This is a genomic window from Natronosalvus amylolyticus, assembly GCF_024298845.1.
Classification (GTDB): Archaea; Halobacteriota; Halobacteria; order Halobacteriales; family Natrialbaceae; genus Natronosalvus; species Natronosalvus amylolyticus.
The window spans coordinates 1656677-1772019 of the sequence record NZ_CP101156.1 but is presented as its reverse complement, the minus strand read 5'-3'; the positions used below and the strand labels follow the sequence as shown (position 1 = coordinate 1772019).

The following is a 115343-nucleotide window of genomic DNA, read 5'->3' as shown; positions in this document are numbered from 1 at the left end:
GCACTCACGTTGCCGTTGCTGTCGGTCGGCGGGAGCGGCGCCATCAGCGTCGTCGCGAACATCGAACCCGAGCGAACCGTCGCCATGGTCGGGGCCGCACTCGAGGGTGACTACGAGCGCGCTCGGGCGATCCATCACGAACTCGGGCCGCTGATGCGCGAACTGTTCGTCGAGACCAACCCGATACCGGTCAAGGAAGCGATGGAAATCCGCGGCTACGGGCCCGGTCGACTGCGATCGCCGTTGACGCGCCTGCGCGAGGAGAACCGCGAACCCCTCGAATCCATTCTCAACGACCTCGAGACGGCCGACGTTTCGAGGGCGGAGGCCGAGTAATGAGTGTCAGCGTCGGCGTAACCGGAGCAACCGGTCGAATGGGCCAGGCCGTGCTCGAACGCGTCCTCGAGCGAGAGGACTGTTCGCTTGCGTTCGCGGTCAACCGATCCTCCGACGTCGAGACCGTCGCAGGCATCGAAATCGAATCCGCACTCGAGTTCGTTCCGCTCCTCGAGGAACGCGAACCGGACGTCGTCGTCGACTTTACCGGCCCGGAATCGACGCTCGAGTACGCGAGTGCGTGTGCGGAGGCGGGCGTCGCGTTCGTGACGGGGACGACCGGCTTTTCGGCCCCCCAGCGTAATCAACTCGAGGCCTACGGTGACGCGATTCCGTTGCTCCACGCACCGAACTTCGCTCGCGGCGTCCAGACGCTCGTCGACATCATCGGCGACGCCGTCTCGAGTCTGCCTGGCTACGACGTCGAACTGGTCGAGACACACCACAACGGGAAGCGAGACGCACCGAGTGGCACCGCGAACAGACTGCTCGAGGAGATCGAATCCGCGGGTGACTTCACGGGACGAACGCACGGTCGCGAGGGTGACCAGCCCCGCGAAGCTGGTGAAATCGGCGTACACGCCCTGCGCGCGGGCTCGATAACCGGCGAACACGAGGTCGTGGTCGCGGGTAACCACGAGGAACTGCGATTGACCCACCGGGCCGAAGACCGCGGCGTGTTCGCTGCGGGGGCCGTCGACGCGGCCGTCTGGCTCGCGGGGAAAGAACCGGGCCAATACGACTTTTCGACCGTCACCTCATCGTAACCATCAATACCCAAACACAGCCACTACTATCCATATATGTCCACTAACGCACTCGAATCTGAAATCACCGAACTATGGAATCGCTACCAGACCGACGACGTCGACGAATCGACCGTCAGCGAAGACGAACTGGCCTCCCTCGGCGCGTTTCTCGACGCACTCGAGGCGGGCGACGTCCGGGCGGCCGAACCTCGCGGCGGAGAGTGGCAGGTAAACGCCTGGGTCAAACAGGGTATCCTGCTCACGTTCGGTCTCCACGAAACCCGCGTTCGAGAGTACGGCGATGTCGCGTACAACGACGTCCTCCCGCTTGCTCAGACGGCGGATTTCGGCGACCGTGGCTCGAGAAACACGCCCGACGGGACCGTCGTTCGTCGGGGCGCTCGCGTCGGCTCGAACTGTATCCTGATGAGCCCCTCGTTCGTCAACATCGGCGCACACGTCGGCGACGGTGCGCTCGTCGACTCCTGTGACACTGTCGGCTCCTGTGCGCAGATTGGTGAGAACGCCAAACTCGGCGCGAACACGCTCATCGGCGGCGTCCTCGAACCGGTCGAGAACGCGCCGGTCATCGTCGAAGACGGCGTTTCCCTCGGCGCTGGCTGTCGGGTCACCTCCGGCTTCGTCGTCGGCGAGAACTCCGTCGTCGGCGAGAACACGCTCCTGACACCGCGAATCCCGGTGTACGACCTCGTCGAGGAGGAGGTGCTGTACGGCGAACTGCCGCCCGAACGGCGGGCCTTTACGCGCTTCGTCGAATCGTCCATCGGGGACCACGACCTGTTCGAGGGCGGGGCCTACAAGCCAGCCGTGGTCGCCACGGCGCTCGAGGACCGCACCCTCGAGCGCTCGGAACGCGAAGAGGTGTTACGGGATCAATGAGCGACGCCGTATCGGACGCATCGAACTCGCAAATTCGTCGCCTGGCCGACTGGGACGCGAGCCGACTTCGCGACCTGGCCGACGACCACGGGACGCCGCTTTACGTCCTCGACCGCGAGCGAGTGCGCCAGAACTACGCCCGCCTCGAGGCCGCCTTCCCCGATGCGGAGGTGCTGTACGCGGCGAAGGCCAACGCGCTCGGCGACGTCCTCGAGACCGTGCTCGAAGCCGGTGGTGGTATCGAGTGTGCGTCCGCGGGAGAACTCCGCCGAGCGCTCGCGGCCGGAGCAACGGGTGACCAGGTCCATTACACGGCCGTCAACCCGCCAGCGGCGGACCTGGATATTGCCGTCGAGGCGGCAGCCGAGCAGCCACGAATGACGATCACTGCCGGCGCCGAGGATACCATCGACCGACTCGCCGAGCGCGGCTACGACGGACGGCTCTGTCTGCGGGTGAATCCCGGTATCGGTGCCGGGCACCACGAAAAGGTGCGAACCGGGGCCGATGCCAAGTTCGGCGTCCCGGCCGAGCGCGCCGTCGAAACCGTCCTCCAGGCCGCCGAACGCGGCTTCGATGTCGTCGGCATTCACGCACACGTCGGGTCCGGCGTCTCGAGTGACGACCTCGAGGCCCACCGCGAGTTCGTCTCGCGGATGGGTGACCTCGCTCGGAACGTGAACGAGGCGCTCGAATCGGCCGCGACGGATTCGAGTACCGCTGAATCGGCCGTCTCGAAGGGTCTCGAGTTCGTCGACGTCGGTGGCGGCTTCGGCGTCCCCTACCGTGAAGCCGACGCACCACTCGATCTCGAGGCGGTCGCGACGGCTACTCGAGACGCGCTCGGACCACTCGACGCTCGACTGACGATCGAACCGGGCCGTTATCTCGTCGCCGACGCGGGCGTCTTGCTCACGCGCGTCAATACGGTCAAACCCGCACCCGAAACGACCGTCGTCGGCGTCGATGCCGGGATGACGACCCTCCTACGGCCCGCGATGTACGGCTCCTATCACCCGATCTGTAACCTCGCTTCCGATGTCGACGACCGGTCGACCCTCGAGCAAACCGTGACCGGGCCGATCTGTGAGAGTGCGGATGTCTTTTGCACTGACCGGCGGCTGCCCGAAAGCGCCCGCGGCGACCTGCTCGCTATCGGGAACGCCGGTGCGTACGGCTACGAAATGGCGAGCACGTACAACTCTCGGCCGCGGCCCGCCTCGGTCGTGTTCGAGGCCGACGGCTCGAGTCGAATTGCCCGGCGTCGGGAGACGCTTGACGATGTGGTCCGCCTCGAACGCAGTGGCGAGGAGCGCCAGACGCAGTCGGCGGAAACGGCCGGCTCGCCGGAGGTGCGCCGATGAGTGCGTTCGCCGACATCCCTTTCGAGAAGTACCACGGCACCGGAAACGACTTCCTCGTTATCGACGCTGAGACGTACGTCCCCGACCGACGGGGACTGGCGGCCCGCGAGTGCAACCGCGAGGCCGGTGTCGGTGCCGACGGGGTTCTGTATCTCGCGCTCGAAGACCAGTACTCGCCGCCTCGCGTCATTATGACGCTCGTCCAGCCTGACGGTGGCACCGCACCGATGTGTGGCAACGGGGCACGCGTCGCGGGCCAGTGGGCGATGGAACGCACCGGCAGCGACGAGGTCATGATCGACACGCAGTCGGGCACCCGCCACGCCGCCCGGGAGGGAGACCGGATCGCCGTCGAAATGGGCGTGCCGACGTTTCAGCCGCGGGGTATTCCCGCCACGGCCGAGGGTCCACTGCTCGAGATCGAAATCGCGGGTCTCGAGGTGAGCGTGGTCAACACGGGCGTCCCGCACGCGGTCGCGTTCGTCGAGAACGTCCCGGACGAGTACGTCGATGAAGACGCGCTCGAGGCGGGCGTCGATCGCCTCGACGCGGTCGATCTCGATGCGGTGGCAAAGCCCGTTCGCCACGCCGATATCTTCCCACTGGGGACGAACGTCGTGCTCGCGAGTGCGAACGACGAGGGCGGCTTCGACCAGCGAACGTTCGAGCGCGGAGTCGAGGGCGAGACCGATGCCTGCGGGACGGGTGCCGTCGCCATCGCCGCCGTCGCTCGCCGACTGGGCATGGTCGAGGCGGACGAACCGGTTCCGATCAGTCCCATCGGCGGCGACCTCGAGATCACCTTCGATGGCGAGCGAGCGACGCTCATCGGTCCGGTCGTCCACGAGTTCGACGGCACCGTCAAAAGCACCCACTTCTCGTTCGAGCCGTGACGGGGGAACACACTGACTTCGACTCGCTTGCGTTCCTCGAAGAAAGCGTCGCGATTCCCTCCCACCCTGACGCTGGCGTCGAGCGGATGCGGGCGCTGCTGGTCGACACGCTCGAGGAACACGGTTTCGACCCCTCGGTTGACTCGGCCGGAAACGTGCTGGTGACGCGCACCGATGGCTCCTCGCCATCCCGTTCGTACGTATTGAACACCCACATCGACACCGTCTCGCCCCACGTTCCGCTCGAGGTGACCGACGACGAGATTCGGGGCCGTGGCTCCTGTGACGCCAAAGGCCAGGTCGCGACCCTGCTCGGAGCGTTTCTCACGGCCGACCTCGAGGACACGCAGGTGACCCTGGCGATTACGCCGGACGAGGAGATCCTGTCGACGGGTGCGCACGCGCTGGTCGAGGAGAACATCGACCTGTTCGACGAAGCCGACGCCGTCATCGTCGGCGAACCGACCGGACTCGACGTCTGTACGGCCGCCAAAGGACGTTTCGAGGGGACGATTACGCTATCTGGAGCCAATGCGCACGCCGCCGAGCCACAGTCGGGTGTCAACGCGATCAGCGCACTCGAGGGGGTTCTCGGCGCACTCGAGACGTTCGATGCACGGTCAGACGCGCCCCCCGTCCATCCACAGCTCGGAGCACCGACGCTCACGCCGACGGTCGTCGAGGGCGGTGACGCGACCAATCAGGTGCCGGATGCGGTTCGGCTCATCGTCGACCGCCGGAGCGTTCCACCCGAGACGACGACAGACTTTCGGACGGCCCTGCTCGCCCACCTTCGTGATTCGGTTCCCGACGGGGTGGGCGTCGACTTCGCGTTCACCGAGCGCCCGACGCCGTTCCTCGAGGCCTGGGAGACCGACGCGAGTGTACCCGTGGTCGAAACCCTGCAATCGGCGTGTGGTGGCGACGTTCGGCCCTTTAGCGCAGCCACGGAGGCTTCGTACTTCGCCGCACACGCCCCGACGGTCGTCTTCGGGCCGGGCGTGCTGGCTGACGACGAGGGCGCGGTTGCCCATTCCCCGCGCGAGTACGTCCGGACGGCGGACGTGCTCGAGGCCGTGTCGGCGGTGCGAAGCGTGCTGGAATCAGCGTGAGCGGCGACCGCTCGAGGGTCTGGCCGCGCATTGCCCCACTGCGTCGACGATTCAGATGACTTATAGGGTTTTCCTCTGAGGTGTGGATATGGCTTTTTCTAGCCCGCTCTCTCGACAGGATCTCGGGCTTATTTTGGCCCCCGTTTGCTTTCTGGGCATCTACTTTACCTCCCCATTCGGCCTCTCGCTCGAGGCGACGGCCGTGCTCGCCAGTACGGCCTGGGTCATCCTCTGGTGGGTGACAGAAGTGATTCCGATTCCGGTTACCTCGCTGTTGCCGGTCGTTCTCTTTCCGTTGACCGGCGTCACGACCGTCGGCGGTGCCACCGCACCCTACGCCGACCCCATCGTGTTCTTGCTCCTCGGGGGCTTCCTGCTCGCGCTGGCGATCGAACGGTGGAACCTGCACCATCGACTCTCCTTGTTGATCCTCTCGGCGGTTGGGACCAGCGCCAGGGCGCTCGTTCTCGGGTTCATGGCCGCGACCGCGTTCCTGTCGATGTGGATCTCGAATACGGCGACGGCGATGATGATGGTTCCCATCGGTTCCGCCGTGATCGTCGAACTCACCGCTGTTGGCGGTCGACGCAACCCGCCGCTGGAGCGCGAGGATATCGTGGAACCCAACGACCCCCTGGACGTCGAGGGAGAACTCTTCCACAGCCTCGAGGAGGACCCGGAGTCGCTCCCGAACACCTCCTTCGGGCTGGCACTGATGCTAGCCATCGCCTACGGCGCCTCGATCGGCGGGGCCGCGACGTTGATCGGTAGCCCGCCGAACGCAGTGTTGGCCGGCGTCGCTGAATCGAACCTCGGCGTTCAGATAGGCTTCCTCGAGTGGATGCTGGTCGGCGTGCCACTCGCGGTCGTCTTTTTGGTCGTGACGTGGCTCTTGCTCGTGGCAGTGCTTCGCCCGACGGTCGACAGCCAACCCGGACGCGAAGATGTGATCGACCGACAGCTGAGCGAACTGGGGTCGATGACGATGGGGGAACGACGCGTCCTTGCGGTGTTCGGCCTCGTCGCCGGGGCGTGGATCCTCCGCCCGTTCCTGATCGAGCCCGTCCTGCCGACGGTCACCGACGCGATGATCGCCGTCGCCGGCGCGATCCTCGTCTTCCTCGTGCCCGTCGACGGCGAGCGCTTGCTCGACTGGGAGTACACGTCTCGAGTGCCGTGGGGCGTACTCTTGCTGCTCGGTGCCGGGTTTTCGATCGCGCGCGGCTTCCAGGTGAGCGGGCTCGACACCATCGTCGCGGACGGTATCATCAGTCTGGGTGTCACGGAACTCGCCGGCATGGTAATCTTGCTCGCAACGGTTGTCTGCCTGCTGACGAACGTCACCTCGAACACGGCGACAGCGTCGTTGTTCATGCCGATCACGCTGAGTATCGGTCTCGCGACCGGCGTCGCACCGCTAACGCTGATGGCGACGGCCGCCTTCGCCGCCTCCTTCGCGTTCATGCTCCCGGTGGCGACCGCTCCGAACGCGATCGTTTTCGCCAGCGGCTACATGACCATCCCGGAGATGGCGAAAGTCGGGCTGGTCATCACGATTCCGGCTATTCTCGCTATTTCCGTGTTCGCCATCTGGTGGCTTCCACTCGTCTGGTCGTAGCCCGCTCGTCGAAACAGGGATGTGCCGATGGCGGGTAGATTCGAAGTATGACCGACGAACTGACGCTCGAGGTCGATACGGACGAACCGCCGGAATCGACACTGATCGTCGCCTTCCCCGGGCCCGGGATGGTCGGTATTTCGGCGGCCCAGTATCTGATCGAACAGCTGGAACTCACGGAGACGGGGCACATCCAGACGGGCGGGCTGCCGGCGATCACGCCGTACGTCGACGGCAGACCCTACCACCACACTCGACTGTTCTCGAGCCCGGGCCTCGAGTGTACGCTGCTGATCAGCGAACTGCCGATTCCGGTGCAGTTGTCCGAACCGTTCGGGCGAATTCTGCTCGACTGGATCGACGAACGGGCGGTCGAAGAGGTCACCCTGCTCACCTCGATCCCGGGCCTGGAACCGGCTAGCGAGCTGTGGTACGTCGCATCGGATGATTACCGGGACGTTCGACTGTCCGACGTCTCGATACCGCCGCTACAGGGGGGATTTTTGACTGGGAGCAATGCGAGCCTCGTCGCTCGGGCGATGGACACGAGTCTTCGCGTGGGCGTGATCGCGGCGTCGGTCGATCCGGGGTTGCCCCTCGACGCAAACGCCGCGTTGCGTCTCGTCGAAGGAATCGATCACCTGTACGGATTCGACGTCGATACGACCCAACTTCGGGAATTCGCGGATCGAACCAAACAACACTACCAGGGCCTGATGGCCCAACTCGAGGCCCAACAACGGCCGCAGTCGAAAATGACGGACGATTACGGATTCATGTGACGTTCACGAGTACGGGTTCGTATGGCGGTTTTTCGCTCGAGCAGGAAACGAAAAACTGCTGTTAAATTCCCCAGAGGTAGACGATCCCTAGCGTCGTCACGACCGCGAGCAACAGCTGTAATGGGCCACCGACTTTCAGAAAGTCCGTGAACTCGTAGCCGCCGGGCCCGTACACCATCAGGTTCGTCTGATAACCGACGGGCGTCATGAACGACGTCGCCGAGGCGAACATCACCGCGAGCAGGAACGAAAATTGGGACGCGCCCAGACCCGAGGCGGCGTCGACGGCGACGGGAATCATCAACACGACGGTCGCGACGGGCGTGATGACGTTCGCGAGTAGCCCCGTGACGAGGAAGAACAACAGCAACACCGCCACGAGCGGGAGGAACTCGGCCGTTCCAACGAGGCCGCTTGCAAGAACCTGTGAGCCCCCGGTTGCCTCGAGGGCGACGCCCAGCGGAATCACGCCGGCGAGCAGGAAGATGATGTTCCAGGAGACGGCGTCGTAGGCGTCTGTCGTGGACAGACAGCCAGTGACGACCATCAGAACGACGCCGGCAAGGGCGGTGATGACGATGGGGGCAAGCCCGAGGGCGGCGGTGCCGATCACGCCGGCCATAATCGCGACCGCAACCGGCGTCTTCGCCGAGAGCGGGGCCAGTTCGTCCAGGTCGGTCTCGAGCAATCGATCGAAGGCGTCCTCTTCGATCACGAGGAGGTCGCTCGTGTGCGCCAGGTGTTCGATGGTATCAGGAATCGTCTGGACCAGGAGCAGGTCGCCGGCCTCGAGACGGACGTGCTGGAGGTCCTTGCGAAGCAATTCTCCTTCACGACGAATCGCCAGCACTGTCGTCCGATAGAACGAACGAAGCCGAGTTTCCGCGAGCGATTTCCCGATGAACGGGGAGTCAGTCGGCACGACGGCTTTCGCGAGCAGGTCGTCGCTCGGGGCATCTTCGAACGTGGCTTCGGTCACGGACACGCGCGGTAGCTGGCGCAAGCGCTGTTCGTCGCCAAAGCGGTTGACTGCCTGTAACGTGCCGTGTACGGTCAAGATGTCTCCCTCGCGAATTCGCTGGTCGGAACGAACGCCGACGTACGTCTCGAGGGACTGGTCACTGCGCTCGACCTCGAGTGCAGCGGCCGCCGGTTCCGACCCGGTTCCTGTTTCGGGCTGCGTTGGGTCGGTGTTGGATGTCGATTCGGGCTGCTTGGCGTCCGTATTGGATGCCGATTCCGATCGATTATCGGGTTCGGTATCGGATGCCGCATCGTCCCGATTCGTCTGCTCGGTCCGTTGACTCAGTTCACGTCGCTCTCGGTTCGCTTCCTGTTCGCTCGAGTCGGCTGTCGTGTCGTCGTACTCGAGTACGTGGCTGTCTCCTCTCGGTTCGTCCTCACCCTCACGCCGAAGCTGGAGGACTCTCACGTTCGCGTCACTACGCTCCTCGAGTTCGCCGATGGTGAGGCCCACGACGGGGGATTTCGAGCCCACGCGAACCTTCCCGAGGTGATCCTCGAGGTCGAACTCGGTCACCAGGTCGGCGTCGACGGGGACGCGGGCGGGCGTCAGCCACCAGCCGACGGTCGCGAGGTAGGCAAGTCCGACGAGCAGGATGACGAGGCCGAGTGCACTGAACTCGAACATCCCGATGTGGTCTCTCCCGAGCAAGTCGACGGCGAACTCGCTGGCGAGCAGGTTCGTCGACGTCCCAATGAGCGTCAGCGTCCCGCCAAGAATCGCGGCGTAAGAGAGCGGCAAGAGAAGTTTCGACGGTGAGACGCCGGTCTTCTCGGCGAGTTCGGAAATCATCGGAATGAAGATGGCGACGACCGGCGTGTTGTTGATAAACCCGGCGATGGGTCCCGTGGTCGCAATCGTCGCGAGCAGGGCCCGGCGGTCGCTCCCTTTGACGAATCGGGCGAGATAGACGCCGAGTCGCTGGACAAGCCCGGTTCCCTGAATCCCCGCACTGAGCATGTACATCGCGACGATGGTGATCGTCGCCGTGTTTGCAAAGCCCGAAATAGCTGCTCGAGAGCCGACGCCCGTCAGCGGTTCGAGGAGGGCTAGCGCGACGATAATACCGATGGCCGTCATATCGTTCGGAATCACCTCGGAGACGAACAACACGAGCGCAACCGCGATGAGGCCGAAGACGACCAGCGCGCCGGTGGAGACGCTCTCGAGAATCATTCGAAAGCACCGCTGACTCTGTCCTTCGGTGTGAACCCCTGCGGGTCGAATCGACGGGACACACATTCTCGTCGTCAGGGCGGTCATAAAATAGTATCTGTTACGCAAACGGGGCCGTCAATCGGGCGTTGACCACGCGAATGGCAGCCAATCGAGCGCTCCTGTACACGGCCATCGCCGCGTCCAGACGAAGCCGCTTTAGCCCTCGAGACGCTTGCTCGAGTAATGAGTCAGCCGACGCCCGAGGTCTACGAGCAGGGCAAGGGCATGGACGCCCACAATCAGGTGATGCGGGATATCCGCTCGCGCAAAGAAAAGAGCTACGACCCCCACCAGCCGACGCGGGTCTGGCTCGACGAGGACAACACACCGGACGGCGTCAAACGAAGTTTAACGATCATTCTCAACACCGGCGGCTGTCGCTGGGCCCGCGCGGGGGGTTGTACCATGTGTGGCTACGTCGCCGAAAGCGTCGACGGTGGCTCGGTCCCTCACGAGGCGTTGATGGATCAGATCGAGGTCTGCCTCGAGCACGAGGCTGAAAACGCCGACGAGCCAGCACCCCTCGTCAAAATCTACACCTCCGGCTCGTTTCTGGACGAACGCGAGGTCGGTGCGGACTCCCGTCGGGCCATCGCCGAAACCTTCGGCGACCGCGAACGGATCGTCCTCGAGTCGCTGCCGGATTTTGTCGACCGGGAGAAACTCGAGGATTTCACCCAGTACGGCCTGCAGACTGACGTCGCCGTGGGCCTCGAGACGGCGACCGACCGAGTTCGTCGCGACTGCGTGAACAAGTACTTCGATTTCGCGGATTTCGAGGCAGCATGTACCGACGCAGCAGCTGTCGACGGCGCCGGGATCAAAGCCTATCTTCTGATGAAACCGCCGTTCCTCACCGAGTCGGAAGCTATCGAGGACATGGTCTCCTCGATCGAACGCTGTCTGGCCGTCGACGGCTGTCACACCGTCTCGATGAATCCGTGTAACGTCCAGCGCTACACCATGGTCGACGAACTGTACTTCAACGGGGGGTACCGCCCGCCGTGGCTCTGGTCGGTCGCCACCGTGCTCGAGCGAACGGCCCACGTCGATGGTCTCGTCGTCTCCGATCCAGTCGGCCACGGTACCGACCGCGGTGCGCATAACTGTGGAGAGTGTGACGATCTCGTCCAGAAAGCGATCAAGGACTTCGACTTGCGACAGGACCCGACGGTCTTCGAGCAGGTCGACTGTGAGTGCAAAGCGACCTGGGAGTACGTCGTCGAACACGAGACTGGATATAATCAGCCGCTCACTCGGTGACGACGGACGTTTGTCGCCGATCGTCGGCCCTTCGTGTTAGGATCAGTCCCCGGCTGCTCGGCCGTCGCTTCGAACGAGTTCCTGGGTGATATCTGATTTCGGGATTTCCAGTGTGACCACCGTTCCTCGAGGGTCGCGGTCGTGGAAGGTTAGCTGGCCGCCCGACTGGGTAACGACCCAGTTGACGAGCCACAGTCCGAGGCCGCTGGCGTGTCGGAGCTGGGTAATCTCCTGTTCTTCCTGCAAGAGGGCACGCTCTTCTTCGGGTAATCCGGGACCGTTATCGGCGACCGTGATGGTGACCGACTCGTCGTCGTTCTCGCTGGTCTCGACGCTGACGTGGATCTGGGGCTCACAGCGGTCGTTGTGTTCGGCTGCGTTCTCGAGGACGTGGAAAATCGCGTCCTCGAGCAAGTCGTTCGCCCTGACGTTCAGTCGGTCAGTGAGCGAGTACGATAGCTGGGCGGTGGGATACTCACCCTCGAGTCGCTCGATAGCAGCTTCGGTCGTTTCGATTACGTCGAGCGGGCCTGTCGTGGTGTTTTCGTGATCGAGCGTTTGCTCCACTGCACGGGTCTTTTCAGCCAGACTGATGAGCTCACCCGCCCGCTCTTGAATCGCTTCGGCAAACGTTTCTTCGTCGGTGTCCTCGACGGCATCTGCCAGCATTTCAGCACAGCCGTTGATGATGTTCATGCCGTTTCGGAGGTCGTGACGGAGCACGCGATTGAGGATTTCGACCCGCTTTTGGCGCTGTTTCTGTTCGGTGATATCGGTGTACAGACCGAACGCGCGGTCTGAGTGCTCGTTCATCTCGATGGGAACCACCCGCATCATGAAATCACGCAGACCGTCGACCGTTCGTCGTTTGACCTCGGCCTCGACCGGTTCGCCCCGGTTACCACGAGTATTGAACTCCGCGGCTTCGTCGTTCAACTTCGGGGGGACGATAAACTGGTCCAGTGGCTCTTCGACCAGTTCGGCTTCCTCGTAGCCGAAGATGCGTTCGAATGCGGGGTTAATCTGTTCGACGATGGGGCCTTCCGGGGTCCGCTGTGTGCTGACGACGGCGTCGGGAACGTTCTCGAACAGGGCGGCGAACTGATCACGCTCACTTTTCAACCGACTCTCGAAAGCCAGTCGATCGAGCGCGTTCGTGACGTGTGAAACGAGTAACTCGGTGAGTTCCTGGTCTTCCCGGCCGAACGCTTCAGGCTCGGTTGAAACCGCCTGAAACACGCCGTTTGTGCCGATCGGGACGCTGAGAACGGACTGGTACTCCTCTCGCTCCGGGCTCGCATCCTCGTCGTTGTCGAGGTCACCGACCCGGTACGTCTCGCCAGTTCGATAGGTCTTCCCGGCGATACCGTCATTTATCGTCGTTCGATTCGAAAAGCCATCCTCGTGAATATCGGATGAGACCGCTTCGGTCACCAGGTGGCCGTCCTGGGCGCTATCGACGACACAGACGTCAAATTCGAGGACGTCTTCTGCGGTCTCGACGGTCAGTTCGTACACCTGTTCCGGGCTGGTACACTCCTCGAGACGTGAGGCGATCTCGTGGAGTTTTTCCATCTTTGCCTTCCGCTGGATGAGTTCGCGCTCCATCAGCTTTCGGTCGCTGACGTCCCGGACGATACCGACGCTGCCAGTGACTTCTCCCTCGGTTGCTCGGACGGTCGTGTTCACTTCACACGGGATTTTCTCACCCGCTTTCGTACGGACGGTTACGTCGTACCTTCTGACAGCGTCTAAATCGCTCTCGAGGAGTGCTTCCAGGGCCATCTTTCCTCGCTCGAGGTCCGCTTCATCGAGAACCATCGAAACGTGTTCACCGAGCAGTTCGTCACGGCTGTAGCCAGTTATCCCCGTTAGCGTGTCGTTGACGGTGACGAACCGCCCGTCGGTGTCGAGCGCGTAGACGCTGTCGCCGACGGTCTCGATGACGGCTTTCTTCCGCTGTAGTTCTCGTTCGCGGGCCGCGCGATCGAGCGCAGATTCGGCGGTTGCGGCGAGAACCTGTATGAGATTGATATCGGCGTCCTCGAGCGAGAATCCGCCCGAAGCGGCGACGGTCAGGAGTCCGTGATCGCCGAGCGGATGGATGACGGCGTTACCGACCTCGCTGTCGAGATCGTACGGAACCATGTGCGGTGCAGCGTCGTCGATGATAACCGGTTCACCCGACTCATAGCCTTCCCAGAGTGGTCCATCACCCGGTTCGATTCGGGCCAGGTCACCACTGGCTGCCTCGAGGCGTTCGCTCGTGGCAACGATTTCGAGGACGGTCTCGTCTTCGTCGTAGCGTCGAACGCCGGCGAGGGCTCCGTCGATAATGGAATCCGTCGTCTCGATGACGAGCTCGCCAATCTCGTTCTCCGAACTGGTTTCCATCAACGCCCGCGTCGTTTCCTGCAGTGTTTCAAGTGCCTGTGAGCGACGGAACTCTGTCGTGACGTCTCGGGCGAACGAGAGCACGCTTTCGACGGCTCCGTCTCCGTCAGTTATCGGAATGCTGTACCACTCACAGCGAAGCTCGTTTCCCGCGCTGTCGAGGTTGCGACTGATACCGTGGCTCTGTGTCGGCGCTCCCTCGAGCCAGTTGTCCCACCAGGCGCTGGCGCTGTCTCGTTGGTCCGGCGGAATCAGTAGCTCGGGTGCGAATTCACCAACGGCTTCGGCTTCGCTGTACCCGAAGAGTTCGGTTGCAGCCGAGTTCCAGTGTTCGATCTCGAACGCGGTGTTCCACTCGATGATCGCCAGCGGCGACTGGTCGAACACGCGCTCGGAGCGCTCCGTCAGTTCGGGCGCGTGTGGCGTTCGTGACTCGGCGTATCCGTCTTCGGCCATCGTCGAGAGCGAGTCGTGGGCTTCGGCGTCTGCGGTCGGCGCCGCCCGTGGCGGCTCACCGTCGAAGAGCACGTCGAGCACTCGTGTCAGGAGGGTCGGGATGCCCTGTGATTTGGGGACGTAACCGGCAGCACCGGCCGCAATCGTTTCGCCGGCCAGTGTCTCGTTCCCTGCATCAGTGTACAAAAATATCGGAACCTCGATTCCTCGAGCCTGCAGCTCTCGACAGAGGTCGATACCGGTCTCGTCTCCAAGGTCCTGTTCGGTAATGAGTGCATCCCACGTCAGGTCGCTCCGCTCGAGGCGCTCGAGACACGCCTGCCGTGTTCGGACGTGTTCGACGCTTATGTCTGCATCCCGAAATCCGGCACTGAGGCCGTCCATCTGGTCAGGATCGACGTAGATGACGTGGTTTCGCTCTCCCATTGTGTCTTCCCCCGGAGCCTACTGATCGCTGTTCTCGATTTATCAAGGCACCATACCCTCTTTAGTGCTCGAGTCAACTCAGGACTTGAGTCTACTACTAACAGGCGTAAAATAAAACTACTGCCCACCTGTCGGATTACTGGGGTGCAGCGGGGTCGATTCGTTCGAATCCACGGAGAATTGCCTGCCCGTCGGTCCCGCCGACGTCGGGGAGTGTTGCCCGTTCGGGGTGAGGCATCATGACGGCGACCGTCTCGCGATCACCGAGGACGCCGGCGACGTTGTGTTTCGAGCCGTTCGGATTTGCCTCGGCGCTGAGATTGCCGTCGGCGTCGCAGTAGCGAAACAATACGCGTCCGTCGGTCTCGAGTTGGGTGAGTCGGTCGTCGTCGATTTCGTAGCGACCTTCACCATGGGCGATCGGCACTTTGATTACGTCACCCGTTTCGTAGTCGGCCGTCCAGGGGGTGTCGTCGCGTTCGACGCGCAAATAGACGTGCTCACACTGGAAACGAGCGCTCTCGTTGGTCGTGAACACACCGTCGGTGAGTCCCGATTCACAGCCGACCTGCGCGCCGTTACAGACACCCAGGACGGGGATGCCGTTTCTGGCCGCCTCGCGGACCGCTTCGAGGATCGGCGAGTGGGCCGCTATCGCGCCGGCACGAAGGTAGTCACCGTACGAGAAACCGCCCGGCAGGACGATACCGGTAGTGTCCGCTGGAAGGCCGTCCTCGTGCCAGACTATTTCGGCGTCGATGTCCAGATGCTCGAGTGCGGCCGCGGCGTCGCGGTCGCAGTTTGAGCCGCCAAAGCGGATGATCGAGACCGTCACTGCAGACACCTCCGTGTGGCGAAACTGACGGTGTCGGTCAGGATGATCGAGACCGTCATCTACCGCTCGTCGACCTCCACGTCGTAATCGTGGATGGTCGGGTTTGCCAGCAGTCGTTCGGCCATCTCGTCGACTCGCTGTTCGGCTTCCGCCGAGTCGTCGGCCTCGAGATCAATCTCGAAGCGATCTGCCGAGCGAAGCGCCTCGAGGTCGAACCCCAGGCGCTCGAGCGAACGCCGTGTGGTCTCGGCCTCGGGGTCGAGGACGCCGTGTTTGAGTCGGACGGTCACCGTGGCGGTGTAGGCGGTCATCAGTTGATACCCCGTAACCGTGCTCAAAAACGCTTTCGGGTTCGTCTCGTCATACACGTTCGTGAATATCGGTGTCGCATAGTGTGAGCAGCCTCTGACGACCGGTCCCGGTCGGCCCACACGTTCGGTCGTGACGAACCACTCGTCGGGACCGTTGACGTCACGTACCGCCGGGCGCCCCTACGATGTCGACGCTCGACGGTAGATTGGGACGGTCCCAATCAGTCCTCGAGTATCGCCTCGAGTGTCGCACACACGGCTCGAGTTTCCGGGACGTCGGCTTCGGGTAACTCCCGGTCTTCGAGCAACGCCTTGAGATTGCGACTCTGCCGGTCTGTAACCGTCTGCTCGTCGGATTCGAGACCCTCGAGGACGGTCAACAGCCAGGGTGGGACCGGCTCATCGTCGTCCAGATACTCGTCAGCCGTGGCGACGAGGGTGTGGTGGACGACCCACTGCTGTTCGTGAGAGAGTGCAAGCGTGTGCGTTTCGGTTTCCTGTGGCGGTGTACTCATCGTGTCACTGGTCGATTTCGTCGACCGCTGCTCGACAGTATGAACCACCCGAGCTTAAGCCTTGTTGTATGTTAACTATTCTCTATTGTCGAGGAAGTGGGTCTTTTCAGGGTTTGCGCTTCGCTCGAGGGCCTGGCACACTCGAAAATCCGCTGTCGGAGCGGTGATCGTAATACCCGTGTACTCGAGAAACCGGTTCCCTATCGAACGTCTCGACGCATGGCGATTTCGAACCACGGACAGAGTCGAAGTTGTCGGTACCACTCGGGGTTGCTGTGCAGCCGTTCGTAGGGTACCCACATCAGGCCGGCGACCTCTTCTTCGTCCGGGTCGAGCGACGTGTCCTGCAGGGTCAGTTTGAGCACCGCACAGACCTCGTGTTCGACGCCAGCGTTCTCGAAGTAGCGTTTGTACTCGAAGCGGTCGGTCAGGCGCAGGTCGTCGTACTGGTCCGGCGTCACTCCCAGCTCCTCCTCGAGACGCTGTCTGGTCGCGTCCTCCTGACTCTGTCCCTGGACTGGATGGGAGGCCACGGTTCCGTCCCAGTAGGTCCCCCAGAGGCGTTTGTCGGGTGCCCGCTGGGCGAGCAGTATGTTGTCGTCCCCGTCGAATACCAGAGAGGTAAACGCCCGATGCCGCGTTCCCTCGCCGGTGTGAGCCTCGAGGCGGTTGACCAGTCCAAGTTCGGTATCCTCGGCGTCGACGGCGATGACGTCCTGGGCGGCGTTTTTGTGCGGCAATTCGTCGTCTTCCGCTGTCGCGTTCATAGGCCTATTGAACGGGCGGTTCCTAAAACCAGTATCGGCTTTCCTCGAGAGTGCAGACGACACCGCAACGCTTGACGGAACTGCGTGTCTTCCAAAATCTGAACGGATGCGTGAAACCGATGTTTTCACTCATTAGTCGACGTTTGAGAGGGCGCGGCGCGGTACTCTCGAGGCGCACTTATCCGAGTTTTTCGTCGAGAATCAGGCGCGTTTTCGTGCTCACGACCTCCTCTTGCTCGCGCGCCTGCGTGATGAGTTCGTTGACGCCCCGGGTGTCTGCTGCGTCGACGACCAGCACGATGTCTTGCTCACCCGAAACCTGCCAGACGAAGTCGACTTCAGCCCACTCGGCCATCCGCTCGGCGATGCTGGCCGTATCGACGTCGACCGCGACGCCGATCTCGATCATCGCCTTCACGTTGCCCGTGCGCGTGGTAACAGTAAACCGTTCGATAACGTCGTCGTCGTTCATCCGCTCGACGCGATTGCGGACCGTTCCCTCGCTCGTGCCCACCTCTTCTGCGATCTCCGTATACGGCGTTCGGGCATCTCGTCGGAGGATGTTCAGGATGTTTCGGTCGAGATCGTCCATTGAGATCTACCGATTGGGGTGACACCCACTTGATGATTACGAAATTCGTAACCTCGCTTCGAAGACAACACTTATGTGCCTGTGGTCAGTACGTATCTCGTAATGAACCCGGCCTACGTTGCGCTGGAAAGCGGTCACGTACTCGAGGGGCGTGGTCGTGCACCTGGCACCGCACGCGGGGAACTGGTTTTCACAACAGCTTACACGGGCTACGAGGAGAGCCTGACGGACCCATCTTACGAGGAGCAGGTCCTGACGTTTTCCTACCCTCTAATCGGCAACTACGGCGTCCGAGAGGAACGCTTCGAATCCGATCGCGTTCATCCACGAGCCGTCCTTGCTCGCGAACTCACCGACGACGTGGCCGCCTGGCTCGCCGAAGAAGGCGTGCCGGCCGTCGACCATCTCGACACCCGCGACGTCGTGACCGACGTGCGCGAAGGCGGCGCGATGAAATGCGGTATCGCTGTCGGCAAACACGCCACGCCCGACGACGCCGTCGCCGAACTCGAGCGCTGTCAGGCGATGAGCGACCACACGGAGATCGGCGAGCAGGTCAGCGTGGCCGAACACGCCGTCCACGGTGAAGATAACGACGGCGAGACCGTTGCGCTGATCGACTGTGGCGTCAAAGGTTCGATCATCGACTCGCTGGTCGCCCGCAATGCGACCGTTCACGTGTTCCCACACGACGCGAGTGCTGCCGACGTCGAGGCCGTCGACCCCGACGTGCTGTTCGTCTCGAACGGACCTGGCGACCCGAAAAACTACCCACAGGCTGCGTCGCTCGTCGAAACCTTCGTCGAGGATACGCCCGTCGCTGGCATCTGTCTCGGCCAGCAGATCGTCGCCCGCGCGCTGGGTGGTACCACCGAGAAGATGACCTTCGGTCACCGCGGCGTTAACCAGCCAGTGCTCGACGTCGAAAGCGGACAGGTCGTTATGACGACCCAGAACCACGGCTACACGGTCGCCGAGCCCGGTCCACACCTCGAGGTCTCCCAGCTCAACGTCAACGACGATACGCCCGAAGGTCTCGACGGTATCGAACACGACATCATCACCCGCCAGTACCACCCCGAAGCGAACCCTGGCCCAGAGGACACCCTCGGCTTCTTCGACGACGTCCTCGCGATGGCCAACCCGTCGCGGAACTCCCCTCGAGCGATTCCTGCCGACGACTGAGCGTCGCTATCCGACGTGAACGATTTTCGATTTTCGTAACCCACCTCGAGCGAGTGCGATGGCTCTACGGAGCGAGTACATGACCTCCACTGCTCGAGTGTGACCGGAGAGGCTTTGAACTCGCCGCCGTCTAGTGCATGTATGATCGAGGAGGCAGCAACGACGCTCGAAGAGATCGGCTTCGATCCCGACGAGAGCATCCTCACCCACCGACAGGCGCAGGTACTCGCCTTGCGCGAACGTGGCCACTCTCAGGCGGCCATCGCCGAGGCACTGGGGACCTCTCGAGCCAACGTCTCGTCCGTCGAGGGCAGCGCTCGCGACAACCTCGAGCGCGCAAAGGAGACGGTGGCGTTCGCCGAAGCGTTGCGCGCACCGGTTCGCGTTCGTGTCGAGGGAGGAACGGACCTGTACGACGTCCCGGATCTGGTGTACGAAGCCTGTGACGAGGCCGGCGTCAAGGTCGAACACACCGCGCCTGACCTGATGAAGGTAATTTCCGATCGAGCGGGGGGTGCCATCACCGGTCGACGGGTCGCCGAATCACTCATCGTCGGTGTCACCTCCAACGGCACGGTGCGGGTTCGCTCCTCGGAGTGATCTCGAGTTCGCCGTAACCATCGAATATTAGGCACTCGTGGCTGTAAACCTACGTATGGACCTCGATATTGCGGGTAACACGGCACTGGTCACGGCTTCCTCGAGCGGCCTTGGCCTCGCGAGTGCGACCGTTCTCGCACGACAGGGGGCGAACGTCGCCATCTGCGGGCGAGACGAGGAACGACTCGAGGCCGCACGCGAACACGTTGCGGCCCAGGGCGACGGCGCCGTCCTCGCGAAACCCACTGATCTGACCGACCCAGAGCAGGTTTCGGCGCTGGTGAAAGCGACCGTCGACGAGTTCGGTGGCATCGACCACCTCGTCACCTCTGCCGGCGGGCCACCGAGCACAACCTTTCTCGAGACGGACGACCGCGAGTGGTATGGGGCCTACGACCTGCTGGTGATGAGCGTCGTCTGGACGATCGAGGAGGCCCACCCGTACCTGCACGAGTCCGACGAGGGATCGATCGTCTGTATCACCTCCCGAACGGTCAAAGAGGTCGCTGACGGGCTCTTGCTCTCGAACGCCGTTAGACGCGGCGTAATCGGCCTCGTCAAAACGATCTCGCGGGAATTCGCCCCCGACGTTCGAGCCAACGCGGTCTTACCTGGCACCATCGAGACGCCCCGTATCGAGGAACTGGTCGAGGCCAGAATCGAGAACGGCACCTACGAGAGCTACCAGGAGGGCCTCGAGGAGCTGGCGAGCGACATTCCGATGGATCGAATCGGCGAACCCGAAGAACTCGGCGAGGTCGTTGCCTATCTTTCCAGTCCGCACGCGAGTTTCGTCAACGGTGTCGAGTTACCGATCGACGGCGGGTTGATGCGGAGCTAATCGCTCTTCTCGGCTGTTCGTCTTCGGTACACAGCCACGAAATGCTCGTGAGACTGCGGCTCATACTGTTTCCCACTGATGGGGCACGATACGACCGGAAGACGACAGTTTCTGTTCGCAGTCAGCGGGGCAACAGCCGCCTCGGTCGCCGGCTGTCTCGGCTCCATCGCCTCGCGTCAACCCGACAACTACTCGACGCCGGCGGCCGTCGCCTACGAGGCGGTCGTCGACAGTCAGTGGCTCGAGGACAACCTCGAGGCGGTCGAACTCCTCGACATCCGGCGGGAGAAGGACTTTCTATCGGGCCACATCGAGGGAGCCCATCGATTGCCCGACACGGAGTTGCTGCGCGGTCACTACGCAGAAACGGACGACGGCTACGAGGCCTCACCCGAGGTCATCGCCGATATCGTGGCGCAAGCCGGCATCGAACGCGGTGACGACGTGGCCGTCTACGGCGAGGGGTCGACTCTCTGGGAGACCTACGCGATATACACTTTGCGAGCCATCGGTCACGAAGGCACCGTGGCGCTGCTCGATGGGGGCTACACGGTCTGGGAGGCAGCAAACGCTCCAACCGAAACTGACGACGTGGACGCAGCAGATAGTCAGTACGAACCTGCGCTCGACATGGATGTCGTCGCGACGCGAGCCCACGTGGCCGAGCGAGTCCACGAGGAGGGGGCTGACGTCCAGCTCGTCGACAACCGCACGCCCGAAGAGTACTGGGGGTTAGACGAGGACGACCGCGCCTCTCGACACGGGCATATCACTGGCGCGATCAACGTCAATTTCCCGCAAAACCTCGTTGAAAGCGGAGCTCGACTCCGGTCGCCCGAGGACCTCGAGCAACTGTGGCTGGACGACGCCGGCCTCGAGCCCGACGAGGAGACGATAACCTACTGTACGACCGCCGTTCGCGGCTCTGTCGGCTGGTTCATCCTGGGGCTGCTCGGATTCGAGGAACTGCGCAACTACGAGGGAAGCTGGCACGACTGGGGCACGCTCTCGAGTGCGGACGGCTACCACTACACGACTGGTGAGGGAAGTGGAACCGTCATCGACACGTTTGCGGAGTGAAGGGGGAAGAATCCCTCTCAACGCAGCCATCTGCGTGCCATCGGGGCAAACGTCACCAGCGTGCCAGCAATTTTACCCTTCCGCGTCGTAGTGGCCGACAATGAAACGTGCACCGGGGCGTGACACCCGCCCGGCGTACTCGGAGGAACGACGGACCTGGTACGGGTACGGCACGCTCACTCGAGCGAAGAAATCGCCGTGGCGTCGGTTTCTCCACGACACGAGCACCGTCTTCGCGGACATCTCCATCTTCGGATTACCAGCGCTGTTGCTCGCGTTATTTTTCCCGGACGCGAGTCCCTACGGCGTCGGAGCGACGGCGCTGGTCCTCTGGGTAACGATGACTGCCGTCGCGGCGGTCATCCGCGGTGGCTGGATTATCCCGCTCGGCACCGACGTTCGGGGTTGGGTGTCGATCTCACTCTGGTTGGTCGTTCTCAGGATTTTGTACTACAATCTGGTTATCACCGTCGTGGTCTTTGCCGCACCGGCGCTGGCTCGAGCGGTCGGTATTCCGGCCCTGTCGCTTCTCCTCGCCGTCTTGGCCGGATCCCTCGCCACGTACGCGTTTCCACACCTCGGCGAGCGAGTCTACGTCCGATTCGATAGCTCGAATCCCCACCACGACGAGTGGCTGTCTGACGTGTAACCTGCTCTCTCCCGGGGATCGATAACCTGGGCGTCGTACCCTGTCTGGTGTTCGGTTGTGGTCTGGTAAAATTTAGCAGCCATTGAAACGATTTACACACCTATCGCGACGCTGCCTTGCGATAGAGTGTGCCATGACTTTCAATAGCTACTATAGCTACCGGACGGCTTCGCAATCGTCGTCGTAGATACAAGCCTCTACCCATGTCGGTGTTTCGAGATTGACGTCTGCATCTGGCGTGTATTCGTACTCGTATGCCCTTTTTTCTCGGTCTCCAGTAACATACTCGAAGTACGTCGTTGCCTCTGTTTGCGTGTAGGTCACTGATGCTTCTCGAACCACATCGGAGTCCGAATCAGTGGCAATCGATCCTTCGGCGTCCGTAAATCGATACTGGCCAGCCCATTGATTGACCGGTTCGTAGACAACGATCTCGTCACCCTTCGTACCGACTCGTTCGATACCAGGTAGTTGTAGGCTTTGAACGAGCGTATTCGCCAGGTTCTCAGAACCGACGTCACCCGGGTAACTCTCTTCGACTCTGACGATAACCCACCCTTCGTCATCAGACTCGGTGTAAATCGGCTCGTTACTGTTTCGTTCGATTAAATCTTCATAGAGATCTTCTTTTCCTTCTGGTTGGCCAGCTATCATCGTGTATTTCACACCACCTTCCTGATAACTTTTGTACACCTCCCCTCTTTGGTGAACTTTCGTAATCGAATAGGCGTGAGTCTCGTTTTCCGCAATAGTATAAAATGAAGTGCTCATGCTGTCATCACCCCACGCCCCTGTCACCTCGTACGGGTACTCATGTTCCGCTACCAGTGGTCGTTCTGGTAGTTCATCACCTGGCTGATAGAGCAGAAATCCGGTGAATAGACACAGCGAAAGTACACAACAGATCGCCGTTATCAAATACCACTTCTTTGCCTTCATTCACAAGAGATTGGAACTTTGACACAATAGTCTTTTCGTCTCTTTGCTTATGTTGGTTGCTGTGTCGCTCGGTTCACATCCGGCGTTTCTGGACGAAATTGTCTTCGATACGCAACCCATCACAGACTGCTTCAGGCCTCGGTTTCGTCGTCCGTCTCAGATACATCGACGAGTTCTCGAACGCTTTTGGCTGCCGTTCTCGGGACGACCAGTACGTGGTCGTCGACGGCCACGACGACGAGATCGTCGACACCCAGCAACGAGACGTGTTTTCCCGGGGCGGCGACCACGTTGTCGGTTGCTTCACGGGCCGTCACCGTCGCTCCCTCGAGTGCGGCGTTGCCATCGCCGATCTGCAGCGATTCGAGGCGGCCCAGTGCGTCCCACGTCCCGAGGTCAGCCCACCCGGCCGAGAGGGGGACGACGGCGACGTCGTCCTCGCGCTCGAGGACCCCCTCGTCGATACTGATCGGATCGACCTTCGCGAACGCCTCGAGGGGGTCGACGCCGGCCTCGAGAGCCTCGATCAGTGGTGCGAGCGGCGAGTCACGGGCGGCCCCGAGTAACGCCTCGGGCGTCCACGCGAAGACGCCGGCGTTCCAGTAGGCCCCGTCCTCGAGCAACGAGCGGGCGACTTCGCGGTTCGGTTTCTCTCGGAAGCGACGGACGCTCGAGTACGCCAGATCGCCCTCGGGCTCAGCCCGACCCATCCCGCTTTCGGGAACGATGTAGCCGAACTCGGTAGCCGCTCGCGTGGGCTCGACACCCAGCGTGACGAGTTTCTCGGTGTCGACGGCGACGGCGGCCGCTCGCTCGAGCGTCTGGGCGAACGCCGCCTCGTCCTCGACGTGGTGGTCGCTGGGGAGGGTGACGATTACAGGTGGATCGTCGGTCCGATTTTCGGACTCGTCCCCATCGACTGCTTCATCCGCCTCCCTGCCCTCGCGGGACTTCCCCTCACGTTCCTCGTGAAGCCGCCAGGCGGCGTACACCAGTGCCGGACCGGTTCCCATCGCGTCGGGTTCGACTAACACCCGTGCATCGGTGTCTGTGACGTGTTCGCGAATCGGCTCCTCGAGCGCGTCGTTGGTCAGCATCCAGGTTTTCGCGCTGATTCGGTCGGCACGCTCGAGGGTGCGTTCGAGTAGCGATCGGTCGCCCCCTATCTCGAGAAACTGTTTCGGCCGATCGGGACGGCTGAGGGGGTAGAGTCGCGTCCCGGTTCCCCCGGCCAGCACACAGGCGAGTATCGGCGGCGTGCTCGAGTTCGCCACGGTGCTCACCAGGTTTCGATCCGCCCGTCGTAGATGTCTTCGACACAGCCCTCACAGTCGGGATGGTCGGCCTCGTAACACGCTGGCCGATACTCCTCGTCGAGTTTCGCGGCGCGTTTTTCGGCAAAGCGTCGACAGACGATCTTCGCCCGGTCGGCCTCGTCCGTGGGGATGGTTTTGGCGTTCCGAGCCATTCGATAGGCCTCACGGGCTTCCTCGAGTTGGCCGTCTGCCGACCGACGAACTGACTCGTACTGCGTGCCTGCTTCCCTGACTTTCGAGCGGATAAAGCGCTCGAGTCGACGCCGATCTGCCATTCTCGGTGGGTGTTCGTGGGCGGGACACATAGGCCCGTCGCCCAGTTCCCGATGGTGTGCTGTCGTCTTCCGTTCGACGTGCACTATCGATCAGAGATATTATGACAGCGTAATGTGTCATACCGAATATGAAAAGACGTGCCCTTTTCGGTACGCTTGGACTCATCGTGACGAGCGGCTGTCTCTCGATATTGGCGGAATCTGCGCCAGTGACGTTCGAGATCGTCAATTTCAGGGCGGAGCGGTTCACCGCAGACGTCACGCTTCGACATGACAGTGCCGTCGTGCTGGATGGCTTCGTCGATATCCCTGCACGAGAACCAGACGAAGACGCGGCCGGGTTGTCGCTACAGGTGCTCGAGAACGTATCCAATGGAGACGCCGTCGATGCCCGGATCGAGATCGACGGTCGGGAGTACGAAGACAGGTACGAAATCACCTGCTCTGAGAGTGATCGAGCGACGAATACGTTCCAGTTCACCATCTGGTCGAGTGAAGATCGTGGAGGGATGGAGTTCGGGGGAAGCACGTGCTGATCGGAGATGATCTCGACGAACTGGCTGTCCCAACGCGTGCTATAACACCCCTTGAGCGACTCGCACCTCTCCACATGTCCACTTTCGCTCCGGTGGCGGCAGTTTAAATACTATTGGGCGCGAACACCGGTATGCCTCCCATGGATACACAAGAGGAGGCGTGATCCGATGAGCGACGTACCCCAACACGCAGCAGACATACACGAGCAGTTTTCAGACCACATCGACGTCACCGTCGAAGACGTCGAGGAGCGACTCAGCACCCTCGTCGACGAGTACAAAGTGCCGATGGACGAGGCGCGCCGTTCCGTCACGACGCACTACCTCGACGAGGCCGGCCTCGAGCGCGAAGATATCTCGAGTGGCTCGAGCGAACGCGCCCAGATCGAGGACGTCGACGAACCAGAAGAGTGGATCGACCTCCGCGCCAAGGTCATCGAACTCTGGGAGCCCCGCAGCGACTCCGTCGCCCAGGTCGGCCTTCTGGGTGACCCCACGGGCACGATCAAGTTTACCAAATGGGCCAAATCCGACCTCCCGAGTCTCGAGGAAGGCGGCGTCTACGACCTCCGCAACGTCGTCACTGACGAGTACCAGGGCCGGTACTCGGTCAAACTCAACTCGACGACGGTCGTCGAGGAACTCGACGAGGAGATCGAAGTCGGCGACGACACCAGCGAGATCGAGGGCGCACTCGTGGACATGCAGAGCGGGAGCGGCCTGATCAAACGCTGTCCCGAGGAGGGCTGTACCTACGTTCTCCAGAACGGTCGCTGTCCCGACCACGGTGAGGTCGAAGGCGAGTTCGACCTCCGAATCAAAGGTGTCGTCGACGACGGCATCGACGCTCACGAGGTTATTTTCGACGCCGAGTCGACCGAATCCCTGACCGGGATCAGCCTCGAGGAGGCCAAGGAGATGGCGATGGACGCACTCGACACGACGGTCGTCGCCGACGAAATCCGCGATCGAATCGTCGGCACCTACTACCGTATCGAGGGACCGACGTTCGGCCGCTACGTACTGGCTGACGACGTCGAGGAACTCGACGGATCGGTCGATGCTGAATCGCTGCTGATCAAAGCGAGGTCGATGTAAATGTCTCAGACCCAACTCACCCGTGAAGTCGCTAAACGCGTCTTCGCATCCGAATTCAACGATTCCACGTACGCCTTCAAAGAGTCCGACGACGAACGCGCGCCAAACTATGCGCTCATGCCCACGGGCGACCGGGCTAATCGTGTGTTCTTCGTCGGGACGCTGACCGAAACCGAAGACGTCGGCGAGGACAGCGAGTACTGGCGCGGCCGCGTCGTCGACCCGACGGGGACGTTCTTCGTCTACGCCGGGCAGTACCAGCCCGAAGCGGCGGCCGTCCTCCGTGACACGGAACCGCCGGCGTACGTCGCCATCGTCGGCAAGCCACGAACCTACGAGACAGATGACGGCACGATCAACGTCTCCGTCCGACCGGAATCCATCGCCGTCGTCGACGAAGCCACCCGCGACCGCTGGGTCGTCGAAACTGCCGAGCGCACCCTCGAGCGCATCGAAGCGTTCGCGGAGTTCGAAGCCGAGCAAGAAGCGCCTGAGAGCGGGTCGACGGTGCCGTCCAACGAGTACGCTCAGATGGCCCTCGAGCGCTATGACTCGCCAGTCGAAAACTACCGTCGTGACGTGATCGCTGCCCTCGAGAGTCTCGAAGAACTCGAAGCGTCGGCCTGATACGTCTTCCTGTCGACTGCGATTTACCGCTCCCGTTTTTTCGCGATGGTCGATTTCGAACGGACAGCCGGACCCATACTGGCCGTGTCCCCGTCTGACGAATCATTAAGTGGCCTGGCTACAGAAAGGAGGATAGCATGGGCAACAAGAACAAGACGATCTCGTTCCGGGTGAACGAGGACGCATTCACCGCGTTACAGGAGATCGCCGAGGAACGCGATATCTCGTTGTCCGCCGTCTTCCGTGATTACGTCGATTTGCTGGTCGAACACGACGGCCAGGTGGCTGTGGTACCCGAAGACGAACTCGAGCGACGGAGCGATGACGACGACGACGAACCGTCGTTCCCGCCGACTGTGGAGGTTCCAAAGAGTTTCGTTCGCGAACACGAACGGCTCGAACTCGAGTCCGAGCACCTGCGCGAACAGCTCGAGGAACACAAATCCTACGTGAATGACCTTCGAGACCGACTCGATGCAGAAGAGGAGGAAGTGTTGTTGCTCGACGACCTCGACGAGGCAAACGGGTCGTCGACGGTCCGGTGACTGGCCCACTTTATAGTCTGTTATACGAGCCCGGCTGTCACCGGGACAGCTCTCGTTTGACCTGCCGAATTTCGTCTGCAGCCTCCGGGTTCCCATCGACGCGCGCTAGCCCTTCTGCAGCCTCGAGCGTCCGGACGCCGCTGTCGAGAAACGAGAGGACGTCGCCGGTGTAGGCGTACACCATGTAGTCGTCGCTCATGACGTCGACGATCGCCTCGGGGCCGAGCCCCTGTGCGCGCAACTCGAGCAGGTATTTCATGAACTTGCGTTCCGGGCAGCCACAGTAGGGATTGTCCTGACAGTCACAGTCGAGAAAGTCTGTCGCGAAATCGAGTACCCGCTCTCGAGTCGCATCGTCGAGCTTCTCGAGCCCTTGCCCCTGAAAGAGGACGTCGAGAGTGGCACCTTTGAACGCCCCCTTTGGGATATTGGTCTCCAGCTGGGAGCTGAGTTGCCGATGGTTTTTGACGTAGATTTTGTCGGTGATGGCCACGCGTTGGTCGATGTACTCGAGGGGGCGTCAAAAGCCCCTCGGTCACGATTGAGCCGACTATTTTTGCGTTGTGCACGATCGGCTGTTTTGCTATGCAGTATGTAGTATATACTTTATTTCCCATACTGTATTGGTATGCTTTCCAAACCTCTGTCTCGACACTCACCGTGTCACGCGATAGAGATACACACGGTGTCTCGAGAGTCGTAACGTATTTGAACTCAACCGGGCTAAGATGGCTTGCAAGCGTGTCCGGGTTAGGGTAGTGGACTATCCTTCAGCCTTGTGGAGGCTGAGACGCGGGTTCAATTCTCGCACCCGGACCTTCTGGCGACGAACAGACGTGAGGAGTTAACACTCCGTTCGGATATTGATTCATGCGGGTTCATCGAGTGAGTTTCGTAGTCGGCTTCAATTCTCACATCTGGCCATTACCGTGACAAGTAAACCGAGGGGTACAACCGACGGACCGAGATCGAGCACCGGCAATCGTCGAGCACGAATCGCTTAATATTCTGTCAAGCGTCGACGTTTGGGAGGGGACTAGTTCACAAAGCCCTCGTTGGCGGCGGGATTCATCGCCCCGCTCTGTCGGATGATATTCATCGCGGTCATCAGATCGGTGCGGGTGATCAGGCCGACGAGGTCGCCGTGGCGATCCATCACTAGCAGGCGGCCGATGTCGTCTTTTTGCATCCGCTCGAGGGCCGTCATCGCGTCGGCGTCGGGCTCGATGGTTTTCAGGTCGGTCGACATCACGTCCGCGACCGTGAACGCGTCCCGCTCGACCGGTTTGATGTCTCGAGCGTCCGAGAGGGTGACGAGCCCGACGAGGTGGCCGTCGTCGATGACCGGATAGCCGGTGTGTCGTTCACTGAACATTCGGCGGATCAGATCGGCGACACTCGTCCCGGGCATAACGGTGTGCAAGCTCCCAGCGGGGGTCATGATGTCGCGGACGGAAACGCCTTCGAAGGCGGCTTTCATCGTCACCTGTCGGGACTCGCTCGAGGCGGCGATGTAGACGAAAAAGGCAACAGCGATGAGGAAGATGTTGGTGAACAGGCCGAACAGTGCCATGATGATTGCAAACAGTTTGCCGATGCTCGCTGCCTGTTGGGTCGCTCGAGCGTACGGTCGGTTCCGCGCCAGAAGAGCACGGAGGACACGACCGCCGTCCATCGGAAACGCCGGAACCATGTTGAAGATAGCCAGGGCGACGTTCAATACAGCGAGATAGCCGAGCACGAACCGGATACCGTCGAGTTCTGCTGGGGTGGCTAGAAACAGGCCGTAGGATGCTACACCGACGAGCACAGAGACGATCGGGCCGGCGATGGCGATGTTCAGTTCCTGTTTCCAATCTTCGGGCATTTCCGAGAGGGCTGCCAGCCCACCGAGCAGCCAGAGCGTAATCGATTCGATAGGGAACCCATACCGTTGTGCGGTCAACGAGTGGCCGAGTTCGTGAAGAACGACGCCGACGAACAACCCGATTGCAGCGGTCAGTCCGAGTATCCAGGGCGTCATCCCGGTGGTGATCTCTTCAGTCGAGATTCCCGCGTTCATCGTCTCGTTCAGGATGGCGGCGACGGGTTCGATCTGGAGGCCGATGAGATAAGCGAAGACGGGTAAAATGAGGAGAAACGTAATGTCGAGTTTGATTGGGATGCCAAACAATGAGCCGATCCGAAAACTCTTCATATCGCTACATACCGGTGGCATCCCCTTAAGCACGCTGTCCTTTTCGCTGCTCTTCGTTCACCACAGGCGGCCAGTGTGGCCGGCAAATGGAATTCGTCATGTCATCTTTTATCAAAGGACATATAATGACATCATTACGCATTACTCAATATGTATTCCATGTGGCATAGATTTATATTTGAGTTCGGTGTGACCTTGAGTAGACAATGATGCACCAACAGCTCACCTCAAAACAGGTCGAATCACTCCCAGCAAATCTCAGCTCGCCACAATCGAAACTCGTGTATCTCTACCTCGAGGTCACCGGCGAAACGACACTCGATGAACTGGCCGGGGCGCTTTCGATGCAGAAAATCGACGTCTTGAGCGTGGTTCGCTCGCTCGCGGATGATGACCTCATCGAGTGTGACGGAACACACTACCAATGCTGTACCTGACTGTCGGTAGTCGGTGACCCGAATACCTTTGGCTCGTTTCTCTTCGGATACTGTCGCTCGTAGGCTGATACGGTCTGTTGTAACTACTTGCCGGTGATTGCCTATATAGTAGCCAGTGAAACAATTTATACACCTACCGCGATGCAGTCTTGCGATAGGGTGTGCAATGACGTTCACTGGCTACTATACCTGTTCGGCAATCGCCGATAAGAGAATACAGTAAACCGTATCAGGGCGTCTCTCGAGACACACCGACGGTTCGAAGGCTTTATTCCCGCGGTGGGCTTCGTTCCCAACAAGTAACCATGTCCGACAAACCCGCCTCAATGTATCGGAAGATCGACAAGCCGGCGTACACGCGCCGTGAATACATCACTGGGATCCCCGGCTCGAAAATCGCTCAGCACCAGATGGGCGACCGGAGCGCCACCGCAGACGATTACCCGGTCCAGATCAGTCTGGTCGCCGACGAGGAGTGTCAGATCCGACACGGTAGCCTCGAGGCCTCGCGTCTGTCTGCAAACCGGCACATGATCAAAAACGCTGGCGAGTTCCAGTACAAGATGATCCTCCGGAAGTTCCCCCACCAGGTGCTACGTGAGAACAAGCAGGCAACCGGTGCGGGTGCAGACCGTGTTTCCGACGGGATGCGCCAGTCGTTCGGGAAAATCGTCGGCACTGCCGCTCGCGTCCAGAAAGGCGACCGTATCTTCACCGTCTGGTGTGATGTCGACGACGCCGCCTTCGCAAAAGACGCGTTCCGCCGTGCGTACAACAAGATCACGCCGCCGTGCCGTATCGTCGTCGAGAAAGGCGAAGAGCAGCTGATCTCCTGATCGGAACGCAGTTTTCGACTCACAGGCTGTTGTAACCGTTTACCGGTCGGTGGCCATCCCGCTTCGGTGCTGCCAGTGAGGACACAACAGCCACCACCGATCCTCTCTCGTGAGCACCGCGTCCGGTTCCGCGAAGGGAATATTCACGTCGATTCGGTCGGTATCCTCGAGTGATGATCGATCTCGCCGTCGCCAACCGCGAGGAGACGTTCGAGCGGATGGCAGCCCCGCTTGCCGAACGCGGTATCGAGTGTCACCACGTTCCCGTTCGCGAACGAACGGTGGCGCTCGAGGACCCGCCCTGGTCGCGGACGGACTACGATGTCGGTTTCGTCTATCCGGGTCGACTGATGGAAGGGGGTGTCGCTGACGCACTGCTCGAGGTTCCCTGGCTCAACGGGCTCGAGGCGGTGGTTACTTCGCGAAACAAGGGGGGTGTACTCGCCAGGCTCGAGCGAGGGGGGATTTCGGTCCCGGATTCCGTGTACGTCTCGAACCCGGTTGACGACGCCGAACTGGCGCGGGTGTTCGAGCGTTTCGAGCCGCCGGTCGTCGTCAAACCGAACTCGACGACCCGCGGCGTCGGCGTCGCGAAGGCCCACGACCTGGATTCGTTTCTCGGGATCTGTGAGTACCTCTCGCTCGTCCACGACTACCGGGCAACGGGGGACAAGTCGTTTCTGGTTCAGGAGTACGTCCCCGACGCCTCGGACTATCGCGTGATGGTACTCCAGGGGGAGATCGTCGGAGCTGTCGAACGCCGACTGCCCGAGGTAGCTCGCGAACAGGGTCGTTGGAAACACAACGTTCACCGTGGGGCTGAAGCCACCGGCGTCGAGATTCCGGAAGCCTGGCGCGAGATTGCGCTGGCGGTTGCGGAGACACTCGAGATACCGTTTCTGGGCGTCGATTTACTCGTCGACGCTGGGGGGCGGGTCCTCGTCAACGAAACGAACGCCCGGCCGACGATCGATGCAGCGACGAAGTACGAACCGGGGTTTTACGACCGGTTGGCCGAGGCGATTTCGGGGTGTCTCGAGGAGCGGTAATCACTGCAATGGATAGTTCACTCGCGATACGACAGTCGGTCGTTCTTCTGGTAGTGTTACCTACCGCAATTGGTATCGTCTCCTTTCTTTTCGACGACGCCATCACATCGGGTGTCTTGATGGGTTTTTTGATGGCGCTGCTTATTCTCTCCCTCCTTTTCTGGTCGAATATACTCGGCAACCCGGAGCACGCTGGCCGGTTCTCCGATAAATAATCTCGTCGATTCGGGCGAGAAAAACGAACGACGCGCGGACGAGCGTGCTGATTACTCGAGGCTGATGTCCGAAGACTGGTCGGCGGGTTCGAAGACGACCTCGAGGACACCGTTGTTGTAGGTCGCGGTGGCGGTGTGCTCGTTCACGCGGCGAGGGAGCGAGACGCGCTCGTCGTACTCGCGGTGGTCGCTTCGAGCTGAGATGGTGAGCGTTTTACCGTCGCACTCGAGTTCGATGTTTCGTTTCTCGACGCCGGGGAGGTCTGCGATGACTCGCAGTTCGTCGTCGGTGTCGTGGACGTCGACGTGGGTGTCAGCCCCGAAGCCGTTCTCGACGTCCGTGCTCGAATGGACGTCCATATTCGAGCCGTTCATCATGTCGTTCATCATTCGTTCGATCTCGCGAAACAGATCATCGAAGGGTTCGTCGCGGTCGTCTCTTCGCATGAGCGACCGTAAGCAGGGAACGTGCAAAAACCTGTTCCTGATCGGGTTCGGTGGTGGGGACGTATCGTCGGCGTTCACTCTTCCCGACGAAAGACCGGGACACGACGCCGAAAACGGGACTCCTGAACCGTCGGTTGGTGAGGAGACCCGCTATGGACGTACGGTTCAGCGACGGACGGGGCTGGTCGCTGATCGGTAGTTGGTACAAAACCTTCATATGGAGTGTTGTCACCGCCTCGAGGAGTCGTGGATATTCGAAGCGGAACTCGTCGATTCGGGGGATGGCCTCGTGTCTGCGGTCTGTCGTTCAGTCTGCCGTCTGTGTGTCGAGGCGTTTGGTCACACGGCCGTTCAATCGGGAAAAGCCGATGCCGAGCGTCTCGTTAGTTAGCGAGCGACTTTCCGGGCCGGAAAGGTGGCCGGACAGCGATCGGAGTGCATCGATGTTTTCGGGGACGACGTCCGATTCCTGGTGAATCGCTTGCATACAATAGAGGTCGTTGCCCTGTATCGTCACTGACTCTTCCCAGATACAGTTCTCCCAGATGTCCGCTCGGGGCCGGCCGGCATCGGCAGCGAAGTCTTTCAGGGTGCCTGCGCCATCGAGACCGGCGAAGTCGGGAATCATCACGAGGCGGTCTTCGCTCCCGAGCAGTTCCCGGACGTCTTCATCATCCTCGGGCGGATTCTCGAGGGTGACGTTGATCGCGTGGACGTGCATCATCGTTGTCGGCACTTTCAGACCGATGGTGTCGATGTCGAGGTTGGGGAAGATGGTCTGAACGTCGGGGCCGTGGTGTGACGGAATCGAAACGGGGTTTGGGACGGTGTCGTTGATTGGGCCGCGCCCGGTCTGGTTGGGGTCGCCACCGCGCCGGATCAGCGTTGCTCTGACTTTCTCGATGCCGTAGGCGTCCTCGAGTGGGGCGACGAGCCGAGAGAGCCCGGTCGTATTACAGGAGACGACGCGTACGTAGTCGGCATTGGTGGCCTCGTCGTAGTTGACGCGGGCGTTGAAGCTGACTTCGGCAACGGTGGCGTCTTCGCCACCCTGGAAAATTGCTGGCGTGTCGTGTCGTTCGTACAGCGGGCGGTTCTGTGCGCCGACCCCGCTTGGGGTTGCGTCGATGACGACGTCACTCTGTTCGACGAGGTCGTCGACGGTTCCGGCGACGTCGATGTCGATAGCCCGGAACTCGTCGATCCGTTCGTCATCGACAGCGTACAGGTCATAGCCCGCTTCGACGGCCCCGACGGCGACGTAATCGGGGCTGACTTTGGCAACGCCGCAGACGTCCATATCCGGTTGTGCGCGGACGGCATCTGCGACGCGTTTGCCGATGGTTCCGTATCCGTTGATTCCGACACGAAGCATACGAGTAGTGCTCCACTGGGAGCGAGTATAATCGTTTCGGATGATTTGACAGATGTTAACTCGTAATTGAGTAACTAAGGGGGAGAATACTGGACGTAACCGGGGTAAGATCGAATTTTTCCAAAAACTGTGTGTATCTGTTTCTTGGTACATACTGTCAATCGATGGGGCAACCACGGCTCTCGGATTGGCAACGCGTCGTTCGATTTGTCACTCGCTTCCCGACGAAACCGGTGGCCGTGGCCGTTGCAGGGAGTAACTACTTTAACGGTGGGAAACATACTACTCACATATGAGTGAACATTCATTTTCAGACGACAGTCAGGACGATGCAGTCGTTCGCGTGGGCCTCAACGGGTTCGGCCGTATCGGCCGAAACGTGCTGCGCGCGTCCCTGGAGTACGAAAACGTCGAAATTGTCGCCATCAACGACGTGATGGATAACGAGGACATGCGGTACCTGTTCAAGTACGATTCGGTACACGGCCGACTCGACGACGTTACCCTCGAGGATGACACCCTGTCGGTCGCTGGGCACGACGTGCAGTTGCTCTCGGAGCGTGACCCCACCCAACTGCCGTGGGACGAACACGATATCGATGTCGCGTTCGAGGCGACCGGTCTGTTCCGCACGCACGACGAAGCCGCCCAACACCTCGAGGCCGGAGCCGACAAGGTCGTCATCTCCGCCCCAGCCAAAGGTGACAAACCGGTCAAAACGCTCGTCTACGGCGTCAACCACGCGGAGTACGACGGCGAAGACGTCGTCTCGAACGCTTCGTGTACGACCAACAGCGTCGCCCCAGTCGTGAAAGTGCTCGACGAGGAGTTCGGTATCGAATCCGGCCTGCTCACGACCGTCCACGCCTACACTGGCACGCAGGCGCTCATCGACGGACCGATGGGCAAACGTCGTCGCGGCCGTGCCGCCGCCGAGAACATCATCCCGACCACGACCGGTGCCGCTATCGCGACCACCGAAGTGCTTCCACAACTCGAGGGCAAACTCGACGGGATGGCCATGCGCGTCCCCGTTCCCAACGGCTCGATTACCGACCTGACGGTCGACCTCGAAGCCGACATCACCAAAGACGACCTCGAGGCCGCCATCCGCGAGGCTGCCAACGGCGAACTCGCGGGCGTGCTCGGCTACACCGACGAAGAAATCGTTTCCCGGGATATCGTTGGTCTTCCCTTCTCTTCGTACGTCGATCTCGAGGCAGCGATGGTCCTCGAAGGCGGTCTCGTCAAGGTCCTCACCTGGTACGACAACGAGTATGGCTTCTCCAACCGAATGCTCGACCTGGCGACGTACGTCATCGCACAGGAGGAAGCTGAAGCCGAAGCTGCGGCCTAAGATCGAGTATCCGTCTTTGGCGTTCGCCGCGCGAGCGGTGTCCTTGTATATCCCGTCACTTGCTCCCGTGGGCAGGACTGGGCGCTATCCATCCGTTTTATGCGGGTTCGTCACTGGAGTAGAGATATGTTCAACACCGTCAGTGACCTCGATTCCGGCCAGCGAGTGCTGGTTCGAGTCGACATCAACGCACCCGTCGAAAACGGCCGCGCACAGGACAATCGTCGTTTCGAACGTCACGCATCGTCCATTCGGACGCTCCTCGAGGATGGGCACGCCGTCGCGGTCATGGCCCATCAGGGTCGGCCCGGTCGGGACACGTTCATCTCCCTCGAGAGCCACGCCGACATCCTCGGCGAACATCTCGGTCAGGACGTCGGATTCGTTTCCGATACCTTCGGCGAAGACGCCCTCGAGGCGATCGAGGCGCTCGAGACCGGCGAAGTACTCCTCCTCGAGAACGTCCGCATGTGCGAGGACGAACTTCCGGAAAAAGAGCCCGAGGAACACGCCCAGAGTGAGTTCGTTCAGACGCTGGCACCGAAGTTCGACGCCTACGTCAACGACGCCTACTCGGCGGCCCACCGCGCACACGCTTCACTCGTCGGCTTCCCGCTCGTCATGGACGCGTACGCCGGCCCAGTCATGGACGCGGAGTACACCGCTAACTCCGCGATTCAGGACCGAGAGTTCGATGGCCCCGTGACGATGGTCCTCGGCGGCACGAAAGCTGAAGACCTGATCCCGGTCATCGAACGCGTCGACGACACCGTCGACCGATTCTGTCTGGGCGGCATCGTCGGCGAACTATTCTTGCGGGCTGCCGGCCACGACGTCGGCTACGACGTCGAGGGAACCGAGTTCTTCGACCACCAGTGGGACGACCACGCCGACACCATCGAATCCATTCTCGAAACCTACGGCGACCGACTCACCCTCGCCTCGGACCTCGCTTACGAAGGCGACGATGGCGAGCGCGCGGAAACGGCCGTCGAGGGTCTGGAAAAAGACACTTCCTCCCTCGACATCGGAAGCGAGAGTGCCGAAGCCTACGCCGACCTCGTTCGCGAATCCGACGCGGTCTTCGTCAAAGGTGCCCTCGGCGTCTTCGAGGACGAGCGCTTTGCGACGGGGACGGTAACCGTACTCGAGGCCATCGCCGAGACCGACTGTTTCTCCGTCGTCGGCGGGGGCGACACTTCGAGAGCGATCGGAATGTACGGCCTCGACGAAGCCGACTTCGGGCACGTCTCGATCGCCGGCGGGGCGTACGTGCGGGCGCTCACCGGCGAACCGCTGATCGGTATCGAGGTCCTCGAGCGCGCGGCTGCGGCCTAATTATCGCTCGGTTCCCATCACTGGGGCCGGAGACCGACTCGGCTCACTCGAGAATCGCCGGACGGTCTTCGCGATTCGTCTCGGCTGCAAGTTCGCCATCGAGTTCGACGGTGTCGACCAGTGAGCTATCGAAGCGACATTTCGACACCGAGAGGTACTGATCCACATCGACGTCCGAGCCGGGCGTCGTGGTGTGAACGTCGAAAACGGCGTCAGCGACGTGTTTGGTGGAGCGTCGATTCGCCGATTCTGACGCTGCGACGGGACAGTGAAAGACCGTCATGCCATCCGTTTCGGCCATACGATCTGCAACTGCATTGAGGAAGTCCAGATAGCGCTCGCGGTCGGTCGCTTCCAGTCGGTCGATCGGGTCGACGATCAGATTTGCCCCGTCCGGCAGTTTCTGCATAATCTCGAGTGCGTGTTCGAGCGGAGTCTCGCTATCTAGCCGTCTAATCGTCGGTTTCCCCGTCTCGACGGTCGATCTGTCGATCGCTCGCTCAACGTTCGATGCCGAGCGTTCAGTGGAGAGATATAGGGTTCCGCGGGGAGCAGTCATGGCGTACAGCAGATGCTCGGTCTGGCTGGCAGCGTCGGCAGTCAGGGCGACGACCGATCCCACCGGGACCCCGCCTTCGAGCGTGCTGTCGAGGACGTCGATACCGGTCGTCAGCCGATCGTGAGCGTTTCTCGCTGGAGATCCATCGTACTCGAGCCCACCCAGGACGGTGGCGATTTCGGCGAATCCAGCCTGCGGCCCATCACCCGTAATCGGATCGGGGTCGTCCGGAACAGTTCCGAGGACATCGATTCCCAGTCGCCTCTCGAGACCTGCAGGTGGGCTCTCACACCTGTTGCACACCACGCCGAGGACCGGGGTCTCGAGTCGGTGGGCAATCTCGAGTGTGGTCTCGGCGGCAGTGATGCTCCGTTCGGTATCGGTGGTCACGAGCACGACGGCACTGGCTGCAGACAACGGCTCGACGACGTCAGGACCGGCCCCGGACGGACAGTCGATGACGACCTCGAGATTCGTCTCGGTTGCGTGGTTTTCGAACCGGTTGAACGCCGTCCGGAAGTCGACCGATTCTGAGGGTTTTGGCGCCGCAACGATACCGGCATTCGAAACACGGGGGCTCTCTTGAGCAACGCAGGTGCTTTCGTCGAGCGACCCGAGGGTCGGCGTTCGGTCGGTGCCGGCCATCACGTGCAAGTTTGGCAGTTGGCGATCGGCGTCGATGGCGATAGCGGCCGTTCCGTCTCGAGCGAACGCTTCGGTCAGGCCGAGCGCTACGGTGGTTTTTCCGCATCCGCCTTTCGCACCGGCAATAGCAATCATACCGGTATTTCGGCCGCCATCGTATTTGAACATCCATTCGAGACGCGGCCGTTTTTCGTGACTTCATACGGGAGGGTCAGAGCAAAACGAGCAGGATGTAGTATTCGTCCTGGGCGCTATCGTAATGGATGCCATCCCACCTGTCTGCCAACCATCCCGGTTCGGTGGTGTCGATGGAACTGGGTGTCTGGCCTTCTTCGAGCACTGTTGCATCGAGTCTGATCATCCGGACGACGAGTTCGCCATTCGAGGTGGCCCACGCTTCCTGCTTCGGCGTGTAGGCAGCATCGACGGCCTCGAGAAACACACGCTCCGGCGGGAGGGTCCCGTCACCGTATTCGACCGTGTACGGTGTTCCGTACGTTACGTTCTCGAGTCCGACGACGCCGTTGGCGGGTACCATTTCGCCGAAGGCGGTGCTCGCGTGGGCCGTCCCGTGTTCGTTTCTGAGCGTAATCGTCTTCGCACCGATTTTCACGTCTTCGGCATCGTGGGCGTAGCTCCCGCTTGCCTGATAGTTACTGCCGGCGATTCTGTCGATGGTGTTTGCGGCCCCATTCGCATCCGGTGGTGGGCCGGACGGGACAGCCAGGGCGACCCCAGCAATAGCGAAACTGACGATCGCGACGGCCATCCAGACGTACCAGGCATCGACCGGGGCCTCCCAATCCATACCCGATCTGGTTTCGCCTTCGTATTTAAATGAGCAGTTCGACCAGGCCGACAGTGACGACGTAAATCGGCGTGGCGAACACGAGTGACCGACCGACGTTATACCCGATGAGTGCCCTGTCGAGACCGTGTCGAAGCGCCAGCGACAGGGGCGTCAACAACAGGCAGAGGGTGAGTACGTAGACGCCGACGACAATCCCGAGGGAGTCAACCGCCAACATCTCCTGTGCGATCGCTTCGTCGTCGATGACGTGCTCGGCCATCAACCCGGCGAGCGCGACCGTCGACCCGGCGATCAGCGGGCCGAAGTACGAGGCCGTGTTCTCGAGCGTGCCGGTGACCATGGTAAGCTGTCGGCGCGTCTCGCATTCGACCTCCTGTAGTTCCTCGAGGTGGTCGGCCATCTCGACGATCGCTCGGCCGGCCGGTCGTCCCTCTTCGGCGGCGATGGCGAGCAACCGGGCCATTCCCTGCGCCCGGGCACTCGGAACATCCCGAAGGGCGCCGTAGTCGCCGAGAAAGGCCTCCTGAACGCCGATGTGAAGCCGTCGTTGGACGCCGCTCGCTGCCTCGAATACGTCGCCTGTTTCGCCGGGGACGCGGTCGGCTGCGAGTTCGATGGACGCCTCGACGGCCCGTCCCTCGGTCACTTGCCGACCCACGAGATAGAGCGCGTCGACCAGATGTTCCTCGACGTCCCGGACGTAATTTCGAACGACCATAACCGGTCGAAAGAGCGCCAGGAGCGTCACGCCGAGGCCCATTCCCATCGCTGCGACCGGCGCCAGATACGGGGGCCCCAGTAGTGCGGTGAGAACGGAGGCCACGACGCCGGCGGCGAGCCCCCACGTCAGTCGGAGCCAGAGCTGATCGGGAATATCCGGATGGTCGTGGGGTACCGACGGCGGGGGAAAGGCGACGGGTCGGCGCACGAGCAACCAGACGCTCGCCACGACGATGACGAGCGGCAAGAGGACGTTGTAGACGGCAATGAACACCCAGGTATCGACGGGGTATTCGACGATAGCAGCGGCCGGAACGAGGGCGACGAGCGCAAGGGGGAGCAAGATACCGAACGCGTAAAGTGCGGTCGTTGGCCCGCGAATCGCGCTCGTAAATTCCGCCATCTGGTCCCTCGTCCCGTGTAAAATGGCAGCTAACGACCGATCCAACGTTCGGGTTCGCTCACCTGCGGGGGCGTCCTGTGCGGTCGAAAGCAGATAGCTCGAGCGACGCAGGGCCGGGAACCACTCGGCCCACTCCTCGGCGAAGGTCAGGAGGCCGGATCTGGGTGTCCCCATCGCCCGATCGATGTGGCTCGAGAGACTGCTGGCAAGCGGTCCCTGTCCGGTATCGGCGGCGAACCGAACGGCGTTTTCAGTCGACGGCTGGATTCCCATTCTGAGGACGGCTCTCCCGATGAGATTCGGCGTGTCTCCGAGTGCTTCCGTCCGGCGAAGTGCCGCAAGTACGTGTGGGGCGGTATGAACGCTGTGAATGACGCCGAGTGCGACCGCCAGCATCACGACCGGAATCACGTACCACTGCAACGGTGTGAAAACCAGCGGAACCAGCAACGGCATCGAAAGTGCGCCCGCCGTATACCCTGCTTTGACGATCGTTTCGGGTTCGATCGAGGACTCGATGAACTCGAGCGAGTCGGCCAGTTCATCACTCGCCGTGACGTCGGCGGGATACCACCTTGCGAGCGCCCGGGTGACTGGTGTGAGTGCCTGCATGTGTTCACTCGAGTCTGTGCTGTGCGTACGCTGAGGCGACTTCCCGGGGACTCGTTCGACCGTCAGCAGCGAGCGATTCCATCACTCGCGTGCGATTGTCGATAGCCGAGCGGATGTCGGCGTAGGCTTCGGAGGGGCCAGTGAGTCGATCGACGAGGTGACTTTCACCGCGGTCAATTCGCCCGGTCGATGTCGCCTGATCCCCGGAAATCTCGTACAGCGGCTCGAACCAGATGTCTTCACCACTGCCGAGTACCTCTTCGATCCGTGCCAGCCGACGCTTCTTTCCGCTGGGGGTGTGAGAGGACTGCGTCGTCACAACGAGATCGGTCGCACCGAACGAGGAGGGCTCAACCTGCAGGTCAGAGACGACGCGCTCGTACACGTCGTCTGCCCCGTCGCCGTGGATCGTTCCGAGTACGGCGTTGGCGTTCGCTCCGACCCGCATCGCCTCGTAGAGAACCCGGGCCTCCTCACCGCGTATCTCGCCGACGACCAGTGCGCCATCGCCGAGGCGCAACGCCGTCCGCAGGGCTTCCGCAGGCGTGATCTCAGGGCCGTCTGTGCTCCCCGTTCGTAACGCCTGTACGTCGCGGTCGACTCCCTGCAGCGGACTGACAGGCAGTTCGGGCGTGTCTTCGATGACGACCGTCCGCGTATCGGGCGTGAGTTCGTACAGCAGTGTTCCGAGCAACGTGGTCTTACCTGCCCCTCGGGTTCCGGCGATCAGCGCCGCTGCACTGCGTTCGATGGCGACTGAGAGAAACGCCGCCGCTTCAGCCGTCATCGTCCGGTTCGCAACCAGACCGGGAAGGGTAAACTGGTCGTCAGCCCGTTCACGGAACGCGAACGCGACCCCGTCCGAGACCGGGTCGCTCACCCCTGCGATCCGAATCCCGGTGCCGTTGCCGAGATCGACCGTCGCGTCGACCGTCGGATTCGCTCGAGAGAACGCACGACCGCTCGTTCGGCGAATCCTCGAGGCCAGCGACCGCGCGCCATCGTCCGTGAGGTGCACGTTCGTCGCCATCGACTCGCCGTCACAGACGATACGAAGCGGGTTCTCCAAAACGGGCGCGGTCGCGTAAACGTCGCTGATTCGCGGGTCGGCAAACAGATCCTCTAAAACGTCGTATCCGGCGGTGTGTTTCGCTAGCACGGTGGCCAGGCGTGGGTCAACCGTCTCTTCTGTAACGTGTTCGATCGCTCGAGAGGCCGCCCTGTCGCCGTCGACGCTGCCGTCGGCAATCGCCTCGTAGCCCGCCACGAGGACGGTTCGTTCGGGGATCGAGAACGCCGTTTCTACGGGGTCAAGGGCGTAGCAGGGGACGCTATCCGGCCGGTCGTATATTCGAGCCTCGCTCCCGGTCTCGAGGACGGTAACGTCTCGCAATCGTGCGCCGCCACCAACCGACCGGTCGACGAACGAGTGGCCGATAGTGAGTCCGACCGTTGGTGTCAGGGCTTCGCCGTATGAGTCAATGGGCCGTGATTCACTGAGAAGGCCCGAACTCGAGCCGATATCGGCGACCGGATCGGTCCGCGTTCGCAACTCGTCGGCGACGGTGAGTGGATCCGTCTTCGCGCTGCCGGCAAGCCGGTCGTTCCGATCTCCGATCATATCGATAAATCGGCCCGCCGCAGCCAGCAGGGAGACGGCCGCTTCGCCGTACCGGTATTCGAGGCCGTTCGATCGGACGACGAGCCCCTCGACGTCGCGATCCTCGAGTGACTCGATGACGGCCCCACGACAGGCACCGACAGCGGCGAGATCGCCGTTGCCATCACAGCCATCAGCATCGACGATCAGCACGTTTTCCTCGAACTCGTGGTGACAGGTACACGCCTGTCTCTCGCTGCTGGTGTCGTCGGCCCCTACCAGCGAGCCAAGCCCGACGGTGTCTAACGTGGCCGCGAGCGCAGACTCGTTCTGTGACATGCCGATTGTTGATTCGCTATTTGGTTTAAAATTGCACGCGGGAAACGACGATAACCGCCTCGTTGTTTTCGTCCGTCTCGAGCGTGAGCACGAGGGTTTGTTCGCCGGTTCCCTCCACCACGACGGTTCGGTTGGCTCGGGCGTCGCGTTCGACGATCGGTGCGTCGACGAACACCGTTCGCACGGCACGGCTTCCATGCTGGTACCGTGCTACGCTACTTTGGTCGCCGATCCGTTCGATTTCGAACCTGTCAATCGGGTGGCTGGTCAGCGAATCGTCGGGAAACGTGATCGTGATGACTCGCTGTGGGCCTGGATAGCCGGCCGGTGGCACTTCCTCGTGATCGAGCAACGACACTGCCGCTTCGTTGATATCGGCGATGGCGTTCATTGCATGCCGGTCGGTGTTCTGTCCGGCGGCGTAGTCGACTGCTGGAACCGACATCGCGAGCACCAATACGGCCAGTATCACGGCGAGAACGTATCTGATCACGACAGTTTCGAGAGGACGCGTTTGAACACGCTCGAGTCGTCCGCCGCCGGTCCGCCGTCGTCCTGGTCGTTGACTTCGTTCACGCTGACGTCACCGGCCAACTGCGTGTCGACTGCGTATTGATCGGCTTCGGGTTTCGGTTTCGTCGTGGGTGAGGCTGGTTCCACGACCGCATCGTCGCCCGTCGGCGTCTCGGGGGCTCGAGAATCGGTTGCCGTCTCGAATATTTCATCGACCGCCTGTTCGACGGCTGCTTCGCCCTCCAGTTCGACCCCCTGGCCATGTCCGTCCACTCGTACCGACGAGTCTGCTTCGGCATCGGCGCCGTGACTCTCCTCGAGCGGGGCCGGAGTGTCGTCGGTCTCGGCCTCTGGCGTAAACGCTCTGTTCGATTGCCCGTGGTCGGTTTCGAGGTGTGCCGCCAGCTCGTCGACCCGTTTTTCCAGCCGGTCGACCGTTGCGAGGGCGACGTTGGCCTGTTGCTCGACGTTTTCGTTGATTCGCTCGACATTGTTGACGTAGCCTTCGACGGACTGGTTCTTCCCGTCGATTTCGGCAATCCGGCGTTCGTGGTCTTCGAGCCTCTCCTCGAGGCGTTCGACCGCGTCGCTGAGTGCGGCCAGATGGGCGATGTCGTCGAAGGTTCGCTCGTCGTCGACGACGACTCGCTCCACGGCGGCCAGTCGGTGTTCGATTCGGTCGATGTCGCTCATGGCACCGATAGCCCGGTCACCCTATTTAAACATCGACACCGGTGACGTCACTCGCGCGCGGGCTATCACCGCCGTGGGGTGTGTCCCGAAACCGGACCTGTGCGGCGTGAATCGTCTCCGTCGAATCGTCGATCACGATGACTTCCCCCGGTCGCTCGGGCATCCGATCGGTCAGCGAGGCGTTCATGTACGTCGGCTGAGCCGCCTCGAGCGCTTCGAGATCGGCCTGGGAGGTGAGCCGATGGGAGATGATCACGTCGGACTGGGAGATGCCCACGGCGGGAACGGCGCTCGGACGCTGGGTCGCCGAAACGAGACTGACGCCAGGGGCTCGCCCGCGCGTGAGAATCGTTTCGAGGGCTGGTTGGGCAACGCCGGAAAAGAAGGTGTGGGCCTCGTCGATCATGAGCCACGGCAGTCGTTCGATGACTCCATCGACTCGAGCGCGATACAACGATTCGGCGATGGCGCGAACGACGGCGTTCATCGGCGCAGCGTCCAGGCCGGCGAGGTCGACGACGGTCACTTCGGAGCCAGACAGATCGTTCGCCTCGATCCCGTCAGCATCGAATACGCCCCAGGAGTCGGCCAGGCCGAGGTGGTTTGTCGCCGCCCGTTTGTCGGCAGCGGGCGCATCCGCGGCGTCGATAGTCGACCGCATCCCCTCGAGCGTCGAGGCTCGCTGAGCGCTTCGCCAGAGGAGGCTCCCGGCTCCGCTCTCAGTCGAGAGGCCGACGAGCGCACACCACGACTGGGGATCGAGGGCGTCAGGGGCGACGGTTGGCCGCTCGAGAACGGTTGCAGGAACGGGATCGCGGTCAGTGTGTCTATCCGTGGTATCGCTTTCGTCATAACTCGGTCTGCCAGTTACCGTGGCAGTGAGTGCCCGAAAGACGCCCATCGGATCGACGATGACGGGGGCTACTCCGCTCGAGCGGGCGAGTTCTTCGGCGATGACTCCCAGCGTGAACGATTTTCCGTAGCCACGTTTGCCGACGACGAGCATCGCGTGTGGTCCGTCCAGGTCGAGGCCGAGAGCTGCGCCGGGGCTTCCGTCGAGGGCTCTGTAGGAACCGAGATGCCCGACTGGGCCACCGCTAGCGTCCGTTCCTCGTCCGATAACGAATTTCACACCGCTGTTAGGGTCGCTTTGTGATATAAAATCGAGCCAAAATCCTCGAGTGAGCGCTTCGAGATTTAAATACGATTCCGAAACAACGACGGTATGGATCACCAGCGGTCTTTCGTCAGTCGTTCGACCCGGACCGAAGGAGTCGCCGTCTCGTTCGTCGCCACTACGGGCCTCATCGGCAACATTGTCGCGCTCGTCGCGGGCCGTCCGGCAGACGGAGGCGCTCGAGTTCCGGTGCCATGGGGTGTCCGATGACCACGCTCCCCATCGAAGTCCTCCTCGGGATCGCCTACGGACTCCTCATCGGGACGGTTCTCGCGTTCGTTTTCGGGGTTCTGGGCTTTTGCTACCGGTACTACGCGAAGCGGACGATCCCTCAACTCGTCGTGATCGGTGGAGCTGTCCTCGCTGGCGCAGGTATCGGCCAGTACATGGGTGTCCTCGAGGTAGCGGGTTCGGTCGCATTGCGTCTCTCGATTGCGACCGTCATCGTCGTGTTGGTGACGCTGTACGCGGCGAGCCAGGGAGATCGACTCGCCGCCGAGTTTCCTCGAGGGAATGCCCAACCGGCGGTTCGCGGACGAACGCTTTCCGTGGAAGCGATCGATTCGGTCGATGCGATGGGTCAGGTAACGATTCGGCCGACCGGTGACGTCCGTGACATTGAGGGCTATCCGCCGCTGGATCCGCCCCTTCGTGAGTCGCTCGAAGACGGCGTCTGGCGGTTGCCGGTAGATCTCCCGCTTTCGGCACTCGAGTCTCGACTCGAACGGCAACTCCGTCAGCACCACGATCTGGAGACCGTCACGGTCTCGATCGATGCGCGTGGACGAGCCGCCATTGCCGGAGCGCCCCCGATAAAGGGCGTCGGCAAGCAGGTTCCGGACGGATGGCGAGCGGTGTCGATACCGGCCGTTCTACCAAGCGGGCTCTCTTCGGGCGATCGCGTTCGTCTCGAGATGGAGACGGGATCGGTAACGGGGCAGGTATTGAGTACGACTGCTTCGACGGGATCGGCAGCTACGATGAGTCGGCTGACGGTCGCCGTTCCGACGACGGATGCCGGTGCTGTGCTTGATGCCGACCGCGCTCGCGTCGTCGTCGTTTCGGCTGGGGCTACCCATGCGTTCGAAGCCGTTTCGAAACTCGAGCGGACCGGAAAGACCGTCCGCCGACTCGTTCTCGATACGGAGACGCTGGGTGCCCTGGAATCGACTGCGGAGTTGTGCCCGTTTGCCGTCCGGTCGAACGCCGAGGGATGGGTGTTCGAACCGCCGGTGTCGACGCTCGAGAGCGGTGACGACGTGATGGTCGTTGGTGACCGGATTCGACTCGCTGCTCTCGCCGGTTCCGGTCTATCGACAGGGCGTCCGGAAACGGTGGAGGTGGCCCGATGAACGCGCCCTTCGTCGTTGCGCCGGCGTTCGTCTCCGAGTGGACCCATACCGCCCTGTTGAACATCCTCGGGTTCGGTCTCCTGGCCGGCGTGATGGCTATGGGGGTCGCGTTCGTGTACCGCCGAGCGACTATTCGCCCCATTCCCATTGGCACTGGTGTCGTCCTCGGTGTAGCGTTTCCGTCGCTGTTGTTGGTAATCGAAGCGGGTATGCGGGAGATTCTCATCGAACCATCGCCGTTGATAGGGTATGCGAGCGGACTGTACATCCTCGGGGTCGTTACCGGGAGCGTCGTCGTGTCTGCCGCCGGCCGGATCGTCGGCGATCACCTCGCCTGTGGCGTCTTCGACATTGCGAAACTCGAGGCTAAGGGGCCCGTCGCCGAACTCGTTCGATCTGCCGGGTTGGCAGTTTCGCTCACTCTGCCGGATCGAATCGGAGATGTGCCCGGCTATCCACCCGTCGATCCGGAACGGAAACGAATTCTGGCCGGCGAGACGCTGTTGTTTCCCCGTCGACTCTCGCTCGAGGAACTCGAGGATCGACTCTGTCGCCGCCTCGAGGAGGATTACGGCATCGGACAGGTCCAGATTACATTTGGCTCGGATGGGTGTGTCGAGGGACTGGCACTGGGTCGTCGGTCGACAGGGCTGAGTTCGACGGTACCACCGGAAACGGGACTGATTGCCGTCGAGTGTGATCCGCCATCGCACTCGGGCGCCGGAGACCCGGTAGAACTCTGGATGGATTCCGACGGAGAGAGCCATCTTGTTACCACCGGTCAGTTACGTTCGACCGTCGGTGATGTTGCAACGATTTTGGTCGACGTTGATGACCTCGAGGCGTTCGACGTGGATGGTGACTACCGGCTAACCACCCGTTCGGATTCACCACACGACGTTCACCACCTGGTTAGGCTAATTCGAACGGCCGATGAAACCGTAACGAAGGTGACGGTCGACCCGGGTGACACTATCGACGGCGAGTTCGTCGACTGGGTGCCAGCGACCGTGTTAGCACTCGAACGAGCGGAGGAACTGCTCACGCTCCCGGACGGACGGGAAACGATTCGTCGGGGTGACACGGTGTACGCGTTTGGGACGCCAGCTGAGATCGATACACTGCTTTCTTCCGAACGGCCGTGACATCCTCCCCGTCGTAAACGACGGGGCTTCCCGTACCGCAGGTGGGATATTTGCCGGTCTACGACACAACCCGTTCTCTCGTGGTGAACGTCCCGCTCTCGCGGTTGAACAGGTGTACCGATGGCTGTGCCACACAGCCGTTACTCCTATCCTCACCGTGAGGACTCGGAGTTATCTTCTGACGCATATTCTCCGCCCCGTTGCAATCTGCGTTTCCGACTAACTCACACGACGAGCAGACGTACAGGCCACGTTCAACACGATTCGACTTCGTGTCGTCCCCACACCGTGAACAGGTCTTCGAGGTGTTCCACTCGTTCTCTTTCAGCACCTCGACGCCACGGATTTCGCCTTTGTAGTCGAGGTACTGGTAGATACGGTCAAACGCCCACGAGTGCAACTTCTTGTTCCCCGTTTTGCCCCAATTGGATTCGCGCACGTCTTCGGGCCAACTCACCGCGAGCGTTCCAACACCGCGTTCGACACACTCGGTGATGATGGCGTCTGTGAGTGTGTGGTAGAAGTGCGTCTCTCGGTCTGCGAGTTTCTGACGTGCCCACATCGACTTCTCAGAAGGCCCGTTCTTACCCTCAGTATCGTACTCGGCACGGTTGAAGTAGTGCTTGTCTTCTTTGAGCGAGTTACCGGGGTAGAGAACGTATTCGTCGGGGAATGCAACTGTGGCGATGTTCTTGATACCGAGGTCGATTCCAGCCACGCCGTCGCCTGCGGAGTCGTTCGTATCGAGTTCGACTTTACAGACGAAGTGTAGTTCCCACTCATCGCCGTTCCAGACTGCCCGAACGTTCTGCACCGAGTTGACTTCCGAGAGGTCAACGTCGGGGCGCGTTTGGTACTCACAGAGGATGAAGTCCGACCAGTGTTTTTTGAGGTTCGACCCTTTACTGAGTCGAACGCGGTTGTTTTCGGGGTCGTGTTTGAACCCGTCTGCTTTGAACGTGACCGTACTCTTGGGTCGGGTGTCGCCGTGTTTGCGGTAGCCGGGCGGATTCGCCTCGTCAAACTTGTGTCGCAGGTCGAACCATGATTGGAAAGCTTCAGAAAGTTCTTCGATGACTTTCTGACTGGATTGTGCGTTCAGGTCTTTCCAGCACGACTGGTTTTTCATATACGATTTGAGCGAGCCTTCGTCGGGAATCTTACCGATCTCATCCCATACGCGGTCTGCTGTCCATCGTGCGACGTTCCAGATTTTCGAGGCGGAGTCTCCGAGCGAGTCGAGGCCATCGCAGACCTGTCGGTGGTTCTGGATGGAACCAACGTAAGTCCGAGTGGCCTGAATCGCCATACATAGACTGTGTCACTAATCCTACTTATAACTGAGTATTTGCGCAGCGTTGAATATCCGGTCTGCCGTCGTGCGGTGGGTTTCGTAGTTGAGTGACGCGATTCACGCCCGGCCTAAAGGCCGGGATTCTCTCGCTGTTTAAAGATAGCTATAGTAGCCCTCACGGCGTAACCGTCGGCCGTGAGATGGGGGCTGATATCGTATCCGCGCACGTTGAAATTTATAACCCATCGCGATACTAACCGTTGGCATGGTCGAGGTCGATTCGAGGACGGCGTACGCAGATGGCGTGGCGTTCGTCACTGTGACTGTCCGGAACCCGCAGACGACTGCCCAGCGAGTACGTTTGCGCTGCTCGGGACCGACGTGGGCACCGCAACGGGGCGGACTGTCGGCCCCGGCGTGGAATGGGGATTCGTGGGAGGCTGTCATCGCCCCGGGCCGATGCCGCGGTCTCGGATTCGCTGTACCGGTCGAGAAACCCGAACGGGCAGCAGAACTCGTCGAAGTCGTTTCGGTCGATCGGGCGAGGGACTTCGAGGTGGACACTGTCCAGCCCGAGGCGATTGTTGCAGCTCTCGATGCCTGGTCACCGACAACTGACATCGTCACTCGAAACCGATGATTATCGCTGTTACCGGTGGGAAAGGAGGTGTGGGAAAATCGACGCTCTCGCTCAATCTCGGCTACGAACTCGATGCTGTGATTGTCGATGCGGATCTGGCCACCGCTGACCTGCCTGCGGGGGCTGGCCGGGGTCCTAATTTACACGACGTATTGGCCGGTCGAGCCGAACCAATGGCAGCCGTCGAAACTGTAGGGCCGACTCGGTTGCTTCCCTGTGGGCGAACGCTTGAGGGCGCTCGAGCGTCGAAACTCGCAGAGCTGACGCGCGTCGTCGAACGCCTCGAACACCAGTGTGGGCGCGTGGTTATCGACTGTCCTGCTGGTCTCGCTCGTGACGTCGGCGTCGAACTCTACAGTGCCGACGCTGCTGTCCTCGTCACGATGCCAAACCGCATCGCCTTACACGACGCATATCGAACCCGACGTCTCGCACTCGACGTCGGGACACCTATCGTGTCGGTCGTTCTCAATCAATGTCGGTCCACCGATGACGGGAATCTGGTCGGACAGGTCGAGGCAAAGATGGGGGCACCGGTGACGGTGATCGAACGCCGAGAAGACGTTGCAACGGCACAGGCGGCGGGCTGCCCCCTCCGCACCGAATCGCCGACGTCACCGGCTCTCGAGGCGTTCGACTCGATCACCTGGGCGATAGAACGGTGTGAAAGGCACCTCTTCGGAGGAATCGGCGTTCTGTGAACGGTCAGATGCTGTACCGTAATCAGTCGTCGGCCTGTCTCTGTGGCAGTTTTTCGGGATCGATCGTTCGCCCGGTGAAGGGGAGTCGTCCCTGCAACCACTCGACAGGTGGCCAGTCGTTGAGCTCCTCGGCGATGACGGGGACGGCGAGAATCAGTCCCGTTGCCGCTGCGTAACCGATGATCTCCAGAGCCCACTGGAGGCTCCCCAGATCGGGTGTACCGAGAACCGAGGTAGCCGTTCTCACCACGACGATGATGGGGAGACACAGATACGCCAGCAGGAGAATCGATGCGCCTCGAGGGTCCGAATCTCTGTTTGCCACTGTGTTCCACGCAACGGTTGCCCCGAGGGAGGCACCGATGGTCATGGTCGTGAACTCTCGAGACCCGAGTCCCAACGCGAGCAAGGCGATAGCGCCGGCGAGAATAAAGACGAATCCGGGCTCGGGGTTCTGGTCTCTGAGGAGCACGGCGACGAACAGCAGGCCAACGACGACGCCGACGACGACGTCACCGACGTAGTGGACGCCGATGACGACTCGGGAGAACGCGACGAGGAGGATAATCGTTCCGGCGGCGACGTAGCGCTGGGCACGGGTCCCGGTATCTGCAACGACGGCGAGTGCGCCGTAGAAGGCTGTTGCTCCCAGTGCGTGGGCACTGGGAAAACTGTATCCGCCGTAGTCGCCGGCGAGTTCCGGGCGTGGGCGAACGAAAATTCCCTTCATCCCGGCGCTGATCGCGAGTGCGCCGATGCCGATAGCGATGACCAGTGCACGACGCTGGCGTCGAGACTCAGCGCCGAACCAGTACAACAGCGTGGCAAAAATGATCAATGCTGCGCCGTCTCCGAGATGCGTTATCAGTTCGAAAAACGTAATTCCCCACTCCGGAAGTCCCTCTCGTATCGCCTCGTTCGTCGACTGATCGAACAATAGCGACTCGAGCTGGTCACGGACCATGAGATACGGAGTCATACGGAGGTCTCACTCAAAGGCCTAACGACGTCGTCAGTCTGTGTCTCACAATTGACAGACGATGGTCCGTTCGGAAAGAGCTATCCCATGGGTGTTCACATACTAGCTCATGAGCGATCTCCGGAGCCCGGCTGAGACGGCTATCCATCAGTGTCTGGGTCTCGAATCGGACGAATCGTGTGTAATCGTCACCGACGACAAGCGCGAACCGATCGGTGAGGCGCTGTACGACGTGGCGAGTGAAACGGCCGAATTCGCCGTTATCGTCCGCTATCCGCCAGGTGATACCCACGGAAGCGAACCGCCGGAACCGGTCGCCGCGGCGATGGCCAGTGCTGACGTCGTCCTCGCCCCCACGACCAAGAGTTTGAGCCACACCAGAGCCCGTACCGAGGCCAACGAAGCCGGTGCGCGGGTTGCCACCCTCCCTGGCATCACTGAAGACGTGTTTATTACGGGACTGGATGCCGATTACGAAACGATCGCGGCCCACTGTGCGGACGTCCGCGAGCAGGTCGACGATGCCGACGAAATCCGCGTGACGACGCCAGCTGGCACCGATATTACGTTCGGTATCGGTAATCGTCAGTTTCTCTCGGATACCGGTATCGTCCACCAGTCGGGGCAGATGTCGAATCTCCCTGCTGGCGAGGTGTTCGTCAGTCCGGAAACGGGTGACGGAACGTTCGTCGTCGACGGCACGATGATGCCACACGGACGCCTCGAGGACGGACAGACACTCGAGTTCGACGTCGAAGACGGACTCGTCACACGAATTTCTGACGACGATATTCGCGAAACTGTCGAGACGGCCGCCGAAGAAGCGGGCGATGACGCCTACAACCTCGCAGAACTCGGTATCGGAACGAACGTCGCCGTGACGGAACTCGTAGGGAGCGTCCTGCTGGATGAAAAAGCCGCCGGCACAGTTCACATCGCCATCGGCGACGATGCGGGTATCGGCGGCACTGTCGAAGCACCGATCCATCTCGACGGGATTATTCGCGACCCGACCGTGTACGCCGACGGCGAGCAGATAACGTTGCCCTCGAAGTAACTCTCGGTTTCTCGAGCCAGCCGTATCCGCTGGCCGTCTTTCTCGAGCCAGTTCAATCGTCTTTTAGGGACGGAGCCTGTATGTGTCCCTTATGAGCGATACACAGGACCGCATCCCGACGCCATGTCCGTCGTGTTCTCCCGATCTCGAGACGGTCCACGAAGTCCTCTCACCCGGTGGTGGCAGTCTCACCGTCCGCTGTGGGGAGTGTGGCCACGTCCACAAAATACAGCCCGAACCCGAACGCGAAGTCACTCTCGACGTCATCGTCTCACAGGACGGCGAATCGTTCACCGCGAACGTGACGACGTCCGAGGACGAGACGGTCGAACTCGGTGACGAGTTCCTGCTCGAGACCGACGAAGTGCTCGCGACGGTTCGCGTCACCAGCATCGAACTCGAGGAGATGAAACGCGTCGAACGCGCTCCAGCGCCGGACATTCAGACGGTCTGGACTCGCGAGGTCGACAACGTTTCGGTCAACATCACCATCCACCCACAGGATGGCCGGCGAGACGACAGTCGGAGCATTACCGCGCACGTACCCGGTGATTACGAGTTTACCGTCGGCGAAACGGAGTCGTTCGGCGACGACGAGTTCGAAATCGACGCGTTCGTCGTCCGCTCGGACGCGGATGGCTACTTCCGTGACCGCTTCGAAGAGGAGGGCGATACGGTGCTGGCCAAAGACGCCAAACGGGTCTACGCCTACGACGAGACCAGTCGCGCCTGGTCGGCCTGGTGACGGCGGATGAGTCAGCGGCCACCATCGCTCGAGGTCCTCCTTCTCTTGCGGGCTGCTAGGGAGACAGGCGCACTCGAGGCGTTGATGCGAACGGCCGCCACTCCCAGTGAACTCTGTGAACAGACGGAACTGACCGAACGTGGTGCACGGATTCTGATCGACGTCCTCGAGGCCGAAGGCTTTCTCAAGCGGGTCCGTGACAGCTACGAACCGACGAACCGATCACTCGGCTTTCTGGCGAAAACTGACGTCCGGTCGATCGGCTCGCTGCCGGCTACCCTCGATCGACTCGATCGTGGATTCGAGCTTGATGAGACGCTGTGTACGGACGCTCCCCGGCCGATAGATGCGCGCGAGCGACGGAACAATCTCGGGGCCCAGGCTGCAGTCGACGAGGCGACCGTCCGTGCAGTCGTGACCGAAATCGTGCGGACGGCCCCCGACGCGACGAGGGTGCTCGAGATTAGTGGCGCACCGGGACGGTATGCCGTCGAACTCGCGTCACGCGGGCTCGAGGTGACGCTGACCGACACGCCCGCACGTCTCGCAGACTCGAAAGCGATTCTCGCTGGCAAATCAGTACGGCCACTCGAAGCGGCTACGCCGGCAGACATGCCTGCAGAACGATTCGATATCATCGTCGGTATCGAGTACGCCTCGCGCTGTGGCCCAGAGACTACCAGAGAACTGGTCGAACGGGCGACCGACGTCCTCGAGCCGGGTGGCTGGCTGGTCCTCGTCGAACGACTCGAGGGCGAGAGGGCTACACGGCGGGCCGTCGAGTTACTCCTGGAAACCGATGCCGGTCGCGTGTATGACGGCGACAGGTATCTCGAGTGGTTCGAGGCGTGCGGTCTCGAGGAGACCACCGTTTCTACGATTCCGGGAACTGGTTTTCACGCTATTGCCGGGCGCTGGCCGTTGGACGGATAGTGAGCGCGGTCTCGAGGGTGGCGCTGACTCGAGGATGATACCGACTGAAGCGGTTTTCAGGTGGTCTCGTTGTGTCTGCTATCACGTAGTTTCAGGCCGATTGCAACCAGGGTTGCAAGTGGACCACTGCAAAGAAACACACCCAACCCGACCACGAGTGCCGGTCGGAGTGGGTCGAGGGCGGGCGGCACGAACATCGCGCCAAGGGGAACGAGGGCGACACCCACAATCGGCGCAAGCAGGCCGTAAGTGAGGAGTGTTCGTTGCTGTGATGTGAACGCTATCCCGTGTGCGTCCCGTTGTGGAATCAGTAGCCCGCCAGCGAGAATCACGAACCCCGCTAGCACGTACAGGCCAAACAGCAGAATCGCCAACCCTTCGGCGAAGCCACTCTCGCTCGGTGGCATCGACGAGAAGATGAGACTGAACCCGACGAGGCTCACCAGTACAACGATGGCCCCGAGGGCAGCGACGCCGCCCTGCAGATAGACACTAACGGGTCGAGAAAGCGTACTCATACGACAAAGGAGGATTGTCAGCGTAAAAAACGCATAGACCGATTCCTCGGGGCTGGGACACGACGGTTGTTTTGTCTCGTGGTCGGTTCTCGAGCGGGTGTTGAGTCGGTTTTTACACCCATTGCCACGGCATCTTGGGGTAGGATGGTCAATGGCTTTCGAGAATAACTACAGTAGCCAGTGAAAGTCATTGCACACCGTATCGCAATACAGCGTCCCGATAGGTGTGTAAATCGTTTCACTGGCTACTGTATCCCCAAGACTGCCGTCGAAAAAGCAAGCGTGCGGTTGAATACGCTCGCCACGATAGGGGCGGTATGGACGCTGCGGTATTGCGTGAGGACATGATCGATGGCCTCGTCCACGAGTCGAAAGCCGTGCTCGAGGACGAGGCGCTCACCGTAGCCATGGGTGCCGTTCCTCGACACGAGTTCGTTCCGGAGGGGGCAGCGTATGCCGACCGCGACCACGAACATCTCGGCACCCGCGTTCTCGCGCCGAGCACCGTCGCTCGCCTGCTCGAGGCGCTGTCAGCCAGACCCGGCCATTCGACGCTCATCGTTGGGGCGGGCGTCGGTTACACGGCGGCCGTGCTCGCGGAACTCGTCGGCGAATCGAACGTCCACGCAGTCGACATCGCCCGGCCGATCGTCTACGAGGCCCGAACGATGCTCGAGCGAGCAGGGTACGGTGGCGTGCTCGTCGATTGTCGCGACGGGGCCGCTGGGCTTTCCACGTACGCGCCGTTCGACCGGATTTTGCTGGAAGCTGCCACCGTATCACCCCCGCGAGCACTGCTCGAGCAGTTGCGGGACGATGGTGTGCTCGTTTTTCCGCGAATCACGGCCAGCGGGAAACAGCGACTCGAGGCACACACGCGGGCCGGTACGCTCGAGTCATTTGGCGCGGTATCGTTCGAACCGCTATTAGTCGATGGCGAGCAGGCGGGAACACTCGAGCGAAACCGCACGGCTCGGGAAGACGGCGAATATGCGGCTCGTCGAGCCCAATCACGAACTGGCTGGGAACGTGACTGGATCGAGTGGGACGGCGTCAGCTCTCGATGACGACGATTTCGGTATTAGCCTGGTCGTCGACGTAATCGCTGTTCGTTGGAGGAACGATATCGACCTGAAGGGTGCCAATACGCTGTCCCTGTTTGAGTTCCGGCTCGAGTGATAACTGGACCTGGCCATCGTCGTCCGTGGTGCCTTTCGCTGCCGAGTCCAGCCAGGCGCTCTCACTCGAGACGATGACAGTTGCGTCTCTGACCGTATTGCCATCGTCCCCGATAACGGTGAGCTCGACGTCCGTGCTGGTATCTGCGTCGACCGTTACAGGGGCCGGTTCGACGTCGACTTCGGTTTCGCTGATCGTCCCGACGCCACCGAGCATCGACATCATGATTGCGAGACTCGCAACACCTACGACGAGGGCGATGACGAGTCGGATTGGAAGCCCTTCGATTGCTCGGTGATCACTGCTAAACTTGAGTCGTGATTCCATGGACGGTCTGGCCGCCGGTTTGTATATAAACTTCGAGAGCGGGAATGGAACCTCGTTCTGCAAACAGCAAGACTGCGTAGCCGGTGACGACAGTATACACTACGGGTGTAGTCTGGGGGAAAAGTGGGGTGGGGGGTTAGGGGGGGGGGGGGGGGGGTGGCGACAGTCTGTCTTGAATCGCCAACTAATCGTATGGGTGCAGAGGGGTTAAGAATACTGTCTAACTGTTTGGTGTGTGCGAAGGGACGGTACTAATTAATTAGAACCGCTGTCGAAGACGATCGACGCAAGTTTTCGCTGTGCCGCCCGTAAGTGATAGTGATAGGTTGGTGGCGTAACGTCCAGGGCCGCTGCGATATCCTCGCCGGTGCTCTCACGAGGCCAGTCGAAAAACCCGCTATAATGGGCCGCCTGCAACGCTTCGAGTTGCTTCGCGGTGAGTGTCGACTCGAGTTGGGCATCGATTCCACGTGCTGACGCCGTGCTCGTCGTTTCCCGTCTGGCAGTCAACGAGGTCTCCGGGTAGCGGTCCTGAACACGCTCGACCAGCGAGCGTGTGTCGATTCCACTTGGCACTGAAAGGACAATCGAACTCGTCCCCTCTGTCGCCGTGACGTGTGTGATCTGTGCATCGAACTCTCGGAGCGTGTCCAGAAACGGTGTCGGCATCATCGTACACTCGAGCAGTGTCGACTCCTCACCTGTCGAGACGACCGAGATCGAATCGATCGCAGCCCAGTTGTCGGCGAGTTGTAACAGATCATCGACATTGGTAGCTTCGACGGAGATGAAGAGGACGGTTTCCCGTTCTCGTTCGAGGGATCCCTCGAGCGAGATGGGGCCCGGAGCGGCGGCCGCGATACGATTGAACAACAGCTGTGGACTGGCACACTCGAGTTCGAGTTCTAGCCGACTGTCGGTCAGCATGGCCTGTGTCCGTTCGACAGACCGAATTGCGTGGCCGATCGTCTCGCCGAGTTCGCCGAGCACTTCCCGCTCGCTATCGCTGATCGCATTGGCTTGCGGAGCGTGGACGACGACGACCCCGTAGGCTCGTTCCCCATCGAGCAACGGGACGGCGATCACGGTCTGATAGCCGTAGGTGAGTGCTGCGGTTCGTCGGTCCTGCCAGCTGTCGTCGTCGAGGACGTTTTCAACGACGACCACTGATTCGGTCTTGAGCGCCCGTTCGACCAGTGCATACTCGGGAGCACCCTCTCCGTCATCTCGAACCCGGTCGATGTAGGTCGCGTCAACGCCTTCCCAGGCCATCGGTTCCGGCGGTGACTGGGCGCTCGAGGCGATCCAGGCGAACAGATATCGGTCGGCGTCGGCGAGTTGTTCACAGACGGTGGTTTCGATTTCGCGCCGTGTCGACGCCTGTGCAATCGCCCGATTGATCGCCCGAACGATCTCGTTGGTGTGATTGAGCCGCGTCAGCGCCTCGTTCTGTTCGGTCAGCGTTCGATCGTGCTCACGGAGCAGTTGTTCTCGCTCCGCTCTGTCCAGGGCTGCCTCGGTGTTCGCGGCGAGAATATAGAGCAGTTCTTGCATCGATTCGTCGAACGCGTCGACGGTTTCACTTCCAGCGACGATCACACCGTGGGTGCCAAGCGGAACGACCAGTTCACTTCGAGTAACGGCCTCCAGTGCGGTGTTTTGATTCGAGCCCGCTAGATCGGAAACGTACGCTGGTTCGCCCTCGGAAAATCCCTCCCAGATGTGTCCATCGCCACGCTCGATCGTCGTATCGGGTGTCAACCGCTGGCGGGTCTCTGTCGTCGAGGCCGCATAGGAGAGCGCTCCAACCGTTGGATCGAAACGGTACGCCGTCACGATCGGGACCTCGAGAATCGTGCCTGCTGTCTCGACGGCTGCTTCGTAAATCTCTTCTTTCGTCCCCGCACGCATCAGGTCACGCGTCGTATCGTGGATGGTCGTCAGCGTCCGTTCGTACCGCCGTTCGCTTTCTCGTAACTCGGTCTCCGCCCGATACTGTGAGACCGCGTTCGTAATCTGATTGGCCAACAACGTGTATCGATCACTCCCCGGTTTCTTCTGGAGGTACTGCGTGACTCCCGCGGCGATTGCCTCCGTGGCAATCTCCTCTGAGCCTTTCCCGGTAAAGAGGATGAACGGCAGATCAGGGTCTCGCTTTCGCACGGACTCGAGTAACTCGAGACCCGTGGACCCCGGCATTTCGTAATCGCTGACGATACAATCGATGCCGTTGCTGTCGAGGGTTTCCAGCGCCTCGTTCGCACTCGTTACGCCCGTCACCTCGAGTCGGTCGTCTTCGCGCTCTAGCATCGTCGCGGCCAGGTCGGCGAACCCCGGTTCGTTGTCGACGACCAGGGCGCGAATCGGTTCGTTCATCCCTGCCGCCTCCTCGAACCGTCGCTACTGGCTTGACACACGCTCGAGACCGACTGGTGGCGTGTAACAGGCTTCATTAGTGGGAGGTGACGCACCGGGTACTAAAGAATTAGTGTTGTTCGTCGAAAGAAGCGCTCGAGGCGAGATTTGAACCCGATTGCGAACCTCACTCCGGTCGGCTCGCGATTCAAATCCGCTGTGTCTGTTTTCCGACTCACGGATACAGAACAGCCTTCGTTGACACTCAGGGCTGTTCTACGTTGTTGTTCGTCGAAAAAGCGCCCGAGGCGGGATTTGAACCCGCGTCACGACCGTGACAGGGTCGTATGATAGGCCACTACACCACCCGGGCTTGCTACACCTCTTCGTTTCCCGGTCGAAGTATTAAGGCTTTCCAATCAACGGCGCCTTGGTAGGGTGACACCCGACACGGTTACCTCGAGCGATTTCTTCACTGGTTCGGTAACAAAAATGACAACAAAAGGTATATTTTACTGTGGTTTTGTGGATGATATATGGCTGCTATCGAGGTTAACGGCGTTTCTAAACGGTACGGGAGTCTGCTCGCACTCGACAGAGTCGACCTCGCTGTCGAGGAGGGGGAGATCTTTGGCTTTCTGGGTCCCAACGGGGCCGGTAAATCGACACTGTTGAACATTCTGCTCGACTTCGCAAAACCGACCCACGGATCGGCCACTATTTTCGGGGCTGACTGCCAGCGAAATCCGGTCGCCGCTCGAGAACACCTCGGCGTTCTCCCAGAAGGCTATGCCGTCTACGACCGGCTTACCGGCCGAGAACACATCGAGTATGCGATCAGATCGAAAGATGCGGACGACGATCCGGTCGAAATCCTTCGTCGCGTCGGCATCCGTGAGGATGGCGACCGAAAAGCCAGCGGCTACTCGAAGGGGATGGCTCAGCGGCTGGTTCTGGGCATGGCACTCGTCGGCGAACCCGACCTGCTCTTACTCGACGAACCGACCTCCGGACTCGACCCCAACGGGGCCGCCGAGATGCGTCGCATCATCGAAGAAGAAAACGAACGCGGCGCGACGATATTCTTCTCGAGTCACATCCTCGAGCAAGTCCAGGCCGTCTGTGACCGCGTCGCAATCTTGCAGGGTGGCGAACTGGTTGCCGTAGACACGATTCAGGGACTCCGCGACTCCCTCGGTGGTGGCACGAAACTCATCATTACGGTCGACGAACTGTCACCGGCGATTCTCGACACGCTCCGTGGCACTGACGGCGTCGAGACGGCCAGACCGGCCGAGGACGAATCGACGGTCGAAGTCACGTGTACGAACGACGCAAAGATGGACGTCCTCGTTGCGCTCCACGGTGCCGGCGTCGACGTCCTGAACTTCCGAACCGAGGAGGCCAGTCTCGAGGATATGTTCATCGAGTACACGGGAGGCTCGCGCCAATGAGATGGGCTCCGGTTGCTCGTGAGGAGGCGAAACTGCTCGCCGGGGCGCGGTCGGCACGGTGGCTGCTCGGCTTGCTCGTCATTGTGTGTTTCCTCGGCGGGTATCTGTATCCGGTGATGGCGAGCGAACCGCATACGACAGCCCAGTTTAGCGGCTTTCTGACCGGCTGGCTCACGACATTGCTCCCGCTCATCGGGTTACTCATCGGCTACAACGCCATCTGTAGTGATCGTGCCTCGGGATCGTTGTTGCTGACGCTTTCGATGCCGTACAGCCGTCGCGACGTGGTCGCGGGGAAACTGTTCGGTCGGGCTGGTGTATTCGTCGCCGCAATCGTTGCTGGCCTCCTCGTCGCGGGTGCACTCGTGGTGTATCCCTTTGGCGAACTCGTGGTGTTGCCGTTCGTCGGTTTCGTCGCCCTCACGGTCGGATTCGGCGTGTTGTACACGGCGCTCGGCGTCGCCGTTTCGATGGCCGTCTCGACGAAACAGCGGGCGACCGTCCTCGCCTTTGGCATCTATTTCCTGTTTGTCCTCGTCTGGGACGTTCTCGAGGGAGCACTCACGTTTGGATTGTGGCAAGCCGGGCTGATCGAAGACGAACTGCCGGGGGTCCTCGAATTTCTCTTTGCGGCCGAACCTGGGGCGGTCTACCTGCGGCTGATCGCCGGTTTTATCGATCCTTCCCAGTCGGTCTCGAGCGTATGGTATCTCAACGAGTGGGTCGCACTCGTGTTGTTTGTCGGCTGGATCGTCGGTCCTCTCGGGCTGGCGTTCCGGCGGTTCTCGGGAGGTGATCTCTGATGAGCTGGCAAACCGTTGCAGCGAAAGACGTCCGTGACGCTGGTCGGTCGAAAACGATCTGGCTCGTCGTCGGTGTCCTCGGACTGTTGTTTCTCGTTCTGATCGGTGCCGACTTCTTGACCGGAAGTGACCTGTTCAACGATTTCACCGACTTCGTCACCACAATCGTCTCCTTTCTCGGCTTTCTGGTCCCCCTTATCGCCCTGCTGTTAGGGTATAAATCCGTCATCCACGAACGCGTCAGCGGTAGCATCGTCCTCTCGCTGTCGTTCCCACACTCGAGGCGTGACCTCATTGCGGGCACCTTTGTCGGGCGGGGTATCGTGCTCCTCGCCCCAGTACTGGGAACGCTGGTCGTCGTCGGCCTTCTCGGAGCCTTCCTGTATCCACCCTCAGGGAGCGAAATCCTCGGGTTCGGCTGGCTCGTACTCATCACGGCCCTTTTCGGGCTTGGATTCCTCGCCGTAGCCATCGCACTTTCGATGAGTACGACGGCCGAACGTCGCGTCACGCTCGGCACCTTCGGTGCCTATATCCTGCTCGTCTCGTTCTGGGACAACCTGGTCACCGCGACCGTCCAGTTTCTCTACCGCTTTCGACAGGACGCCCTTTTTACCCTCCCCGACTGGGCGTATCTGATGTATCTGCTCAAACCTGCCGAAGCGTACAATCGGCTGCTCAGGGTTGGGTTCGACACGACTCGAGGAGCGCGATATGCCAGCTCCGAGGCACCGTGGTTCGTCGACTGGTGGATGGCGCTCGTCGTCTTCGCTGCGTGGATGGTCCTCCCACTGACAATTGGTCTGTATCAGTTCGAACGAACCGACCTCTGATGGTGATTTTCGGACCATCATCGTCCTCTGTGGTAGATGGTGGCTACCCGCAACTGTTTTTATTCCTGGTCACAGAGCTTTAGGTGATTGCCGCGTGGTCGACTGCGGCCGAGTCGACTAGCGACGCGTGAGACGACTTCATAACGGTTAAATGCTTGCCGGCGGTAACTCCCTGTAGTATCTCGTGACAGCCGCTTCTCTCCCGGTAGGCCGGACCAACAACACATGGTAGACGTAAGCCAACACGAACTCGTGCCAGAGCACTCGGTCCTCGAGGAAGAGATCCTCGAAGACGTGCTCGACGAGTACGACATCGACCGTACAGACTTACCAAAAATCAAACGCACGGACAAGGCGCTGCCCGACGAGGCCGAGGTCGGGGACGTCATCAAAATCGTCCGAAACTCACGAACGACGGATCAGGCCGTCGTATACCGACTTGTGGTGGAATAAATGGAACTGGATCGAACACTCAGACGGGACATTTCGCGGGAGTATTTTTCGAAAGAACGCCTCGCCGAACACCACTATCGGTCGTTCAACTCCTTCCTCACTCGAGGAATGCAGGAAGTCGTCGACGAGAAGGCGACGATCGAGACGGACATCGGTGACAAAGAGGGCGAAGAACCGGTACACGTCGAACTCGGTGACGTTCGGGTCGTCACCCCGCGTGTACGCGAAGCCGACGGGTCGGAGGAACTGCTGTACCCACAGGAGGCACGCCTGCGAAACATCACCTACTCCGCCCCGGTGTTCATGGAGATGTCCATCGTTAAAGGTGAGGAGGGCGACGAGCGCGTCGTCGACTCCACGGAGACCAAAATCGGTCGGATGCCGATCATGGTGGGCTCCGAGAAATGTAACATCGCCGGCTTCAGCGACCAGGAACTGATCGAAATCGGTGAGGACCCGGCCGACCCCGGCGGCTACTTCATCGTCAACGGTTCCGAACGCGTCCTGATGACGAGCGAAGACCTCGCTCCGAACAAAATCCTCGCCGAGTACGACACCAAATACGGCGACGAAATTCAGGTCGCCAAAACCTTCAGCCAGCGACGCGGGTATCGGGCCCTCGTGCTGTGTGAACGAACGCGAGACGGTTTGCTCGAGGTTTCGTTCCCGTCAGTTTCGGGTTCGATCAACTTCGTCACGCTCGTGCGCGCACTCGGTCTCGAGTCCGACGAGGAGATCGTCCACAAGGTCTCGAACGACCCCGAGGTTGTCAAGTACATGCTCGAGAACCTCGAGGAAGCGGATGTCCAGACCAAAGAGGAAGCGATCGAGACGCTCGGTAAGCGCGTTGCCAGTGGGCAGGGGAAAAACTACCAGCTGAAACGCGCCAACTACGTCATCGACCGATATCTCCTTCCACACCTCCACGAGGATGGTGTCGAGGAAGAGGACGTTCGAATCAACAAGGCGCACTACCTCTGCCGGATGGCAGAAGCGTGTTTCGAACTCGCGCTCAACCGGCGGGAATCCGACGACAAGGACCACTACGCTAACAAACGCCTCAAGGTCAGCGGCGATCTGATGCGGGACCTGTTCCGGACGGCACTGAACAAGCTGGCACGCGACGTGAAGTACCAGCTCGAGCGAGCGAACATGCGAAACCGCCAGCTCTCGGTGAATACCGTGGTTCGATCCGACGTGTTGACCGAACGTCTCGAGCATCCCATTGCGACCGGGAACTGGGTCGGTGGACGCTCGGGTGTGAGTCAGCTGGTGGACCGAACGGACTTCATGGGGGTGCTTAGCCACCTTCGACGACTGCGTTCGCCGCTTTCGCGCAGTCAGCCCCACTTCGAGGCACGGGACCTGCACGCGACTCAGTGGGGCCGCATCTGCCCCTCTGAGACGCCCGAGGGACCGAACTGTGGGCTGGTGAAGAACTTCGCGCAGGCGATGGAACTTTCCCAGCACGTCGAGGACGAACAGGAACTCAAACGCGAACTCGCGTCGATGGGTGTCGAGGGCATTCCAGGACTCGAGAGCGTTGCACGAACGACAGCGGATGACTAACAGGACATGAGTAGCCAACAACGCGAAGCCAAGGTGTACGTCAACGGGTCGCTGGTGGGTACCCACCCGAATCCGAACGAACTTGCCGAACAGATTCGAGAAGCGAGACGAATCGGGGACATCTCCGAGATGGTCAACGTCTCGGTCAAAGAACGCACCCGCGAAGTCATCGTCAACGCCGACGCGGGCCGGGCCCGGCGACCACTGCTGGTCGTCGAAAACGGCGAACCGCGGATCTCAGAGGACGAGATCGAAGCGCTTCGGGACGGTGACATCGAGTTCGAGGATCTCGTCGATCACGGGTACGTCGAGTTTATCGACGCCGAAGAGGAGGAGGACATCTACGTGGCCGTCGACGAGGACGAACTCTCCGACGAACACACCCACCTCGAGATCGACCCGTCGCTGATTTTCGGTATCGGTGCGGGCATGATCCCGTACCCGGAACACAACGCGAGTCCGCGTATTACGATGGGGGCAGGGATGGTCAAACAGTCGCTCGGTCTGCCGAGCGCGAACTACCGAATCCGACCGGACACGCGCCAGCACCTGCTGCACTACCCGCAGCTGTCGATGGTCAAGACCCAGACGACCGAGCAGATCGGTTTCGACGAGCGACCGGCGGCACAGAACTTCGTCGTCGCCGTGATGAGCTACGAAGGGTTCAACATCGAGGACGCGCTGGTCATGAACAAAGCAAGCGTCGAACGCGCACTGGCTCGCTCGCACTTCTTCCGTACGTACGAAGGTGAAGAGCGACGTTACCCTGGCGGACAGGAAGACCGATTCGAGATTCCAAGTCAGGACGTTCGCGGTGCTCGCGGCGAGGAAGCCTACACGCACCTCGACGAAGATGGCCTGGTCAACCCGGAGACGAACGTCGACGAAAACTCCGTTCTGCTGGGCAAGACGAGCCCCCCACGATTCCTCGAGGAACCGGACGACATGGGCGGCCTCTCGCCACAGAAGCGACGTGAGACGAGCGTCACGATGCGGTCGGGCGAATCCGGCGTCGTCGATACGGTCACGCTGATGGAAGGCGAGGACGGTTCGAAGCTCTCCAAAGTCTCGGTTCGTGACGAGCGGGTTCCCGAACTGGGCGACAAGTTCGCCTCCCGCCACGGGCAGAAGGGGGTCGTGGGCCACCTGGCTCCACAGGAAGACATGCCGTTTACCGAGGAAGGCGTCGTTCCAGACCTGGTCGTCAATCCACACGCGCTGCCGTCCCGGATGACAGTCGGGCACATCCTCGAGATGATCGGTGGCAAACTCGGCGCGCTCGAGGGTCGTCGTGTCGACGGCACGCCGTTCCTCGGTGAGGACGAAGACGAACTTCGCGGGGGACTCGAAGAGAACGGCTTCAACTCTGCTGGAAAAGAAGTCATGTATTCGGGTGTCACCGGCGAGAAGATCGAGGCCGAAATCTTCGTCGGCGTCATTTTCTACCAGAAGCTGTACCACATGGTCTCGAACAAACTGCACGCCCGTTCGCGAGGGCCGGTGCAGGTGCTGACGCGCCAGCCGACCGAAGGGCGGGCCCGCGAAGGCGGTCTGCGTATCGGTGAGATGGAACGTGACGTGTTCATCGGCCACGGGGCGGCCATGACGCTGAAAGAACGGCTGGTCGACGAATCCGACCGCGAGGAGGTGTACATCTCCGCCGAGACCGGTATGATCGCGGTCAGTGACGTCAACCAGCGTCGTGTGTACGACCAGCTCACCGGTGACGAAAGCGATATTCACCGCGTCGAAATCAGTTACGCGTTCAAACTGCTGCTCGACGAGATGATGGCACTCGGCATTCGACCACGACTCAACCTCAAAGACGCAGTCTAATATGTCAATACAAACACCAAAAGAACTCGACGAGATTCAGTTCGGGCTGATGGACCCGGAGACGTATCGGGACCTCTCGGTCACGAAGGTCATTACGGCGGACACCTACGACGACGACGGTTTCCCCATCGACATGGGGCTGATGGACACGCGACTGGGCGTCATCGACCCCGGTCTCGAGTGTCCGACCTGTGGACAGCACTCGGGGTCGTGTCCGGGCCACTTCGGGCACATCGAACTCGCCGCGCCGGTGATTCACGTCGGCTTTACTAAACTCATCCGACGATTGCTGCGTGGTACCTGCCGTGAGTGTTCGCGCTTGCTGCTCACCGAAGACGAAAAAGCCGAGTTCCGCGAGCGACTGTCCGAGGCACGACGTCTCGGTCGTGACCCACAGGACGTGTTGAAAGCGGCCATCCGACAGGCGCGAAAGAAAGACCGGTGTCCCCACTGTGGCGAGATCCAGTACGACATCGAACACGAGAAACCGACGACCTACTACGAGGTTCAGCAGGTCCTCACGAGCGAGTACTCCCAGCGCATCGCGGGCGCGATGCAGGGCAACGAGGAGGAAGGAATCGACCGGACGACGCCGGACGAACTGGCCGAGAAGACGGATATCGAACTGACACGCATCAACGAAATCCTCTCTGGGTCGTTCCGCCCCCGCGAAAGTCAGCGGAAGGCCATCGAGAAAGCACTCGACATCGACCTCACCGAGGAGGACACGAACAAACTGATGCCTTCGGACATTCGTGACTGGTTCGAAGCGATTCCGGACGAGGATATCGAAGTGCTCGGCATCGACTCCGAGCGTTCGCGTCCGGAGTGGATGATCCTGACCGTGTTGCCGGTTCCACCCGTGACGACACGGCCATCGATTACGCTCGACAACGGCCAGCGCAGTGAGGACGACCTCACGCACAAACTCGTGGACATCATCCGCATCAACCAACGGTTCATGGAGAACCGTGAGGCGGGTGCGCCACAGCTGATTATCGAGGACCTGTGGGAACTCCTCCAGTACCACGTCACAACGTTCATGGACAACGAAATCTCGGGAACGCCACCGGCCCGACACCGTTCGGGACGGCCGCTCAAAACGCTCTCCCAGCGGCTCAAAGGCAAGGAGGGGCGATTCCGTGGCTCGCTGTCCGGAAAGCGTGTCAACTTCTCGGCCCGAACTGTCATCTCCCCGGACCCGACGCTCTCGCTCAACGAGGTCGGTGTCCCTGATCGCGTCGCGACCGAGATGACCCAGACCATGCTCGTCACCGAACGCAACCTCGAGCAGGCCAAACAGTACGTCGCCAACGGGCCGAACTCCCACCCCGGTGCGAACTACGTTCGACGGCCTGACGGTCGACGACTCAAAGTGACCGAGAAAAACTGCAAGGCATTGGCTGGGATGTCCGAGGAAACCGAACTGGACGAAGCCCAGACTATCGGTCCCGGGTGGGAAGTCAACCGGCACCTGATCGACGGGGACATCGTTATCTTCAACCGACAACCGTCGCTGCACCGGATGTCGATCATGGCCCACGAGGTCGTGGTCATGCCGTACAAGACGTTCCGACTCAACACCGTCGTCTGTCCGCCGTACAACGCCGACTTCGACGGCGACGAGATGAACATGCACGCCCTCCAGAACGAGGAAGCCCGCGCGGAAGCGCGTGTTCTCATGCGCGTGCAAGAACAGATCTTGAGTCCGCGTTTCGGCGCGAACATCATCGGCGCGATTCAGGACCACATCTCCGGAACGTACCTGCTCACGAAGGACAACCCACGATTCAACGAGACCCAGGCGCTCGACTTGCTGCGAGCGACCCGGATCGACGAACTGCCCGAACCGAGTGGCATCGACGACGAGGGTGAGCCGTTCTGGACCGGCCGGGACGTCTTCTCCGAACTCCTGCCAGACGACATGAACCTCGAGTTCACGGGCACTATCGGGGACGACGTGATCATCGAAGACGGCCAACTCGTCGAAGGGACCATTGCCGAAGACGAAGTGGGCGAGTTCGGCGGCGAAATCGTCGACGCCATCACGAAACAGTACGGCAACACCCGCTCGCGGGTGTTCATCAACGAGCTATCGACGCTCGCGATGCGGGCGATCATGCACTTCGGGTTCTCGATCGGGATCGACGACGAAACGATCCCGGACGAAGCCGAGGCTCGCATCGACGAGACCATCGAAGACGCCTACGACCGCGTCGGAGAGTTGATCGAGGCGTACGAACGCGGGGAACTCGAGAGTCTGCCAGGTCGGACCATCGACGAAACCCTCGAGATGAAGATCATGCAGACGCTCTCGCGTGCGCGTGACAATGCTGGTACTATTGCCGAGGAACACTTCACCGAGGACAATCCGGCAGTCGTCATGGCGAACTCCGGGGCGCGTGGTTCGATGCTCAACCTGACTCAGATGGCTGGCTGTGTCGGCCAGCAGGCAGTTCGGGGCGAGCGAATCAACCGCGGATACGAAGATCGAACGCTCAGCCACTACCAGAAAAACGATCTTTCGGCGGAAGCACACGGGTTCGTCGAGAGTTCCTACACCGTCGGACTCGGCCCGCGTGAGTTCTTCTTCCACGCGATGGGTGGCCGCGAAGGGCTGGTCGACACGGCAGTCCGAACGTCGAAATCGGGCTACCTCCAGCGCCGGCTGATCAACGCCCTCTCGGAACTCGAGGCCCAGTACGACGGGACGGTCCGAGACACGAGCGACACCATCGTCCAGTTCGAGTTCGGTGAAGACGGTACCTCGCCGGTGCTCGTCGGCTCCGGTGAGGACCACGATATCGACGTCGAAGGCATCACAAATCGGGTCCTCGACGAGGAGTTCGACTCCGAGGGCGAACGCCGAGAGTTCCTCGAGGGCAAACGAGTCGAGACGAACCTCTCGGAGCATGCCGATAGTCGACGTGTCGGGACCGAGGAGGTGACCTCCGATGACTGAGTCAGTGTTCACGCAGGCCTACGACGTCAGCGACGACGTTATCGTCATCGTTGAAGACAGCGAACTGCCCCGTCGACTCAAAGACCGCGTCTACGAGTCGCTCGAGGCACGCGGCGACGTGACCCCTGAACAGGCGCAGGACGTCGTTTCGGCCGTCGAAACGCAGTACATCGACACGCGCGTCGATCCGCTCGACCCGGTCGGCACTGTCAGCGCACAGTCTATCGGTGAGCCCGGAACGCAGTTGACGATGAACACGTTCCACTACGCGGGTGTCGCAGAGATCGACGTCACGCAGGGGCTTCCGCGGCTGATCGAACTGGTCGACGCTCGAAAGACGCCCGACACGCCGATGATGACGGTGTACCTCGAGGGCGAGTACGCCACCGAACGGGAGAAAGCCCACGAGGTCGTCTGGAAGATCGAGGCAACGAAGATCCTCGCGCTGGGTGACGTGTCGACGAACGTCGCCGACATGCGCGTCCAGATTTCGCTCAACCAGGACACCCTCGACGAGCGGATGATCACGGCCGAAGCAGTGGCCGACATCATCGAGGACAACCTGGGAGTGAAAACCGTTCAACAGGGAACGACCGTCGAGTTTGGTCCGGAAGAGCCGTCTTACCGCGACCTCCTGCAACTGGTCGAGGAACTTCGAGATATCACGTTCAAAGGTATCGAGGATATCTCCCGCGTCGTCATCCGGCGCGAAGAGATGGACGACGGGACCGAGGAGTTCATCCTCTACACCGAGGGATCGGCATTCGGCGATGTCCTCTCTATCGAGGGTGTCGACGACTCGCGGACGACCTGTAACAACATTCACGAGATTCACCGTAACCTCGGCATCGAGGCCGCTCGAGAGGCCATCATCGAGGAGACGAACAACACGCTGGCCGAACAGGGGCTTGACGACGTGAACGTTCGCCACCTGATGTTGGTCGCCGACATGATGACCAACGAGGGGACCATCGAGTCGATCGGTCGACACGGAATCTCCGGGGCGAAAGACTCCGTTCTCGCCCGTGCGGCGTTCGAAGTCACGGTCAACCACCTGCTCAACGCGGCCATCCACGGCGAGGTCGACGAACTCGACGGCGTCACGGAGAACGTTATCGTCGGGAAGCCGATCAAACTCGGTACCGGTGACGTCGACCTCCGGATGGGGTCGTCGCCGAACAAAGCGGACTGAACGCGGTCGCCGACTTTCACGAGTACTTTTCGTATGACTATTACACTCGAGGACGACGCCCGGCAGTTCATCGCCCGGTTCGAGGAGGTCTCGGGTGTCTCGGGACGGGACTGTCTGGTCACCGACGAGCGACTGGTGATCGTCGTGCCTCCCGATTCGCTCGGGGAGGCGATCGGCGCACGCGGCCAGCACGTCAAACGATTCGAAAAAGCGGTGGGCCGCTCGGTCAGACTGGTCGAGGGTGCGAGCGAACCCGAGACGTTCGTGGCGAACGCCCTCGCCCCAGCGGCCGTGTTCAACGTCACGATCAGCGAGAACGAGGACACGGTCGCCTACGTCGAGGTCGCCTCGGGTGACCGCGGCGTGGCTATTGGGACGGGTGGCGAGCGAATCGAAGACGCTCGAGCGCTCGCCAACCGGCACTTCGGAATCGACGACGTGCAGTTGGTGTGACCAGCATCTGCTACTGGCTGGTCTGTCACGCCTCGAGCGACCGCCGTTCCCGACGAAACGCGCTGAGATTCCTCGAGAGCTATCGATAAAGCGCTCTCGAGGCGTTTCTCCCGGCTCAAAAGGGGATGCTTAAGTGTCTCCGTCGGATAGCCACGTCCATGGCAAACGGCAAATACGCCGCGCGGAAGCTCCAGAAGGACCGCCAGAAACAGCGGTGGTCCGACTCGGACTACGCGCGCCGAGCACGCGGCCTGCGTGAGAAGTCGGACCCGCTCGAGGGTGCCCCACAGGCTCGCGGTATCGTTCTCGAAAAGGTCGGTATCGAAGCGAAACAGCCCAACTCGGCAATTCGAAAGTGTGTCCGAGTCCAGCTGATCAAAAACGGCAAGCAGGTCACCGCGTTCTGCCCCGGTGACGGTGCGATCAGCTTCATCGACGAACACGACGAAGTCACCATCGCCGGTATCGGTGGGGCAAAGGGTCGTGCAATGGGTGACCTTTCGGGTGTCAACTACAAGGTCGACAAGGTCAACGGTGTCGCGCTCCTCGAACTGGTTCGCGGAAACGCGGAGAAACCGGTGCGATAACATGAGCGAGCAAGAACAACCAGAACCCGAAGCACCGGCCGGTGGCGGCGACCTTTCGGCCAAACTCTTCGGCACGTGGGACGTCTCCGATATCGTCTACAACGACCCCTCGACCGAGCGCTACCTCTCAGTGACGCCGATCGCTCACACGGCGGGTCGCCACGCGAGCAAACAGTTCAAAAAGTCCGAAATTTCGGTCGTCGAGCGCCTGACCAACCGTCTGATGCAGACTGAAGAGAACACGGGCAAAAAACAGCAGACGCTGAAAATCGTCCGCGAAGCCTTCGATATCGTTCACGACCGCACGGAAGAAAACCCCGTGCAGGTGCTCGTGACGGCCGTCGAGAACTCAGCACCACGTGAGGAGACCGTCCGCCTGAAATACGGTGGAATTTCGGTTCCCAAGGCTGTCGACGTCGCCCCACAGCGTCGTGTCGACCAGGCCCTGAAGTTCATCGCCGAAGGTGCTCACAGCGCCTCGTTCAAAACCTCGACCTCGGCGTCGGAAGCGCTGGCACGTCAGCTTATCGGTGCTGCTGACTACGACGTCCAGACGTACTCGATCAGCCAGAAAGAGGAAAAAGAGCGCGTCGCGGCCGCAGCCAGATAACCGCGCCTCGAGATTTTGTTTTCCGTCACAATCGGGAGTGGCTACGCTCGCCTCGAGAACAGTGCGTGTATCCTCGGTATATCTCAGGCGGCAACCGATGAGTGTGAGGGGGCAAGAGACGTCCTCGAGTGGGACTTCGAGATGTTACGCAGCGCGAATTTCGGACCCAGAAAACTTAACCTTCGATAGGCAGTATCAGGTGATAGTTACGTGATTCAATCCGGAAACGATTGCAGACGCGATTACGATGAAAGCGCCTTCGCAGCCAAATTAACGGAATTAAAACAGCAGGGGGCTTCGGTCTTAGTCGTTGGCTCAGTCGACTCGACCTATCGAAACCGCCTCACGCAGCGATTGCTTGGCCAGTCATCGATGGCTCCACGCCGACGAATCGTGGTGTCGACGGCGTCCGACGACGTCGATACGGGTCTGTATCCGGATCAGTCCCCACCGGAATCGTTCGTACACATCGAATATGCAAACCAGGCTCGTTGTACCCAAACAGCGGCGATCACGGATGAGCGGAATCAGTCGGTATCGACGACAGCTACTCCGTCGATAGGTACAGACGAGCGGGATTCGACAACTGCCACCGACCCAGTGACGACCGAAACGCTCGCGGATGTCGGTATTGCAATCTCCGAAGCCATCGAACGGTTCGAAGACGACGCCGACACACTCACACCGGGGGAAGTACGACTCGGGATGACCACGTTGTTGCCGTTTCTCGAGACGTACGGGCGAGAGACCGTGTTCCAGTTTTTACACCTCATCAACGGTCGCACTCGAGCAGTCAACGGGATGGGACACATCCACCTGCCAGTAGACGAGGATGCAAAGATCGTCTCAGTGTTGACTCCGTTGTTTGACGCGACCATCGAGTTGCGAGAACGAGGGGGTGGCTGTCAGGAACGGTGGACAATCACAAACGGAACTCATAGCTCGGGATGGCTCCCAATGCCTCGAGAGTAGCTGCTTCGTACGGACAGGGCCAACCAGACTACCAACAGCACATCCCGGCTGAAGCCCCCACATCCTCGAGATATGAAACCAACATTCGAACCGGTCGAGAACGGCCTCGAGATTATCGATCGAATCGAACGTCACCGCTGTCAACTCATCACACACGATCCGGTAGCGCCGACCTCGGTTCCATCCGATACGATTCCGTACCCGGTCGACGCAGCCGTCTCAGTGACGACGGATATGATAACGCTGCCAACGAACACTTTGCCCTGTATTCGAGACGATACCGGATCGATGGTTGAGGGGATCGGTCCGTCAGGTAAAACGTTCCTCGAGGCCGACCATTACACGATCGACCTGACCAACCCGTTCAAAATATATATCGACGTCGACAGTTCGATTCAACTCTATTTTGACCCCGAACGGACCCACATTGGATTCGAGGAATCGACGAAAGCGGTGATCGGGGCTCGATCCTATCACACTCGCCCTGCAGGGACGATTACGACGACCGAGGATCCCACAGACCTCATGCAGGCAGTGACGATGTTCGGCTCGGCACTGAAGACGACGACTGCAGAACGGTCGTATCCGACGCTTCGTGGCCATCCGCCAACGTTGGAACTCGGTGAGTGTCTCTCGGTACCTGAGACAATCACACCCCCCGAAACCGGCGTTCGTATAACAGTACCACCGGACCTGGCTTCGGTTTTTGTCGTGACACCGCTTGCGTCCTATCTTGGTGCGACCGTCGTCGAAGGGGCCAAACCAGCGATTACGACCGAAGCGGGGTTTTCGTTTCCTCTCGAGGAATCGGAGAATCTCGAGGAAACGGTCGAACGCGTGCTGAAACACGTGTTCTTCCTGGATTGTATCGTCCGAACGGAGGGAACGACACCCGTTCCCTTGCATGCACGATCGGTTATCGAACCCGAACTATCCTGGGATCCAGCGACGGTGTACGACCAGTCGCCTGCCAAACGGGTGCAGACGTACCTCGAAACGCCGTACGAGGTGCTCGAACCAGAACTTCCCCAGTGGCGACTCGAAGCCGAGTTGAAACCGACCCCATCGTCGATCGAGTTCTTGCCGTTTATCGCCAAGAGCCTCGCGATTGTCACGACCGAGACCGATCGCTCGAGTTCATCGACGGCACAGTATCAACAAGCGATTCATACGTTTACACGCGATTCGTTCAGTCGTGGCGTTCGCTCGAGTCAAGATGGGACGGACGAGAGTAAAACAGGGGCGACAGTGGGCGAATCGGAAGTGGAAAATGCGGAGATGACAACGGCTCATTCCGAAGGAACGACGAACGAATCCACGGGGGATCTCCCACCGACGATTAGCCAATTTTGGCGACGGCAAGATGGCCCCGATATCCAGAGCACAACACCCGTATCAGCGTTTTATAACAGTATCGGGCGGGAACCGAGATCGGACCCGATCGAGATCGAAGTGGTCTGTAACGACTCCGAAATGCGCGAAGAACTCGACGCGGTCAACGGGATCTACGGCGATCGTGAGTCGTTACCGTTCACCGTCACCGAACACTACGATCTAACGAGAGACGAACTCGAGGCGGTGCTCACCCGCGAGAGCGACCTATTCCACTACATCGGCCACATCGACGAATCGGGATTCCAGTGTTCGGATGGAATATTCGACGTCTCGACGGTAGATTCGGTGGGTGCCAAGGCGTTTTTACTCAACGCGTGCCAATCGCGCGATCAGGGACTGTATCTGGTCGAAGGCGGAAGTATTGGCGGTGTCGTCACGCTGGGTGACGTCATCAATAGTGGTGCAATTAGCGTGGGCACTGAACTGGCTCGGTTGCTCAACCGCGGCTACCCGCTGTATGCCGCCCTCGAGATCGCCCGAGAGCGAAGCCTCATCGGTCAACAGTATCAACTGGTTGGTGACGGCCTCATCACTATCGCACAGTCGGAAACGGGAGTTCCAAATCTGGCAACGATAGAACGAGCGAACGGAGCCTTCACCGTCGAACTGGAAATGTATACTCACACCAGTTCGGGCAAAGGAGTGCTCTTTATGCCTTACCTGGATACGACTGGGTCATACTTTGTGAGCCCTGACGTTGTTGGCCCGTTCGAAGCGACGAAGGCCCAACTTTCGGAGTTTCTCGAGCTAGAACAGATACCGATATTGTTCGATGGCGAACTCTCCTGGGGGGACGACGTGATCGACGGAGGGGTGTGATCGCTATGCCCACAATCGAAACGCGTCTTCAGTAACGAGACGGTCGAGAGACGACATCGGTGATTCCGAACAATTCACCAGTGATTTTGGACGTAGTCTTTAGGGGCCGATGTATGCGTTTCCGTTCCCGGCAGCAACTGTCCCAGCCTGGGACAGCAACAGCATGGCCGTGAACAGGACGCCGATCATTCGTGGGTGCTTCTTCAGGTAGTCGCTAAGTTCCGTCATGGTACATATGGCACATGGTACCAGCCCGTAATGAATTTATTTAAATATATCAAACATAGAAAGTATAGTACCATCGACATTGGGGAATAGTTAAATCGAGTAGAAATATAGAAAAAGTAGACGGTAAGGTGATGCGAGAATTACGTGCGACGATTATCGTTGCCAGTGATACGATTTTCATGCCTCCCGCGATGGCATCCTGCGATAGGGTGTACAATGGCTTTCACCGGCTACTATTCCGTCCACAACGAGATGACCCCTAATCAGCTCCAGTATTGGGGCCCCGTGACGCACCGCGACGGTTTTCACGGCTGCCATTCGGCTCAGCTTTTGGTGTCGAACCGGGCGGTTGATCCAGGACGTACGCTCGAGTTAACTCGACGAGCGTCTGTCGGTAGGTACTTGCGTCGGGGTCGTGGCTGAGGTCCCGGAATTGCCGAACGAAGGCGTCCAGGTCGACAGCGGGTGCGTCCATGGCGGCGATTCGAGCCAGATCGTACAGTCGATGGTCGGCCTCGAGCAGATCGTGTCGTTCCGCGAGTGCCAGGGCAAACGCGGCGTTGACGGCCGTGATGTTTGGATCGGCGGCTGGCGTGAGTCGGGTCGTTTTCCCGGCCCGAACCGGGTTTGTCGATCCGTGATCGGCAACCGCCGTTGCAAGCGAGGACTCGAGGAAGGCGAGTAGTTTCTCGCCGGGACCGACGGCGAGTGTGATATCGTCGGCGTAGATGTCCTTTGCGTGATTGGCAATCTGGTAACAGTGAGTCAGTCGGCGACGTTCGACGCGGTGGCCGGCCAGTGCCAGGTACAGCGCCTCTTCGATGGGTTGAACGTGCGAGGGGTGAGATTCCTCGTAGCGTGCCATGTGCGAAAACTCGTGTAACGCGAGTTCGCGAGCCATCGCAGACGAGGCAGCCTGCCGCGAGATGTTCAGGACGTGTCTGTCGTCGTAGTGGCCTGCCCAGGTGCGTTCGTCGGGGTCATCACGCAGGTGGACGTACACCGGCAGGGTGAGGTCCCGTTCGGTTTCGAACAGGTCTCGGGCTCCAAGAAACGGTGCGCTGGGGCCGGGACCCTGTATACGAATGTCCATGTGATGAGATACCAAGGTCTCGCAGGGTATGGCTTTTACGCCCGTCTAGAGGGTGCCTTCCCCTCTCGAGATTCGGTTTTCGTGTACCCATTCACTCGAGAGAGAGTATGCGGTGTGTGAGACGGTCACAGCGGGTGATTTCGGCGAACACGAAACAGCACCCTTTTGACCCCGCTACCGGTACAGGTGGATATATGGGCCGACGTAAGAAGATCGTTCAAGAATGTGAACGGTTGATGGATAACCCGGAGCACATCCGGAACATCGCCATCGCCGCTCACGTCGACCACGGTAAAACGACGCTTTCCGACAATCTCCTCGCGGGCGCGGGTATGATCTCCGACGACACGGCAGGTCAACAGCTCGCGATGGACACTGAAGAAGACGAGCAAGAGCGTGGGATTACCATCGACGCGGCAAACGTTTCGATGACCCACGAGTACGACGACACGAACCACCTGATCAACCTCATCGACACACCAGGCCACGTCGACTTCGGTGGCGACGTGACGCGGGCGATGCGCGCTGTCGACGGTGCGCTGGTGGTCGTCGACGCCGTCGAAGGTGCAATGCCCCAGACGGAGACGGTGCTGCGTCAGGCGCTCCGTGAGGGTGTCAAACCGGCACTGTTCATCAACAAGGTCGACCGCCTCATCTCGGAACTGCAGGAAGGGCCACAGGAGATGCAAGAGCGCCTCCTGAAGGTCATCAAAGACGTCAACGACCTCATCCGCGGCATGACCGAGGAGATGGACGACGTCGATGACTGGACGGTTTCGGTCGAAGATGGTACCGTCGGCTTCGGGTCCGCACTGTACAAGTGGGGTGTCTCGATGCCGTCGATGCAGCGAACCGGAATGGACTTCGGCGATATTATCGACCTCGAGCAGGCCGACAAACGCCAGGAACTCCACGAGCGGACGCCCCTGTCGGACGTCGTGCTCGACATGGTCTGTGAGCACTTCCCGAATCCAGTCAACGCACAGCCCCGTCGTATCCCACGTATCTGGCGTGGTGATTCCGAGACCGAACTCGCGGATTCGATGCGACTCGTCGACGAAGACGGCGAAGTCGTCTTGATGGTCACCGACATCTCCATGGACCCACACGCCGGTGAAATTGCCTCCGGCCGTGTGTTCTCGGGGAGCCTCGAGAAAGGGCAGGAACTGTACGTCTCCGGAACGGCCGGGAAAAACCGCGTCCAGTCCGTCGGTATCTACATGGGTGGCGAACGCGAGGAAGTCGAACGTGTTCCAGCCGGAAACATCGCTGCCGTCACCGGCCTGCGCGATGCTATCGCTGGTTCGACTGTCTCGAGCGTCGAGATGACGCCGTTCGAGTCCATCGAGCACATCTCCGAGCCGGTCATCACGAAGTCCGTCGAAGCGAAGACGATGGACGACCTGCCAAAGCTCATCGAAGCGCTTCGGCAGTTCTCGAAAGAGGACCCGACGATCCAGATCGACATCAACGAAGACACCGGCGAACACCTGATCTCCGGACAGGGTGAACTTCACCTCGAAGTCATCACCCAGCGAATGGAGGCAAACCAGGGGATTCCGGTCAACACAGGTGAGCCGATCGTCGTCTACCGCGAGGCCGTCCAGCGAGAGAGTGACGAGGTCGAAGGTATCTCGCCAAACCGTCACAACCGCTTTTACATCTCGGCACACCCGCTTAGCGACGAACTCGTCCAGACGATCCAGCTCGGCGAGGCGTCGATGGATATGCCCGAACTCGAGCGCCGTGAAGCGCTCCAAGAAGCCGGCATGGACAAAGACACGTCCCAGAACGTCGAGCACATCCACGGGACGAACATCCTCATCGACGACACGAAAGGTATCCAGCACCTGAACGAGACGATGGAACTGTTCATCGAGGGGCTCGAAGACGCCCTCGACAACGGCCCACTCGCCAACGAGCCCGTTCAGGGGACGCTCATCCGCCTGCACGACGCCAAACTCCACGAGGACACCATCCACCGTGGCCCGGCACAGGTTATCCCCGCGACGCGTGAAGCCGTTCACCGCTCGCTGATCGACGGCCACATCAAGCTGCTCGAGCCGATGCAGGACGTCCGAATCGACGTGCCAAACGACCACATGGGTGCCGCCTCCGGCGAGATCCAGGGCCGACGTGGCCGCGTCGACGACATGTACCAGGAGGGTGACCTCATGGTCGTCGAAGGCATCGCGCCCGTCGAAGAGATGATCGGCTTCTCGAGTGACATCCGCAGTGCGACCGAGGGTCGTGCCGCCTGGAACACCGAGAACGCTGGCTTCGAGGTCATGTCCGACTCGCTCCAGCGCGAAACCATCATGGAGATTCGTGAGCGCAAGGGCATGAAACTCGAGTTGCCGCCGGCGATCGATTACCTGTAGCGTCTCACTTCGCTTCTGGCCAATTTCGGCGAACATCGTCCGTTTCGTTTACTCTCTCGAAGATTCGCAGGAGTTGCCTTCCCAGATGCGTGTAAACGCGCAGTTGGGGGATGCTCGTTGAACGTGAATTGCCGACGTTTCGATCAAACGAGTCCGATACGAGACGGTTGACCACTCTTGTTGCACGCTCGAGCCCTTGCTTGTCGTGTCCACAGGATCACGTTCCAGCTAACTGGCCGCTCTCGAGCGTCTGACCGAGAGATACGTCAAAAAAGCGTTCGTTACTGCCCGAGCTTTTCGCGGCCGATGCTGATGCCGGTCGGGGTAACGATAATCTGGTCGTCGCCTTTCTGGACGATATCGCCGTCGACCTCTCGGGCGACCTGTCGGAGTTCGTCGATGATGTGTTCGGTCGTGCTGTCTTTCGTACGCAGGCGTGTGATGTCTGCGATGACGATGTCACCGTCGTAGACGGCGTCTTTGATATCGATTGCGTCGACCTGGCCGCCGATTTCTGCGATGTGTACGGACATGGCTGCGTCACCGGTTGCCGGGGAAACGTCGTCGAGGTCGAGTTCGACGTATTCGTCGGCGCTACGGTTCTGGTCGCTGCCGAGAATTTTACTCATCAGTCCCATAGGGTAACTGGTCCGGCGCAGTGAGTATAGTTCTTGCGTCAGACGTGACCGGATTCGGTGCGTGCATTTGTTGTGTTATAACTACTATAAGTTAAAAATATTAACTAGATACTCGGTGGTATTCGTTCATATTAGCAACTTCGTTCCAAAACATTTTTATTATACTCTATAGTTGCAGTCTCTGTGGTTGATAATAACATGACGCGTGACAACGTATCTCGTCGACGATTGCTGCAGGGCGTCGGTGCTGGTGTTGCAGCGACAGCACTTGCAGGTCAGGCTGCCGCACAGGACGACGCGGAGTATATTATCGGACTTCGTGCAAGCAGCGACTTCGACGTGGCCAAAAAGCGGGCAAACGGTGTTCGGTTCGAACTCGACTTCGGCTCCATCGGGAAGGCCGTCTCCGGGCGTTTCTCCGAGCAGGCTATCGAGGCGCTCGAGAACAACCCAAACGTCCGGTACGCCGAGAAAAACGGCCGAATGCACGCGCTCGAGCAGACGACACCCTACGGCATCGAGAAGGTCGACGCCGATGTCGCTATCGACGACGGGGAAACAGGCGAGGGTGCGAACATCGCGATTATCGACACGGGAATAGACCCCGAGCACGAAACGCTCGCCGAAAACCTTGGCGAGGGCTGGGCGGCCGACGACGCCGAGTGTGACGCCGACTGTGGCGGCGGCGGTCCATTCGGCGGCGGGAACGCCATCGAGGAGTGTCTCGAGGTCTGGGATGACGACAACGATCACGGAAGCCACTGCGCCGGGACGGCTGCGGCAGCGGACAACGGTGAAGGCGTTCTCGGTGTCGCACCCGATGCGACGATGCACGCCGTCAAGGTGCTCGATTGTTCCGGCGGCGGTTCCTGGGACGGCGTTGCGGCTGGCATCGAGTGGGCGGCCGATCAGGATCAGATCGACGTCCTCAGTATGAGTCTCGGTGGCGACGAATCCGACGTCGTGTACGACGCGGTACAGTACGCCGACCAGCAGGGCAAAGTGCAGGTCGCGGCGGCGGGTAACGACGGGGAGTGTACCGACTGTGTCGGCTATCCGGCTGCCCACGACGAAGTCATCGCGGTCAGTGCAACCGACGAGAACGACGACCTCGCGGACTTCTCCTCGACCGGGCCGGAAGTCGAACTCGCCGCTCCCGGCGTCGACACGTTGTCGACGATTCCACGGGACGACTACGCCGAATTCTCCGGCACGTCGATGGCATGCCCACACGTTAGCGGTGCAGCGGCGACGCTCATTGCGGCCGGTTACGACCGAAGCGAAGTTCGACAGGTTCTCAAAGACGGTGCTGAGGATATCGGCCTCGACGACAACGAGCAGGGCGCCGGTCGGTTGAACGTCGCTAACTCGCTCGGGATCGAGGTCGACGACGGTGATGATGGAGATGATGACGATGGTGACGACGGTGATGACGACGATGGCGATGATGGTGACACTGGAGACAACGCACCGGTCATCGACCAGTTCGATGTGTCCACTCGCTCGAGCGGTCCCTGGTCGCGCGCCGATGTCGACTGGGCCGTCTCCGACGAGGACGGTGACCTCGCGTCGGTGACGACAGAACTGCTCGACGGCTCGAGCGTCCTCGACAGCGACAGTTCGGGAGTCAGTGGCTCGAGTGCCTCGGGCGAACACGAGGTTCGCACGCGCGACAATCCTGACGGCGTCCGCCTGACGGTGGTCGACGAAGCGGGCAACGAGACGAGCGAGACGCAAGACTACTGATCACGTTCCGGCAGGCCTCGAACGAATTTCGCTCTGAAATCCGTGGCAGGCTGCCGAGAGGGTCTCTTTTTTGACGATTCGCTACGTGGCTCCGGCTGTGACGTTCAGCATCTGCGTTCACGAGACCTACGAGAACGAGGACGGCGAGGAACACGACCGCTTTGGCGTCGCGGTGACGACCCGGCTCCCCGGCGTTGGCACGCTCTGTCCGTTCGCGAGCGAGAACGGGGCCGTGGCGACCCAGAGTCTGGTCAACGTCGAACTCGGACGCAAGGGAATCGAGTACATCGACGACGGTCTCGCCGTCGAGGACGCCCTCGAGGCGCTGCTCAACGCCGACGACGGGGCGTCGAACCGCCAGCTTCACGGCGTCGACCGCGAGGGAACGTTCGTGTTCTCGGGCGAGGACTGCAAAGACTGGTTCGGACACCTCGAGGGCGAGGGATTCACCGTCGCCGGGAACCTGCTCACCGGCGAGTCGGTGATCCAGGCGACGGCAGACGCCTACGAAGACGGACGGGACGGCGACGCCCCGCTGGCCGAACGACTGGTCGACGCGCTCGCCGCCGGACAGGCCGAAGGCGGTGACAAACGCGAGGAGCTACGGGTCCAGAGCGCTGCTGTGCGCGTCGAAACCACCGAAGAGCCCGCACTCGAGCCGTTCTACAACAATCTGCGCGTCGACGCCAGCCTCGAGCCGATCGTCGACCTCGAGGAGACGTACGAACTGGCAGTAGAGGGCTACGAAAAGACGCTCGAACTGTACGAAGACGCCTACGAGGATGATGAGATGGGTGAGGATGATGAAAAAGGAAGCTGACTCGAGCGAAGCGACCGAGGCGGCGGACACGCAAACGTAGCCCTCGTAAGTGCGTTTCCGTCATTTTGCCGCGTTCGCTTTCGGATGGGTTACGCTTTCACTCGAGATGGTGAAAACATCGGAGGGAGGGCGATTATCCGGAGAATGAGTACAGTTCGTCACCGACGTAGTGTAGCGAGTCGACGACTTTTCCCTCCGAGCCGACCATGTCGTCGCCACCGACGCGCGCACGGCCGACTGCGAGTATCTTTCCGTGTGATTCCTCAGCGATTAGCACGAGGTCGTCGGGTTCGATTAGTTCGTCGGCTTCGGTGATACCTGGACGCATCACGTCCGCACCGTCGGAGACGAACGAGACTGCACCGGCGTCGACGGTGACGATGCGCTGAGATGGTTCGTAGACGTTCGCCCCGCGGACGGTGAGAAACGGCTCCTCGTCGAAGTAGGCAATTTCGGGCGAGCCGTCGACCAGGACGACCTCCCAGTCGCTCTCTTCGAACTCGACGCGCTCGTACGCGTCGCCATCGAGGGTCACGCCCAGCCGGTCAGCGACGACGGCCTCGATGTCGGAGACGACGTCGCTCCGAAGGTGGTGTCGGGATTTGACCTGCATACTCCTCAGCACGAGCGGTTTCGGTATAAAACGTCCGTCTCTCGTTGTGGTCGTCCTCGAATGTCGTGAGAAATGCTAAGTACTCACACGATAATGGCTCGAGTATGAGGTTCTCGCGGTGGCGAACCGAGATGGTCACCTGTATCGCCTGTGGCAACCGGCTCTCTCGGGCCGATGCGCGCGAATATGACAAGTACGGCAATCGCTGGGACCGCGAGGGGAAGACCTTCGAGTACCTGTGTAAGCCCTGTGACCGTGATCGCTGCCGCGCCGATAGAGGGGGGCTCGAGGACCAGCTCGTCGCCCTCGAGGCTGGCGAACACTCACAGGAAGCGTTTTTGCGTCGATATCGGTGTGCGATCGAGCGGAAACGGCTCGAGGGTCCCTGAATATCATATTCATACGGGTAGATTGATGCGGTCCGGACGGGTTCTGCCCGGCGTCCCGACACGTCTTTGGCACTCCTTTTCGTAGGCACTGGTATGAGCGACGACGCACAGGCCGCAGCCGGCACGGCCGAAGGGCAGGGCCCGGTCCAGATTTCCGAGGACATGGCACGCCATCTCGAGAACAAACGCGAGGAACTGTTCGAGAAGTTCGAAATCCGGGACGAGTTCCCCGAACCCGTCCTCGAGGAGGCCAGAGAATTGACCCAGGACCCACAGGCCGACATCGACGAGGAACTCGAGCATCGGCGGGACCTGCGGGAGATGACCACGTGGACGACCGACCCTATCGACGCCCAGGACTTCGACGACGCGCTTTCGATCGAAGAGCGAGAGGAGGAGTACGTCCTCTGGGTCCACATCGCCGACGTGACCCACTACGTCCACCCCGAGTCGAAGATGTGGGCTGAGGCCGTCGAGCGCGGGAACACGGTCTACCTGCCGGCGTACACCATCCACATGTTGCCGCCGGTGCTCGCGGAATCCGTCTGCTCGCTCGTGCCGAACGAGGAGCGACTGGCCCACACCGTGGAGATGCATCTGGACAAGGAGACACTTTCCTACGAGTCGATCGACATCTACAAATCCGTCATCGAATCGGACGAGCGACTCACCTACTCACAGGCCGAAAACCGCCTCGACGACCCCGACGCGCCGCTGCACGAGGAGAACAAGCTGGTTTTTGAGGTCGCCAACGAGATGCACGAAATCCGCAAGGAAGACGGCTCGCTCGTGCTCAATCCGAGCCGCGACCGGGCTCACACCATCATCGAAGAGTGTATGCTCAAGGCGAACAAGGCGGTCACGCACGAACTGATGTGGTCTCGAGGCGTCGAGGCGATGTATCGCGTCCACCCGCAGCCAACGCCCGACGAGTGGTCGAAAGCGCTGCAAGAGATTCAGGATCTAGATGGTGTTTCCATCCCCGGCGATACGTGGGACGACCCTCGAAAGGCCGTCAACGCGACCCTCGAGACGGCTCCTGGTCGCCAACTCGATAAGATCCAGTGGGCGGTCATGAAGGTGATGCCGCGCGCGAAGTACATGAACGACCCGTTCGGCGGTCACCACGCGCTCAACTTCGAGATTTACGGCCACTTCACCAGTCCGATTCGCCGACTGAGCGACCTGATCAATCACTGGATCGTCTACCAGAACGACGTCCCCGAGAACCTGATCGAACTGTGTGACCGAGCGAGCGATAAACAGAAGGCGGCCGAAACGTGCGAACGCGAGTACAAAGGCTTCCTCTCGGAGGTAGGTCTCGACGCGCAGGCGGTCAACAACCGTGGCCTCGAGGTCGTCGAAGAGAGCGAGGCCGAACGAACGTTGTGAGGAGGCCTCGGCGTACAGAGCGGTAAAGCCGCGAAGAGAGTGAGAACGACAAGACGGTGTGAAGGGGTCTGGGCGTACCGAGCGGCGAAGGCGCAAAAAGCGAGACTCACGAGACGAGCTAATCACTCCTCATCTACTGGTTTCTCCGCGTCTACTCGAGTTTCTTCTCGAGGAGCAACACCCGATAGGACGCTCCGTCGAGTTCTTCGAAGACGTCGTCACACCGTTCGTACCCACGACTCTCGTAGAAACCGACGCCATCCTCGTTTCGAGCGAACACCTCGAGTCGACACCGCTCGTAGCCGTCGGCCTCGAGTGCGATTTCGGCGCGTTCGAGCAGGTCAGTCCCAATCCCTCGACCCCAGCTGTCCGGACGGACGTACAGCCGCATCAGGTGGCCAATGCGTGGCTCGTCAGTCCAGGGACCGCCGTGGACGAATCCAACGAGTCTCGAGTCCTCGCGTGTTGGGGAGCCGTTGGTTGCGACGAAAACGTGGTGTTCGGATGCGCGGATGGACGACCGAAGGGAGTCGAGGGCGTACCACTCGTCGATAATTCCGTCGACGGTGCCAGCACCGAGAAAGCCGTCGTAGGCGGCGTGCCAGCTTTCTCGAGCGACCGACTGGATGGCCTCGGCGTTGCCGGCGTCGGCCTCGCGTATGGCGAACCCGGTTTCCATGGCCGAGGGTGTGTGCCCCTCGAGTAAACCGATTGTGGTGCCCTGACAGCCGATACCGTAGATTCTTGCTACTTGGCACGAAGATGGGGTGCATGACGACCATCTTGCTCACCGGTTACGAACCCTTCGGCGAGTTCGACCGCAACCCCGCGAGTCGGCTGGCGATGCGACTCGACGGCACCACGTGTGCCGGAGGCTCGATCGTCGGCCGCCAACTTCCCGTCGCGTTCGACCGGGCCAGACTTGCCCTGCTCGAGTTACTCGAGCGACACGACCCCGAGATCGTCCTCTCGCTGGGACTCGCTGCCGGCCGACCGGGGCTCTCACTCGAGCGGGTCGGGATCAATCTGCGGGATACGAACGGCACGCCCGATAACGACGACCGAGACGTGATCGACGAACCGGTCACCGCTGATGGGCCGGACGCGTATTTCGCGACCGTTCCCGTTCGCGAAATGGTCGAGTCGATGAACGAGGCCGGAATTCCGGCGACGCTGTCGACCAACGCGGGAACTCATCTCTGTAACGACATCCTCTACGCGACCCGCCACCACGTCGAGACGACCGATTTCGAGGCCCGGTCGGGATTCGTTCACGTCCCGTTCAGCCACGAGGGGGCCGCGGCGCGCGAGGACACCCAACCGAGTATGTCCCTCGAGACGATGGCTCGAGGTCTCGAGGTCGGTATCGAGACGGCGATCACAGCGGAGAGTAGCCCGTTACGGTAGTATTCACGCACGTCGGAGGGCGGTTCGCCGCGGTAATTCGCCGATGCCCGGTTCAGGCCGATTCGAGTCCGTGGAGCGTTCGTTCACATCGATCAAGACGCCCGTCGGCCGAACAGCTGTCGTCCTCGAGATGTAACACCGGACCCCGCAGGTGCGTACAGACACACCTGATTTCGCCGTCGGTACCGTCGTCTACTCCGGCGGCGATCTGAATCTCCTTGCCTGTCTGGGGATTGCGTCCGGTTCGGGCACTCCGCTTGCTGATCGAGGCCGCCGCAAGGGTGGTAATTTCCTCGAGGCCCTCCCCCGAACGGAAAACGTCGGGGCAGTGACGAAGCAGGTCGGAGCCGGCCGCGCCGTCGTAGACCATCGACCCCTGCGCACTCAATTCGCGCTCGAGGCGACCCGATATGGCGTTCCGTCGGTCGGCATCGGCACTCGTCACGTCGAGTACCTCTGGTAGCCCGTCGGCAACGAGCAGTGTACACGAGTCGGCGTACAGCGCGCCGTCATCGATGAGCCAGCCACCGGCGTACAGACACTGATCGCCTCGAGTGAGACGAGTGAACCACAGCAGGGCGGGAATCGGGGCGGAACAGCCTGGCGGCGTGGCGGCGACCGGACAGACGAACGTCGAGGTAACGCGGATACCGCCGCTGTCGGTCTCAGAACCCCACTCCTCGAGCGTGTTTCTCCGCTTCGAGCGAGCCTGGAAGTGAGCTGACGATGCTCGTTCCTGGGAGACGGCGAGGACGGAGGAAGCACCGTCGGCGTCTGCGGGGACGCCGGTCACGCAAACGCCATCTCGGGTCGTGGTTGCCCGAACGCCACGCTCGGCGTTCCCGTCCGGGTCGATGACTGACGACAGGGCGGCTCGCTCGTTATTCCCCCAACAGTAGAGCGTATTGTCGTCTTGAGCACAGCTTCGTCCATCGTCAGCCAGTCCGGAAAGCACCCGCCCGGGGGTGAGCGAGTCGGCCAGAGCCGGGCCGCCGCCGGGGACGCTTGCAGCTGGCAGTGAGAAGACGAATCGCTCGCCTACCGTTGGGTCGCCAGCCAGATACTCGTAGACGGCCGCATCGACGGGCGCGAGTTCGTCGGCAGCGGGCTCGAGCGTCGCCTCGAGGAGGACGATATCGCCCTCGACGACGTCTTTGACGGCTTCGACTTCCTCGGTTGCTTCGTCCCAGTTACCGTCTTCCAGGGCCGTTTGGGCCCGTCGCGTCCCGAGGTGTCGGGTATCTGCATGCTCGCGAACCGTTTTACAGACGTCTCCCGGACAGCTTTCGATCAATTCCTGTATCTCGTCGATCGTTCTTGCCATCGTTTCGAGTGCCCGTGTCGCCGCCGCCCGGTCGCGGTCCTCGAGCGCTTCGAGACAGGAACCGACTGTCTCGAGCAGTGAACGCTCGCGTTCGAGCACGTCCACTACCGGGTCGCCTGGTTCCGGTTGGTACTCGCTCCTGCGTTTGTTCGAGCGAACGGAGTTGTAATCCTGGGCTTTCGTGCTCGAATTGGTGAACCAGCCCTCGAGGTCCACCGACCCCGACACGGGGCCGACGCTCCCATCGACGCTCCCCACGAGCGAGATGACGGTGCTCGGGTCGGCCTCGAGTGCCCGGTTCGAGGGGTCGTCATACGAGAGGGCGACCGTTCCGGCCCCGCCGCCGTAGTGGATCGCCGGTGTGGCAATCGTATTGGTTGCTGCACTCGCAATTCGCCCGACACAGCCTGCCATACTTCCCATTGCGAGGGCTCCGCCGGTGGCGAGCAGTGCCCGCCGCGTCGTCCCCGTTCCCTGCGAGTCTCGTCGGTTTCGTGTGGTAGTCCCCCGAATCATCTCTGTTCTTGAAGCGTCTGGATAATATCTGTGTATCGCAATTCTGATAAATAATCTGCACGACGGCTCGAAGACCGGCTCCCGTCTCGAACCGTACGTCGTCGGTAACTCGAGGTCGTGTGCCGTAACAGTAGATGACTAACTGATATTTAATATGGGTCTAATAGTAAATCACTCTTTATACCAATTCTATTATCACAATACAATCTATTTACTATTGTAGATGTATTGGTTGGTTTACGCCGCTCAGCAGTCACCGGACACGCCTTCGTACAACTGTCCCGTCGCCCGTCCACCGTGACAGCCTTGTTGCTTCGCCTCGCTGGTGTGTGTATGGGTCTCGAGCGCCGCTGTTATGCCTGCGACCGAATGACCGAGCAACCACGCGCAAGATGCGACTGCGGTGAGCCGCTGTGGTTTCCGGTTCGACCGCTCGAGGCGTGGCCGGCGGACGGTGGACCGGCGGGTTCGATCTGGCGGTATCGTGACGCCCTCCCGGTCGACCGGCCAGCTGGCGATCTCGCGCCAGGGGTGACGCCCTTGCTCTCGGTTCCAACCCTCCGCAAGGAGACGGGTCTCGACCTCTGGCTCAAAGACGAGGGGCGGAATCCGACGGGCAGTTTCAAAGACCGGGGAAGCGCCGTCGGTGTCGGGGTCGCACTCGAGCGTGCGACCGACGGCTCGTCCGAGGGAACGACCACCGAACCCGCTCGAATCGCGACCGTCTCCCACGGCAATATGGCGCTGAGCACCGCGGCTTGTGCCGCCGCGGCCGACCTCGAGGCAACCGTTTTCGTCCCCGAAGACATCGCAAGCGAGCGCCTGGTCGCGATGGGCGCGTTCGACCCGGAGATCGTTCGCGTGCGCGGTGACTACGGTCGGCTCTACCACGACGTCCTCGAACTGGGTGTTCGTCACGGCGTCACGGTCTGTAACTCGGACGTGCCGTCCCGCGTGGCGGGCCAGAAAACCCTCGCGTTCGAACTCCTCGAGGCGGTGTCCGATCTCGATGCCATCGTCCTCCCCGTTTCCAGTGGGGGGAACGCGAGTGCCGTCTGGAAGGGACTGCTCGAGATGTGCGCTGGCGGGTTATGTCCCGACCTTCCCGCGTTGTACCTCGTGCAGGCCGCGGCCTGTGATCCGATCGCTCGCGCCTATCGTGCCGACGACGACGTTGTGACACCGATCGACGATCCTGATGTCACGGTGGCGTACTCGATTGCGAACGCTGATCCACCGAGCGGAACGCGTGCACTCGCCGCCGTTCGCGACACGTGCGGTTCGGTCGTTTCGGTCGACGACGACGCCATACTCGCCGCTCAGCGCCGACTCGCAACCGCCGGTATGCGGGTCGAACCATCGTCGGCGACCACGCTGGCAGCGATCACGACGCTGTGTGAGTCAGGATCCCTCGAGCCAGGTGACCGTGTCGCCGGCGTCCTGACGGGGCGGGGCTACGGAGGCGGCGGTACCGAGCCGGAGTCGACAGTCAGCACTCGCGACGCCCTTGATGCCGTCTTTTCGACCTGACTTCGTTCACGTCCGTTCGGTCTCCTCGGCAGCCTCCTGTAATCGCTCGAGTTCGGCCTCCGCTTCGGGTGATCGGCGATGTTGAGGTGACGTGATCGCCTCACCAGAGCCTTCGATCCGGCCCTCGGGATCCTCGACGGCAAGCCACTCTCGAACCCGTTTCACCAACCTATGAATCATGAAGGGCTTCTCGAGTGCCGATTCTCCCTCGAGCACAAAAGTATTGATGGGTCGATACGATTAGCGAAAGCACACCTCGCTGTTACTCGTTTGCACGGACCTCGAGACGACACAATACTCTTAGTATCGGAGCGTGTACCAAGACGTATGGCAGATAAACCCACCTCCGGTGAAATCTTTGGCGTACCGTACAATTTTGAGCGACCGAGTTTCGGACGGATGCTCTCGTCACACTGGAAGCCCGGGGAAGGAATGCTCGTCGAGAAACCCTTCGGGATCGGCTACACGCTCAACCTGGCGAACTGGCGTTCGTGGATCGTCGTCGCCGTCGCCGGCGCGCTCCTCTGGCAACAACAACAGAGCGAATCCAAGGGGGCCGACGAGGCGGCTGCCGACGAACCCGTCGAAGTCATCGTCGACGACGAGAGCGACGACTAATCGGTTATTGTTTTCTCTCCGGTCTGGGACCCACCAGGTTCGATCGGAGACCAGTAACCAGTCAGAATACGCCGTCTCAGTGTTTTTTGGGGTCTCGACGCGCCTCGAGCCGCTAGCCTACGCGTTCACCTGTCGGCCGCTTCCTCGAGCACTTCGCGATTTCGAATCCAGCTATCGGCACCGAACTTCCGGGCGGCTAACTCGCGGGCGGCCTCGAGTTCGCCGTGACGCCAGCCGTCGACGGGGTCGGCGTCACACCAGTCCTCGAGTGCGCTTGCCAGGTCAGAAACCGCACGTTCACGGCTGATTCCGGTCTGTTCGCGGATGCTCGTAACGCGGTCGGTGAACGTCTCGGTCGACACGCTATCCGTGGTGAACACGCCAAGGTGGGCCGCTGGCTCGCGGTCGAAACTGATCGATCCGTGCTGGATCACGACGTCTCGCTGGCGATACTGGGCGTTACCGCTGAGTTTCTGTGCTGGTCTCCCTTCGTTCGGAACCACGATGTCGTGGGCGGGATTGATATCCCGAAGATAACAGGACGGGTGATAGATAGCGTCCTGTGTTTCGTCGGCGAACTGCGCGTCGACACCCATGCGGGAAAACGCATCGAGAACCGGCTCACAGAACAGCGCATAACACTCCATCAGGTCGCCAGGGACCTCACAAGCGGGTGCGACGATGGTATACGAAATGTCGGCAACGGCGTCGTGATAGATGCCGCCACCACCGGTCTGACGTCGCGTGACGCCGATGTCGTTCTCCTCACAGAACTTCCAATCGACGGTGTCCGGATTCTGTCGATAGCCGAGAGAGAGCGTGGAGGGCTCCCAGTCGTAGACGCGAACGGTTCGGATGTCGTCTTCGAGAGCCGTCCGTGCGGCAATCTCCTCGAGTGCCATCTGGGTGGGGCCATCTCGGGGGTCGTCCACGATCAGCCGCCACTGGCGGTCGGCGAGTGCGGTCATACTCGAAGGCTCGAGAGCAAGTGAGAAAGTGATTGCGACCTGCCTCGAGTGGCCCGGTACGTATTTTCGGCACTCTTCTCTGCGAGCGACGTCAGAACCCTTATTTGAGCAACTCTCGAAATGGCGTGTATGAGCCAGGCAAACGAACGCCTCCGCCGCTACCTCGAGAATGACCTTGGAGCATGTCGGAACGAGGACGTCCAAGAGCGACTTGACGAACTCGAAGACCTCGAGACGACGCTGGACCCCACGTTGATCGCACAGGACGTACAAACGTTATCCTCACTCGGCAATGAGACGCGTTACCGATTGGTTCGGTTACTCGTCGAGGCGGATGCGGAACTGTGTGTCTGTGAGATAACGCCACTCGTCGACGTCAGCGATAGCGCTGTCAGCCACGCGTTATCGAATCTGACTGAATCGGGACTCGTTACGAAGCGAAAGGAGGGTCGATGGCGGAAGTATCGGGCGACCAGACGCGCTCAGGCACTGCTAACGGTTCTCGATGGCGCCCGCTAGCCCTGCGTTGGCATCACACGGTGGGTGGGCATGGATGGGTTTTTGAATGAGGGCCTCTTCAATTGAAGTATGTCTCAATCAAACTGGGTCGGCCAGACTTCAGATACAGGTAACACCGGAACTGAAGGAGTTACCCTCGAAACACACAGCACCCTCAGTAAACGACAGCGTGAGTCGAATGGCTCGGCGTATGGTGTCCAGGCCGGTAGCTCTGACCTGATCTTTTTCGAGGGGATTCTTCCCGAAGAGTCTGGCGTTGTGATGAACGAACCTTCAACTGAGGATCAAACTGACCTGTGTCTCGATCGACTCCAGTCGGTGCTTGCGGCGTCGAACCTCACGCTCGAGGACGTGATGAAAATCGAGGTCCAACTGACGGATATCGGGACACGTGACGTTGTCGACGATGTCTACAAGCGACGATTTGACGGTTCCTATCCACCTCGAACGACCACCGGCGTGTATGCGCTTCCAGGTAATGCCGGTATCCAACTCGACGTCGTTGCCGCTATCGAGCAACTGATAGAATAATGAAAGAAAACTCTCTCGTCTCGGCGGTAGCGTCGGGTATCGTCAACGCAAGCCGATTATCGGAGGTCGACCCTGATGAGTGACCTCGAGCACCAACACGGATCCGACTGTTCGTGTCCCGACTGTGGGGACCCGCGTTCGATGGATTTCCTGGACAAGTATCTGACCGTCTGGATCTTTGGAGCGATGGCTCTCGGTGTCGGCCTGGGCTATATTACACCGGGTGTCGTCGGGCCGATTCAGGAGTACTACCTCGTCGAGATCGGGCTGATCGCGATGATGTACCCACCGTTGGCCAAGGTCAACTACGGCCAGCTACCGCGGGTGTTCAGCGCCTGGCGCGTGCTCAGTTTGAGCCTCATCCAGAACTGGCTGATCGGGCCGACGCTGATGTTCGCGCTCGCGGTGGTCTTCTTCAGTGGCCTCGTGCCGCCGTTTCCCGCCCACCCCGAGTACTTCCTTGGCCTGATATTCATCGGCATGGCCCGTTGTATCGCGATGGTACTCGTCTGGAACGACCTCGCAGACGGCTCGAGTGAGTACGCTGCCGGACTGGTCGCGTTCAACAGCGTCTTTCAAATCATCACCTACGGAGTGTACATCTGGTTTTTCGCCCTGTTCTTGCCGCCACTGCTGGGTATGGACGCACTGGTGGCTGGGATCGGCACGTTCGATATTACGGTCGAACAGGTGTTCTGGGCGATTGCGATCTTCCTCGGCCTTCCGTTCGCCGGTGGTATCCTCACTCGGTTCGGCGGCGTCCGCGCGAAAGGAGAGGAGTGGTACGAAGAGCAGTTCGTCCCGAAAATTAGCCCCGTTACCCTGATCGCACTCCTGTTCACCGTGATCGTGATGTTCGCCACCCAGGGTGACAACATCCTCGCCCAGCCAACCGACGTCCTGTGGATCGCCGTCCCGCTGACGATATACTTCGTGATCATGTTCCTCGTGAGCTTCGCGATGGGGCGTGGTATCGGTGCGGACTACTCGACGACCACCGCGATTGGGTTCACCGCGGCATCGAACAACTTCGAACTCGCGATTGCGGTCGCGGTCGCCGTCTTCGGTGTTGGCTCCGGTGTCGCGTTCGCGACCGTGGTCGGCCCGCTTATCGAAGTGCCAGTCCTCCTGGCACTGGTCAACGTCGCCATTTACTTCCAGCAGAAGTTCGACTGGGCGGGCTACGAAACCGGGCAACTCGAGAGCACGAAACCCACAGACGAGGACACGACTCCTGCAAAAACAGACGACTGATCTCCAATGACACTCAACACACTCTTGATTCCCACCGACGGAAGCGATGCAGCCCAGGCCGCTGCACGCCGTGGCTTCGACCTTGCAACACAACTCGAGGCGGACGTTCACGTTCTTTCAGTTGCGGACAGTTCCATCGCGACGGGAGCGGGATATTCGGGCGATTCAGCATCGATCCGGCGTCGACTCCGCGAGCAAGCTGACGTGCGTGCGACGGCGCTTCGAGAAACGGCAACAGCGCGTGGACTCGAGGCCACGGCCGCAGTTCGTGAAGGGATCCCGGCCATGGAAATCGTCGACTACGCCGACGAGCACGGTATCGACGCTATCGTTATTGGGACGGTCGGGCGGGGCGGTGTCACCCGGGCGATTATCGGTAGCGTTGCCGATAAAGTCGTTCGAACGGCTTCCGTGCCCGTGGTGACGATTACGCCTGCTGCTGGCGAGACGGCGGATCGACAGACCGAGTTTGACTCGATACTGTTTCCGACCGATGGGAGTGAGCGATCGACCGATGCAATCGATCGCTGTCTCGCACTTGCCGACGCGCTCGAGGTGACCGTCCACTTCCTGATGGTGATCGACGATGACCTCACAGAAACGCTCGAATCGGTCGTCGATACCGGTGCCGATCCCGCCAGTGAGCGTACGGAATCGGCTGACGAGCACCTCGAGACGCTTGCCACCCGTGCTCGAGCGGATGGTCACGAGGTCGTGGTCGCGACGACAAGCGGGAAGCCAGCGACGGAAATCCTCGAGTATGTGAAGACGGGGGGCATCGACATGGTTGCGATGGGAACGGCTGGTCGAAGCGGATTCGAACGGGCGATCCTCGGCAGCGTCACCGACAGGGTGATTCGGACCGCTCCAGTGCCGGTAGTAACGGTTCGACCGAACGAGATGTAATGAACGCCCACGGTATTTAGCCGGTGAAACGATTTACCACCTACCGCGATGCCCGCTTGCGATAGGGTGTACACCGACTGTCACTGACTACTGTCGCCGCGTCGTAGACGACACTCGATGTCCCACCGACTGGACTCGAGTCCGTTGCTCTGTAAATTGAGAGTTGCACTTCGCTTTTTGAGCGCACTGCCACTCGAGTAGCGACGCTTCGGCCAATGGCTCATGCCTGTTTCGCCAACACTTGGAGATTTCATATAGTTCCATTTGGTTTATGCGGGGCGTGCACTGGACCTGAGCAAGTACACGTCCGTCATCCTCGAGTCGTCTCGCGCAGACTTTTACGTGTACACCGGCTAGCGACGCTATGGTGCGGAACGTCGCCGAGCTGTTGGCGGAACTCGAGACCGAGGATTTCTATCTCCTTTCGGGTATCGAACAGGGGATGCGCTTCTCGGAGTGGGTACAGCGCGAAAAACTGCCCCGTTTTTCGGGATTGACACCCGAAGAAGTCGACTATCGTCTCGAGCGCTGTCTCAAACGAGACCTGGTTGAGAAAAAGACGATCCAGTACGAGGGCTATACCCTCGCGTTCGAGGGATACGATACGCTCGCGTTGCGGGCACTGGTCGAACGCGACACCATCGCGGAGTTTGGCTCGCCACTCGGCGTCGGGAAAGAGAGCGACGTGTACGAGGTCAAATCATACAAACCGCTCGCGCTCAAGTATCACCGAGAGGGGTACACGAACTTTCGCGAAGTCAACCGCGAGCGCGATTACACGTCCGAAAATCGGCACGTCTCCTGGCTCTATACCGCTCGAAAAGCCGCCGAGCGGGAATACGACGCCCTCGAGACGCTGTATCCGGATATTTCGGTTCCTCGTCCGATCGACCAGAACCGCCACGCCATCGTGATGGAGAAAATGGACGGCGTCGAACTCTCCCAGACGCGCCTCGAAGATGGTCAGGTACTCGGTGTCCTCGAGTTGATCTGTGGCGAACTCGCGCGTGCGTACGAGATTGGCTACGTGCACGCAGATATGAGCGAGTACAACGTGTTCGTGGCCGAAGACGGCATCACAATCTTCGATTGGCCTCAGGCTGTGTCGACCGACCACGAACACGCCCGTGAGTTTCTCGAGCGCGACCTCGAGAACATCGTGGGGTACTTCCGCCGGAAATATCCTCGAATCGTCCCGGAGGAGTTGAGCACCAGGGCTCTCGCCACGGAGATAGAGTCAAACGAATTCGATGGGCTACAGTAACGGGTCGCCTGTCGAGGAAGTCCTCGTTTGTTCGTTCAGTGGCAGTTGCGAGAGTGCCCGCTATAGTAAACGGTGAACTGTCGTTCGTTTTCGAATCGGTGGGCTGTTTTCGCGTTCCGCTGGCTTTCGATAGAATCGAAATGATTGAACACGGCCATTAATGCCTCTGGCGGCATCTCACGGCTTTTAGTGGTATCTCAGGCTCTTTCGGGACATCTGAGCACAGCGCTCTACCCGTGTTACTACCATTAGATGTGCTCGTGATATATCGTATGTGGCTATACAAAATGCACTCTCTCGAGGGAGTCGCGACGCTCGGGGTGTATGTACTCTCGTCACAGCGTGTCAATCGGAAAATACCGTCGCTGACCCGTTATTGCCCGGTATCGGAGTCCGATTCTTTGTACACGACGTGATCGACTTCCCGGCGGGAATCGGCCTCGTCATCTGGGTAGTGATAGCAGACGCCGTCAGTTTCAGATCGTGTCGTTCGATGGGTGCCATCACAGAACGGGAAGGTCTCTGCGAGGCCACACTGGCAGATTGCGACGTTGCCTTTTTTCGCGTTCAGATCCGATTCGTCGAGTTTCAGCGGGCCAGTTTCCTCGAGTTCGACTAGGCGGCTCATACTTGCTATGGTCGGCGGTGGGAGTTAATTTTGCGGGTTCACCGTCCGTCGTCGGCAAATGATATTTGTCTCCTCTTTTTATAATTCTCCCAGTTGGTCCAGTCATTCGAACGGGTCGCTGTTCCCTCGGTGGGTACGTCAGATCTGTTCCCAGACGGTCGCATTCACCGTCGTGGCAATGGTCTGTACGATTTTTCGTTCGTGTTCGGCCTCTCGAGAACGGCCTTACTGAGAGGTCAGAATCTGCAAAATGGTTCGCCCGTCTCTGCTCGTCGAATCACTCAGTGATGTCTTCGACCCACGTCAGGGCGGCGACGGCTTCGGGGAAGCCCTGGGTCGTCACGGCGAGCAAGGCGACGTGTTTCAGCTTTTCGGGCTCGATACCTTCCTCGAGTGCACGACGCGTGTGTGAGTGGACTGCTCCCTCCGACTGGGTGCCAACGGCCTGTGCCAGTTTGACCAGTCGCTTCGTTTCTCCCTCGAGCGGGCCAGCTTCAGCGCTGGCTTTGCCGAGGTCGGTGTACTGTTCCCAGAGGTCCGGATATTCCGTGGCGATTCGCCCAGCCGCCGATGGCAGTTCATCCGGGAGGTCGGACGCGTCGTTGTCAGCCATAGTTATCAGGTAGCCCAACTGGCTCCGTTTCAATAAACGTTCGTAGTCCACACCAATCGACCTGTCGACGACCCACGTGCGGGCGATCAGCGATACGTACCTACCACGACGCTATGATTGTCTGCTGACACCAATAGGTTTATATGCGGTTGTAAAGTATACTTTACTGTAAAAGGTGCTTTACACCATGGATACGACAGCCAACTCCTCGAGCGATCTCGAGGCGGCACGCGCAGAACTGGAAAAACGGGAACGATACCAGCGCTGGATGAACTACAGCCTCTGGGCGGGTATCCTGAGCCTGTTTATCGCGATCGGAATCTGGATGACCGTTCCCGAAGATATCGTCGTCTTTGCCGGCACGGGACTGTACTGGCTCGGATTTCTCGGCATGCTCGGGATCTACTTCGGAACCTCGATCAGCCTCGAGGACGAACGAGACGCCCAGATTGCCGCGGAAGCGGGTGGGGTAACCCTGGGAGCCATCGCCGTATTGTTCGTCTTTTTCACACCGGCAGCAGTCGCCCTCGACGCCACCGGCACGTATCAGATGCCGGCCGAAGTGTGGGGCGTCAGCGGCGCCTTCTTTCTCGTGTTTGCCATCTATAGCGTTTCTCACTGGTATTACTCCAGACAGCACTCATGAAAAACGAACTTCGGGCGTATCGCGACCGCCACGACCTCAGCCAGGGCGATCTCGCGGCAGCGGTCGGGGTCTCTCGTCAGACGATCAACGCGCTCGAGCGCGAGCGGTACGATCCCTCACTCGAGTTGGCGTTCAAATTAGCGGGCTTTTTCGAGTGCTCGATCGAGGACCTGTTCGATCCGGAGCTCGAGTAGCCAGTGGAACGATTTACACACCTATCGCAGTGTCGTCTTGCGACACGGAAAGCAGGAAGTTGCATCGCGTTTTATTTCACCTCGAGTTCGGCCACCGCGCTCCGGATGAGACTGTCCAGAATTTCGGGCGTCGTCGGGTGATACGCCCGATCCGGAATCTCTCGGACGTCTACCCCCATTTCGACGACGACCTGCATCGTTTTGGCCATCACGTCGGCGTGGAGGTGCAACCCCTGATAGCCGACGACCGTCCCGTCCGACGCGTCGACAACCAGCGTTGCTACGCCTTCCGGGTGATTCTTGCTCTTAAACACCCCGTCTTTGGACGCCTCGGTCGAGACGACGATGGCGTCGAACTCGGCCTCGGCAGCCGTCTGTGGTGTGTGTCCGACTCGAGCCACGGGATAGGTCCCCAGACCGGAGAAGATGACGTGGTGGGGTACGTTCGTGTAGGGCTCGAGGCGCTCACCGGCAGCGTGTCGGAGGATGTTCGCCCCGGCAGCGAACCCCTGCTCTTTGGCGACGTGCAGGATGGGCTCGTGGCCGTTGACGTCGCCGACGACGAACACGCGCTCGACGTCTCGCGCTTGCATCGTCGGTTCGACCCATCCGCGGGTCGCTTCGAGACCCGTTTGCTCGAGGCCGAGTCCCTCGACGTTCGGCCGTCGGCCGGTAAACAGATATAGGTTATCAGCTTCCACCGTCGATTCGGTCCCATGTCGGTCGACCGTGAGTCGGACGCCGTCGTCGTCGGTTCGCTCGAGTCGCTGTTCGTCGGCTTCGGTCAGAATTTCGACGCCGAAGTGCTCGCGGTATACCTCGAGTATGGTCTCACCGTAGGCGGGGTCGAACGCATCCAGGGGCCGGTCGTCGTGTTCGATAACCGTTATATCGACGTCGCCGACTTCGCTGAGGTACGGGACGAGTTCGAGGCCGATGTAGCCAAAGCCCATGGCGATGGCCGAGTCGGGAAACGTCGTCGCGTCGAGGACATCGGCGCTCGAATTCCAGTCGACGGTACCGATGCCGGGCAATTCGGGCACGTTGAGCGACGACCCGGTGGCGATCACGACGTAGTCCGGTTCGATGGTTCGATCGCCGACGGCGAGGGTGCGGTCGTCGACGAACCGCGCCCGGTCGTGGACGAACTCGACCCGTTCGCGTTCGGCTAACTCGTGGACGTGATTCCGTCGGTGTTCGGCGAAGCCGTGGATGTGGTCGTCTTTCTGCTCGATGACTCGTTCGGGGATGGCGTTGACCTTTCCCTCGAGCCGGTCGTCGTGTCGGGCCTGATACTGGTGTTTCGCTGCCGAAAGGACGTCCTTGGAGGGCATACACCCCTCGAGTATACACAGGCCACCGCCCGGATCGCCGTCGTCGATCAGCGTGAGTTGGACGTTCTGGGTCGATTCGTCGGTTCGCTCGAGGAGTTCATCGGCCGTAGCGACGCCGGCACTGCCGTAGGCACCGACGATCGCGACGTGGAGCGTGTCCATAGGGTCGATACAGTCTCCGGGTCAATAGACGTTCTCGCGGTCGTGCGTTCTCGGTACGGATGAGCGAAACGGAAGCTTCGGCTCCTTTTCGTGCGCTGAAAGACCGAGCGTGATCGACTTCAATCGCCAACGTAACAAAACCGGGCCGGAACGTCGACGCGCTGGTGGGGAGTCACTGTCGGAGTCGGCTGCCGATACCGATACCGAGGGAGAGCAACGCGGCGAGTGCGCCGAAGCCGGGTAGGCCGTCGGCGACGCCTTCGTCGTCGGTGCTGTCAGTTCCGTCGTTAGTTCCGTCGTCAGCATCGCCGTCGTTGGCCGAGCCGATCGAAGCCGTTCGTTCCGAGAAGTGGTTGAACGCGACGTAGACGGTCGCTTTCGCCTCGGCTTCGGCGTGCTGGCTGACCATGTACGCCGACTCGTCGCCGCCGATCGCGCTCTCGAGTTCCGACTGCGAGGAGGCCTGTACGGCTGCCTCGCCGTCAATGCGAACCTCGATGCTTTCGAGGGTTCCCACTGCCTCCTCTTCGACGGTCGTCATGACGATCGTCCCTTCGCTGATGGCACGATCGACGACAACCTCGACGCGCTGTTCACCCTCCTGTCGGGCTTCGACGGCGGTCTCCTCACCGTAGGTGACCGTGTCGGCAACGGTCTCGCCGTCTCGCATGTCGACGTACACTTCGGCGGCGGCCGAACCGTCGACGATGCGCTGTTCGTCTTCTTTGGCCTGCTCGTCGCGCTCATCCTCGGCGTACGACCGGAACACGAGCGTCGACTCGCTCTCGAGGTTGGCGACGACGTCACCCTCCTCGTTGACGGTTGCCTCACCGTCACCGACGACGAGGAAGACGCCGCTGCGAGTGTCACTTTCGACGATCACGCGGTCGTCACTTTCCGTGCTCGCCTGGGCGCTCCCGTCGAGTTGGGCCTCGACGACCTGGGAATCGTCGCCCGCGTTGACGACCAGGTGACCGCGTTCGTTATCGTGGGCCGAGAGCGTTGCGCCGCTCTCGGCTTCGATCTGCGTGGTCGTCTGTGACTGGGCACCGATCGAGAGGCCGGCACCGTCGATGTTGACGACGGCACCGAGATCGATTGCGGCATCTGCACCCCCGCCGACCTCGCTCTGGGAGTCGACGGCGATTGAGGAGAACATGGTCTCACCGTCTACCGTGTAGTCGGCAACTGCGTTTCCGGAGGCCTCGAAAGCGAGGTGTGTACCCGCGTACGCCTCGTTCGAGGTCGTCGTTTCAACCGATTCGGCCGTCGTGCTCGCGCCAACGCCGGCGGCGACCAGACTGACGGTCACGAGTGCCGTGACGATGACGGTTGCGACTGCGTTACGGTTCATTGCATCCGTATCGTCGAAGAGCGTCATTAAGGGACTTCTGACAAAACCATCCAAACGAACGGTTCACGGGTGTCATATTCACACACGAACGAGTGCCAACCTCGATGGAACGGCACGCCTCGAGCGAGGGCCTCTCGAATTTCGATCACCGAGAAATGGCTTCGCTATCGTCGGCGACGACTGCGTCAACTTTCTCCGTGGTGACGAGGACGACGTCGCCCAGAACTGTCCGCTTTATCGCCGCCCTCGACGCGGTGTGGAGCGGGTTCCTACAGGCACGTGAGATCCGGTTTGTGAGGTGTTGCGGCACTCGTACATGACTCGTCCCCAATCGTTGAGTTGGGATACTGGTTACTCGAAAGTAACCTATGACATTACCTCAATTTCACCTACGTCTATTTATAGATTCCATTTAATTTGAGACTATCTACAGGTGCCTGGCCAACTGGAGTAAACTTCGAACTGAACCTCGTCACAATGTCGAATAATTTTCACGATTCGAGCCGGTCAGATGGGGCGAGAGCCGCTCACTTCAGCCCGGCGACTGTCCTTATCGTCGTGATTGGTCTGCTTTTCATCCTGGGTGCTGGCACGATACTCGTCGGCGCGAACACCGTCGGCGGGCCAGTCGATGGACCATCTGGGACGTCGTTCCTGGCTGTCCAACCCGAGCCAGTCTGTGCAGTTTCGAGTTCCTCCGTCGCGGTCGGTGAATCGGTAACTATCGACGCAAGTGAGTCCGAAAACGTCGCTCGAGCGAGTTTCGATTTTACCGGCGACGGGGCCTTCGACGTCGAGGAAACGACCAATCTGGTCCAGACGACGAGCTACGACGAGCCGGGAGAGTATCAGCCCTGGGTGCAGGTATGGTCTGAAGACGGTGAGACGGACCGAATCAAGTGCGGGGTCGTCACTGTCGAAGCCGCTGAGGGTCCCACCGCGTCGTTCACTGTCGATCCGGAGACGGCCGAGGTAGGCCAGTCGGTGAGTTTCGACGCCAGTGACTCGAGTTCCGATTTGGGGGACATCGTCGAATACGGGTGGGACTTCACCGGCGATGGAAGCGTGGACGAGGGGACCAGTGATCCAACGATATCGTACGCGTACGACTCCCCAGGCAGTTACACGGTGGAACTAACCGTCGTCGACGAAGAGCGGAACATGGCGACGACGACGGAGACCGTCACCGTCGAGGATACCGGTCCGGTCGCCGCCTGCTCGGTCTCGAGTACGACCGTTCAGCCGGGGGAAACGGTCACGATAGACGCCAGCGACTCGGAAAACGCGATTGCGGCCAATTTCGACTTTGAAGGGGATGGAGACTGGGACGAACAGTGGACCGGCGAGTTCGTCCAGACGATGAGCTACGCCGAACCGGGAACTTACACCCCGGTTGTCAGGGTCTGGGACGACATGGAGCGTAACGACGACACGACGTGTGCCACGATCACCGTCGAAGATCCGGACCAGCCGACGGCCGCCTTTACGTTCGGTCCCGAGACGCCAGCGCCCGGTGAAACGGTGACGTTCGACGCGAGCGATTCTTCGTCCCCGAACGGCGACATCCTCTCCTATCGCTGGGACCTCACCGGTGACGGGACGTTCGACGTGGTTACGTCCGAACCTGTCATCACGCACACGTACGAGAGTAGCGGCTTCCGTAGCGTGTCCTTACGCATCGTCGACGAAATCGAGCGCACGGACGATACCACACAGACCGTCCTCGTGGAGGAGCCGCCACCGGTTCCCGCGTGTTCGGTCTCGAGTACGGCCCTCGAGCCCGGGGAAACAGTCACGATCGACGCCAGCGACTCCGAAAATGCCGAATACGCGAGCTTCGACTTCAACGGCGACGGAACCAACGAGATCGACCGTGTGGAAACCTTCGTCGTCGAGACGAGCTACGACGAACCCGGCGAGTACACGCCCGTCGTCACCGCCTGGCGCCACTTCGAGTACGGGGAGTCCGTCGAGTGCGCGACGATCACCGTCGCCGATGCGGAACCGCCGACGGCGTCGTTCACGATCGACCCCGAAACGCCCCAGACCGGGGAGGAAGTCACGTTCGACGCCAGCGCCTCGAGTTCGCCGACGGGCGAGATCCTCGAGTACTGGTGGGACTTCACCGGCGACGGCACCGTCGACAGGACCACCAGCGATCCCGTGACGACGTACACCTACGAGACCGAGGGGATCAAATCGGTCTCGCTCACCGTGATGGACGCTCGCGAACTGACGGGGACCGACGAGGGGTCGGTGGCGGTTCGAACGACCGAGGATCCCGATCCAGAGCCGGATCCGGAACCGGTCGCCGTTTGTGCAGTCTCGAGTACTTCGGCTGAACCCGGGCAACCGGTCACGATCGACGCCAGCGATTCCGAGAACGCGGACGCTGTCAGCTTCGACTTCGAGGGCGACGGGGAGTGGGACGAACAGTGGACCGACGAGTTCGTCCAGACGACGAGCTACGCCGAACCGGGAACCTACACGCCCGTCGTCCGGGTCTGGAACTTCCAGGAACGCGGCGACACCGTCGAGTGTGCGACGATCGTCGTTACTGAACCGGAATCGGAAGCCGAGCGTGCGGATCCAATCGCCGACCTGTCTGCTGATCCGCGTACGCCCGAACTGGGCCAGACGGTGACGTTCGATGCGAGCGACTCGAGCGCCCCCGACGGCGATATCGTCGCCTACCGCTGGGATCTGACCGGCGACGGCACCTTCGAGGAAATGACGGACGAACCGACGGTGACACACGCATTCGACGAACCGGGAACCTATACGACCACGGTCGAGGTCGAAGACGACGCGGGTGCGACGGCGACGGCAACGACGACGGTACGGATCCTCGAGCCGGCACCCGTGGCGGTCTGTCGAGTGTCGAGTACGGAACTCGAACCCGGTGACGAGGTCACGATAGACCTGCGCGACTCCGAAAACGCCATCGCGGTGAACGTCGACTTCGACGGAAACGGCGAGTGGGACGAACGGTGGACCGACGAGTTCGTCCTGACGACGCGCTTCGAGGAACCGGGCGAGTACACGCCGACCGTCCTTGTCTGGGACGACACCGAACGCAGCGACGAGGCCGACTGTGCGACCGTGACCGTGAGCGAGCCAGCCTCGAGCGGGTCGTTCATCGACGTCCCGGGTGGCGGATTCGACATCGGTATCGAACACGTGGGCGCTGGCGTCTTGCTCGCTGCCGCGCTCGCGGGACTCGCCTACGCGGCCGGCCCGTTTGGCGGCGGTGGCTCGTCTTCGGGAGGATCGGGCAACCGGCGGACGCCGCCACCGAAGCCGCCATCAGGAGGTGCCACGGAACGCCCGGCACGATACGAGACTGGCATCACGACGGTCCCCGGTCGCGGGGGGACAGTCTCGGTGACGGGAATCGGGTTCCGGCCCGATATGCTCGTTCTGACGGCGACGAACGCCGACTCGGACGCCGAGGGAGCGTCTCCGGCCAATCGGACGGCGGGCTGGACACACGGCGTCGCGGTCGATGGCGAGGAGGCCCTCGAACAACACGCGATCACGGTCGGCGACGATTCACAGAGTGTCGAACGGGGCACTTGTGGCGTTCGGACCGGTGACGCGTTCGACATGGTCGTCCACGGCGACCGGTCGCTCGGGCGCGTTCGCGCGTCAGTGAGCTCGTTTACGGACGACGGATTCGAGTTGCGCGTTCGGACGACAGGCGGCGACGTGGACCACCCCGAGGTTCGTCTCCTCTACCAGGCGTTCGACACGGGCACGGATCTCGAGGTGGACGCGGGACAGTTCTCGACGCCGACCGAACCCGGCCACCAGCACGTGCCGCTCTCGGTCGATGCCAGCGTCGTGACGTTGGCGGGATCGACGGCGGTCACCGGTAGCGGGGGCAGTGGAACCTGGACGACCGACCGCTCGATCGGCCTTTCTATCGGCGCCGCTGTCAGTGGTGAGCCAGCGGGCGTCAGCGCCGACGGTGGGCACCTCGAGCAGGCGGTCTGGAACGGAACCGTCTCGCCGGGCCGAGCAAACCACGCGAGTGCCCTGTGTGGGACCAACGGCGCGCTGGCGCTGTGTTACCAGGACGGCGACCGGATCGCCGGACGAACCACGGCCTCGGTTACCGGACTCGGTGAGGCTCTCGAGTTGCGCTACGACCGAACCTACAGCGGGCCACACAAGATCGATCCGGCCGGTTCGCACCCGATCAGCTACCTCGCGATCGACGCCGGGGAGTTGACGCCTGCGGTCGGTGCGGTACGGGCACCGGCACCCGGCGACACCCTCGAGATCGACTGCGGGTTCGAGCCGGGATTGATCGAGGTGACGACCTCCCAGTCGGCCGCCCTCGGTCACGCCCGCCACACGGGAGACGTCCCCTTCGGCTGGTCGACGGGGACGGCAATCGTTCGCGATGGGACGCTCGCACAGTACGCGCTGTCTGGAGCCGGTTCGGTTCCCGAGCCCGAGTACGACCCTGGGAGTATCGAAGCCGCCTCGCCTGCACCCGAACCTGCCGTGGCGACGCCGGTGGGCCAGGCGGGTTCGGAACCGATGTCGGGAGTCGAGTTCGCCGAATCGAAGATCCCGACGTCGAGTGCCGTCGACAGCTCGTTCGAACACGTCCTCGAGAAGTCCGAGGAGACGGAACTCACCGATGGCGGAACGGACGAAGGTGAGGATCCGAAATCGGCTCGCGCGGATGCGAATTCGAAACCGGCGATGACAGGCGTGAGCGCACATCGGGCGACCCTCGAAGCGGAGGCAACGCCGATGGCTACATCGACGGCCAAGGACGGCTCGGAACTCGAGGCGGCGGTGCAAGAGGGCCCAGTGCTCGAGACGACGGAAGCGGTCGACGCCACGGTAACGGAGGCGGTCGACTCACCCGCGAAAACACCTGTCGGCGACACGACGGGGGGCGGTGTGACTGCCGGGGACGACGATGGGGAGATTCGGGAACCTATCGGTGACGGGCACGTCGCATCGACGCTCGCCGTCGACGACGACGGCTTGATCGTCGGTCGTGACACCGTTCGCGTCGAGTCGGTCACCGAGAGCGGCTTTTCGGTCGCCGTCGACAGCCATCGGGTGGCGGACCACGACCGCCGCCAGGAGAACCGGCCGTACCTGTGGTATCGGGCGTGGCCGGCGCTCGAGGCGACTGGGACGGAGGCCGACAGTTCGACGAGTTCCGGTGAGAGGACACAGGAGGATCATGAGTAATCGAATTCCCCAGACGGTGGCGACAGCCCAACGACTTCACGAGGCGTATCTGAGACAGGTCAATGCATACCAGCGATTTTGTTCGCGGAAGGGAGACGAATTGCTGCTCTGGAACTACGTTGATCGGACGATACGAGCCGGCGACGAGGCGTCACCTGGCGACTCGACCTTGCGGGACGCGATTGGGCTTCCGGGTGACGACTCGTTCGTCGGCGTCCTTGCCTCGTGGGGCGGGGTCGACAACGTTCACGACCTGGACGACCTTATCGAGGGGAACCTGACGTTGAACGAGAAATACAGCCTCTGGATGGAAAACTACGACGGGACCGGGGTCCCCTCGAACGACTACCTCGATTTTGGTCGCGAGATTCTCAAAAAACGCGAGAAGGTGGAGGAGGCGGCCAAAAACCTGTACGATCACTTGACGAGTGATGACTTCAGGGATGGCTTCGCCAGACTCGATTACAACGAGCAGGTCACCTATGCCGCGGAGTTCACCACCGACCTCGATGCCAGCCAATACGGTATTCACATGCTGCGACTCATGTTGATCCCTCGAGACTTCGACGGTGGGATTGATGTCGACGTTCGGTCGTCACTCGACGAACCGATCTTCCCGGCATTGCAACTGGTCGATCCGTACGAAGCGACGGGTAACGTCGTCAATATTCCGGAAGACGCGAGCCAACAAAAGCTGGTCGTCGACGGACCAGGGTACACGATACTGGATCCGGAATTGGGCTCGAAACTGGGTATTCTCGTTGCGAACCTGATGGCTGGCGTCGTCGCTGGACAGGCCGACGATTATCAGGAGCTGACGAAATTCCAGTTACAGCGCCTGTTCTCGACGTTTGCGACACACTTCGAAGAACAGGAACTGATCGACCTGGTCGAGGATCACGAAATCTCGTTCGAAGACTTTCTCGACCAGACCGGGACGTTCTTCGGTCAAATCGAGAATCTCGCCGAAGCGTACAAGCAGGATCTCACGGCCTCGTTTGACGCCTCTGATGAGATCATCGAAACCTTTGCTTCAAACGTGGGGACGGTGTTGACGGTTGGTTCCGTTGGCATCACGATGGTGGGTACACTCAACCAGGATGACGTAGAGTTCTCTCTCGAGGGGTCGCTGGAGATGCTGGATGCGATTGGCGACATCGCCGACATCGCTGACAGTCTGGACGGAGCCAACAATACGGGCTTTGGCACCATCGAATTCGACGAACGCAATTCGCGCGGCCGGATTCGGAAGACGACGCCGCCAGTACAGCAGATGACGGGCCGGACGTTCATGCTGAGCGCCGGCAAAAAGCTCTGCACGCTCGTCGACGTTGCCCAGATGGCGAAGTTGATCAAGGAATCGGCGGAAGACGGTGACTGGAATTTGTTGCTCCTCGGCTCGGTGAACGTCGGCCTAATCGTCGCTGGCGCTGTCGCTGGCGGTGTCGTCGGCTTTCTGATCGGACTGACCAGCGTGGGCGTGGGCCTGCTCATTTCGTCGCTTTCGGTTAGTGACTTCGAAGAGTGGATGTTACACTGTGAGTTCGGTGTCGAGGAAGTCTCCACAGCGGACAATCGGGATCCCTCCTCACAACTGTTCGGTTACGACGGGTATCGAAAGGAACTGACGAGGGGAACGATGTCCGGATTGTCACGACAGATTTCGGGATATTACAACCACACGAACGGCTTTTCGTTCGTCACTCCCGCGTTCTCGAGTTCCATTGACGTCGTCGAAACCTCGTCCGGTGAGCGATCGTTGACCATCAAACTCGAAGATATCTTGGGGGCGACGTCTCGAACCTCGTTTTACGTCAGGGTGGTCGAGTACGACGATGCAGTCGGTCAGTACGAGGTCAGCCGGTTGCTCTACCGAATCCCGGCGATCATGTGGATGAGCGGGAGTTGGCACCACTATACGAACTATCCGATGACCAATGCGAGAAACGGTGCGAAAGTGTACGCCAATATGGTTACGAGCGGGACGACCTTCGAAGCGGGCGGGAACTATCCGGCATCCGCCGGCGACGCTCTGACCGAGTGGCAGGTGATGATTCGGTCAGACGAGGGTATCCCCGGGCTGTTCGGTATCGACCCGAACAGCGTGTCGACGGAACACCCACCCTATCTCGAGGTGATGATGGCACCGTCGAACCTGAAAGGGGAAATTGAGAACGACCTCCGGCGAACGGGGAGCAGGTCGAGCGAGGGTATGGTGGACACTGTGCTTGACTTTCAGCCACAGCCCCGGAAGCGAATCGAAATGGAGTTTGATACATGACCGATTTAGACGACTACTCGACCTCGGACCGACTGCTCATCGAAGTGACCCGCGTCTTCGAACCCCTAATCGATGCAATCGAAGACGCCGCCGACGGCGACCGGACGTCGCTTTTCATCCTCTGTGAATCGGTCGGGATCGACGTCTCGGAAGTTGAGGCGGAACTCGTAACGGTCAACGACGTCCTTGCAGGGATCGAACCCGCGGTCGAGGTAGTGGACACCGTTCACTCGGTCGTCGCAGACGAAGAGATTCCGTCGGTCGAAGACGTTCGCTCGACCGTCGACGCAGTCAAAGATATCGTCGAGGCGATGCGGACACTCGACGACCTCTCCATTCCCACGGTCGAGTTCGAGGACGGATTCGGCACCACACTGCTCGAGTACTTCCTCGTCACCTACGTCGACACGTACCATCCGTCAGTCGCGGACTCGCTCCGGATGATTGGCGTGATCCACGACGACGGGCCGGGTGAGGTCGAGTCGGTTGACTTTTCGCAGATTCCCGCTACGCTTTCCGATCCGAAAGCGGCACTCGAGACGACGCTAGAGTGGGGCGAGTCGTCGTTCGACCCGGTGATCGTACTGTATTACCTTCGACGAGCAGCCTGGGAGTTGTCGCTCCCGGCCAGGTTCGACGGTGTCGCCGATTTTGTCGACTATCCCGAGGGAACCACTGACGATGACGAAGGCGAACCCGGTGGCCCCGATGTCCTCGATCCGAGCGACGATCCCTTCGACGACCTCGGTGGGGGAACCGACGGTCCGTTCTCGACGCTCACCGTTCCAGCACTCATGCTCGACGGCGGCGTCGGGAGTGCTACGAGCGGTATACAGGTCGTCCCGATCCCGCGTCCGGACGGGATTCCGGGGTTGGCGATCGTCCCCTACGGCGACCTGACCACGACCCAATCGTTCGACTTCGGAGACGAGTGGTCGATCGATATGCAAGCGTCAGGTGGCTTCGACGAGTGGGGAATCGTCGTCTATCCGGACGCCGAACCTGAACTCCGCCAGGTCGGTGACGCCTCAGATCCACCGGCAGAACTCCACGGTGAGATAACCGTCCAACGGGATGCCGGCGACGACGGAACGACCGTCCTCGGTGATCCTGGGGCGGCGGGGATCGCCCTCCACTCTGTCGGGCTCACGGCACGGATAGACTACGACGGCGACGGCGTATCCGTTTCGATTGCCCTTCCGACGACTGGCTCCATCTCCGCCCACCCGGACGCATTCGACGGCTTTCTCTCCAAGGTGCTTCCGAGCGATGGGATTGACCACCAGTTCGCCGTCACCGTGGGCTGGTCCTCGCACGAAGGGCTGTTCTTCGAGCGAGGGGGTGACCTCGAGGTGTCGATTCCACAGCAGGCCTCCCTTGGCCCGGTCACGTTCAAGGAGATCTATCTGTCCGTCCGTCCCGGTCCGGACGGAGAGGACGGGTCCGACGCTGACGACCGGACGATTCGACTGACCGGGGCGGCCTCAGCGAACGTCGAAATCGGGCCCGCAACCGGGACAGTCACGCGGATGGGACTCGATGCGGCGCTCACGTTTCCGGAGGACGATCCCTTCCCGCCCGAACTCGACCTCGGTTTCAAACCACCAGATGGTATCGGGCTGACGATCGATACCGGAGAGGTGGTTGGCGGTGGCTATCTCGACTTCGATCACGAAAACAATCGATACGCGGGGACGATTCAGCTCCACGTCGGCGACATCACGATCAATGCCGTTGGACTGTTGACCACGGAACTTCCCGACGGCGGCAATGGTTTCTCGTTACTCGTCCTTATCGCTGGGGAGTTTACACCCATCGAACTGGGCCTGGGATTCACGCTCAACGGGGTCGGTGGACTGGTCGGTATCAACCGATCTATCAAGACGGACCCCCTTCGTGAGGCCGTTACCACCGGTTCGCTCGACTCGGTGTTGTTCCCACAGGACGTCGTGGCCAACGCCCAGCAGATCGTCAGTGATCTGCGAACGATCTTCCCACCAACGCGAGGTACGCACGTCTTCGGCCCGATGGTCCGGATCGGCTGGGGGACGCCCACGCTGATCACTGGCGATCTGGGCGTCGTCCTCGAGATCCCGTCGATGAAGGTGACGATCCTCGGTCGGGTCTCGGTGGTGTTACCCGACGGAGATGATGCGGTTATCAACCTGAACCTGAACGCCATAGGGGTGATCGATCCCGAACAGAAGACCGTCGCGATCGACGCCACGCTGTACGAGTCCCGAATTCTCGAATTTACCCTGAGCGGGGATTTCGCTGTTCGGAGTGGCTGGGGGAACAACTCGAGATTCATCCTTTCGGCGGGCGGGTTCCACCCGGCGTACGATCCACCGGGCGATTTTCCCGAACTTGACCGTGTCAGAGCTAGCCTGGGCGATCCCGATAGCAACCTTTCGATCGAACTGTCGGGCTTCTTTGCGGTGACGTCGAACACGGCACAGGTCGGCGGCAAGATCGAGGCGCACGCGACGGCCGGTTCGCTCAAAGCTGAAGGCGTGATCGAGCTCAAAGCCCTCTTCGAGTTCGATCCGTTCAAGTTCGTCTTCGACTTCCGGGCCGGTTTTTCAGTTACGTATAAAGGGAAAGGCGTCACGTTGACGCTGAGCGGTCGCCTTGCCGGACCGACGCCGTGGCGAGTCGACGGTAAAGTCAGTTTCAGCATCGGCTTTTTCTCCGTCAGCAAAAGCGTTAACGCGACCATCGGCTCCGAAAGCGACGCCGATGCGTTGCCGCCGGCCGACGTCATGTCGAAACTGGTCGGCGAACTCGAGGAGCCGGGTAACTGGAGCGCCCAGCGACCCGTGGACGCGGATGGCCTCGTGACCGTTCGCGAGATCGACAAAACGGAACTGGCGAACGAGGACGGCGATTCGATCGTGCTAGTTCACCCGCTCGGGGGTTTGTCGTTCCGCCAGACGGTCGTTCCACTCGACTTCCGGATCGAAACCTTCGGCAACGCGCGACCGGCCCGGTTCAGGAAGTTCACCATAGACGGCGTGGCCGGGGCCAGTGACGAGAGCGCGCTGGATTTGACCGGCGTCGTCACCGAACAGTTCGCCCCCGGTCAGTACCTCGAGTTGACCGACGAGGAGCAACTCGACAGTCCGGCGTTCGAATCCCACGCGGCGGGTCGAAAGATCGAGACGGGAGCAGTCTACCGCGGCGGGACGAGCGAGACGCTCGCGGCGAACACTCGGCAGACGACGCTGCGGTACGAGACGATCGTCGAAGACCGGCGCAAGGACACCTGGGCGACGCCGCTGGCCGAACTCGGCCACTTCAGGACGCTCGAGAACTCGGCGTCGTATCTCGCTGAGTCTCGCGATATCGCGCTGGCGTTCGACGAGGTCGGCGCTGTCGCGACGGGAGAAGCCCGTTTGACGCCCGAAAAGCGGTACGATCGCCCGATTTCGATGGAAACGACGACGGTGACGGCGGCGGTGGCGGCTGAGGGAGACGACCCAACCCAGACGGTTGCGACCGGCGCGGCTGAGACAACGGTGGTGGACGACCAATTCGTACAGACGGAGGCGGCCAACTTACAGACGTCGTCGGTGGATGCGACAGCGATGGCCGCTGCAGGGACCTCGAGTACCCAGGTGGACGGGGACTCGAGCGGGGACGCCTCGAGTCCGACGCTCTCGAAGACGGCGACGATGCGCGTGGATTCGGCGTCCGATACGATTTCCCTCCACGGGACGGCTGAGCGGATTCAGACGGCCGAAGTCGCGTCGGACGACGTCGACCAGCCGACGAAAACGGTGAAAGCCACCGTTGCATCGTCGAGGGTGGGTTTCGATTCGGATGAGATGGCCGATTCCGCCACACTGCCTGGTTCCGACACAACGTCCGACTCCGCCTCGAGTTCCGGGATGGAGACGTCGGCTCGAGGTTCGAGCGGACTCTCGGTTCGTGGGTCGAGGTACCTGGTCGTCGATGCGGGCGATATGACGCCGGCTCCGATTCGCGACAACACCCGACCGACGAGCAAGGCTACTGCCAAGCGCGCGCTTTCGCGCCACGTCGCGCGAAACCCATCGGACGAGGGACGGTATCAGGTGGTTTCGGCCCGTCGCGTCCGCGAAACCGCCACTGACACCACGGAGGGCACGCAATGACTGACGACGCAACCTATACGTTTTATCCGGTAGTGAGAGCGGGGCATCGGCCAGCGAGTTCGTACGACGGGGCGATTACCTCGATTCCCGACAGCGGGACGAAACCGGTGACGCTGACGGTCGCCGGTCACGACGAAGACGACGAAATCGACACCGAGTCGGCCACCGTCGACGTTCACGTCTACGGTCCGGGCGACGTCACCGGGATCGACGATCGACAGATCGTCAGGCGTGAACCCGAACCCGACAGCGACGCCTACCCGCCACGACAGTTCCCCGTCGTCGAGTTCGACCGGCCCGACCTGCCCTGGCTGTTCAGCCCGCAGCGGGCCGACGACGACGGCAAGCTGTTGCCCTGGTTCTGTCTCGTCGTCGTCGAACGCGACGCACCGGGGGTCAGCTACGATGCCGTCGGCCCCGGTTCGCAGCCAGTTCTCGAGACGCCGGTGAGCGAACTTCCCGACCTCGAGGAGTCCTGGGCCTGGGCGCACGCTCAGCATCTCGGATCCGAGATGGGTGACGGCGAAATCCCGGCAATCGCCGCGGAGTCGACGCACTCGCGCTCGCGGCTCGTCTGTCCCCGGAACCTCGAGTCACACACGCGCTATCGGGCCTGTCTCGTTCCCGTGTTCGAACCGGGTAGACAGGCTGGGCTCGGCCGAGCGCCCGACGATGAGATCACTCTCGCCTGGGGTGACGACGGTTCGGTTCGACTGCCGGTGTACGACTCCTGGACGTTCATCACGTCTCCCGATGGCGATTTCGTCTCGCTGGCGACCGACCTCGATCCCGTGGTTCTCGGGCCGGATATCGGACGACAAACGGTCGACATCAGTGCGCCGGGGCCGACGACCCTCAAACAGCCCGGTGACGGCGAGGAGAGTACGGTCGGTCTCGAGGGTGCCCTCCAGTCGCCGGCCTCGGCGGCCGAAGACGACCCGTACGACGAATCGCTCGAGTCGGCCCTTCGATCGCTGCTCAATCGGGCGACGGCCTTCGACGATGCGATTCCGGAAGACGTGATCTCACCCCCGCTGTACGGCCGCTGGCACAGTAACCGGTCGACGGTGGAGGCGGCGGGCGAGGACGCACACTGGTTCGACAGTCTCAACGCCGATCCTCGCCACCGGCTCGCTGCGGGTTTTGGAACGATGGTCGTTCAGGGAGAACAGGAGGCGCTGATGGCGAGTGCCTGGGATCAGTTCGGTGACCTCACCGAGGTGAACAACTACTTCTGTCGAACCCAGTTAATTCGGGAATCGCTGCGCTCAACCTACGACCGTCTCGAGACGAAATCTCCGGGTCGCTTGCTCCAGTTGACCGGGCCGATCCACCGTCACGTCTTTCTCGAGGATCGGGCGGAAACGCTGTTTGCGGATATGGTCGGCACGACGACCCCCATCGGGCTCACGACGCCGTCGTTTCGTCGGTTGACGAGTCCGCGGGCACCACTGTCCAGACGGGACGGGGTGACGATGCGGATGGAGACCGTCTCCAAGCGCATCGAGACGGGTGCGATTCCGGGCCAGCTTTCGACGGACGCTACGTTCGGCGACCGCACGGTTTCGGCGGACGCCAAAACGATCGACGTTGACGGCTCGCTCCCGGAAACGACTCTCCCACCCGAGTACGTGGGTGGAGTCCTCGAGGGGGTTACGACTGGACCCGACCTCGAGGCAATCGATGACGACCTCGTGACCGGGAACGTTAGCTGGAGTAACCACCAGTTCGGTGATCTATCGCCGGGGATACCGGAGACTGTCGCTGCACAGTCCACCGGCTCGATCCCCGGAACCGACGCTGCTGGGACCGGGTTTCAAAGTACCAACACTCCCCAGTTCCTTCTCTCTGGGGCAACTCCAGCCGACTCGGATCGTAACCTGACGGAAGAACGTCGGGACGAACTGGTCGCCCGTCGGCGTGTCCTCGCGCTGCTCGAGAGCGTCGAACGACACTGCCTCGCTGCACAGCGCGACGTCAGGGGGCTCGAGAGCGCGGTGACCCGTGAGGATACGTCGCGGGTGACCACGCTCTTGCAGGCCGAACCCGGCGTGTACCGCCGGTGTGTAAGCATCGTTCCGAACGCCGTCGAACCGCTTTCGCGGGCACTCTCGAAACTGCTGGTCGACCCGCGACCGCCGACGGTCGCGGCGGGGCTGACGAGCGACGTGGCAGAGAATCAGTGCAACCGCCTCCGATCGAGCGGCGAGCAGGTCGAGGGTGCCATCGAGGCCGCTATCGAACGGCTCACCGATCCCGAGGTGCCACTGCAGGCGGCCTCGTCGCCGCTCTCGAGCGCCTCATCGACGCTTTCGCGGATGACCGGGACGGTCGACCACCTCCGCGGGATGGTCGCCGTCGAGCCCGACGTGTCCGACGGATCGACGGAGGCGGGCGGCCACCGTTTCGATTCGAACGCCGCGACTTCGATGCTGGCGAGTACGGGGATCGCTCCGGACCCCGTGAGCGCGACGATGATGAAAACGAGCCTCGAGTCGGTCGACGTCGAGTCGTTCAAACAACCCTTGCTCGATGAACTGAACCCCGAAAAACAGCTTCCGTCCGTCGTTGCTGAACGGATCGGGCTGGACGGGTTACACGACCGAATCGATCCGCTCGAGCAGGTGATGGCATCGCCGACGTTCGAGCGACCGATGTCAGATTCGCTGGTCGACATCGATCCCGAACACATGCTACCCGGTGTCGGGGAAGTACCGGCCGACAGCGTCGGCATGGTGCAGACGAATCCGGCGTTCGTCGAGGCGTTCGTGGCGGGGTTAAACCACGAAATGGCTCGCCTGCTGCGCTGGCGGCGGTTCCCGACGGACAAACGCGGAACCTACTTCAGACAGTTCTGGGACCACCGCGGCTCGCCGGTCGAAGAACAGGTACTCGAGGACGTGACCGACCTGCACACCTGGTCGGGGCCGCTCGGGACGAACGGAACCGACGAGGACGACGAACCGACGGCCGTCCTCCTCGTTCGCGGTGAGTTACTCCGTCGGTATCCAAACACGATGATATACGCTGCGAAAGCCGTCGCCGACGAAGACGAATCGGGGGAGACCGACCGGGTCCCGGCGCTGCCCAACTCGAATATGACGCGCGACGACGAGGGCGACGACCTGAAATTGCCGCTGTTTTCGGGCAAACTGACCGACGACATCTCCTTTTTCGGGTTCGATCTGACGATCCCCGAGGCACGCGCGGATCCGTATCATCGGGCGGGGAAGACGCCGGATGACCACGACGACGAAGGCTGGTTCTTCGTTCTCGAGGAGCCACCGGCCGATGCCCGGTTCGGGATGCTCGGCGGCGACGACGACCCCGATATCGATCCGATCGCCGAAACCGGCGAGTACGCCGACGTGGCGGACCCGCCGTCCTGGGTCCTCGACGATCTCGAGGACGCCGAGGGGCTCGAGTGGGGACACAACGGCGCACACATGGCCGAAATCATCTGGAGACGGCCGTCCAGAGTCGCGACACACGCCAGCGAACTGTTGCCCGACGCTGACTCGAATCCGACGGTCGTCGGAACGACCGATATTCCGTTCGAGTTGACGCCGACGCTGGAGTTCGTCGAAGCGGGTGGCGGAGCGGGAGACGGCATGGCAACGACCGACCCCGGTATCGACGACGGCGTGGATACCGATCTCGGGAGCGGACTGGATCTGGCGGGGAACCGAGAGGTCGAACGACGGGATGATATCGAGTTTTCGTTCGGTGACGTCACCGACGACGACGGAGGTGCCGACGAATGAGTACCGAAAACGAGACTGAGGGCGATGGCGGACCGAATCGAGCGGCCTACACCGAAGCGAGCGCCGCCCGAAACGCCTGGCAACGGGCTGACGGCGTCATCAACCGCGCCCGCGTCGTTGCCGAGGAACTCGAGGGATTCGGACACACCGTCGACTGGACGGCGGTCGACACGACCGCGTCCACACCTGCGTTCGAGAGCTTCGACCAGGAGGCGCTAACTCGGTGGCACGACGTCGAGGCGGCCCTCGATCGGCTGCGCGAGGAACCCGAAACTCCACGGGAAACCATCTCGTTTCTCCTCGAGCCGACCCTCGACGGGGAGACGGCGCCGCTGACGGCGTTTTCGACCGGGAGAACGGTCGACGAAACGGTCGGAACCCTGATCGACGCGCTGTCGGCGTACGTCGAGGGTGATTCGTGGGAGCCGGTCGGCGACGCCATGACGTCGGTTCCGACGGCCCCGGGACCGGTTGCTGACGCGTCGGCGCTGTTTCGTTCGATCGCGATTGCGGCGCTGGATCACCGCGAAGCGCAACGCGAGCGCGTGCAAGATGCCATCGGAACGGCGACGGACGAGGTCGGTGATCCGGTCACCGATCTCGATGAACAACCGGTCGCGCTGTTGCCCGTCGATCTCGAGACGCGGTTCGTCGACCCCGCCATGACGTCGGCAGTCGAGGACGACGAACTCTGGGTTCGCGTCTACCACGACGATATCCACGTCGACAACCACGAACCCGAGTTGACGCCCGAGGAACGACGTTTCGGAAAGCGATTCTGGGCCACAGTCTGGCTCGGAGCCCACCCGAACCCCGAATCGGTCGATCTAGCGCCTGAGAGTGCGTACCTCGTCGACAGCTTCGAGGATGCCTGGCTTCGCCGGTGGGTGAGTGACACCGATCTTGGCCGGTACTCCGAGACGCCTGCGGCGCGCTACGACGAACTCAAATCTCGAGCCTGGGGGGAACTGGTCGACCGACTCGGCTCGGAACGGGCAGGGTACGTCGTTCACACGCTCGCGCCGACCGACGGGGCGGGAACAACCCTCGAGGCGGCGCTGTTGACGCCGCCGGCGGAATCGGGTGGCGACACCGAGGGCGAGTTACCGCCGCTTCGGTTCCCCTCGGTGGCTGCTCGAACG

104 protein-coding genes and 2 tRNA genes (2 of these 106 running past the window's edge) are annotated in these 115343 nt (G+C 61.0%); 67 read left to right on the top strand and 39 right to left on the bottom strand.

What is annotated here, in order from left to right:
* The 8 genes from dapA to NLK60_RS08285 form a co-directional block, all read left to right on the top strand.
* Positions 1–336, top strand: partial view of a 4-hydroxy-tetrahydrodipicolinate synthase gene (gene dapA, locus NLK60_RS08320; protein WP_254807342.1) — the 3' portion only. Its footprint begins 579 nt before the window's first position; the window shows 336 of its 915 coding nt (coding positions 580–915); the start codon falls outside the window, past its left edge; the stop codon is at positions 334–336.
* The gene (dapB, locus tag NLK60_RS08315) at positions 336–1103 is read left to right on the top strand and encodes a 4-hydroxy-tetrahydrodipicolinate reductase (RefSeq protein ID WP_254807341.1); all 768 of its coding nucleotides are present in this window, start codon (positions 336–338) and stop codon (positions 1101–1103) included. The genes dapA and dapB overlap by 1 nt, the downstream gene beginning before the upstream one ends.
* A 36-nt stretch (positions 1104–1139) precedes the next feature.
* Positions 1140–1985: a 2,3,4,5-tetrahydropyridine-2,6-dicarboxylate N-succinyltransferase gene (locus tag NLK60_RS08310; protein WP_254807340.1), complete on the top strand. Its 846-nt coding sequence runs from the start codon at positions 1140–1142 to the stop codon at positions 1983–1985.
* Positions 1982–3349, top strand: coding sequence for a diaminopimelate decarboxylase (gene lysA, locus NLK60_RS08305; protein WP_254807339.1), 1368 nt, complete (start codon positions 1982–1984; stop codon positions 3347–3349). The genes NLK60_RS08310 and lysA overlap by 4 nt, the downstream gene beginning before the upstream one ends.
* Positions 3346–4242 carry a diaminopimelate epimerase gene (dapF, locus tag NLK60_RS08300; RefSeq protein ID WP_254807338.1) on the top strand — a complete coding sequence of 299 codons (897 nt, stop codon included), beginning with the start codon at positions 3346–3348 and terminating at the stop codon, positions 4240–4242. Before lysA ends, dapF begins: the two co-directional genes overlap by 4 nt.
* Positions 4239–5354, top strand: coding sequence for a M20 family metallopeptidase (locus NLK60_RS08295; protein ID WP_254807337.1), 1116 nt, complete (start codon positions 4239–4241; stop codon positions 5352–5354). Before dapF ends, NLK60_RS08295 begins: the two co-directional genes overlap by 4 nt.
* Positions 5355–5442: 88 nt before the next feature.
* On the top strand, positions 5443–6972 hold the full coding sequence (locus NLK60_RS08290; protein ID WP_254807336.1) for an SLC13 family permease: 1530 nt from the start codon (positions 5443–5445) through the stop codon (positions 6970–6972).
* Between the two features lie 47 nt (positions 6973–7019).
* Positions 7020–7754: a proteasome assembly chaperone family protein gene (locus NLK60_RS08285; RefSeq protein WP_254807335.1), complete on the top strand. Its 735-nt coding sequence runs from the start codon at positions 7020–7022 to the stop codon at positions 7752–7754.
* A gap of 61 nt (positions 7755–7815) precedes the next feature.
* On the opposite strand, the gene NLK60_RS08280 is transcribed toward NLK60_RS08285, so the two are convergent.
* Positions 7816–9954 carry an SLC13 family permease gene (locus NLK60_RS08280; protein ID WP_254807334.1) on the bottom strand — a complete coding sequence of 713 codons (2139 nt, stop codon included), beginning with the start codon at positions 9952–9954 and terminating at the stop codon, positions 7816–7818.
* A gap of 225 nt (positions 9955–10179) precedes the next feature.
* Between NLK60_RS08280 and NLK60_RS08275 the strand changes: the two genes are divergently transcribed.
* Positions 10180–11259, top strand: coding sequence for an archaeosine biosynthesis radical SAM protein RaSEA (locus tag NLK60_RS08275; RefSeq protein ID WP_254810411.1), 1080 nt, complete (start codon positions 10180–10182; stop codon positions 11257–11259).
* Between the two features lie 42 nt (positions 11260–11301).
* Here NLK60_RS08275 and NLK60_RS08270 read toward each other — a convergent pair whose 3' ends face one another.
* The 6 genes from NLK60_RS08270 to NLK60_RS08245 all read right to left on the bottom strand — a co-directional run bounded on the left by NLK60_RS08270 (position 11302) and on the right by NLK60_RS08245 (position 17555).
* Positions 11302–14535: a PAS domain S-box protein gene (locus NLK60_RS08270; protein ID WP_254810410.1), complete on the bottom strand. Its 3234-nt coding sequence runs from the start codon at positions 14533–14535 to the stop codon at positions 11302–11304.
* A gap of 136 nt (positions 14536–14671) precedes the next feature.
* On the bottom strand, positions 14672–15370 hold the full coding sequence (purQ, locus tag NLK60_RS08265; protein WP_254810409.1) for a phosphoribosylformylglycinamidine synthase I: 699 nt from the start codon (positions 15368–15370) through the stop codon (positions 14672–14674).
* A gap of 59 nt (positions 15371–15429) precedes the next feature.
* Positions 15430–15681 (bottom strand): phosphoribosylformylglycinamidine synthase subunit PurS, encoded by a 252-nt coding sequence (purS, locus tag NLK60_RS08260; protein ID WP_254810408.1) that lies wholly within the window; start codon positions 15679–15681, stop codon positions 15430–15432.
* 221 nt (positions 15682–15902) lie between these two features.
* The gene (locus tag NLK60_RS08255; RefSeq protein ID WP_254810407.1) at positions 15903–16196 is read right to left on the bottom strand and encodes a DUF7853 family protein; all 294 of its coding nucleotides are present in this window, start codon (positions 16194–16196) and stop codon (positions 15903–15905) included.
* Between the two features lie 200 nt (positions 16197–16396).
* Positions 16397–16963, bottom strand: coding sequence for an NUDIX hydrolase (locus NLK60_RS08250; RefSeq protein WP_254810406.1), 567 nt, complete (start codon positions 16961–16963; stop codon positions 16397–16399).
* Between the two features lie 178 nt (positions 16964–17141).
* Positions 17142–17555 carry an Lrp/AsnC family transcriptional regulator gene (locus tag NLK60_RS08245; protein ID WP_254810405.1) on the bottom strand — a complete coding sequence of 138 codons (414 nt, stop codon included), beginning with the start codon at positions 17553–17555 and terminating at the stop codon, positions 17142–17144.
* Between the two features lie 102 nt (positions 17556–17657).
* Between NLK60_RS08245 and carA the strand changes: the two genes are divergently transcribed.
* From carA to NLK60_RS08220, 5 genes are all read left to right on the top strand, one after another.
* The gene (carA, locus tag NLK60_RS08240) at positions 17658–18740 is read left to right on the top strand and encodes a glutamine-hydrolyzing carbamoyl-phosphate synthase small subunit (protein WP_254810404.1); all 1083 of its coding nucleotides are present in this window, start codon (positions 17658–17660) and stop codon (positions 18738–18740) included.
* 141 nt (positions 18741–18881) lie between these two features.
* The gene (locus NLK60_RS08235; RefSeq protein WP_254810403.1) at positions 18882–19340 is read left to right on the top strand and encodes a Tfx family DNA-binding protein; all 459 of its coding nucleotides are present in this window, start codon (positions 18882–18884) and stop codon (positions 19338–19340) included.
* 55 nt (positions 19341–19395) lie between these two features.
* Complete coding sequence (locus NLK60_RS08230) at positions 19396–20181, top strand: SDR family oxidoreductase (protein WP_254810402.1); 786 nt, start codon at positions 19396–19398, stop codon at positions 20179–20181.
* Between the two features lie 78 nt (positions 20182–20259).
* Positions 20260–21261, top strand: a complete 1002-nt coding sequence (locus tag NLK60_RS08225) for a sulfurtransferase (RefSeq protein WP_254810401.1) — start codon at positions 20260–20262, stop codon at positions 21259–21261.
* Positions 21262–21361: 100 nt separating this feature from the next.
* A complete protein-coding gene (locus NLK60_RS08220; RefSeq protein WP_254810400.1) occupies positions 21362–21910 on the top strand; it encodes a DUF8215 family protein in 549 nt (182 codons plus the stop codon).
* 156 nt (positions 21911–22066) lie between these two features.
* Here NLK60_RS08220 and NLK60_RS08215 read toward each other — a convergent pair whose 3' ends face one another.
* The 3 genes from NLK60_RS08215 to NLK60_RS08205 all read right to left on the bottom strand — a co-directional run bounded on the left by NLK60_RS08215 (position 22067) and on the right by NLK60_RS08205 (position 24440).
* Positions 22067–22564 (bottom strand): hypothetical protein, encoded by a 498-nt coding sequence (locus tag NLK60_RS08215; RefSeq protein WP_254810399.1) that lies wholly within the window; start codon positions 22562–22564, stop codon positions 22067–22069.
* Between the two features lie 416 nt (positions 22565–22980).
* The gene (locus NLK60_RS08210) at positions 22981–24132 is read right to left on the bottom strand and encodes a mannose-1-phosphate guanylyltransferase (RefSeq protein ID WP_254810398.1); all 1152 of its coding nucleotides are present in this window, start codon (positions 24130–24132) and stop codon (positions 22981–22983) included.
* The gene (locus tag NLK60_RS08205) at positions 24129–24440 is read right to left on the bottom strand and encodes a DUF7091 family protein (RefSeq protein WP_254810397.1); all 312 of its coding nucleotides are present in this window, start codon (positions 24438–24440) and stop codon (positions 24129–24131) included. Before NLK60_RS08205 ends, NLK60_RS08210 begins: the two co-directional genes overlap by 4 nt.
* 128 nt (positions 24441–24568) lie before the next feature.
* Here NLK60_RS08205 and NLK60_RS08200 point away from each other — a divergent pair, with 128 nt between their 5' ends.
* The 4 genes from NLK60_RS08200 (at position 24569) to NLK60_RS08185 (ending at position 27246) form a co-directional block, all read left to right on the top strand.
* Entirely contained in the window at positions 24569–24976 is a 408-nt protein-coding gene (locus tag NLK60_RS08200) for a hypothetical protein (RefSeq protein ID WP_254810396.1), read from the top strand.
* Positions 24977–25144: 168 nt separating this feature from the next.
* The gene (locus NLK60_RS08195; RefSeq protein ID WP_254810395.1) at positions 25145–26074 is read left to right on the top strand and encodes a replication factor A; all 930 of its coding nucleotides are present in this window, start codon (positions 25145–25147) and stop codon (positions 26072–26074) included.
* Positions 26075–26701 carry an RPA family protein gene (locus tag NLK60_RS08190; protein ID WP_254810394.1) on the top strand — a complete coding sequence of 209 codons (627 nt, stop codon included), beginning with the start codon at positions 26075–26077 and terminating at the stop codon, positions 26699–26701.
* Positions 26702–26838: 137 nt separating this feature from the next.
* Positions 26839–27246 carry a DUF8146 domain-containing protein gene (locus tag NLK60_RS08185; RefSeq protein WP_254810393.1) on the top strand — a complete coding sequence of 136 codons (408 nt, stop codon included), beginning with the start codon at positions 26839–26841 and terminating at the stop codon, positions 27244–27246.
* Between the two features lie 37 nt (positions 27247–27283).
* On the opposite strand, the gene NLK60_RS08180 is transcribed toward NLK60_RS08185, so the two are convergent.
* A complete protein-coding gene (locus tag NLK60_RS08180) occupies positions 27284–27739 on the bottom strand; it encodes a DUF5814 domain-containing protein (protein WP_254810392.1) in 456 nt (151 codons plus the stop codon).
* A 251-nt stretch (positions 27740–27990) separates the two neighbouring features.
* On the opposite strand from NLK60_RS08180, the gene NLK60_RS08175 reads away from it, so the two are divergent.
* Positions 27991–28063 (top strand) — tRNA-His (locus NLK60_RS08175).
* Between the two features lie 219 nt (positions 28064–28282).
* Here the strand turns inward: NLK60_RS08175 and NLK60_RS08170 are convergent.
* Positions 28283–29443, bottom strand: coding sequence for a CBS domain-containing protein (locus NLK60_RS08170; protein ID WP_254810391.1), 1161 nt, complete (start codon positions 29441–29443; stop codon positions 28283–28285).
* A 206-nt stretch (positions 29444–29649) separates the two neighbouring features.
* Here NLK60_RS08170 and NLK60_RS08165 point away from each other — a divergent pair, with 206 nt between their 5' ends.
* From NLK60_RS08165 to NLK60_RS08155, 3 genes are all read left to right on the top strand, one after another.
* Positions 29650–29880 (top strand): MarR family transcriptional regulator, encoded by a 231-nt coding sequence (locus NLK60_RS08165; RefSeq protein WP_254810390.1) that lies wholly within the window; start codon positions 29650–29652, stop codon positions 29878–29880.
* Positions 29881–30185: 305 nt separating this feature from the next.
* Entirely contained in the window at positions 30186–30716 is a 531-nt protein-coding gene (locus tag NLK60_RS08160; protein ID WP_254810389.1) for a 50S ribosomal protein L16, read from the top strand.
* A gap of 173 nt (positions 30717–30889) precedes the next feature.
* Positions 30890–31765 carry an ATP-grasp domain-containing protein gene (locus tag NLK60_RS08155; RefSeq protein WP_254810388.1) on the top strand — a complete coding sequence of 292 codons (876 nt, stop codon included), beginning with the start codon at positions 30890–30892 and terminating at the stop codon, positions 31763–31765.
* Between the two features lie 266 nt (positions 31766–32031).
* Here NLK60_RS08155 and NLK60_RS08150 read toward each other — a convergent pair whose 3' ends face one another.
* Positions 32032–32427 carry an Hsp20/alpha crystallin family protein gene (locus NLK60_RS08150; RefSeq protein WP_254810387.1) on the bottom strand — a complete coding sequence of 132 codons (396 nt, stop codon included), beginning with the start codon at positions 32425–32427 and terminating at the stop codon, positions 32032–32034.
* Between NLK60_RS08150 and NLK60_RS08145 the strand changes: the two genes are divergently transcribed.
* Positions 32426–32626 carry a hypothetical protein gene (locus tag NLK60_RS08145; RefSeq protein WP_254810386.1) on the top strand — a complete coding sequence of 67 codons (201 nt, stop codon included), beginning with the start codon at positions 32426–32428 and terminating at the stop codon, positions 32624–32626. The genes NLK60_RS08150 and NLK60_RS08145 overlap by 2 nt on opposite strands.
* A gap of 108 nt (positions 32627–32734) precedes the next feature.
* Here the strand turns inward: NLK60_RS08145 and NLK60_RS08140 are convergent, their stop codons facing one another.
* Positions 32735–33802 carry a type II glyceraldehyde-3-phosphate dehydrogenase gene (locus tag NLK60_RS08140; RefSeq protein WP_254810385.1) on the bottom strand — a complete coding sequence of 356 codons (1068 nt, stop codon included), beginning with the start codon at positions 33800–33802 and terminating at the stop codon, positions 32735–32737.
* A gap of 292 nt (positions 33803–34094) precedes the next feature.
* On the opposite strand from NLK60_RS08140, the gene gap reads away from it, so the two are divergent.
* Positions 34095–35159 carry a type I glyceraldehyde-3-phosphate dehydrogenase gene (gene gap / locus NLK60_RS08135; protein WP_254810384.1) on the top strand — a complete coding sequence of 355 codons (1065 nt, stop codon included), beginning with the start codon at positions 34095–34097 and terminating at the stop codon, positions 35157–35159.
* A 126-nt stretch (positions 35160–35285) separates the two neighbouring features.
* Positions 35286–36497: a phosphoglycerate kinase gene (locus NLK60_RS08130; protein ID WP_254810383.1), complete on the top strand. Its 1212-nt coding sequence runs from the start codon at positions 35286–35288 to the stop codon at positions 36495–36497.
* A gap of 43 nt (positions 36498–36540) precedes the next feature.
* On the opposite strand, the gene NLK60_RS08125 is transcribed toward NLK60_RS08130, so the two are convergent.
* From NLK60_RS08125 to NLK60_RS08095, 7 genes are all read right to left on the bottom strand, one after another.
* Positions 36541–37836, bottom strand: a complete 1296-nt coding sequence (locus NLK60_RS08125) for a DUF7125 family protein (protein ID WP_254810382.1) — start codon at positions 37834–37836, stop codon at positions 36541–36543.
* Between the two features lie 76 nt (positions 37837–37912).
* A complete protein-coding gene (locus NLK60_RS08120) occupies positions 37913–38509 on the bottom strand; it encodes a DUF7283 family protein (RefSeq protein ID WP_254810381.1) in 597 nt (198 codons plus the stop codon).
* A gap of 25 nt (positions 38510–38534) precedes the next feature.
* A complete protein-coding gene (locus NLK60_RS08115; protein ID WP_254810380.1) occupies positions 38535–40247 on the bottom strand; it encodes a secretion system protein in 1713 nt (570 codons plus the stop codon).
* Between the two features lie 4 nt (positions 40248–40251).
* Positions 40252–42186, bottom strand: coding sequence for an ATPase, T2SS/T4P/T4SS family (locus NLK60_RS08110; RefSeq protein ID WP_254810379.1), 1935 nt, complete (start codon positions 42184–42186; stop codon positions 40252–40254).
* Between the two features lie 25 nt (positions 42187–42211).
* A complete protein-coding gene (locus tag NLK60_RS08105) occupies positions 42212–42679 on the bottom strand; it encodes a DUF7311 family protein (protein ID WP_425499071.1) in 468 nt (155 codons plus the stop codon).
* On the bottom strand, positions 42676–43392 hold the full coding sequence (locus NLK60_RS08100; protein WP_254810377.1) for a DUF7310 family coiled-coil domain-containing protein: 717 nt from the start codon (positions 43390–43392) through the stop codon (positions 42676–42678). The genes NLK60_RS08105 and NLK60_RS08100 overlap by 4 nt, the downstream gene beginning before the upstream one ends.
* 25 nt (positions 43393–43417) lie before the next feature.
* Positions 43418–44524, bottom strand: a complete 1107-nt coding sequence (locus NLK60_RS08095) for an ATP-binding protein (RefSeq protein ID WP_254810376.1) — start codon at positions 44522–44524, stop codon at positions 43418–43420.
* Positions 44525–44617: 93 nt separating this feature from the next.
* Here NLK60_RS08095 and NLK60_RS08090 point away from each other — a divergent pair, with 93 nt between their 5' ends.
* The 3 genes from NLK60_RS08090 to NLK60_RS08080 are packed head-to-tail and all read left to right on the top strand — an operon-like array spanning position 44618 to position 47066.
* Entirely contained in the window at positions 44618–44779 is a 162-nt protein-coding gene (locus NLK60_RS08090) for a hypothetical protein (RefSeq protein WP_254810375.1), read from the top strand.
* Complete coding sequence (locus NLK60_RS08085; protein ID WP_254810374.1) at positions 44776–45921, top strand: DUF8167 domain-containing protein; 1146 nt, start codon at positions 44776–44778, stop codon at positions 45919–45921. Before NLK60_RS08090 ends, NLK60_RS08085 begins: the two co-directional genes overlap by 4 nt.
* Entirely contained in the window at positions 45918–47066 is a 1149-nt protein-coding gene (locus tag NLK60_RS08080) for a DUF8167 domain-containing protein (RefSeq protein WP_254810373.1), read from the top strand. The genes NLK60_RS08085 and NLK60_RS08080 overlap by 4 nt, the downstream gene beginning before the upstream one ends.
* A 58-nt stretch (positions 47067–47124) precedes the next feature.
* Here the strand turns inward: NLK60_RS08080 and NLK60_RS08075 are convergent, their stop codons facing one another.
* Positions 47125–48375 (bottom strand): RNA-guided endonuclease InsQ/TnpB family protein, encoded by a 1251-nt coding sequence (locus tag NLK60_RS08075; protein ID WP_254810372.1) that lies wholly within the window; start codon positions 48373–48375, stop codon positions 47125–47127.
* Positions 48376–48625: 250 nt separating this feature from the next.
* On the opposite strand from NLK60_RS08075, the gene NLK60_RS08070 reads away from it, so the two are divergent.
* Both NLK60_RS08070 and NLK60_RS08065 read left to right on the top strand, forming a co-directional pair.
* Positions 48626–49000: a DUF7857 domain-containing protein gene (locus NLK60_RS08070; RefSeq protein ID WP_254810371.1), complete on the top strand. Its 375-nt coding sequence runs from the start codon at positions 48626–48628 to the stop codon at positions 48998–49000.
* Positions 48997–49701, top strand: a complete 705-nt coding sequence (locus NLK60_RS08065; protein ID WP_254810370.1) for a MinD/ParA family ATP-binding protein — start codon at positions 48997–48999, stop codon at positions 49699–49701. The genes NLK60_RS08070 and NLK60_RS08065 overlap by 4 nt, the downstream gene beginning before the upstream one ends.
* A 22-nt stretch (positions 49702–49723) precedes the next feature.
* Here NLK60_RS08065 and NLK60_RS08060 read toward each other — a convergent pair whose 3' ends face one another.
* Positions 49724–50680: a phosphatase PAP2 family protein gene (locus NLK60_RS08060; protein ID WP_254810369.1), complete on the bottom strand. Its 957-nt coding sequence runs from the start codon at positions 50678–50680 to the stop codon at positions 49724–49726.
* A 109-nt stretch (positions 50681–50789) separates the two neighbouring features.
* On the opposite strand from NLK60_RS08060, the gene NLK60_RS08055 reads away from it, so the two are divergent.
* The 3 genes from NLK60_RS08055 (at position 50790) to NLK60_RS08045 (ending at position 53415) form a co-directional block, all read left to right on the top strand.
* A complete protein-coding gene (locus NLK60_RS08055) occupies positions 50790–51737 on the top strand; it encodes an aminopeptidase (RefSeq protein WP_254810368.1) in 948 nt (315 codons plus the stop codon).
* Positions 51738–51828: 91 nt separating this feature from the next.
* Positions 51829–52482 (top strand): HVO_0476 family zinc finger protein, encoded by a 654-nt coding sequence (locus NLK60_RS08050; RefSeq protein ID WP_254810367.1) that lies wholly within the window; start codon positions 51829–51831, stop codon positions 52480–52482.
* Between the two features lie 6 nt (positions 52483–52488).
* Positions 52489–53415, top strand: a complete 927-nt coding sequence (locus NLK60_RS08045; protein ID WP_254810366.1) for a methyltransferase domain-containing protein — start codon at positions 52489–52491, stop codon at positions 53413–53415.
* Positions 53416–53471: 56 nt separating this feature from the next.
* Here NLK60_RS08045 and NLK60_RS08040 read toward each other — a convergent pair whose 3' ends face one another.
* A complete protein-coding gene (locus tag NLK60_RS08040) occupies positions 53472–53933 on the bottom strand; it encodes a hypothetical protein (protein WP_254810365.1) in 462 nt (153 codons plus the stop codon).
* 317 nt (positions 53934–54250) lie between these two features.
* Between NLK60_RS08040 and NLK60_RS08035 the strand changes: the two genes are divergently transcribed.
* The gene (locus tag NLK60_RS08035; protein ID WP_254810364.1) at positions 54251–55000 is read left to right on the top strand and encodes a protein-L-isoaspartate O-methyltransferase family protein; all 750 of its coding nucleotides are present in this window, start codon (positions 54251–54253) and stop codon (positions 54998–55000) included.
* Here NLK60_RS08035 and NLK60_RS08030 read toward each other — a convergent pair.
* The 3 genes from NLK60_RS08030 to NLK60_RS08020 all read right to left on the bottom strand — a co-directional run bounded on the left by NLK60_RS08030 (position 54987) and on the right by NLK60_RS08020 (position 58167).
* Positions 54987–55439, bottom strand: a complete 453-nt coding sequence (locus NLK60_RS08030) for a DUF7382 domain-containing protein (RefSeq protein WP_254810363.1) — start codon at positions 55437–55439, stop codon at positions 54987–54989. The two genes, NLK60_RS08035 and NLK60_RS08030, sit on opposite strands and share 14 nt — an antisense overlap.
* 255 nt (positions 55440–55694) lie before the next feature.
* Positions 55695–57815 carry a bacterio-opsin activator domain-containing protein gene (locus tag NLK60_RS08025; RefSeq protein WP_254810362.1) on the bottom strand — a complete coding sequence of 707 codons (2121 nt, stop codon included), beginning with the start codon at positions 57813–57815 and terminating at the stop codon, positions 55695–55697.
* Between the two features lie 279 nt (positions 57816–58094).
* Positions 58095–58167, bottom strand: a tRNA-Asp gene (locus tag NLK60_RS08020).
* Between the two features lie 163 nt (positions 58168–58330).
* Here NLK60_RS08020 and NLK60_RS08015 point away from each other — a divergent pair.
* The 13 genes from NLK60_RS08015 to NLK60_RS07955 all read left to right on the top strand — a co-directional run bounded on the left by NLK60_RS08015 (position 58331) and on the right by NLK60_RS07955 (position 73732).
* The gene (locus tag NLK60_RS08015; protein ID WP_254810361.1) at positions 58331–59248 is read left to right on the top strand and encodes an ABC transporter ATP-binding protein; all 918 of its coding nucleotides are present in this window, start codon (positions 58331–58333) and stop codon (positions 59246–59248) included.
* Positions 59245–60051 carry an ABC transporter permease subunit gene (locus NLK60_RS08010; protein ID WP_254810360.1) on the top strand — a complete coding sequence of 269 codons (807 nt, stop codon included), beginning with the start codon at positions 59245–59247 and terminating at the stop codon, positions 60049–60051. Before NLK60_RS08015 ends, NLK60_RS08010 begins: the two co-directional genes overlap by 4 nt.
* Complete coding sequence (locus tag NLK60_RS08005) at positions 60051–60884, top strand: ABC transporter permease (protein ID WP_254810359.1); 834 nt, start codon at positions 60051–60053, stop codon at positions 60882–60884. Before NLK60_RS08010 ends, NLK60_RS08005 begins: the two co-directional genes overlap by 1 nt.
* A gap of 225 nt (positions 60885–61109) precedes the next feature.
* Positions 61110–61337, top strand: coding sequence for a DNA-directed RNA polymerase subunit H (locus NLK60_RS08000; protein WP_254810358.1), 228 nt, complete (start codon positions 61110–61112; stop codon positions 61335–61337).
* On the top strand, positions 61338–62906 hold the full coding sequence (locus NLK60_RS07995; RefSeq protein WP_254810357.1) for a DNA-directed RNA polymerase subunit B'': 1569 nt from the start codon (positions 61338–61340) through the stop codon (positions 62904–62906).
* 6 nt (positions 62907–62912) lie between these two features.
* A complete protein-coding gene (gene rpoB, locus NLK60_RS07990; RefSeq protein WP_254810356.1) occupies positions 62913–64742 on the top strand; it encodes a DNA-directed RNA polymerase subunit B in 1830 nt (609 codons plus the stop codon).
* Position 64743: 1 nt separating this feature from the next.
* A complete protein-coding gene (locus NLK60_RS07985; protein WP_254810355.1) occupies positions 64744–67704 on the top strand; it encodes a DNA-directed RNA polymerase subunit A' in 2961 nt (986 codons plus the stop codon).
* The gene (gene rpoA2 / locus NLK60_RS07980; RefSeq protein ID WP_254810354.1) at positions 67697–68896 is read left to right on the top strand and encodes a DNA-directed RNA polymerase subunit A''; all 1200 of its coding nucleotides are present in this window, start codon (positions 67697–67699) and stop codon (positions 68894–68896) included. The genes NLK60_RS07985 and rpoA2 overlap by 8 nt, the downstream gene beginning before the upstream one ends.
* Before the next feature lie 33 nt (positions 68897–68929).
* Entirely contained in the window at positions 68930–69349 is a 420-nt protein-coding gene (locus NLK60_RS07975; RefSeq protein ID WP_254810353.1) for a NusA-like transcription termination signal-binding factor, read from the top strand.
* A gap of 158 nt (positions 69350–69507) precedes the next feature.
* Positions 69508–69936 (top strand): 30S ribosomal protein S12, encoded by a 429-nt coding sequence (locus NLK60_RS07970; RefSeq protein ID WP_252698212.1) that lies wholly within the window; start codon positions 69508–69510, stop codon positions 69934–69936.
* A 1-nt stretch (position 69937) separates the two neighbouring features.
* A complete protein-coding gene (locus tag NLK60_RS07965) occupies positions 69938–70546 on the top strand; it encodes a 30S ribosomal protein S7 (RefSeq protein ID WP_254810352.1) in 609 nt (202 codons plus the stop codon).
* A 210-nt stretch (positions 70547–70756) separates the two neighbouring features.
* Entirely contained in the window at positions 70757–71518 is a 762-nt protein-coding gene (locus tag NLK60_RS07960) for a DUF7504 family protein (protein WP_254810351.1), read from the top strand.
* Positions 71519–71590: 72 nt separating this feature from the next.
* Positions 71591–73732, top strand: coding sequence for a hypothetical protein (locus NLK60_RS07955; RefSeq protein WP_254810350.1), 2142 nt, complete (start codon positions 71591–71593; stop codon positions 73730–73732).
* Positions 73733–73831: 99 nt separating this feature from the next.
* On the opposite strand, the gene NLK60_RS19510 is transcribed toward NLK60_RS07955, so the two are convergent.
* Together NLK60_RS19510 and NLK60_RS07950 are read right to left on the bottom strand one after the other, a co-directional pair.
* The gene (locus NLK60_RS19510) at positions 73832–73960 is read right to left on the bottom strand and encodes a DUF7503 family protein (protein WP_256530398.1); all 129 of its coding nucleotides are present in this window, start codon (positions 73958–73960) and stop codon (positions 73832–73834) included.
* A gap of 259 nt (positions 73961–74219) precedes the next feature.
* Positions 74220–75053, bottom strand: a complete 834-nt coding sequence (locus NLK60_RS07950) for a DUF5781 family protein (protein ID WP_254810349.1) — start codon at positions 75051–75053, stop codon at positions 74220–74222.
* Positions 75054–75247: 194 nt separating this feature from the next.
* Here NLK60_RS07950 and NLK60_RS07945 point away from each other — a divergent pair, with 194 nt between their 5' ends.
* Entirely contained in the window at positions 75248–77434 is a 2187-nt protein-coding gene (locus tag NLK60_RS07945) for an elongation factor EF-2 (RefSeq protein ID WP_254810348.1), read from the top strand.
* A gap of 281 nt (positions 77435–77715) precedes the next feature.
* Here the strand turns inward: NLK60_RS07945 and NLK60_RS07940 are convergent, their stop codons facing one another.
* Complete coding sequence (locus tag NLK60_RS07940; RefSeq protein ID WP_254810347.1) at positions 77716–78072, bottom strand: cell division protein SepF; 357 nt, start codon at positions 78070–78072, stop codon at positions 77716–77718.
* 183 nt (positions 78073–78255) lie between these two features.
* Here NLK60_RS07940 and NLK60_RS07935 point away from each other — a divergent pair, with 183 nt between their 5' ends.
* Both NLK60_RS07935 and NLK60_RS07930 read left to right on the top strand, forming a co-directional pair.
* Positions 78256–79818: a S8 family peptidase gene (locus NLK60_RS07935; RefSeq protein WP_254810346.1), complete on the top strand. Its 1563-nt coding sequence runs from the start codon at positions 78256–78258 to the stop codon at positions 79816–79818.
* A 97-nt stretch (positions 79819–79915) separates the two neighbouring features.
* Positions 79916–80638, top strand: a complete 723-nt coding sequence (locus NLK60_RS07930) for a DUF1028 domain-containing protein (RefSeq protein ID WP_254810345.1) — start codon at positions 79916–79918, stop codon at positions 80636–80638.
* A 133-nt stretch (positions 80639–80771) separates the two neighbouring features.
* Here the strand turns inward: NLK60_RS07930 and NLK60_RS07925 are convergent, their stop codons facing one another.
* Positions 80772–81251: an RNA-binding protein gene (locus NLK60_RS07925; RefSeq protein ID WP_254810344.1), complete on the bottom strand. Its 480-nt coding sequence runs from the start codon at positions 81249–81251 to the stop codon at positions 80772–80774.
* A gap of 104 nt (positions 81252–81355) precedes the next feature.
* Between NLK60_RS07925 and NLK60_RS07920 the strand changes: the two genes are divergently transcribed.
* Positions 81356–81640, top strand: a complete 285-nt coding sequence (locus NLK60_RS07920) for a DUF7562 family protein (RefSeq protein ID WP_254810343.1) — start codon at positions 81356–81358, stop codon at positions 81638–81640.
* Between the two features lie 93 nt (positions 81641–81733).
* Entirely contained in the window at positions 81734–83032 is a 1299-nt protein-coding gene (locus NLK60_RS07915) for an RNB domain-containing ribonuclease (RefSeq protein WP_254810342.1), read from the top strand.
* A gap of 151 nt (positions 83033–83183) precedes the next feature.
* Here NLK60_RS07915 and NLK60_RS07910 read toward each other — a convergent pair whose 3' ends face one another.
* Entirely contained in the window at positions 83184–83711 is a 528-nt protein-coding gene (locus NLK60_RS07910; protein WP_254810341.1) for a GNAT family N-acetyltransferase, read from the bottom strand.
* Between the two features lie 92 nt (positions 83712–83803).
* Between NLK60_RS07910 and pcp the strand changes: the two genes are divergently transcribed.
* Positions 83804–84439 carry a pyroglutamyl-peptidase I gene (gene pcp, locus NLK60_RS07905; RefSeq protein ID WP_254810340.1) on the top strand — a complete coding sequence of 212 codons (636 nt, stop codon included), beginning with the start codon at positions 83804–83806 and terminating at the stop codon, positions 84437–84439.
* A gap of 52 nt (positions 84440–84491) precedes the next feature.
* Here the strand turns inward: pcp and NLK60_RS07900 are convergent, their stop codons facing one another.
* The gene (locus NLK60_RS07900) at positions 84492–86279 is read right to left on the bottom strand and encodes an HU family DNA-binding protein (protein WP_254810339.1); all 1788 of its coding nucleotides are present in this window, start codon (positions 86277–86279) and stop codon (positions 84492–84494) included.
* A 333-nt stretch (positions 86280–86612) separates the two neighbouring features.
* On the opposite strand from NLK60_RS07900, the gene thrC reads away from it, so the two are divergent.
* Positions 86613–87809 (top strand): threonine synthase, encoded by a 1197-nt coding sequence (thrC, locus tag NLK60_RS07895; RefSeq protein WP_254810338.1) that lies wholly within the window; start codon positions 86613–86615, stop codon positions 87807–87809.
* 6 nt (positions 87810–87815) lie between these two features.
* On the opposite strand, the gene NLK60_RS07890 is transcribed toward thrC, so the two are convergent.
* A complete protein-coding gene (locus tag NLK60_RS07890) occupies positions 87816–87989 on the bottom strand; it encodes a hypothetical protein (RefSeq protein ID WP_254810337.1) in 174 nt (57 codons plus the stop codon).
* Positions 87990–88136: 147 nt separating this feature from the next.
* Between NLK60_RS07890 and NLK60_RS07885 the strand changes: the two genes are divergently transcribed.
* Positions 88137–88427 carry a DUF5808 domain-containing protein gene (locus NLK60_RS07885; protein WP_254810336.1) on the top strand — a complete coding sequence of 97 codons (291 nt, stop codon included), beginning with the start codon at positions 88137–88139 and terminating at the stop codon, positions 88425–88427.
* 125 nt (positions 88428–88552) lie between these two features.
* Here the strand turns inward: NLK60_RS07885 and NLK60_RS07880 are convergent, their stop codons facing one another.
* Positions 88553–89395: a lipoate--protein ligase family protein gene (locus NLK60_RS07880; RefSeq protein WP_254810335.1), complete on the bottom strand. Its 843-nt coding sequence runs from the start codon at positions 89393–89395 to the stop codon at positions 88553–88555.
* 129 nt (positions 89396–89524) lie between these two features.
* Here NLK60_RS07880 and NLK60_RS07875 point away from each other — a divergent pair, with 129 nt between their 5' ends.
* The 5 genes from NLK60_RS07875 (at position 89525) to NLK60_RS07855 (ending at position 93869) form a co-directional block, all read left to right on the top strand.
* Positions 89525–89914, top strand: coding sequence for an ArsR/SmtB family transcription factor (locus NLK60_RS07875; RefSeq protein ID WP_254810334.1), 390 nt, complete (start codon positions 89525–89527; stop codon positions 89912–89914).
* Between the two features lie 69 nt (positions 89915–89983).
* Positions 89984–90445, top strand: coding sequence for a RidA family protein (locus NLK60_RS07870; RefSeq protein ID WP_254810333.1), 462 nt, complete (start codon positions 89984–89986; stop codon positions 90443–90445).
* 75 nt (positions 90446–90520) lie between these two features.
* Positions 90521–91699, top strand: a complete 1179-nt coding sequence (gene arsB, locus NLK60_RS07865) for an ACR3 family arsenite efflux transporter (protein ID WP_254810332.1) — start codon at positions 90521–90523, stop codon at positions 91697–91699.
* A gap of 6 nt (positions 91700–91705) precedes the next feature.
* Entirely contained in the window at positions 91706–92605 is a 900-nt protein-coding gene (locus tag NLK60_RS07860) for a universal stress protein (RefSeq protein WP_254810331.1), read from the top strand.
* 364 nt (positions 92606–92969) lie between these two features.
* Entirely contained in the window at positions 92970–93869 is a 900-nt protein-coding gene (locus NLK60_RS07855; protein WP_254810330.1) for a serine/threonine-protein kinase RIO2, read from the top strand.
* A gap of 373 nt (positions 93870–94242) precedes the next feature.
* Here the strand turns inward: NLK60_RS07855 and NLK60_RS07850 are convergent, their stop codons facing one another.
* Positions 94243–94497, bottom strand: coding sequence for a CDGSH iron-sulfur domain-containing protein (locus NLK60_RS07850; protein WP_254810329.1), 255 nt, complete (start codon positions 94495–94497; stop codon positions 94243–94245).
* 277 nt (positions 94498–94774) lie between these two features.
* Positions 94775–95110, bottom strand: coding sequence for a carboxymuconolactone decarboxylase family protein (locus NLK60_RS07845; RefSeq protein ID WP_254810328.1), 336 nt, complete (start codon positions 95108–95110; stop codon positions 94775–94777).
* Positions 95111–95297: 187 nt separating this feature from the next.
* Here NLK60_RS07845 and NLK60_RS07840 point away from each other — a divergent pair, with 187 nt between their 5' ends.
* A complete protein-coding gene (locus tag NLK60_RS07840; RefSeq protein WP_254810327.1) occupies positions 95298–95756 on the top strand; it encodes a DUF2178 domain-containing protein in 459 nt (152 codons plus the stop codon).
* Positions 95753–95950 carry a helix-turn-helix transcriptional regulator gene (locus tag NLK60_RS07835; RefSeq protein WP_254810326.1) on the top strand — a complete coding sequence of 66 codons (198 nt, stop codon included), beginning with the start codon at positions 95753–95755 and terminating at the stop codon, positions 95948–95950. The genes NLK60_RS07840 and NLK60_RS07835 overlap by 4 nt, the downstream gene beginning before the upstream one ends.
* A 71-nt stretch (positions 95951–96021) precedes the next feature.
* Here NLK60_RS07835 and NLK60_RS07830 read toward each other — a convergent pair whose 3' ends face one another.
* Entirely contained in the window at positions 96022–97446 is a 1425-nt protein-coding gene (locus tag NLK60_RS07830; RefSeq protein ID WP_254810325.1) for a dihydrolipoyl dehydrogenase family protein, read from the bottom strand.
* A gap of 172 nt (positions 97447–97618) precedes the next feature.
* Positions 97619–98800 carry a hypothetical protein gene (locus NLK60_RS07825; RefSeq protein WP_254810324.1) on the bottom strand — a complete coding sequence of 394 codons (1182 nt, stop codon included), beginning with the start codon at positions 98798–98800 and terminating at the stop codon, positions 97619–97621.
* A gap of 477 nt (positions 98801–99277) precedes the next feature.
* On the opposite strand from NLK60_RS07825, the gene NLK60_RS07820 reads away from it, so the two are divergent.
* The 5 genes in view from NLK60_RS07820 to NLK60_RS07800 are tightly spaced (each overlapping or abutting the next) and all read left to right on the top strand, a layout consistent with a single transcriptional unit that may run on beyond the window.
* Entirely contained in the window at positions 99278–104020 is a 4743-nt protein-coding gene (locus NLK60_RS07820) for a PKD domain-containing protein (protein ID WP_254810323.1), read from the top strand.
* Entirely contained in the window at positions 104013–106301 is a 2289-nt protein-coding gene (locus NLK60_RS07815) for a hypothetical protein (RefSeq protein WP_254810322.1), read from the top strand. The genes NLK60_RS07820 and NLK60_RS07815 overlap by 8 nt, the downstream gene beginning before the upstream one ends.
* On the top strand, positions 106298–110437 hold the full coding sequence (locus NLK60_RS07810; RefSeq protein ID WP_254810321.1) for a DUF6603 domain-containing protein: 4140 nt from the start codon (positions 106298–106300) through the stop codon (positions 110435–110437). Before NLK60_RS07815 ends, NLK60_RS07810 begins: the two co-directional genes overlap by 4 nt.
* Entirely contained in the window at positions 110434–114201 is a 3768-nt protein-coding gene (locus tag NLK60_RS07805; protein ID WP_254810320.1) for a hypothetical protein, read from the top strand. Before NLK60_RS07810 ends, NLK60_RS07805 begins: the two co-directional genes overlap by 4 nt.
* Positions 114198–115343, top strand: partial view of a hypothetical protein gene (locus NLK60_RS07800; protein ID WP_254810319.1) — the beginning only. 8994 nt of this gene lie beyond the right edge of the window; only the first 1146 of its 10140 coding nucleotides appear in the window; it begins with the start codon at positions 114198–114200; the stop codon falls past the right edge of the window. Before NLK60_RS07805 ends, NLK60_RS07800 begins: the two co-directional genes overlap by 4 nt.

Bases quoted from the DNA above. Each gene is read 5' to 3' on its own strand.
- NLK60_RS07805 (WP_254810320.1), top strand. From the start codon at position 110,434: ATGACTGACGACGCAACCTATACGTTTTATCCGGTAGTGAGAGCGGGG.
- NLK60_RS08170 (WP_254810391.1), bottom strand. From the start codon at position 29,443: ATGAAGAGTTTTCGGATCGGCTCATTGTTTGGCATCCCAATCAAACTC.
- NLK60_RS07900 (WP_254810339.1), bottom strand. From the start codon at position 86,279: ATGATTCGGGGGACTACCACACGAAACCGACGAGACTCGCAGGGAACG.
- lysA (WP_254807339.1), top strand. From the start codon at position 1,982: ATGAGCGACGCCGTATCGGACGCATCGAACTCGCAAATTCGTCGCCTG.
- NLK60_RS07890 (WP_254810337.1), bottom strand. From the start codon at position 87,989: ATGATTCATAGGTTGGTGAAACGGGTTCGAGAGTGGCTTGCCGTCGAG.
- NLK60_RS08085 (WP_254810374.1), top strand. From the start codon at position 44,776: ATGACCACGCTCCCCATCGAAGTCCTCCTCGGGATCGCCTACGGACTC.
- NLK60_RS08290 (WP_254807336.1), top strand. From the start codon at position 5,443: ATGGCTTTTTCTAGCCCGCTCTCTCGACAGGATCTCGGGCTTATTTTG.
- pcp (WP_254810340.1), top strand. From the start codon at position 83,804: ATGACGACCATCTTGCTCACCGGTTACGAACCCTTCGGCGAGTTCGAC.
- NLK60_RS08215 (WP_254810399.1), bottom strand. From the start codon at position 22,564: ATGATAGCTGGCCAACCAGAAGGAAAAGAAGATCTCTATGAAGATTTA.
- NLK60_RS07940 (WP_254810347.1), bottom strand. From the start codon at position 78,072: ATGGGACTGATGAGTAAAATTCTCGGCAGCGACCAGAACCGTAGCGCC.
- NLK60_RS08150 (WP_254810387.1), bottom strand. From the start codon at position 32,427: ATGCGAAGAGACGACCGCGACGAACCCTTCGATGATCTGTTTCGCGAG.
- NLK60_RS07965 (WP_254810352.1), top strand. From the start codon at position 69,938: ATGAGCGAGCAAGAACAACCAGAACCCGAAGCACCGGCCGGTGGCGGC.
- arsB (WP_254810332.1), top strand. From the start codon at position 90,521: ATGAGTGACCTCGAGCACCAACACGGATCCGACTGTTCGTGTCCCGAC.
- NLK60_RS07815 (WP_254810322.1), top strand. From the start codon at position 104,013: ATGAGTAATCGAATTCCCCAGACGGTGGCGACAGCCCAACGACTTCAC.
- NLK60_RS08195 (WP_254810395.1), top strand. From the start codon at position 25,145: ATGAGCGACGTACCCCAACACGCAGCAGACATACACGAGCAGTTTTCA.
- NLK60_RS08110 (WP_254810379.1), bottom strand. From the start codon at position 42,186: ATGTCACAGAACGAGTCTGCGCTCGCGGCCACGTTAGACACCGTCGGG.
- NLK60_RS08185 (WP_254810393.1), top strand. From the start codon at position 26,839: ATGGGCAACAAGAACAAGACGATCTCGTTCCGGGTGAACGAGGACGCA.
- NLK60_RS08125 (WP_254810382.1), bottom strand. From the start codon at position 37,836: ATGATTGCTATTGCCGGTGCGAAAGGCGGATGCGGAAAAACCACCGTA.
- NLK60_RS07985 (WP_254810355.1), top strand. From the start codon at position 64,744: ATGTCAATACAAACACCAAAAGAACTCGACGAGATTCAGTTCGGGCTG.
- NLK60_RS08115 (WP_254810380.1), bottom strand. From the start codon at position 40,247: ATGCAGGCACTCACACCAGTCACCCGGGCGCTCGCAAGGTGGTATCCC.
- NLK60_RS08040 (WP_254810365.1), bottom strand. From the start codon at position 53,933: ATGAGTACGCTTTCTCGACCCGTTAGTGTCTATCTGCAGGGCGGCGTC.
- rpoA2 (WP_254810354.1), top strand. From the start codon at position 67,697: ATGACTGAGTCAGTGTTCACGCAGGCCTACGACGTCAGCGACGACGTT.
- NLK60_RS08055 (WP_254810368.1), top strand. From the start codon at position 50,790: ATGAGCGATCTCCGGAGCCCGGCTGAGACGGCTATCCATCAGTGTCTG.
- NLK60_RS08100 (WP_254810377.1), bottom strand. From the start codon at position 43,392: ATGAGCGACATCGACCGAATCGAACACCGACTGGCCGCCGTGGAGCGA.
- NLK60_RS08070 (WP_254810371.1), top strand. From the start codon at position 48,626: ATGGTCGAGGTCGATTCGAGGACGGCGTACGCAGATGGCGTGGCGTTC.
- NLK60_RS08200 (WP_254810396.1), top strand. From the start codon at position 24,569: ATGAAAAGACGTGCCCTTTTCGGTACGCTTGGACTCATCGTGACGAGC.
- NLK60_RS08160 (WP_254810389.1), top strand. From the start codon at position 30,186: ATGTCCGACAAACCCGCCTCAATGTATCGGAAGATCGACAAGCCGGCG.
- NLK60_RS07975 (WP_254810353.1), top strand. From the start codon at position 68,930: ATGACTATTACACTCGAGGACGACGCCCGGCAGTTCATCGCCCGGTTC.
- NLK60_RS08255 (WP_254810407.1), bottom strand. From the start codon at position 16,196: ATGAGTACACCGCCACAGGAAACCGAAACGCACACGCTTGCACTCTCT.
- NLK60_RS07945 (WP_254810348.1), top strand. From the start codon at position 75,248: ATGGGCCGACGTAAGAAGATCGTTCAAGAATGTGAACGGTTGATGGAT.
- NLK60_RS08235 (WP_254810403.1), top strand. From the start codon at position 18,882: ATGATCGAGGAGGCAGCAACGACGCTCGAAGAGATCGGCTTCGATCCC.
- NLK60_RS07835 (WP_254810326.1), top strand. From the start codon at position 95,753: ATGAAAAACGAACTTCGGGCGTATCGCGACCGCCACGACCTCAGCCAG.
- dapF (WP_254807338.1), top strand. From the start codon at position 3,346: ATGAGTGCGTTCGCCGACATCCCTTTCGAGAAGTACCACGGCACCGGA.
- NLK60_RS08030 (WP_254810363.1), bottom strand. From the start codon at position 55,439: ATGGAATCACGACTCAAGTTTAGCAGTGATCACCGAGCAATCGAAGGG.
- NLK60_RS08285 (WP_254807335.1), top strand. From the start codon at position 7,020: ATGACCGACGAACTGACGCTCGAGGTCGATACGGACGAACCGCCGGAA.
- NLK60_RS07920 (WP_254810343.1), top strand. From the start codon at position 81,356: ATGAGGTTCTCGCGGTGGCGAACCGAGATGGTCACCTGTATCGCCTGT.
- NLK60_RS08010 (WP_254810360.1), top strand. From the start codon at position 59,245: ATGAGATGGGCTCCGGTTGCTCGTGAGGAGGCGAAACTGCTCGCCGGG.
- NLK60_RS07995 (WP_254810357.1), top strand. From the start codon at position 61,338: ATGGAACTGGATCGAACACTCAGACGGGACATTTCGCGGGAGTATTTT.
- NLK60_RS07970 (WP_252698212.1), top strand. From the start codon at position 69,508: ATGGCAAACGGCAAATACGCCGCGCGGAAGCTCCAGAAGGACCGCCAG.
- NLK60_RS08140 (WP_254810385.1), bottom strand. From the start codon at position 33,802: ATGCTTCGTGTCGGAATCAACGGATACGGAACCATCGGCAAACGCGTC.
- NLK60_RS07850 (WP_254810329.1), bottom strand. From the start codon at position 94,497: ATGAGCCGCCTAGTCGAACTCGAGGAAACTGGCCCGCTGAAACTCGAC.
- NLK60_RS08280 (WP_254807334.1), bottom strand. From the start codon at position 9,954: ATGATTCTCGAGAGCGTCTCCACCGGCGCGCTGGTCGTCTTCGGCCTC.
- NLK60_RS07875 (WP_254810334.1), top strand. From the start codon at position 89,525: ATGAGCCAGGCAAACGAACGCCTCCGCCGCTACCTCGAGAATGACCTT.
- NLK60_RS08000 (WP_254810358.1), top strand. From the start codon at position 61,110: ATGGTAGACGTAAGCCAACACGAACTCGTGCCAGAGCACTCGGTCCTC.
- NLK60_RS08060 (WP_254810369.1), bottom strand. From the start codon at position 50,680: ATGACTCCGTATCTCATGGTCCGTGACCAGCTCGAGTCGCTATTGTTC.
- NLK60_RS07925 (WP_254810344.1), bottom strand. From the start codon at position 81,251: ATGCAGGTCAAATCCCGACACCACCTTCGGAGCGACGTCGTCTCCGAC.
- NLK60_RS08230 (WP_254810402.1), top strand. From the start codon at position 19,396: ATGGACCTCGATATTGCGGGTAACACGGCACTGGTCACGGCTTCCTCG.
- NLK60_RS08045 (WP_254810366.1), top strand. From the start codon at position 52,489: ATGAGTCAGCGGCCACCATCGCTCGAGGTCCTCCTTCTCTTGCGGGCT.
- NLK60_RS07910 (WP_254810341.1), bottom strand. From the start codon at position 83,711: ATGGAAACCGGGTTCGCCATACGCGAGGCCGACGCCGGCAACGCCGAG.
- NLK60_RS07845 (WP_254810328.1), bottom strand. From the start codon at position 95,110: ATGGCTGACAACGACGCGTCCGACCTCCCGGATGAACTGCCATCGGCG.
- NLK60_RS08220 (WP_254810400.1), top strand. From the start codon at position 21,362: ATGAAACGTGCACCGGGGCGTGACACCCGCCCGGCGTACTCGGAGGAA.
- NLK60_RS07955 (WP_254810350.1), top strand. From the start codon at position 71,591: ATGAAACCAACATTCGAACCGGTCGAGAACGGCCTCGAGATTATCGAT.
- gap (WP_254810384.1), top strand. From the start codon at position 34,095: ATGAGTGAACATTCATTTTCAGACGACAGTCAGGACGATGCAGTCGTT.
- NLK60_RS08130 (WP_254810383.1), top strand. From the start codon at position 35,286: ATGTTCAACACCGTCAGTGACCTCGATTCCGGCCAGCGAGTGCTGGTT.
- NLK60_RS08005 (WP_254810359.1), top strand. From the start codon at position 60,051: ATGAGCTGGCAAACCGTTGCAGCGAAAGACGTCCGTGACGCTGGTCGG.
- NLK60_RS08120 (WP_254810381.1), bottom strand. From the start codon at position 38,509: ATGGATTGGGAGGCCCCGGTCGATGCCTGGTACGTCTGGATGGCCGTC.
- NLK60_RS08205 (WP_254810397.1), bottom strand. From the start codon at position 24,440: ATGGCAGATCGGCGTCGACTCGAGCGCTTTATCCGCTCGAAAGTCAGG.
- NLK60_RS08270 (WP_254810410.1), bottom strand. From the start codon at position 14,535: ATGGGAGAGCGAAACCACGTCATCTACGTCGATCCTGACCAGATGGAC.
- rpoB (WP_254810356.1), top strand. From the start codon at position 62,913: ATGAGTAGCCAACAACGCGAAGCCAAGGTGTACGTCAACGGGTCGCTG.
- NLK60_RS08145 (WP_254810386.1), top strand. From the start codon at position 32,426: ATGAGCGACCGTAAGCAGGGAACGTGCAAAAACCTGTTCCTGATCGGG.
- NLK60_RS08090 (WP_254810375.1), top strand. From the start codon at position 44,618: ATGGATCACCAGCGGTCTTTCGTCAGTCGTTCGACCCGGACCGAAGGA.
- NLK60_RS08275 (WP_254810411.1), top strand. From the start codon at position 10,180: ATGAGTCAGCCGACGCCCGAGGTCTACGAGCAGGGCAAGGGCATGGAC.
- carA (WP_254810404.1), top strand. From the start codon at position 17,658: ATGAACCCGGCCTACGTTGCGCTGGAAAGCGGTCACGTACTCGAGGGG.
- NLK60_RS08225 (WP_254810401.1), top strand. From the start codon at position 20,260: ATGGGGCACGATACGACCGGAAGACGACAGTTTCTGTTCGCAGTCAGC.
- NLK60_RS07870 (WP_254810333.1), top strand. From the start codon at position 89,984: ATGTCTCAATCAAACTGGGTCGGCCAGACTTCAGATACAGGTAACACC.
- NLK60_RS08015 (WP_254810361.1), top strand. From the start codon at position 58,331: ATGGCTGCTATCGAGGTTAACGGCGTTTCTAAACGGTACGGGAGTCTG.
- NLK60_RS07810 (WP_254810321.1), top strand. From the start codon at position 106,298: ATGACCGATTTAGACGACTACTCGACCTCGGACCGACTGCTCATCGAA.
- NLK60_RS08245 (WP_254810405.1), bottom strand. From the start codon at position 17,555: ATGGACGATCTCGACCGAAACATCCTGAACATCCTCCGACGAGATGCC.
- NLK60_RS08050 (WP_254810367.1), top strand. From the start codon at position 51,829: ATGAGCGATACACAGGACCGCATCCCGACGCCATGTCCGTCGTGTTCT.
- NLK60_RS08080 (WP_254810373.1), top strand. From the start codon at position 45,918: ATGAACGCGCCCTTCGTCGTTGCGCCGGCGTTCGTCTCCGAGTGGACC.
- NLK60_RS08165 (WP_254810390.1), top strand. From the start codon at position 29,650: ATGATGCACCAACAGCTCACCTCAAAACAGGTCGAATCACTCCCAGCA.
- NLK60_RS07860 (WP_254810331.1), top strand. From the start codon at position 91,706: ATGACACTCAACACACTCTTGATTCCCACCGACGGAAGCGATGCAGCC.
- thrC (WP_254810338.1), top strand. From the start codon at position 86,613: ATGGGTCTCGAGCGCCGCTGTTATGCCTGCGACCGAATGACCGAGCAA.
- NLK60_RS08250 (WP_254810406.1), bottom strand. From the start codon at position 16,963: ATGAACGCGACAGCGGAAGACGACGAATTGCCGCACAAAAACGCCGCC.
- NLK60_RS07880 (WP_254810335.1), bottom strand. From the start codon at position 89,395: ATGACCGCACTCGCCGACCGCCAGTGGCGGCTGATCGTGGACGACCCC.
- NLK60_RS19510 (WP_256530398.1), bottom strand. From the start codon at position 73,960: ATGACGGAACTTAGCGACTACCTGAAGAAGCACCCACGAATGATCGGC.
- NLK60_RS07950 (WP_254810349.1), bottom strand. From the start codon at position 75,053: ATGGACATTCGTATACAGGGTCCCGGCCCCAGCGCACCGTTTCTTGGA.
- NLK60_RS08065 (WP_254810370.1), top strand. From the start codon at position 48,997: ATGATTATCGCTGTTACCGGTGGGAAAGGAGGTGTGGGAAAATCGACG.
- NLK60_RS07915 (WP_254810342.1), top strand. From the start codon at position 81,734: ATGAGCGACGACGCACAGGCCGCAGCCGGCACGGCCGAAGGGCAGGGC.
- NLK60_RS08190 (WP_254810394.1), top strand. From the start codon at position 26,075: ATGTCTCAGACCCAACTCACCCGTGAAGTCGCTAAACGCGTCTTCGCA.
- NLK60_RS07820 (WP_254810323.1), top strand. From the start codon at position 99,278: ATGTCGAATAATTTTCACGATTCGAGCCGGTCAGATGGGGCGAGAGCC.
- NLK60_RS07855 (WP_254810330.1), top strand. From the start codon at position 92,970: ATGGTGCGGAACGTCGCCGAGCTGTTGGCGGAACTCGAGACCGAGGAT.
- NLK60_RS08075 (WP_254810372.1), bottom strand. From the start codon at position 48,375: ATGGCGATTCAGGCCACTCGGACTTACGTTGGTTCCATCCAGAACCAC.
- NLK60_RS08155 (WP_254810388.1), top strand. From the start codon at position 30,890: ATGATCGATCTCGCCGTCGCCAACCGCGAGGAGACGTTCGAGCGGATG.
- NLK60_RS08025 (WP_254810362.1), bottom strand. From the start codon at position 57,815: ATGAACGAACCGATTCGCGCCCTGGTCGTCGACAACGAACCGGGGTTC.
- NLK60_RS07825 (WP_254810324.1), bottom strand. From the start codon at position 98,800: ATGAACCGTAACGCAGTCGCAACCGTCATCGTCACGGCACTCGTGACC.
- NLK60_RS08310 (WP_254807340.1), top strand. From the start codon at position 1,140: ATGTCCACTAACGCACTCGAATCTGAAATCACCGAACTATGGAATCGC.
- NLK60_RS07885 (WP_254810336.1), top strand. From the start codon at position 88,137: ATGGCAGATAAACCCACCTCCGGTGAAATCTTTGGCGTACCGTACAAT.
- dapB (WP_254807341.1), top strand. From the start codon at position 336: ATGAGTGTCAGCGTCGGCGTAACCGGAGCAACCGGTCGAATGGGCCAG.
- purS (WP_254810408.1), bottom strand. From the start codon at position 15,681: ATGACCGCCTACACCGCCACGGTGACCGTCCGACTCAAACACGGCGTC.
- NLK60_RS08035 (WP_254810364.1), top strand. From the start codon at position 54,251: ATGGACGCTGCGGTATTGCGTGAGGACATGATCGATGGCCTCGTCCAC.
- NLK60_RS07840 (WP_254810327.1), top strand. From the start codon at position 95,298: ATGGATACGACAGCCAACTCCTCGAGCGATCTCGAGGCGGCACGCGCA.
- NLK60_RS07830 (WP_254810325.1), bottom strand. From the start codon at position 97,446: ATGGACACGCTCCACGTCGCGATCGTCGGTGCCTACGGCAGTGCCGGC.